The following is an 83,727-nucleotide window of genomic DNA, read 5'->3' on the forward strand; positions in this document are numbered from 1 at the left end:
CTGCTCCTCGCGCGTGGTGACCAGCGGGAAGGTGAACGTGTCGGTGCCGCCGTCGCCCTCGCCGGCGAAGCCGAGCAGGTGGACGTGCGTGTCCACCAGGCCCGGCAGCACGCACAACTCCGGCCAGCGCTCCTCGGCGGCGGGGGTGACCTCCTCGATGCGGTCCGGCGCCCACGCCAGGTCGCTGATCCCGACGTCCCGGGTGCCGTCCCAGACCCTGATGCCGTCCAGCCGATGCGTCATGCGGTCACCTCCGCCTTCCAGCGGGCCTTCTGCTCCGCCGGGGCGAAGCAGGCGTCGAACGAGTTGCGGGCCAGCGTCGCGAGCTGCTGGTCGTCCAGGCCGAGTTCGCTGCGCAGCGCTGCGAAGTTGTCGTCGACGTAGCCGCCGAAGTAGGCGGGGTCGTCGCTGTTGACGCAGACGAGCAGGCCCTCGTCGAGCATCGCGGGCAGGACGTGATCGGCCAGCTCGCCCACCACCCGAAGGGCCACGTTGGACAGCGGGCAAACGGTGAGCGGCACCTGCTCCTCGCGCAGCCGACGCACCAGCTTGGCGTCCTCCATCGCGCGGATCCCGTGGTCGATCCGCTCGACGCCGAGCACGTCCAGCGCCTCCCACACGTAGTCGGGCCCGCCTTCTTCACCGGCGTGCGCGACGCGGTGCAGCCCCTCGTCCGCCGCCATCCGGTACACCTCGCGGAACAGCGACGGCGGGTGGCCGACCTCGGCGGAGTCCAGTCCCACGCCGATGAACCGGTCGCGGAACGGCAACGCGGCCCGGAACGTCTCTTCCGCGGCGTCCGCGCCGAGGTCCCGCAGGAAGCACAGGATCAGATCGGTCGAAATGTCGCGGGCGTCGTCCAGCGCGCCGGAGAGGCCCGCGAACACCGCCTCCAGCGGCACGCCGTTGCGCAGGTGGGTCTGCGGGTCGAAGAAGATCTCGGCGCGCCGCACGCCGGCCTGCGCGGCGCGCGCCAGGTATGCGCTGGTGAGGTCGTAGAAGTCCTGTTCGGTGCGCAGCACCGGCAGGTTCGCGTAGTACAGGTCGAGGAACGACTGCAGGTCGGTGAACCGGTACCGGGCGCGCAGCTCGTCGATGTCCGTGGTCGGCAGCTTCACCCCGTTGCGCGCCGCCAGGCGGACCAGCATCTCGGGCTCCAAGGTGCCCTCGATGTGAATGTGCAACTCCGCCGTCGGCAGCATGAACGCTTCTCCTCCCACCGTCATCGTCCCCACAGCCAACCGGAACCGCCCGTGCGCCGCTTCGGCGGATCGCCCAAGGTTTTCCCCACGTGCCCCGATCGGGCCTGCAACTTCGACACAGCACCGTAACGTCCTTGTAGGACCCTCCAACGATCGCGTCCGGACCGGGCCGGATCTTTCGTCTGCGCGCACATGGATCGCGCCTGCGCCGTTTGTTTGACTGCCACGCATGATTAACCTCCGGTCTGCCGGCCGGCCCCTCGACCGGCGTCGATTCCTCCGTCTGTCCGGGCTGGCGCTGGGCGGCTCGGCGCTGCTGTCGGCCTGCGGCGGCAACGCGTCGAGCGGTTCCTCCGGCGGCTCGGTGCCCATGCAGCTGTCCTGGGTGAAGAACGTCGAGTTCGCCGGCCAGTACTTCGCCGACAGCCGCGGCTACTTCACGCAGGCGGGCTTCGAGCGGGTGGAGCTGCTCGCCGGGGGCGCCGCGGGCACCTCGGCGGAGGCGGCGATCGCCACCGGCCGGGCGTGGATCGGCGTGTCCGCGCCGCTGATCACCGCGCCGGCGATCAAGCAGGGCGCGCCGCTGAAGATCGTCGCCGCGACCTACCAGAAGAACCCGTTCGCGGTCGTGTCGCTGGAGAAGAACCCGATCCCCGACGCCAAGTCGATGATCGGCAAGCGGATCGGCGTGCAGGACGGCAACGACCTCGCCTTCACCGCGCTGCTGAAGGCCAACGGCATCGACCCGGGCCAGCTCACCCGCGTGCCGTTCCAGTTCGACCCGACGCCGATCACCACCGGCCAGATCGACGGCTACCTCGGGTTCTCCACCAGCGGCGCCGCCACGCTCGCCCGCCGCGGCGTCCCGGCGACGCAGTTCCTGTTCGCCGACAACGGGTTGCCGCTGGTCGGCGAGACGCTGATCGTGTCGCAGCAGACCATCGACGAGGAACGCGACAAGCTGAAGGCGTTCCTGAAGGCGATGGTGCGCGGCTGGAAGGACGCCATCGCCGACCCGGCCGGCGCCGCGCGCCTCGCGGTCGACCAGTACGGCAAGGACCAGAACCTCAAGGCCGACGAGCAGGAGGGGATGATGCAGCGCCAGGCCGAGCTGATCGTCTCCGACGACACCAGGGCGAACGGGCTGCTGACCGTCTCCGACGAGCTCATCGGGGCCAACATCGACTCGCTCAAGTTCGCCGGGATCGACATCGCCGCCGACGACCTGTTCGACCTCGCCCCGCTGCGCGAGGTCTACCAGGAGAACCCGGACCTGCTGCGGTGACCGAGGGAATTTCGCTGTCGGGACTGGGAAAGCGCTTCGCGCTGCGCAAGAACCCGGTCACCGCGCTGGAGAACGTCGACCTGCACACCGAGCAGGGGTCGTTCCTGTCGCTGCTCGGGCCGTCCGGCTGCGGCAAGTCCACTGTGCTGCGCATCCTCGCCGGGCTCGAAGAGCCCACGACCGGCACCGCGCTCGTGCACGGCGAGACGCCGCTGGAACTGCGCAAGCACCACCACCTCGGGATCGCGTTCCAGGACTCGGCGCTGCTGCCGTGGCGCAGCGTCGCGACCAACATCCGGCTGCCGCTGGAGGTCGCGGGACTCAAGCCGGAGCCGGGGCTGATCCAGGAACTGATCGAGCTGGTCGGGCTCGGTGGCTTCGAGAAGGCGAAGCCCGCGCAGCTCTCCGGCGGGATGCGCCAACGCGTGTCGATCGCCCGCGCCCTCGTGGTCCAGCCCCGCGTGCTGCTGCTCGACGAGCCGTTCGGCGCGCTGGACGACATGACCAGGCAGCGGCTCAACCTGGAACTGCTGCGGATCTGGACCGAACGCCCGGCCACCACGCTCATGGTGACCCACGGCATCTCCGAGGCGATCTTCCTGTCCGACGTCGTCGCGGTGCTCAGCCCGCGGCCCGGCCGCGTCCTCGAAGTCGTCGAGATCGACCTGCCCCGCCCGCGCACCCCGGACATGATGCGCACGCCCGAGTTCCACGCGCTGCACGACCACATCTCCGAGCTGCTGTTCACCGCCCGGACCGCCTCATGACCCGCTGGCTGGGCGGCGCCGCCGGGATCGCGGCGCTGGTGGCGCTGTGGTGGGTGCTCGCGGCAACGGTGTTCGCCGGCGGCGGCGCGGTGCCGACGCCGCTGGCCGTCGTGCAGCAGTTCGCCGAGGACGGCTGGCAGTTCTACTGGGACAACGCGAGCGTCACCCTCGGCGGGGCCGGAATGGGTTACCTGTGGGGGAATCTCATCGCGCTGGCGATCGCGATGGTCGTGCTGCTGTTCCCGGTCACCGAGGGCGTGGCCACCCAGCTCGCGGTGGTCAGCTACTGCATGCCGCTGACCGCGATCGGCCCGATCATCCTGGTGGTGTTCGGCGGCCGGACGCCCACGATCTTCCTCGCCGCGCTATCGGTCTTCTTCACCACGCTGGTCGGTTCGCTGCTCGGCCTGCGCGCGGCCGACAAAGCGAGCCTGGACGTCGTGACCGCTTACGGCGGCAACCGCTGGCACCGCCTGGTCAAGGTGCAGCTCGTCGCCGCGCTGCCGGCGGTGCTCAACGCGCTGAAGATCGCGGTGCCCGCGGCGCTGCTCGGCGCGATCATCGGGGAATATCTCGGCGGTGTCGACAGTGGACTCGGCGTGGTGCTGACGGTGGCCCAGCAGCAGTACGTGGTGCCGCGAACCTGGGCGCTGGCCGTGGTGTGCGGGCTGCTCGCCGGCGTCGGCTACGGGCTGCTCGCCGTGCTCGGACGCCTGATCACGCCGTGGGCCAAGGGGGAGCAGGGATGAGCACGTTCGCCCGATCCGCGATCCGCCTGCTGATCCCGATGGTGGCCTCGGCCGTCGTCGTGGTGCTGCTGTGGATCGCGTTCCTGGAACTGTTCGACATCAACTCGATGGTCGGAAAGCCGCCGTCGGCGGTGTGGGAGTACCTGGTCACCGACGACGACGCGGCCGCCAACCGCGCCACCGTCTTCGGCAACCTGGCGGTCACGTTGCGCGACGCGAGCCTCGGCTTCGTCGCCGGCTTGGTCGCGGCGATCGTGCTCGCGGTGGCGTTCTTCCTGGCACGCGGCGTTGAGCAGGCCGTCATGCCGGTGGCGATGCTGCTGCGCTCGGTGCCGCTGGTGGCGATGACGCCGCTGATCATGCTGGTCTTCGGCCGCGACGCCGTCGGCATCGCCGTGATCGGCGGGATCGTGGTGTTCTTCCCGGCGCTGGTGAACCTGGTGTTCGGCCTGCGCTCGGCGCCGCGCCCGACGATCGACCTGGTCACGGCCTACGGCGGCGGCAAGGTGACGGTGCTGCGGAAGGTGGCGGTTCCGGCGGCGCTGCCCGCGCTGTTCGCCTCGGCCCGCATCGCGGTGCCGGGCGCGCTGATCGGTGCGTTGATCGCGGAGTGGCTGGCCACCGGCCAGGGCACCGGGGGAGCGATCCTGCGCTCGGTCGGCGGCTTCCGCTACGACGAGCTGTGGGCGTCGGTCGTGGTCCTCACGGCGACGTCGATCGTGCTGTACACGCTGGTGGGCCTGGTCGAAACGGCGGTGGTGACCCGCTTCTTCCCGGACCGGGCCGGGACAAAACCCTGACCGCGCCGATTCCGCCAAGCGAGCGGAACCGCCGGCAGCGAGGCCCTCGGGCAAAGAGCGCGCTGATGGCCCGGCGAATACCAGCCAGTCGCCACGTCCATGGTGAGCGCAACGAAAAGATGATCGAGATCGTGGAACCTGGATGCCTGGGCTGCCAGGTCGTTGGAGACCACGGCGGACTTCGCGGGTGCCCAGCAGCCCCAGTACCAGCATGGCGATGCCGAAAGGCACGTTGAGCAGGAACGCCCATCGCCACCCGCCCACGTCGACGGCGAACCCGCCGATGAACGGTCCGAGAGATGCCCCGAGCCCGGAGGCAACGCCGACTCGTGCTCCCAAGCCAGCGGCCTCACCGGCGGTGATCGGCAGACGTCTGCAGGCGGCAGTGCCGGAAGTTGGCGACGCTGCCGCGGACCATGCTGATCTTCGACTGGAATGCGTCTGGTCACGGCCGATGGGGCGGCAAGGCGGCGGTGGGCCTGGGGAAACGGCCGTGGTGGCCCGCTTCTTCCCGGACGGAGCGGGAACTGACCGCTGACGGCGCGGGTCAGGCGCCCCGCTCGCGGAACTTGTCGATCAGCCGCCGGTCGCGCTTGGTCGGCCGCCCGGCACCGCGCTCGCGGCGGGCCACCGGCACCGAGGTCTCCGGCGGCGGAGCCGGTGTCCGGTCGATGTAGCAGGTGGAGGCATCGGCCGCGCCGACGCGCCGCTGGATCACCCGCACCACCTCGACGACGCGGGTCCGGTCGCCGACGCGAGCGCGGACCTCGTCACCGGGACACACGGTGGTCGCGGGCTTGGCGGGGCGGTCGTTGACGCGCACGTGCCCGCCGCGACAAGCGGCGGCGGCGTCCGGGCGGGTCTTGGTCAGCCGGACGGCCCAGAGCCAGCGGTCGATACGGGTGGACTCCACAACACCACATGATGTCACGGCGACCCGGCGTCGACCGGCCCGCCGATCAAGGTTGACAGGTGTATTCGGCGCTCACGTCGACCGTCTCGGCGCCCGGGTCGTACCGGGCGATGATCAGGTATTCGTCGCTGCTGTCCACCGAGACGTAGACCATCTCCGCGATCTCGGGAGTGCTGCGATTGTGGTCGAGCCAGTTCGAGCGACCGCGCCATGAGGTTTCGACGGCGTCGAGGTACTGGCGTGCCTGCTCGGGACTGACGCGCGTTGCCTGGGTCGTGGCTTTCGCCCTGGTAGTCCCGTAGAAGGTCTTGTCGTCATCGTCCGTCCCTTCGCAAGGGAGGTCGGCACCGGCCGATGTGCTTGCGAACTGCAAGGCGGTGGAGCCGGCGGACTGGGTCGCCTGGAGGTCGGCTTTCACCCGGTCCAACGGCGCAGGGCCTTCGGGCGAGCAGCCTGCGATGAAGCAACCAACGGCGGCGGCCATCGCCGCGAACCCTCGTCGACCCAGCACGTCATCTCCTCGGTGAAAGCGGCGTTCCGGGTACTGAGACGTTCGGCAGGCCGGAAGGTTGATCGGCGCGAGTGGATTGCCGGGCGGCGGGGTTGCGGGAAATGCACACTGGGGGCCGTCGGGACGGCTTGCTGGGGGCGGGTATGACGGGTTTTCGGGATGCTGCGGGTGATTGGCCTTCGTTGCGCGTCGCCGATTGGGTCGATACTCGCGACACGTTGCACATGTGGATGCAGGTCGTCGGGAAGGTCCGGTTGGCCTTGGCGCCCATGGTCAACCACTGGTGGCAGGTTCCGCTCTACCTCTCCGCTCGCGGGCTCACCACCTCGCTGATGCCGCACGGCCGGCGTTCGCTCGACATCGAGTTCGACTTCTGCGAGCACCTGCTGCACATCCGGTCCAGCGTCGGGGACGCGCGGCGGATCCGCTTGGCGCCGAAGCCGGTCGCCGAGTTCTACCGGGAGACCATGGCCGCTCTTCGCGAGCTCGAACTGCCGGTCTCCATCTGGACCATGCCGCGGGAGATCGAGCACGCCATTCCGTTCGAGGAGGACACCGAACACTCCTCCTACGACCCGGAGCAAGCGAACCTGTTCTGGCAGCAGCTGCTCGCCGCCCACCGGGTGCTGACCGAGTTCCGGTCGCGGTTCGTGGGGAAGGTCAGCCCGGTGCACTTCTTCTGGGGCGCGATGGACCTGGCGGTCACCCGGTTCTCCGGGCGGACCGCGCCGGAACATCCGGGCGGCGCCCCCAACTGCGCGGACTGGGTGATGGTCGAGGGCTACTCCCACGAGCTCAGCAGCTGCGGCTTCTGGCCGGGCGGGCCCGGCGAGGGCACCTTCTACTCGTACGCCTACCCCGAGCCCGCCGGGTACGCCCAGCAGGCGGTCCGCCCGGCCGACGCCTCCTACAGCCCCGAGGTCGGCGAGTTCCTGCTGCCCTACGAAGCCGTGCGCACCGCGGCCGACCCGGACGCGACGCTGCTGGAGTTCCTGCAGACCACCTACGAGGCCGCCGCCGAAACCGGTGTCTGGGACCGGCACCGGCTGGAAGGCACCCCGGCCTGATCAGCCGAGCGCCCGGTCGAGGTTGAACGCCGAGCTGATCAGCGCGAGGTGGGTGAAGGCCTGCGGGAAGTTGCCCAGCTGCTCGCCGGTGTGGCCGATCTCCTCGGCGTAGAGGCCCAGGTGGTTGGCGTAGGTGAGCATCTTCTCGAACGCCAGCCGGGCCTCTTCGAGGCGGCCCGCGCGGGTCAGCGCCTCGACGTACCAGAACGAGCAGATCGAGAACGTGCCCTCGGTGCCCGGCAGGCCGTCCGGGCTGGCCAGCGGGTCGTAGCGGTAGACCAGCGAGTCCGACACCAGGTGCTCGCCCAGCGCGTCGAGCGTGGCCAGCCACTTCGGGTCCGTCGGCGAGACGAACTTGGCCAGCGGCATCATCAGCACCGCCGCGTCGAGCACGTCGTCGTCCTCGTGCTGGACGAACGCGCGCCGCTTCTCCGACCAGCCGCGCTTCATGATCTGCCGGTAGATCTCGTCGCGGGAGCGCCGCCACCGCGGGATGTCGGCGGGCAGGCCCCGGTGGTTGGCCAGCCGCATGGCGCGTTCGATCGCCACCCAGCACATCAGCCGCGAGTACAGGTAGTTCTTGCGGCCGCCGCGGGTCTCCCAGATGCCCTCGTCGGGGCGGTCCCAGTTGTCGCAGAGCCAGTCCACCACGTCGACCACCTCGTCCCAGCGGTCGCTGGAGATCGGCTCGCCCCACTTGTCGTAGAGGTAGATCGAGTCGATCAGCGCACCGTAGATGTCCAGCTGGAACTGGTCGACGGCGGCGTTGCCGACGCGTACCGGGGCGGAGCCCAGGTAGCCGCTGAGGTGCCCGAATTCGCGTTCGGGCAGCTCTTTGCGCCCGTCGATGCCGTACATGATCTGCAGCGGGCCATGCGAGTCGCAGCGGCGGAGATCGACGTGCTCGGACAGGAAACCCATGAACGCCTCGGCCTCCGCGGTGAACCCCAGCCGCAGCAGCGCGTACACGCAGAACGCCGCGTCCCGGATCCACACGTAGCGGTAGTCCCAGTTCCGCCCGCCGCCGATGCTCTCCGGCAGGCTCGTCGTCGGCGCGGCCACGATCGCGCCGGTCGGCGCGTAGGTGAGCAGCTTCAGCGTCAGCGCGGAGCGGTGCACCATCTCGCGCCACCGGCCGCGGTAGCGCGACGCCGACAGCCAGTTCCGCCAGAACCGCACCGTGGCGGCGAACTCGTGCTCGGCTTCGGCCAGCGGGCACTCCCGCGGGGTCACGTCACCGCCGACCCGGTCGAGGGCGAACACCGCGACCTCGCCCTCGTGCAGCTTGAACGACGACCACACGTCCGATCCGTCGGGCTCGACCGGCACGCTGGCCGTCAACGCCAAGGACAGCTCTTCCGACTCGAAGATCGCCTGGCAGCCTTCGATGCGCAGGGCGTGCGGCCGCGTCGCGTAGTCGAACCGCGGCGCCACCCGGGCGCGGAACGGCAGCGAGCCCCGCACGCACACCACCCGGCGGATCAGCCGGTGCCGGCCCGCCTCGCGCGAGTCGTCCACGATCGGCATGAAGTCCTGGATCTCGCCGACGCCGTCCTCGGCGAAGAACCGGGTGATCAGCACGTTGGTGTCCGGGAAGTAGAACTGCTTGGTCCGCGCGGGCACGTCGGCGGCGAGCTCGAAGGAGCCGCCCTGCTCGGCGTCGAGGATCGAGGCGAACACGCTCGGCCCGTCGAAGCGCCCGCAGCAGTACCAGTCGATCGTGCCGTTGGTGCCCACCAGGGCGACGCTGCGCAGGTCGCCGATCAACCCGTGATCGGCGATCGGCAGGTATCCAGGCGATTGTTGGTTCGACGTCACGGGCGCCTCCCGTGCAGCATTCCCGCGCGAGCGCGCGAGGACCGACACCCTCGTTCTACCCCGGCCCCCGGGCGGAGCACCAGTGGGACGAGCGTGGCCCGGCGGAACCCGCCGGGCCATCGCTGCTCGTCGCCGGCGTCAGGTCAGCTTGATCTGCCGGTTGACGTCCTTGTACAGCAGGTAGCGGAACTTGCCCGGGCCGCCCGCGTAGCAGGCCTGCGGGCAGAAGGCGCGCAGCCACATGAAGTCGCCGGCCTCGACCTCGACCCAGTCGTCGTTGAGGCGGTACACCGCCTTGCCCTCTAGGACGTAGAGCCCGTGCTCCATCACGTGCGTCTCGGCGAACGGGATCACGGCACCGGGCTCGAACGTCACGATGTTGACGTGCATGTCGTGCGACATGTCGTTCGGGTCGACGAACCGGGTCGTCGCCCAGGCGCCGTTGGTGTCGGGCATCGGCGTCGGCTCGAGGTCCTGCTCCTGCACCGCGAACGCCTGGGGCGTCGGGTAGCCCGCCACCGGCTCGTAGGCCTTGCGCACCCACTGGAAGGTCGCGACCGCGTCGGACTCGTTGGCCACCGACCAGCTGCCGCCCGCCGGGAGGTAGGCGTACCCGCCCGCCGTGAGGACGTGCTTCTCGCCCTCGATGACGACGTTCAGCGTGCCGGTGAGCAGGAACAGCACCGACTCGACGCCGCTCTCCGGCTCCGGCTCGGTGCTGCCGCCGCCGGGCGCGACCTCGACGATGTACTGCGCGAACGTGGTGGCGAACCCGGCGATCGGCTTGGCGAGGATCCACGCGCGGGTGTTGATCCACCCGGGCAGGTTGCTGGTGACGATGTCCCGCAGCACGCCACGAGGGATGACGGTGTACGCCTCCTTCACCACGGCCCGGTCGGTCAGCAGAGTGCTCTGCGACGGCAGGCCGCCCTCAGGGGCGTAGTACGTCGGCTCGCTCAAGTTGCAACTCCTGTCTTGATCGACGTTCACACGCTGCCGTGCAGTGCTTGCCGGGTGCGCCGCGGGGGCCAGCGATGTGTGACGTGGACAGCGTAAGGCCCCGGAACCCGTCCGGACAGCCGTCCGAGGTCTACGTATACATCACATCCGGACTTCGCTGAACCGCGCTGAATCGGTTTGGCGAGGAGTCACTCCGGTCGCGCGCCGAAGCGCGCCCGGACGTCCTCGCGGTCGGCGAGGCGGGCGGGGAACCCGGGGCCGAGCTCCTTGGTGACGGAACCGGCCGTGAGCGGTTGCGCGCAGTGCTCGCAGACGACGACGCCGTGGGTGGCCTGCCCGCAGGTGTGGCGGGTGATCACCGGCGGCCCGGACTCGCCCGCCAGCCAGCGGTCGCCCCAGGCCATGATGGCCGCGAGCACCGGGTAGAAGTCCTCGCCCTTCTCGGTGAGGACGTATTCGTACCGGTCGGGTCGCTGCTGGTAGCGCACGCGGTCGAGCAGGCCCTCCTCGACCAGCCGCTGCAGCCGGGCGTTGAGGGTGTTGCGGGCCAGGCCCAGGGATTCCTGGAAGTCGTCGAACCGCCGGATCCCGGCGAACGCCTCGCGCAGCACGAGCGGGGTCCACCAGTCGCCGATCAGGTCCATGGTCCGGGCGATGGAGCAGGGCCAGTTCGCCAGCGAAGTCCGCTTCATGTCGCCGATCGTAGTGGGTTGTCCTACTGGACGGACGTTGCTACGTTCCCGGTCAGTTGTTCTAGAGGACTGACTCCGAGCGGAGGACCGGATGAGCGCGGAAGCCGAGCCCGGCGAGGTCACGATGCGGATCGATGGTCGGGTCGCGATCATCACCGTGGCCAACGAGGCGAAGAAGAACTCCTACACGCCGGCGATGATGGAGCAGCTGAGCGCGCACCTCACGGCGTTCGACGATGATGACGAGCTCTGGGCGGCGGTGTTCTGCTCGGCGGGCGAGCACACCACGGCCGGGCTGGACATGCCGAAGTTCTTCGGGCCGAACGCCACGGCGAAGCCGCGCCGGGAGGACCAGGTCGACCCGTTCGGGCTCGGCCGCCGGTGCCGGAAACCGGTCGTCGCGGCGGTGCAGGGCATCACCTACACCGTCGGGATCGAGCTGATGCTGGCCGCGGACATCGTGGTCGCCGCGGACACCGCCCGGTTCGGGCAGATCGAGGCCAAGCGGGGCATCGCGCCGCTGGGCGGCGCGCACTTCCGGTACCTGACCAGGACCGGCTGGGGCAACGCGATGTACCACCTGTTCCTGTGCGAGGAGTTCGACGCGCAGCGCGCCCTGCAGATCGGGTTCGTGCAGGAGGTCGTGCCGTTCGGCGAGCACGTCGACCGCGCGATCGAGCTGGCGAAGCTGATCTGCCGGAACGCGCCGCTGGGCATCCGGGCGACCAAGGAGGCGGCGCTGACCTTCGTCGATGCGGCGGAGCGGGCAGCGATCGCCGAAATCCCGCGAATTCGTGAGAAGGTGTTCGCAACCGAGGACTTCCGGGAGGGCATCCAGTCCTTCGTGGAGCGGCGCGCGGCCGAATTCCAGGGCCGTTGAGCCGAAGAGAACGACGCACTACCAGAAAGCGGGTCTGCTGCATGTCCACCGAGTACGCCCTCGACGGTCCCGTCGCGATCATCCGAATCGAGAACCCACCGGTCAACGGGCTCGGGCACGCCCTGCGCGAGGGGATCGTGCGGGATCTGGGCCGGGCCCTGGAATCCGCCGACGTCGAAGCCGTCGTGCTGACCGGCCGTCCGGGCTTCTTCTCGGCGGGCGCCGACATCACCGAGTTCGGGACGCCCAAGTCCGCGGCGGAGCCGACGCTCGTGGACGTCATCGCCGCGCTGGACGCCGCAGGCAAGCCGGTCGTGGCGGCCATCGACGGCACCTGCTTCGGCGGCGGGCTGGAACTCGCGCTGGGCGCGCACTACCGGGTCGCCACGGCCGCCAGCAAGCTCGGGCTCCCGGAGGTGACGCTCGGGCTCGTCCCCGGTGCCGGCGGCACCCAGCGGCTGCCGCGCGCGGTGGGACCGGCAGTGGCTGCCGAGATGATCACCGGCGGCAAGCCGCGTACGGCCAAGGCGCTCGCGGGCGTCGAAGGCCAGCGGTTGCTCGACCTGGTCGTGGACGGCGACGTGGTGACGGCCGCGACGGCGTTCGCCCGCGAGATCGCCGCTGTGCGGCCGCTGCCGAGGGTCCGCGACCTCGCCGTCGGCGGCGTGGACGAGGTCAGCGCGATGCGCGAGCCGCTGCGCCGCCGCAGTCGTGGGTTCGAGGCGCCGCTGGCCGCCCTCAAGCTGGTGGAGCTGTCGGGGACCGCGCCGTTCGACGAGGCGCTGGCCGAAGAGCGCCGGACGTTCCTGGAGCTGATGGGCGGCACGCAGTCCGCCGCGCTGCGGCACGCGTTCTTCGCCGAGCGGGCCGCCCGCAAGATCCCCGATGTGCCGCGCGAGACGCAGTCGCGCTCGGTCGAGAAGGTGTCCGTCATCGGCGCCGGCACCATGGGCGGCGGGATCGCGATGAACTTCCTCAACGCGGGCATCCCGGTCGTCATCGTGGAAACCGGCCAGGAGGCGCTCGACCGCGGGCTGGGCATCATCCGCCGGAACTACCAGGCCCAGGTCGACAAGCGGAAGCTCACGGCGGAGGTGCTCGAACGGCGGATGGCGTTGCTGACGCCGAGCCTCGACTACGCCGACGTGTCCGACAGCGACCTGGTCATCGAAGCGGTCTTCGAGGACATGGGCGTCAAGCGCGAGGTGTTCACCAAGCTGGACGCGGCGGCCAAGCCCGGCGCGATCCTGGCGTCGAACACCTCGACCCTCGACGTCGACGCGATCGCCGCGGTCACCGGGCGGCCCGGCGACGTGGTGGGCATGCACTTCTTCAGCCCCGCCAACGTCATGAAGCTGCTGGAGGTCGTGCGCGGCGCCGAGACCGCCGACGACGTGCTGGTCACGGCGATGTCGGTGGGGCAGCGGGTCGGCAAGACCGCCGTGGTGTCCGGGGTGTGCGACGGCTTCATCGGCAACCGGATGCTGGCCGAGTACCGGGACGCCGCGATGGCGCTGCTGCGCGCCGGGGCGTCGCCGGCCGAGGTCGACTCGGCGATCGAGGGCTTCGGCTTCGCGATGGGCCCGTTCCGGATGGGCGACCTGGCGGGCAACGACATCAGCTGGGCGATCCGCAAGCGCCGCTACGCGGAGCACCCCGACTCGCCGCGCGACGAGATCTCCGACGCGCTGTGCGAGCTGGGACGGTTCGGCCAGAAGACCGGGGCGGGTTGGTACGACTACAAGTCCGGGAGCAGGGAGGCGATCCCGAGCCCGGTCGTCGATGAGCTGCTGACGTCCTACCACGAGAAGCACGGCACCCAGCGCCGCAGCTTCGAGGCGGAGGAGATCGTGCAGCGCCTGGTCTTCGCGCTGGTGGACGAGGGCGCGCGGATCCTCGACGAGGGAATCGCGCTGCGCGCCTCGGACATCGACGTGGTGTACCTGGCGGGCTACGGATTCCCCCGGCACCGCGGCGGCCCGATGCACTACGCGAACACCGTGGGCACGGCGAACGTGCTGGCCGCACTGCGGAAGTTCCACGACGACGGCTGGGAGCCGGCGCCGCTGCTGGTCCGGCTGGCCGATGAGTCCGCGAACTTCGGCTGACGGCAGTTGACCAGCTGGGCCACTGTGGACTCGTCCACAGTGGCCCAGCCGCTTTCAGCTCGTCTTGGCGAGGGGGAAGCCGGTTCCGGTCAGCTCCTCGGACAGCGTCCACAGCTTCTTCGCCGCCGCCGAATCGCTGGCCGCGGCCGACCGGCTCACCAGCGTCGGACCGCCGCGCACCTCGAACAGGCCGTCCGGGCCGAGGTAGCTCGTGCCAGGCAGGTCCTGCGTCGCGGCGTAGAGCGTCGGCAGCGCGCCCGCCTTCGCGTCCTGCGCGACGACCCGGTTGCCGGCGCGCATGAGCAGGCGCAGCACCGGGCTCGGGGAATGGCTCTGCAGGTTCGTGGCCGCGTAGCCGGGGTGCGCGGCGAGTGCCCGCACGGACGAACCGGCCTCGGTGAGCCGCCGCTGCAGCTCCAGCACGAACAGCAGGTTCGCCAGCTTCGACTGGCCGTAGGCGCGCCGCGAGTCGTAGGCGCCGGTGAAGTTCGGGTTGTCGAAGTTGATGCCCCGGACGTACCGGTGCGCCGTGGAGGCCACGGTCACCACGCGGTCGGTGACGCGCGGGAGCAGCAGGTTCGTGAGCGCGAAGTGGCCGAGGTGGTTGGTGCCGAACTGCGTCTCGAAGCCGTCCTTGGTGCGTCCCTCCGGCGGGATCATCACCCCGGCGTTGTTGATCAGCACGTCGACGTCGCCGTCCCAGGAGTCGGCGAACTCCCGCACCGAGGCGAGGTCGGCGAGGTCGAGGCGGCGGACCTCGTGGCTGCCGGGGAGCGCGGCCGCCGCCGCCGCGCCCTTGGTGACGTCCCGGACGGCGAGCACCACGTGCGCGCCGGCCCTGGTCAGCGCGCGGGCCGTGTGGATGCCCAGGCCGCTGTTGGCGCCGGTGATGATCGCGGTGCGGCCGGTCAGGTCGGGGATCCGATCGATGTTCCAAGCAGGCATGGCCGCCAATGTAGTCATCGACAACAAAGTTGACAATGACAACAATGCTGCCGGTGTCAACATCCACGGTAGGCTGCCGGTCATGGCTGGAGGTCGTTATCACCACGGGGACCTTCGCGCCGCGTTGCTGGACTCCGCCACCACCGCGCTGCGCACGCGCGGGGTCGACGCCCTGTCCCTGCGGGAACTCGCGCGGGACATCGGCGTCAGCCACGCCGCGCCGCGACGGCACTTCAAGGACAAGCGGGCGCTGCTGAACGCGCTCGCCCTGCGCGGGTTCGAGCGCCTGACCGCCGAACTCGACGCGGCCGCGGCCACCGAGGGACCGTTCCGCCGCAGGCTGACCGCGCTGGCCCGGGCCTACGTCCGCTTCGCCGTGCACGACGCGGAACTGCTCGAGCTGATGTTCGTCCGGAAGCACGCGCCGGACGCCTCCGATGAGCTGGTCGCGGCGGGTCACCGGCTGGGCACGTCGATGCTCGCGGTCATCGTGGACGGCCAGCGCAGCGGCGACGTGCACGCCGGCGGGACCGAGGGCATCGGCCTGTCGGTGTTCGCCGGGCTGCACGGCTTCGCCAGCCTGGCGGCCAGCGGCATGGTCCCGGAAGAGGGCTCGGACGCCGCGCTCGACGTCCTCCTCGGCGAGCTCCTCAACGGCATCGCGCCCCGCTGAACGGGGGCTACGATCACCGCATGAGGTTCGCGATCTCGATCCCGCAGTTCTTCGCAGACGGCGAGTTCGACGCCGCCGGCTTCGCCGGTTACCTGAGGCGGGTCGAGGAACTCGGCTTCGAAAGCGCGTGGACCCAGGAGCAGGTGCTGGGCACCAAGCCGCAGCTGAGCCCGATCGAGACGATGACCTTCGCGGCGGCCTGCACCGACCGGCTGCGGCTGGGCTGCGCCGTGCTGGTGACCACCCTGCACAACCCGGTGCACCTCGCGAAGAGCCTGAGCACGCTGGACCAGATGTCCCGGGGGCGGCTGGAGGTCGGCGTCGGGACGGGCGGCCGCGGCCGGATGTTCGCCGCGTTCGGCGTCGAGCCGGAGCGTTTCGTCGGCCGGTTCACCGAGGGTCTGGAGCTGATGCAGCAGCTGTGGACGCGGCCGCGGGTGACCTTCGACGGCCGGTTCTGGCAGCTCGAAGACGCCGCGATGGAGCCCAAGCCGTTCCAGAAGCCGCATCCGCCGATCTGGTTCGGCGGCAACAGCCCGGCGGCGCTGCGGCGCGCGGTCCGCCACGGCAACGGCTTCTTCGGCGCCGGGTCGTCGCCCACCGAGCGGTTCGCCGACCAGGTCCGGACCGTGGCGGCCGCGCTCGCCGAGCAGGAGCGGGACCCTGCCGACTTCCCGATCGCCAAGCGCGTCTACATCGCGGTCGACGACTCGCCGGAGCGCGGTCGGGAGCGGATGAACACCGAGCTGGAGCGCCTCTACGGCCGCCGCTCCGAAACCATCGAGGCCGCCGCAGTGGTTGGCGCCCCGGAGGATTGCGAGCGGGAGCTACGCGCGGTCGCGGCCGCCGGTGCGCAGCGCATCCTGCTCAGCCCGATGTTCGACCACGCCGAGCAGACCGAGCGCCTGGCGGCCGAGGTCCTGCCCCGGCTCGCCTGACGTCCCCGGTCACGACGCGGCGCGCACCAGGCGGAGCTGGCCGATCTCGGCGGCGTTCTTCATCAGTTCCGCGTTGACCCAGCCGACCGTGTGCGCCACGGTCATCTCCGGATCGTTCTGCCAGGGGAACGACGCGATGGCATCCAGATCGGCGTCGGTGAACTCGTCCAGCACGGCGAGCCTGTCCGCGCGCAGCCCGCGCAGCCAGTCGATGGCCGGCTGCCCGGCGCCGGGCCACTCGACCTCGGTCCGGTCGCGCGGCGGCACCCCCTGCGCATGGTCGATGGTCACGCTCCACCACCAGCCGATGTGCCAGGTGATCCAGCCGATGGTGGGCACCGGGATGGGATCGGGTTCGGCGTCGGCCCAGTCCGGCACCCACGTCCCGTCCTCGCCCCGGCGCATCGTCCAGGAGAGCTTCGCGGGCTCCCAGAGGAAGTCCTCGGGGCTCAGCCGTTCCAGGTGGAACTCGAACAGCGACCAGGTCAGGTCGAACTGCCAGCGCAGCAGTTCGCGGCGGGATGCGGGCATGGGATGATCTTCGCATTCCGCCCGGCCGGGGCGAAAGCGATTTTCCCGATCGTCCATGGTGACGGTCGCCGTGGGTCAGGAGAACGGCGTGTGCGGCTTCTCCTGGACCTCGCCGTCGATGGTGACCTCCACCCGCTCGTCGTAGAAGCAGGCGAGGCCGGCGATCTTCTGGCTCTCCGGCAGCGGCGTGCGGTAGGCCCAGACGATGTCGGAGTGCTCGGTGCCGTCGACCACCACGTGCCAGTACGACGCGGTCCCCTTGTAGGGGCACTGGGTCCGCCGGTCCGACGGCCGCAGCAGGTCCATCCGGACATCGGCCAGCGGGAGGTAGTAGCGCGGCGGCAGGCCGGTCTCGAAGAGGATCTGCGGGCGGCGCGAGTCGGCCACCACGACGCCGCCGACGCGCACGACGACGTGCCGCGAGCCGGCCAGGATGTCGACCCGCTTGTACGGGTCGCGCGGGTGGACGTAGACGGGCTCGTCCTCTTCGAACCACTCGTCCATCGCGTCCCAGTCGATCCGCACCAGGCCCTGGGTGGGGGAGGAGTCCGGGAACCGGACGGCGGCGCCCTCGGCGGAAGCTCCGTCGACCAGCACGTCGTGGACGTCTCCGTCGCCCAGCCGGTCGACGCGGCGCGTGCCGCCGGCCGGGCGCAGCTGCGCCTGGACGTCATCGGCCGGCAGGTAGTAGGTCGGGTAGTAGGGGTGCTCCCACACGAGCATCGGGCGCCTGGAGTCCGCGACGAGCCGCCCGCCGAGGTAGGTGCGCACCCGCTTGGGCGATCGCAGGATCTTCGGCTGCTCGCCCGGGTTGTCGGTCATGGAGTCCTCCGGTGTTCGCGCGTTCGGTGCTTCCCATCCTGGCGCGCGGGCGCGGCGCGGGCCACCACGCGTTTGGTCCTCAGTGGACGATCAAGTGGGTTGGACCGTTCGGGTGCAGCCGCCGGGGCCACTGTCCGCAGTCGGCCGGGTGCTCGGCGCAGCGTGCGACGAACGCCCCATTTCGAGGGTGTCCGGAAGGGTTGATCTCGCGCGCCGCCCCGGGCAAGCTGTTCGCGCAGAACGGGCGGTCGGGGGCTCGGGCGGTCAACGCCGGGCATGCGTCCGAAAGTTGGCGGCACATGCCCTGGAGGCTCGAGGATGCTCACCCCCGACGACGTGCGCAACGTTGCTTTCGCCAGGAGCTGGCGGCGCAACCGCGGCTACGACGAGCGCGAGGTGGACGAACTCCTCGAACGCGTCGAGGCGACGCTGCGCGGGAAGCGGCTGGTGACCGCACGCGACGTGCTCACGGCGCGGTTCAGCCCGGGCAGGCCCGGACGGTCCTACAAGAAGGCCCAGGTCGCCGAGTTCCTGGACCAGATCGCGCTGACCCTGATGAAGCGCGAGGTGCGGGAGTCCGAGCGCCGCGAGAAGCAGGCCGGCGCGGTGAGCGAACAGAAGACCGTGGTCCGGCGCGCGACCCCGGGCGTGGAGCCGGCGCCCCGGCGCGGCGAGGCCGTACAGCCGGGGCACGTCGAGGTGTTCAGCAGTTCGGCGGCGCAGCAGAACGTGCTGGACAAGGCCGAGGTCGATGCGTTCATGGACCGTGTCGAAGCCACCCTCCGCGGGGCCGACACGCTGACCGCGCAGGACGTGCTGGGTGCCCGGTTCAACCCGCCGGGGCCGGGCCGGCCGGGCTACCAGGAGGCCAGCGTCTTCGCCTTCCTCGTCATGGTCTCCACGATGATCAAGAACATGACCCCGCGGCAGCGGCCGCAGGCCGTCCCGGCACAGCGGATGCCGATCGCCCGTGCCTTCCCGCGCGCGCTGGTCGCCGGGACGCCGCAGCTCACCCCGGAGGCGATCGGCAGCGTGGTGCTGCACGGTTCCGCCGGCAACGAGCACGGCTACGACGAGGACGAGGTCGATGACTTCCTGGACCGCATCGCCGACGCCCTGCGCGGCGCCGACACGCTGACCTCGCGCGACGTGCAATCCGTCGCGTTCCGCGCGCAGCCCGAGCCGGGCACCGGCTACGACCGGGCCGAGGTGGACTCGCTGCTGGACCTCATCGCGGAGCGCCTGGACGCCGACGCGCCGGTGAGCGCCCGCCGGAACGAGCGCTCACCGGGCTGATCAGCCGCGCAGCGCCTTGCGGGACAGCAGGTTGCCCAGGTACTGGGCAACCTGCACCAGCACGATGATGATCAGCACCGCGATCGCGGTGATGCCCCACTCGAAGCGCTGGTAGCCGTAGGTGATGGCGAAGTCCCCGAGCCCGCCGCCGCCGACCGCGCCCGCGACGGCCGTCATGTCGACGACCGCGACGAACACGAAGGTGTAGCCGAGGATCAGCGGCCCGAGCGCCTCGGGCACCAGCAGGCCCACGATGATCCGCAGCGGGCTCGCCCCCATCGCGCGGGCCGCCTCGATGACCCCGGGGTCGATGGTCACCAGGTTCTGCTCGACGATCCGCGAGATGCCGAACGTGGCCGCCACGGTCAGCGCGAACGTGGCCGCGGTGGTGCCCAGGGTGGTGCCGACGACCTGGATCGTCAGCGGGCCGATCGCCGTGATGAAGATGATGAACGGGATCGGCCTGATGATGTTCACCAGCACGTTCAGCACCACGAACACGAAGCGGTTGGCGAGGATCCCGCCCGCCCGCGTGGTGTAGAGCAGGATGCCGAGCACCAGGCCGAGGAAACCGCCGATCAGCATCGTGGCCAGCACCATCCAGATGGTCTGGCCGATCGAGGTGAGCAGCACCGGCCCGATCGTCGCCCAGTCGATGTTCACGCCACCAGCTCCTGCACCTCGGTGATCTCGCGGAGCTCGGCGATCAGCGCGTCGACGCCGTCGGTCGCGCCGTTGAGCTCCAGCGTCAGCCTGCCCAGCGACTCGCCGCCGAGCTCCTTGATCCCGCCGTAGACGATCTCGAACCGGACGCCGTGCCTGCCCAGCGCGTTGGACAGCACGGCGCCGATCCGCCGGTCGTCGCGGATGCTCGCGGTCACCAGCCGGCCGTCGTGCCGGGCGCGCAGCCTGGCGAGGTTCTCGCCATCGGGCTGGTCGTGCAGCACGGTCTCGACGAACCGGCGGGTGATCGCGGTCTTGGGCGCGGAGAACACGTCCACCACGCTGCCCTGCTCGACGACGCGCCCGGCGTCGAGCACCGCCACCCGGTCGGCGATCTCCCGGACCACCTCCATCTCGTGGGTGATCACCACGATGGTCACCCCGAGCTCGGTGTTGACCCGCTTGAGCAGCCGCAGCACCTCGCCGGTGGTCTCCGGGTCGAGTGCGCTGGTGGACTCGTCGGCGAGCAGGATCTCCGGGTTGGTCGCCAGCGCCCGGGCGATGCCGACCCGCTGCTTCTGCCCGCCGGAGAGCTGGTCGGGGTAGTGCCAGGCCTTGTCGGCGATGCCGACGAACCGCAGCAGCTCCGCGACCCGCTCCTCGCGCCGCCGCTTGTCCCAGCCCGCGATCTTCAGCGGGTAGGCCACGTTGCCGAACACGGTGCGCGAGCGGAGCAGGTTGAACTGCTGGAAGATCATGCCGATGCCGAGCCGGACCTCGCGCAGCCGCCGCTCGGGCAGGCCGGTGATGTCGGTGCCGCCGACGACGACCCGCCCGGCGCTGACCGGTTCCAGCGCGTTGATCAGCCGGACCAGGGTGCTCTTGCCCGCCCCGGAGTAGCCGATGATCGCGAACACCTCGCCGGCGTCGATGGTCAGGTCGACGTCCGCCAGCGCGGTGACCGCGCGGTCGCCGGAGCCGAAGGTCTTGCCGACGCCGCGGAACTCGATGAGCGGGGATCCCGTGCTCACTTGGCGGCCTTCACGGTCTGGGTGAGGTCGGCCAGGATGCCCTCCAGCTCGGCCTGCGGGCGGTCGACGAGCACCGACGTGCCCTTCGAGTCGGCCTCGGCCTGCCCGGAGACGCGCTTGTCCCGGTAGATCTCGACGAGCTTGTGGTAGGTCGGGTTGTCCCGATCCTCGGCGCGGACGACGAACGCGTTGATGTAGGGCGCGGCGGCCGGGCTGTCGGGGTCGTCGCCGAACAGCGCCTTGCTCGGGTCGAGGTCGGCGTCGAGGGCGAAGTTGTTGTTGATGATCGCCGCGTCCACCGACGGCAGCGACGCGACGGTCTGCGCGGCGTCGACCGGGGTGACGGTCACCTTCGAGGCCACGGCGTCGATGTCGGCCGGGGTGGCGAGCACGGTCCCGCCGTCCCTGAGCTTGATCAGCCCGGCCTGCTGGAGGACCAGCAGCGCCCGCGCCTGGTTGGTGGGGTCGTTCGGGATCGCGACGGTGCCGCCCTGCGGGACGTCGGCGACGTTGGTGTGCTTGCGGGAGTACAGGCTCAGCGGCACGACGTAGGTGGAGCCGATCGGGGTGAGGGTGTCCGAATTGGACGCGTTGTAGTTGGCGAGGAAGAGCAGGTGCTGGAAGAGGTTCACGTCGATCTGCTTCTGCGACAGCGCCGGGTTGGCCTGGTGGTAGTCGCTGAAGTTGACCGTCTCGAGGTCGATGCCCTGGGCGGCGGCGAGGTCCTTGTAGGTCTTCCAGTACGACTTGCTGGCGTCGGTCACGCCGATGCGCACCTTGGTGCGGCCGGCCGCGGTGTCGGTCGAGCCGCCCTGCACCACGACGACCACCGCGACGACGGCGATCACCACCAGCGCGGCCAGGCCCAGCAGGACGCCCCGTCGCTTCTGCCCGGGCTTCTCCGGCAGCCCGAGGTCGTTGTTCTCGGGGGCGTTGTCGTTCTCGGACATGTCTTGCCTTTCGCGGTGTCGGCGCGCGGGAATCCGATGCGTGCGCGCCCTTCGGACGCCACGATGCAGCAGCCGGCCGAGGAATCCGACATCGTTTCATGATCTGGATTTTCGGGGCGCGATTTGCCGTCGGGTCCTGCGTCGTGCTAGGCGGCCACCTCGTCGTGACCCGCATCCCGCGATCGACCGAAGGGCCCGCCCGGGGTGCCCTATACGTCGTACAGTACGCCTGTACCATACGATCGTATGGGCAATGTTGAGAAGATCGAAAGCGGCGCTCGTGCCGCGCGCAGGACCCTCGTCAGCGGCGTGGTCCTGGCGCTGATCGGTGCCGTGCTGTGGGCGACGACGGGCGGGATCGAGCTGCCGGTGGTCTCGCCGAGCAAGGTCGGGGTCGTCCTGCTCGTGGTGGGAGCCATCGAGATCGTGGTGGGTCTCGCGATGATGATCGGCCGGTCGGCGCGCGGTCGGCAGGGGTGACGGTCGAGGGCCGCGCCGCCGAGCGGCGAGCGCACCTGATCGGCGCGGTGCTCGACCTGATCGACGGGGGCGGGATCCCGGCCGTCAGCATGCGCGCGGTGGCCACCGCGGCGGGCGTGTCCCTCGCACAGGTCCAGTACTACTTCCGGAGCAAGGAGCAGCTCATCGTCGAGGCGTTCCGCCACATCTGCCGCGATGTGGAGGGGCGCGCGGCGGCGGTGGGCTTCGATGGGCCCGCCCGCTCGGTGCTGCGCGCGCTGATCGACCTCTGGCTGCCGGTCGACGAGCGCCTCAGCCGCGACGCCCGCGTGTGGCTGGCGTTCTCCGCCGAGGCGACCACGCGGCCGTCGCTCATGAGCTTCGCCGCGGAGGTGGACGAAGGGCTCCGCGAGGCGTTCGCGCAGATCCTCCGGCGTGCGAGCGAGAGCGGTGAGCTCAGCCCGGCCGCCGACCCGGTGGCGGCGGCGGCCGGGCTGCTCGCGGTCATCGACGGGCTCGTCGTGCAGTCGCTGGTCCTCGACGAGTCCGAGCGCGCGGGATTCCTCGGTCCGCGCGTCGAGGCCCACCTGGACCTGCTCTTCCCGAAGGCGCAACGGAAACCGGAAAGGAGCGAGGGAACATGATCGTGCACCGTCCTGGCGCGCTCGCGGTGCTCGGGCGCGCCGTGCTCGGCCCGATCGCGATGGCTTTCGCGCTGGGTGTCGCGACGGCGGTAGCGCCGGCGACCGGCGACGACGGATTCGCTGCGCGGCTTCTGCCTGCGGTGTTGACCAGCTTGATCGCGGTGCCTGTCGTCGTCCTGCTGTGGCGGCGCCGTGGCGGGCTGCGAGGGCTGGGGCTGACGGCGGACCTGCGCGGGCTGCGGGGCTTCCTGCTCGGGTGCGTCGTGACCGCGGGCAGCGCTGCCATCGTGTTCGGCGCCGGGTCCGCAGCGGGCTGGCTGCGGTGGACTGCCCTGGATCTGGGGAGCCTGGCGGTCTTCCTCGTCACCAACGCGATCGTCGCGTTCCTGCTCGAGGCGCTGCCGGAGGAGCTGACGCTGCGCGGGCACGCCTGGTGCACCCTGCGATCGCGGTTCGGGCGATGGGCGGCGGCCGTCGGCACCACGGCGATCTTCCTGGTCGTCCCCGCGGGGGCTTCCTTCGTCGCGGCAGGGGTCGCGGTGCTGGGCGGCGGATCGCCCGGCGCCATTGGCTGGGCGCCCGAGGGCGAGGACCCGGTGTCCTACCTGATCCTGCTCACCGTTTTCGGCATCGCGCTGATCGCCGCGCGTGGCGCCACCGGTTCACTGTGGACGAGCGTCGCGACCCACCTGACGTTCCTCACCGTGCAGCGCGTCGTCCTGGACGGCGAACGCCGGGACGCGGGGTGGTCGGCCGAGATGACCACGCCCGACGCTCTGCTGCTCGTGCCCGCTTACCTGCTGTTTGCGGCCGCGGTCTTCCTCGGCGTCCGCCGGCTGGCCCGCATGGCCGCTCGCCGCGACCCGGCTTCCCTCCAAGCCAGCCGCGAGACGGTGTAGCGAACGGGGCGGACCACGGCGGAGTGCTGCGCAAGCCCTGACGCGCACACCGCCGGGCAGGGTCGGCTCAGGAGGAAACGTTGCCGCAAGTGGGTGGCACGTGCGCGTTTTGTGCTGCCATGGCAACGGAAAACACGCACGGCGGCGTAACCAGCGGACACCGGCGAGGAAATCCGTTGCGGCGTCCGGCCGGATGGTCGTACCGTCTCCGAAATAGCGCACATAAGTGCGGTAATCGAACTTTTGGAGGAACGGTGGCTGAGGGCGGCTGGGATCTGATCGTGGTCGGGGCCGGTTCCGCGGGGTCCGCCCTGGCGGTCCGGGCCGCGGAGCGGGGGAGGCGGGTGCTGCTCCTGGAGGCCGGCCCGGACTACCGCTCCGCCGAGATGCCGGAGGTGTGGCGGTCGCCGAACCCGATGCGCGCGTTGCTGGATCCCGACGCCGGGCGGCACCTCATGTGGCAGGGGCTCACCGCGGCGCGGACCGAGAAGCAGGCTCCGGAGCCGTTCTGGCGCGGCCGCGGGGTCGGCGGCAGTTCGGCGATCAACGGGCAGATCGCGATCCGCCCGCCGATGGCGGACTTCGAGGACTGGGCCCGCGCGGGGTGCGAGGGCTGGGCTCCCCGGGACGTGCTGCCGTACTTCGCGAAGCTGGAGGACGACGAGGAGTTCGGCGACGCCCCGTACCACGGGCGCGGCGGCCCGATCCCGGTCTACCGGACGCCCGAGGCGGAGTGGGGCGCGGTGGACGCGGCGCTGCACCGGGCCGCGCTGACGGCGGGGCACGGGTGGGCCGCCGATGTGAACGCCCCTGGTGCGACGGGGATTTCGCCGTATCCGATCAACTCGCGGCTCGGCCGCCGGGTGTCCACCAACGACGCCTACCTCGAACCGGCCAGGGCGCTGCCCGGCCTCGTGATCCGCGGCGACGCCGTCGTGGACCGGGTCATCGTGTCCGGCGGGCGAGCGGTCGGCGTGGAGGTCCTCGTCGACGGGACGATGCGCCGCGAGCACGCGGGCCAGGTCGTGCTGAGCGCCGGTGCGATCCACACGCCGGCGATCCTGCTGCGATCCGGCATCGGCCCGGCCGCCCACCTGCGCTCGCTGGACATCGACGTGCTGCGGGACCTGCCGGTCGGCCAGGGCCTGCAGGACCACCCGGTGGTCTTCGTCGGCATCCCGCTGAACGAGGAATCGGCGGTGCGCACGCCCGACGACCGGCACACGAACGTCTGCATCCGATACACCAGCGACCACCCGGCGGCCCAGGCCGACGACATGATGGTCATCGCGGCCAACCAGAGCGTGCTGGCGATGGAGATCGCCGACGTCCGCTTCGGCGCGGGGTCCTTCGGCGTGTGGAACAACCAGGTCTACTCGCGCGGATCGGTCGGCCTGACCTCGACCGACCCGACGGCGCAGCCGGAGGTGCGCGAACGAATGCTCTCCGACGAGCGGGATCTGGCGCGGCTGCGCAGCGGCATCCGCCACCTGGTCGAGCTGGTGCGCGGCGACGAGGTCGCGGCGATCACGGCGTTCTCGCCGGACCGGCTCAACGAGACGCTGCTCGCGGCCGTCGACGACGACGCGGAGCTGGACGACTACCTGCTCGCGACGGCGGCCGACGCGCAGCACGCGACCAGCACGTGCCGGATGGGAAGCCCGTCGGATCCGGCGACGGTGGTCGATCCCGACTGCAGGGTGCTGGGCGTGGAGGGGCTCCGCGTGGTCGACGCGTCGATCTTCCCGACGGTTCCCCGCGCGAACACCAACCTCGCGGCGATCATGGCGGGCGAGCTCATGGCCGACCGCCTCGGCTGACGGACAGGCGCTCAGATGAGCTGGGCGTGCAGCTCGTCGGCCGCCTCCCGCAGCAGTGCCAGGACGTCACCGTGCATGGCCTCGGGTGAGATCCGCTCGATGTTGCACCCGACGTGCAGGGCCGCGATCACCCGCCCGTCCCACCGGCGCAGGGGCACGGCGATCGAATGGGCGCCCGGCTCCACGTCGTTCGCGACGTAGCAGTACCCGTCGCGCTCGATCCCGTCGAGGGCACCGGCCCGGGCCCCGGCCGCGTCGAGCGCGCCGGGGCGCTCCTGCTCCGGCAGGTGCGCGAGGAGGACCTTGCCGAGGGAGGAGATGTTCGCCGGAGTCCGGAAACCGATGCCGCTGCCCACCTGGATCAGCTGGTTCGGCACCGCGCGGGCGATCACGACGGCGTCCGCTCCGTCGAGCACGGCGACGGAGCACGCCTCCTGCAGCCGCGCGCAGATCCGGTCGCACACCGGCTGCATGAGCGCGCCGGTGACGTTCGAGGTCAGATATCCGGCTGCGAGCCGCAGGATTCGCGGGCTGAGTTCGTACGCGCGGCCTTCGGCGCGGACGTAGCCGAGGTGTTCGAGGGTCAGCACGGCGCGCCGCACGGTCGCGCGGGACAGGTCGAGCTTGCGCGCCAGGTCGGCCTGCGTCAGCCGCCGGTTCTCGCCGTCGAAGGCCGCGAGCACGGCCAGGCCCCGGGCCAGTGCCTCGGAGAAGTCCGCCGCGTTCGGCGCGCCGGCGAGCTGCCGTTGCTTCCGGGCGGCGCTGTCGGCGTCCGCGAGTCGTCCCAAGGTGCCATTCCCGTTCGGCGCGGTGGTTTCCCGGCAACGTATCCGCCGAACTTCTGTGCGTCAATCGAACTGCGAGGCCGGGATGGCAAGATGGGGCCGTTATGCTCGACTTCCCCGATCTTCCCGTGCGTGCCGTGCTCGACGACGTCACCCGTGCTCTCGCGGAGCACGGCACGGCGGTGCTGGTGGCGCCGCCCGGCACCGGGAAAACGACGCTCGTGCCGTTGGCGTTGGCGGAGCAGGGGTTTCGCGTCGTGGTGGCGGAGCCCCGGCGACTGGCGACCCGGGCCGCGGCGGAGCGCATGGCGAGCCTGCTCGGCGAGGAGCTCGGGCAGCGCGTGGGCTACTCGGTGCGGGGCGAGCGCCGTCGCGGCGCGGCGACGGTCGTCGAGGTGGTGACCTCCGGCCTGCTGGTGCGGCGGCTGCAATCGGATCCCGAGCTGAGCGGCGTCGACGTCGTGATGCTCGACGAATGCCACGAGCGGCACCTGGACGCGGACCTCCTGCTGGCGCTGCTGCTGGACGCGCGGGACGGGCTGCGCCCGGACCTGCGGGTGCTGGCGACGTCGGCCACGGTGGCAGCCGGTCGGGCCGCGGAGCTGCTCGGCGGCGCACCGGTGCTGGAGGCGCACGCGCGGACCCATCCGGTCCGGACCTCGTACCTGCCGCCGACGCGCGGGGAGCGGATCGAGGCGTGCGTGGCGCGGGCGGTGCGCACCGCGCTCGCTGAGCAGGACGGCGACGTGCTGGCGTTCCTGCCCGGTGCCGGCGAGATCCGCCGCGTCGCGAACCAGCTGGGCGAGTCCGATGTGGACGTTCTGCCGCTGCACGGACGACTGCCGCACGCGCAGCAGGATTCGGCTCTGCGGGTGGGGAAGCGGCGCCGCGTGGTGCTGGCCACGGCGGTCGCCGAGTCGAGCCTGACCGTGCCCGGGGTGCGCGCCGTCGTCGATTCTGGGCTGTCCCGGGTGTCGAGGGTGGACAACCGGCGCGGCCTGGCCGGGCTGGCGACGGTCCGGGTGTCGGCTGCGGTCGCCGACCAGCGGGCGGGCCGCGCCGGCCGGCAGGGGCCCGGCGTGGTGTACCGGTGCTGGCCGGAGCACGAGCACAGCACGCTGCCCGCGTACCCGGAACCGGAGATCCGGACGGCCGATCTGACCCGGCTCGCCCTGGAGCTGGCGTGCTGGGGAACGCCGGACGGGTCGGCGCTGACGTGGTGGGACGAGCCGCCCGCCGGTGCGCTGGCCGCAGGGCGCGAGGTGCTGCGCGGGCTCGGCGCGCTGGCCGACGACGCGGTCACCGCCCGGGGTCGCCGGATGGCGGAGCTCGGTCTGCACCCGAGGCTGGCCCGGGCCCTGCTCGACGGCCGCGAACTGGCCGGCACCGGCATCACCACCGAGGTCGTCGCCCTGCTCGACAACGATGCGCTGACCAGCGAAATCGACGTCACCACGGCGCTTTCCCGGCTGCGCCGGGGCGCGCCGGGCAGCGATCGGTGGCGGCGCGAGGTCCGCAGGCTGCGCGGTTCGGTGCAGCCGCATCCCGGAACCTCCGCGCGCGACGATGCGGCGCTCGTCGTCGCGCTGGCGCAGCCCGAGAGGTTGGCGAGGCGCCGGGGTTCCGGCTCCGCGGTGTACCTGATGGCGTCCGGGACGGCGGTGGAGTTGCCTGGCAACCCGGGGTTGCGCGAATCGGAATGGCTCGCGGTGGCCGTCGCGGACCGGGCGCCGGGAAGCGCCTCCGGGGTCGTCCGGCTGGCCGCGCCCGCGGACGAGGCGCTGGCTCGCAGCGCGGCGCCTGCGCTGGTGACGACCAGCGACGAGATCGGCTGGGCGGACGGCGATGTGCGGGCGGTCCGCGTCGAGCGGCTCGGCGCGATCACCTTGAGCAGCAGGCAGATCCGCGACCCGGACGTCGCCGAGGTCCGGCAGGCGCTGCTGGCCGGCCTGCGCGCCGAGGGGCTGGAACTGCTGTCCTGGAACGACGACGCGCGACGGCTGCGGCAGCGGCTCGGGTTCCTGCACGCCGCCCTCGGCGATCCCTGGCCCGCCACCGACGACGGAACACTGCTGTCCATAGTAGACCAATGGCTGGAGCCGGAACTCTCGGCCGCGCGGCGGCGGGCCGACCTGCGGATCCCGGCGGGCGCCGCGCTGCGGCGGCTGATCCCGTGGTCCGCGGCGGGACGCCTGGACGAGCTCGCGCCGGACCGGATCGAGGTCCCCTCCGGCTTCCGGATCAAGGTGGACTACCAGGGCGACCGGCCCGCCCTGCCGGTGAAGCTGCAGGAGGTCTTCGGCTGGCAGGACGTGCCGCGCATCGCCGACGGCCGGGTGCCGGTGGTGCTGCACCTGCTCTCGCCGGCCGGGCGCCCGGCGGCGGTCACGGCCGATCTCGATTCGTTCTGGCGCAACGGCTACCGGCAGGTCCGTGCGGAACTGCGCGGGCGCTACCCGAAGCACCCGTGGCCGGAGGACCCGGCCACGGCGACGCCGACCCGCCGCACCCGGAGCAGCCCCGCGAGCTGACCGTGACGGCCGCCGTCGCCCGATCGTGGGGCGCGGACGAGGGGCGAACACCCTTCGTGCTGTGATGCGCTCGAAGGGTCATTTTGCCTGGTGATCTAGGGTTTGTCCGTAGCGTGGAGGGCGGCCCGCCGGGGTTCTCCGCGACGTGGCCGACAGCCCGAATCCCGAGCATTGGGGAGGCCGCACATGTCCTTCATCCCCGCCCCGCGCACCGAACGCGGCATCGACGACCACGCGCCAGGAGGGCTGCGACTGCGCACCACGAGCCCCGCGCCCGGCGTGGTCGTCCTCGAAACGGCCGGAATCCTGGACATGAACAGCGCCACGAACTTCGCCGACGCGGTGCGTGCGCACCTCTCGGCCACCACCGGCACCGCGGTCCTGGACCTGTCCAGGCTGTCCTTCCTGTCCACCCACGGCGCGGTCGTGCTGCTGGAGGCCGCGCACCGCGCCCTGATGCGCGGGGTGCACCTGGTTCTGCTCTCCCAGAACAGGGTCGTGGACCGCCTGCTGGAGATGCTCGACGTCGCCGACCGGTTCACCTACGCGACCACGGTCGAGGAGGCCGTCGGCCTCTCGGGCGCGACCGTCCCGCGGTAACCCGAGTCGGGTCAGGCCTGCGACGCCGCCGCGTGCGCACCGAGATCGGCGAGCGACAGCGGGCGGCGAGGTGGGTGCTCCAGGACGATCCGCCGGGTGACCGAGAGATCGCGGCCGACGTGCAGCAGCTCCCCGGCCCGCATCTCCTGCCAGCCGGGATCTTCGTCCATCCGCTCGCTGGCCACCACCACCGCCGGGGCCTTGGCCAGCTGCCCGCTGCGGGTGCGGATGCGCCCGGCGGAACTGGTGTGGTCCAGGTAGCGGTCGCCGTGCTGTCCGCCCGCCGCGCGCTGCAGCACGTGCAGCTCGTGGGTGTCGGGGTAGCGCAGCGCCCACAGCTCGGTCGGCGTGGTGAGCACCAGGTTGAGCGCGTACACCGGGAGCGAGTCCGCGACCCACCGCGCCGCGGCCGCGATCCCGGCCCCGACTGCACCGCCGTTGGCGTCGATGTGCTTGGTGACCAGTGCGAAGAAGCGTTCCGAGTCCGTCTCGCCCGTGACCAGCCCGCGGTGGTCGCCGAGTTCGGTGTCCAGCGCCGGGAGATCGCCGATCACGCCGTTGTGCGCGAACAACCGGCCGTGCTGCTGGAAGGGGTGGGTGTTGCGCTGCTCCAGCGCGCCGGTCGAGGCGTAGCGGATGTGCGCGATGAAGGTGACCGAGCGGCAGTGCTTGGCCTCTTCGGCGAACGCCCGGTCTTCGTAGGCGGCCAGCGGGCGCTTGTCGACCTCCGGTTCACCATCGGCGCTGAAGATTCCCAGCCCCGTGCCATCGGGTTCCCGGCGGCTCTGCTGCGCCAGGCTGTCCGGCGCCTCCAGCAACAAGAACGTGGCTTGCACGCGCTGCGGCGCGGCCGACAAACCGAACAACCGGCACATCGCAATTTCCCTCGCCGCACAGGAACACGCACCACGTACCCGCAACAGCGGCCGCGCAACCGTTCCCGGGCCGCGCAGGGGAATCAGGGCAGCGCGCCGCGCCGCCGGGCGGCGACGACCGCCTCGTGCCGGGTGTGCACGTCCAGCTTGCGCATGGCGCTGCGCAGATATGCCTTGACGGTCTCGGGTTTCAGCGAGAGCCTCCGCGCCGTTTCCGCGTTGCTGCAGCCGAGCGCGATCTGCGAGAGCACGTCCAGCTCGCGCGGCGACAACGCAGGCGGATCGGCGGCGTCCCGGGCGTCGGTGAGGTGCGCCAGCCGCTCGCACGCCCGGTGCAGCCGGTCGCGCAGGACCGCGTCGTCGAGTCCCTGGGCGATGGCGCGGAACTCGGCGTGCAGCTCGCGAACCCCCTCGATCGCCACGCTGTCGCGAAGCGCCGTGCTGTCGGCGTCCGCCACGTCCAGCAGTTGCAGCCGCCGGTCCACCTCGTCGCGAACGGCGATCTCGCCGGCCAGCCAGCGGGTCGTGTCGACCATGGTGTCCAGCACCCGGTCGCCGAGCGGGACCACGCCACGTGCGGCGCAGTAGAGCACCCCGCGAACGGAACCGTGCACCGTCACCGGCGCGGCGGCCACCGAACAGATGCCCTCGGCGAGCACGGGCACGTCGTAGTCGTGGCTGATCGTCACCGCGGACCCGTAATCGCTCACCGCGCCCGGGCGCCGGGAGGTCATGACCTGCCCGCCGAGACCCGCCGCGGCGCGCACCTGGAGGCCCTTGAGCGCGGCCGTGCGCACGCCGGCGAACTCCGAGAGGTGCAGGGAACCCGCCGCGACCTGCCCACCGAAGGCGACCGGCACGTCGGCCCGCTGCCGCACCACCCGCACGGCCTGCCGGAAGGCGTTCCCGTCATCCGGGCGCAAGTACACGATCCCTTCACCCCTTTCCGGGGGTATCGCGGACTGATGTGTGGCGCGGAGCATAACGCCCGGCTACGCCGCGGCAAAGGAGCAAGCGGCGGGAAGGGGCATTCGTGAGCATCGAGCCGACCGCCGCACCAGGGACGACGCCGCCGCAACGGGTGGCCGAACTGCTCGCCAGGTTCGGCTCGCCGGACGCGTGCGCGGCCGACCTGCTGTGCGACGATCACCCCGCGGACGCCGTGGCCTGCACCGTCGTCGAGGCGGACCTGACCAGCCGGGACCTCACCTACGGCGAGCTGCGCCGCGACTCGGCGCGCTTCGCCGCCGCGCTCGCCGACCTGGGCGTCGAGCCGGGCGACGCGGTCGCGGTGCTGATGGGCAAGTCCGCCTACCTGGTCGTGGCGCTGCTGGGCATCTGGCGCCGCGGTGCGGTGCACGTGCCGCTGTTCACCGCCTTCGCGCCGCCCGCCATCGCCCTGCGGCTCAACGCCAGCGGCGCGAAGGTCGTCGTGGTCGACCAGGACCAGCGCGCCAAGCTGGAGCCGGGCGAGGACATCCCGGCCGACGCGCCGTGGCGGATCGTCGTCGCCGGGGACGCCGCCGACGAGCCGACCGTCGCCGGGCTGCTCGGCCGGTACAGCGGCGACGAGCCGACCGCGCAATCCGTCCGCCGGGGCGGGGACGGCATCCTGGTCCAGCTGTTCACCTCGGGCACCACCGGAACCCCGAAGGCCGTTCCGGTGCCGATCAAGGCCTTGGCCTCGTTCCAGGCGTACCTGGAGTTCGGGCTCGACGTCCGGGCCGACGACGTGTTCTGGAACGCCGCCGACCCGGGCTGGGCGTACGGCCTGTACTACGCGATCCTCGGCCCGCTGGCGGCCGGTCGCCGGAGCATCCTGCTGCACGCGGGCTTCTCGGCCGCGCTGACCTGGCAGGTCATCCGCGAGTTCGGCGTCACCAACTTCGCCGCCGCGCCAACGGTTTACCGCAGCCTGCGCACCGATCCGGCGGGCGTGCCCGAGGGAATCCGGCTCCGCCGCGCGTCCTCGGCGGGCGAGCCGCTGACGCCGGAGGTCGTGTCCTGGTCCGAGGAGCGGCTGGGCGTCGCGGTGCGTGACCACTACGGGCAGACCGAGCACGGCATGGTCGTCGTCAACGCCTGGGCCGACGGCGTTCGCGAGCCGGTCAAGCCCGGCTCGATGGGCGGCGTCCTGCCTGGCTGGTCCGCCGAGGTGCTGCACGACGACCGGGACGAGCCGGCGCCCGCGGGCACCGCGGGGCGCATCGCGTTCCACGTCGCCGACAGCCCGCTGATGTGGTTCACCGGCTACGCCGCCGCGCCGGAGAAGACCGCCGAGCGTTTCTCCGCCGATGGCCGCTGGTACCTCACCGGCGACGCCGGGACGCGGGACGCCGACGGCTCCTTCTTCTTCTCCTCCCGCGACGACGACGTGATCATCATGGCCGGTTACCGCATCGGGCCGTTCGACGTCGAAAGCGTCCTGGTGCGCCACGACGCGGTGGCCGAAGCGGCCGTCATCGGCGTGCCCGACGAGCTGCGCGGCGAGGTCCTGGAGGCCTACGTCGTCCTCCGCGCGGGACGGACCGGTGACGAGGAGCTGGTCGCGGACCTCCAGCAGCTGGTGAAGCGGAGGTTCGCCGCGCACGCCTATCCGCGCTCGGTGCACTTCGTCGAGCAGCTCCCGAAAACGCCGAGCGGCAAGATCCAGCGCTTCCTGCTCCGCGAGCGGCATCGCGCCGCCCGCTGACGGGCCCCCGGATCCGCTGCCGGGCGGCCGGACGCGGTCCATCATGGGAACCGCTTCGGCAACCGACCGGATCCGGGGGGAAGCATGGAAATGCCAGAAATGCCACTGGTGAACAACTGCACGGCCGAGAACTGCGCGTTCAACCACGATCACAACTGCCACGCCCTGGCCATCACCATCGGCGAACCGGCCCACGCGCAGTGCGACACCTTCGTCGGCGGCGAGTTCGACGGCGGCGACCCCAACGCCATCGGCCACGTCGGGGCGTGCAAGATGGCCGACTGCCGGTACAACGACCACCTCGAATGCCAGGCGCCGGGCATCTCCGTCGGATACCAGCGGGACATCGTCGACTGCCTGACCTACCAACCCGCTTAGCGCGGTCCGGCGGGCGTGCAGGTCCTACGATGTGGACGGCCTCGACGCTCAGTGCGGTTGGCGAGACGCTGGGTGACGAAGCCGTTGCAGTCGAGGAGACGCGATGAGTTCTCCAACCGGACACGAGCTCGATCCCACCTTCTACCGCAGCCCGGGCGATGCCATCGCCGCGCCCGCCGAACGCCTGGCCTACGTCGTCGCGTTCGACCGGTCCGGACAGCAGCCGGACGCGCTCACGGTCGTCGACACCGATCCGGGGTCGGCGAGCTTCGGCCGGGTGGTCGGCTGGGCCGACCTGCCGACCCGCGGCGACGAACTGCACCACTTCGGCTGGAACGCGTGCAGCAGCGCGTTCGCCCACGCCGGACACCACACGGACGGCCTGCAGCGCCGCTACCTGCTGCTACCCGGGTTGCGGTCGTCGAACGTGCACATCTACGACACCCATCCCGACCCGCGGCAGCCGAGGCTGTTGCGGACCGTGACGGCCGAGGAGCTCGCGACCGGGGCCGGCTACTCCCGGCCGCACACGCTGCACTGCGGCCCTGACGGGATCTACCTCTCCTGCCTCGGCGGCGCGAACGGGGACGACGGACCCGGCGGCATCGCGGTGCTCGACCACGACACGTTCGACGTCGTGCGCGCGTGGGAGACCGACCGCGGGCCGCAGCGCCTGGCCTACGACGCCTGGTGGCACCTCAACCAGAACACCCTGATCACCAGCGAGTGGGGCACGCCCTCGATGATCGAGGACGGGGTCGTCCCCGAGCTGCTGCTGAACAACGAGTACGGCCACGCCCTGCACTTCTGGGACCTGGCCGAGGGCCGCCACCGGCAGCGCGTGGACCTCGGCGCGCAGCACCAGATGGTGCTGGAGCTGCGGCCGTCGCACGATCCCGGCGCGACCTGGGGCTTCGTCGGCGTGGTGGTCAGCACCGAAGACCTGTCGGCGTCGGTCTGGCGCTGGCACCGCGAGAACGGCGACTGGCAGGCCGACAAGGTGATCACCATCCCCGCCGAGCCGGCGCCGGCCGAGGAGCTCCCGCCCGCGCTGCAGCCCTTCGGCGCGGTGCCGCCGCTGGTCACCGACATCAACCTGTCCGTCGACGACCGGTTCCTGTACGTCTCGTGCTGGGGCACCGGCGAGCTGAAGCAGTACGACGTCAGCGATCCGGCGCGGCCCCGCGAGACCGGCTCGGTCCGCCTCGGCGGGATCACCGGCCGCGTGCCGCACCCGGCCGCGCCGGACCGGCCGCTGGCCGGCGGGCCGCAGATGGTGGAGGTCAGCCGCGACGGCCGGCGCATCTACCTGACGAACTCGCTGTACGGGGCGTGGGACGACCAGTTCTACCCCGACGGCGTGGGCTCGTGGTTCGCCAAGCTCGACACCGACCCGGACGCGGGCGGCGGACTGGCGGTCGACGAGAGGTTCTTCCCGCACGGCGCGGAATTCCGCGGCCGGCGGGTCCACCAAGTGCGCTTGCAGGGCGGCGACGCCTCCTCCGATTCCTACTGCTACCCATGACCCGATACCGGACAAGGATGTTGACCCGAAGATGACCTCCGCTTTCGCCGTCACCTGGGACTACCGCTGCCCGTTCGCGCGCAACGCGCACGAGCACCTGCTCACCGGCCTGGCCGCCGGTGCCGACTGGCAGGTCCGCTACCTGCCGTTCTCCCTCGGCCAGGCGCACGTCGAGGAGGGCCGGCCCAGCGTTTGGGAGAAACCCGAGCAGGACAGCGGGATCCTCGCCCTGCAGGCCGGTGTCGTGGTCCGGGACGAGTTCCCGGACCGGTTCCCGGCCGTGCACCGCGCCCTGTTCGAGGCGCGGCACGACGAGGGACTGCACCTAGAGGACCGCGCGGTGGTCCAGCGCGTCCTCGCCGACCACGGCGTTCCCGCCGACGCGGTGTTCGCGCGCATCGACGACGGTTCCGCGCTCGGGCAGGTGCGCACCGAGCACGAGGACTTCGTTTCCTCGCACCGCGTTTGGGGCGTGCCGACCTTCATCGTCGACGAGCAGGCCGTGTTCGTCCGGCTGATGAACCGCGCTCCGCAGGGCGCCGACCCGGCGGCGTCCATCACGACCATCGAACGCGTGGTGGACTTGCTGGGCTGGAGCGACCTCAACGAGTTCAAGCACACCGCCATCCCGCGCTGACGTCCACAGTGGAGAGGCGCCTCGTCAGCCATGCTGCGGGGCGCCCTTCCGGCGGCGGACCTCGTAGCCGACGAGCACGACCGCGAGCGTGACGAGGCTGAGCCAGAACTGCGACCGGGTGTCGGGCAGCACCGCCATCGCCGCGATCACCACGACCATCAGCGCGATGGTCAGGTAGCTCAACCACGGGAACAGCCACATCCGCAGCGCCAGCTGCGATTCGCCGTCCGGGCCGAGGCGCTTGCGCAGGCGCACCTGCGAGACCGCGATGATCAGGTAGACGAACAGCGCCACCGCGCCGTAGGAGTTGACCAGGAAGGCGAAGATCAGGTCGGGCGAGACGTACGCGGCGATCACCGACAGGTAGCCGACGACGGTGCCGGCGAGCAGCGCCCGGCGGGGCACCCCGCTGCGGCTGAGCTTGGTCAGGCCGCGCGGAGCATCGCCCCGGCGCGTCAGCGCGAACAGCATCCGCGACGACGTGTAGAGCGCGGAGTTCAGGCAGGACAGCACCGCCGTGAGCACGATGACGTTCATGATCGTGCCCGCGCCCGGGATCTTCAGCGCCTGCAGCACCGCGGCGTAGGGGCTCACCTCGATGGCCGGGGAGTTCCAGGGCAGCACGGCCACGACGACGAGCACTGACAGCACGTAGAACGCCACCACGCGCAGGATGATCGACTTCATGGCGTTCGCCACGGCGCGGCGCGGTTCGGCGGACTCCGCCGCCGCGATGGTGACGATCTCGGCCCCGGTGTAGAAGCCGACGCAGGGCACCACGGCCACGAGCACGGCGGCGACGCCGTGCGGGGCGAACCCGCCGTGCGCGGTGAGATTGCCCAGCCCGCCAGGCGAATCCGGCCACCAGCCGAGGATGGCGATCGCGCCCAGGAACAGGAAGACGACGATGGCGGCGACCTTGATGGAGGAGAACCAGTACTCGAACTCGCCGTAGGAGCGCGCCGAAACCAGGTTGGTCAGGGCGAGCGTCGTCAGCAGCACGAGGCTCACCGCCCACAGCGGGACCTCCGGCAGCCACAGCTGGACGAGCTTGCCGCCGGCCACCGCCTCGATGGCGACGACGATGACGAAGAAGTACCAGTAGAGCCAGCCGACCGCGAACCCGGCGCGCTCGCCCAGCGCCTCCCTGGCGTAGGCGTAGAACGACCCGAGCGCGGGCCGCGCGACGGTCATCTCGGCGAGCATCCGCATGATGAGGATCGTCAGCACGCCCGCGATCAGGAAGGAGATCACCGCGGCCGGCCCGGTGGCGCCGATCACCACGCCGCTGCCGACGAACAGGCCGGCGCCGATCACCCCGCCCAGCGCGATGAGGCTCATGTGCCGCCGCTTGAGGCCCTGGGCCAGGCCTCCGGTGGTCTCGGTGGTCGTGTCGGAGTCGTCGCGCGTCGCGTCTGTGGCTGGCATCGGAGTTCTTCCAGTTCGCTGAGCGCGCAGGCGGCAGCGGCCCGCGCGGCACCGGTGGGGGAGGCGAGTGCGGTCAGCCGCGACAGGCGGCGCTGCTGATCCGGCACGTGTCGACGTGCCGACGCGCGACCAGGAGCACCGAACCGGAATCCATGGCTGGGCATGTTACGCAGCCGCGGCCGCGAAGTAGAGCGATCTCACATGCCGAAAACCGCGAGGCCGCGACCTTGTGTCCGATGTGGACAGTGTTGTCCGGTGGGCGCTGTTGAACACCGAGCGTGTTCGAATCGGCGCGAACGACGTAAATCACGGCGCTTCGGGCGTAATCTGCGATCGCGGTCATAGCGCCGCGGCGACCTCGACGCGATGCTGTTGCGGCCATGTGCTTCCCCGAGCAGCAAGCCCAGCCCCCGGCGCGAACGCGCTTCGCCGACGTCGAATACCCCGAGGCCCCGTATCCCGGTGCGCGGCCGGACTTCTCGTTCGTCCAGCTCGACGGCATCGGTCACCCGCTCGCCCCGGACGGCACCGCGCCGTCGGGCTGGCGGGTGCACGCCGCCGCGGCGGCGCGACCATGCGTCGACCGGTGGCTGGCGGAACGCGGTGCGGCTCCGCTCCGCGACCGGCGGCCGGTGCTGGCCTACGGCTCGAACGCCTGCCCCTCGAAGATCACCTGGCTGCGGGAGAACCTGGGGCTGACCGGGCCGGCGGTCGTGCTGCGCGCCCGCTGCACCGGCCTCGCGGCCGTCTGGGCGACGGGGCTGCGGGCCAGGGGAGACGGCCAGCGACCGGCGGTGCTGGCGACCGCGCCGGGCATCGTCGAACACCACGCGGTGTGGCTCGCAACACCCGAACAGCGCCGGGTGCTCGACGAATGCGAAGGACGCGGTGCCCGCTACCGCCTGGTGTGCCTGCACGGCCCGGAACGGATCGGGCTGGAGGACGGCAGTGAACTTCGGCACGTCCTGGCCTACGCGGGCGCGTCCCGCGAGCGCGCGCCGCTGCTGGTCGAGGGCCGCCCGGTGCGGTGCGCCGAAGTGGACCAGCGCGCGGCGCTGGGCCTTTCCGGTGTTCCGGCCGCCGGCGACGGATTGGTGTGCGCGGAAATCATCGGCGAACCGCCCGCCGCCCGCTGCGCGGATCGGTGAGTCCGGCGAGGCGGGAGTCGTTTGACAAACCCTTGAGCCGGTTTCAGAATGTGGTCACGCCGGGTTTGACCGACACGATGCGCCACAACGGCGCGAGCGCTGGCTGAGAGGCGCTGCAACGGACTTTCGTCCGCCACGCTCAGCCGAGCCGCTTGAAGACCACGGTAAGGGCGCCTCCTACGGGAGGTGCTTTTTTTGTGCGCGGCTTGAGATTGCGGCCCGGAGCCGATCCATCGCGGTCGACGGCGGCCTGACGCCGCACCGAATCCGACCGGCGAGATCTCGCGGTTGCGCGCCCGAGTGCAGTAGCAGATCGGGCCATTCCGGCGTTCCACTTTGGATGAGCAGAACCGAATCAGTAGTCCTGCAAGGGGAAGGTAGCGATGAGCGTCAAGTTGCAGAAGGTCAATGGGCTTGAGTTCGCTGTCCGGGATTTGTCGTTGGCCGAGGCTGGTCGGCATCAGATCCGGTTGGCGGAGCACGAGATGCCGGGGCTGATGGCGACTCGTGAGGAGTACGCGGATTCGCAGCCGTTGAAGGGTGCGCGGGTTGCGGGTTCGTTGCACATGACGGTGCAGACGGCGGTGTTGATCGAGACCTTGGTCGCGTTGGGCGCGGAGGTCCGGTGGGTGTCGTGCAACATTTTCTCGACGCAGGACGAGGCTGCGGCGGCGATCGTCGTCGGCCCGAACGGGACGCCGGAGGCGCCCGAGGGTGTGCCGGTGTTCGCGTGGAAGGGTGAGTCGCTGGAGGAGTACTGGTGGTGCACCGACCAGTTGTTCCAGTTCGGTGACGGCCGGGGTCCGAACATGATCCTCGACGACGGTGGTGACGCTACCCTGCTGGTCCACAAGGGCGTCGAGTTCGAGGCGGCCGGTGTGGTGCCGAACGCGGGCGAGGACGACCCGGAGGAGTACAAGGTCATCCTGGAGACCCTGCGGAAGTCGCTGGCTGCCGACAAGGGCCGGTTCACCAAGATCGCCGGTGAGATCAAGGGTGTCACCGAGGAGACCACCACGGGTGTGCACCGCTTGTACGAGCTGGCGAAGGCCGGAGAGTTGCTGTTCCCGGCGATCAACGTCAATGACTCGGTGACCAAGTCGAAGTTCGACAACAAGTACGGCATCCGGCACTCGCTGGTCGACGGAATCAACCGGGCCACGGACGTGCTCATCGGCGGCAAGGTCGCGGTGGTGTGCGGCTACGGCGATGTCGGCAAGGGTGCGGCGGAGTCGTTGCGGGGTCAGGGTGCGCGGGTGATCGTCACCGAGGTCGACCCGATCTGCGCGCTGCAGGCGGTGATGGACGGCTACCAGGTCACGACCCTCGAAGAGGTCGTCGGGATCGCGGACATCTTCGTGACCACGACGGGCAACTTCAACATCATCACCGCGGAGCACATGGCGGAGATGAAGCACCAGGCGATCGTGGGCAACATCGGTCACTTCGACAACGAGATCGACATGGCGGGCCTGGAGAAGGTGCCGGGGATCCGCAAGCAGGAGATCAAGCCCCAGGTCCACGAGTACGTCTTCGGGGACGCGCACTCGATCATCGTGTTGTCCGAGGGTCGTCTGCTGAACCTGGGCAACGCGACGGGGCACCCGAGCTTCGTGATGTCGAACTCGTTCGCGAACCAGACGATCGCGCAGATCGAGCTGTTCACCAAGCCGGGCGAGTACGAGAAGCAGGTCTACGTGCTGCCGAAGCACCTGGACGAGAAGGTCGCGCGCCTGCATCTGGACGCGCTGGGCGTGAAGCTGACCAAGCTGACCAAGGAGCAGGCCGCCTACATCGGCGTCGACGTCAACGGCCCGTACAAGCCGGACCACTACCGCTACTGATCGAACCAGACCTGGAGCCCGCCGCGACGCGCCCGCGGCGGGCTCCAGCCCTTTTGCGCGCTCATCGAAAATTGCGGCCACTATTGCTTCAGTGGTGAATGAAATCAGCCCTCTCGGCGCGGATCTGCACCGGCCGGGAGGCGGCGGTCGTTACGCTGCTCGCATGACGCCGCAGGAGCTCAAGAACGCATGCCTCGCTCTCACCGGTGCGCGCGAAGAGTTCCCCTTCGACGACACCAACAGCGTTTTCAAAGTCACCGGCAAGATCTTCGCCATCAGCAGGCTGGGCGGCGACCCGCTGCGGGTCAGCCTCAAGTGCGAGCCGGAGCTGGCGGTCCAGCTGCGCGCGACGTACCCGGCCATCACGCCCGGCTACCACCTCAACAAGCGGCACTGGAACACGATCCTCCTGGACGGCTCCGTGCCCGATCCGCTCGTGCTGGACATGATCGAGGACTCCTACGACCTCGTCGTCGCGGCTTTGCCCAAGCGCGAACGGGAAAAGCTGCACTGGAAAGCGCTCAGCAGCGAGGAGTGAGGCCGCCGCCCGGTCCGACCGGATTGCGCCCGAGGTAGGCGACGAGGCGTTCGCCCGGCGTGGCCTGCCGGGACCACGCGACGGGCGGCCCGAACAGGGACGGGCGGATGCCCTCGGTGACGATCATCGGTGCCAGCCGGACCAGCGCCGCCGCGAGGCCGTCCGGGATGGGGGAGTCCTGCCCGCATGCCCGGGCGATGTCCCAGCCGTGCACGGCGATCTCCAGCGCACCGGTCGCGGCGGCGATCCGGCCGTCCAGGGGCAATCCGCCGACGTGGACGTCGTCCGGGTGGGAGAGACAGGTTTCCAGCAGCACCCTGGCGCGGTCGCGCAAGGGTGCGACCGGGTCGGCGGAATCCTCGCCGTCATCCGGAACGCGGGATGCGAGCGTGTCGGCGACAACGGCCAGCGAATCGTTGACGTGGGCGACGAGCGTCCGGAGGTCCCAGCCGGCGCACGGAGTGGCGTTGGCCAGCGTCGCGGTGGTGATGTCGGCCGCGGCGCCGAGGACGTAGCAGGTGGCGCGCTCCAACAGCGTTGCGGCATCGCCGAAGAGCTCCGGCTCGATCGCGATTCGCTCGTCCACCGGATGGTCCTCCTCGCTGTTCGCCTGCGGTGCTTCCCGGTTAGACGCGGAGGTCGGCGAAAACTCATCGCGCACCCGGGCGGTGAATTCCGCCGCCCGCCGCACGGGGTTCATCCGCCGTGTCCGCTCAGGTCAGGTCGCGGCGATTGGATCCATGGCACTTCGACCATGGGAGGCATGGGTGGATCTGCTGAGCAGGCGCGGTTTCCTGGCCGCGGGAGGAGTCATCGCGGCGGCGAACCTGCTGCCGGGCGTGGCCTTCGCCGAGCAGGCCGCGGGCGCCGAGACCCGCACCGTCACCGGCACCTTCGGGCCGAGCATCGAAGACTGGTTCTACCTGCCGGTCGAGGTGCCGCGCGGGGTGGCCGAGATCGAGGTCGTCTACTCCTACGACAAGCCAGCGGTCCCGCCCGGGACCCGCGGAAACGCCTGCGACATAGGCATCTTCGGCCCGGAGGGGCACGAGCTGGGCAACGCACGCGGCTTCCGCGGCTGGTCGGGCGGGTTCCGCGACCGCTTCACCATCAGCGCCGCCGGCGCCACCCCGGGCTACCTGCCGGGCCCGGTCGCACCGGGCACCTGGCACGTCGTCCTCGGCCCCTACACCGTGGCGCCGCAGGGGATGAACTACCGCGTCGACATCACGCTGCGGTTCGGCCCGGCCGGCGCGCCGGCCCGCCCCAACCCCGCTCCCGAGACCGCGCCGGCCCGCGAACGGGGCCGCGCGTGGTACCGCGGGGACTGCCACCTGCACACCGTGCACTCCGACGGCCGCCGGACCCCCGCGGAGCTGGTCGCGGCCGCCCGCGCCGCCGGCCTGGACTTCATCACCTCCACCGAGCACAACACGTCGTCGGCGTCGTTGCAGTGGGGTGAGCACGCGACCGACGACCTGCTGATCCTCAACGGTGAAGAGGTCACGACGCGTTCCGGGCACTGGCCGGCGATCGGATTGCCGCCCGGGACCTGGATCGACTGGCGCTACCGCGCCGACGACCCGCGCAGCTTCCGGCGCTTCGTCGACCAGGTGCACGAGGCGGGCGGTCTGGTCACCGCCGCGCACCCGTTCGCCAGTTGCTTCGGCTGCACCTACGAGTTCGCCTACGAGCTGGCGGATCTCGTCGAGGTGTGGAACCAGGGCTGGACCGATGAGGAGGAAGCGGCGGTCAACCACTGGGACGGGGCTGCTGCGCACCGGCCACTGGATTCCGCTGATCGGCAACTCCGACGCGCACAACCCGGAACACGTCGTCGGAAGCCCGCAAACCGTGGTGCTCGCGGACGGCCTGCGGCGGGAGGAGCTGCTCGCCGGGCTGCGTGCGGGGCGCTCCTGGCTCGCCGAATCATCCGCCGTGCAGCTGGATTTCACGGCGACCGACGGTCGGCGCACCGCCGGCATCGGGGAAGGGCTCGCCGCCGACAGGGGCACACCCGTGACGTTCGAGCTGACCGTCAGCGGCGTGCCCGGCACGACCGTGCGGCTGCTGGACCAGGTGGGGCCGGAGCACACCGCGGAAGTCCCCGCCACCGGCTCGCTCACTACGAGGTGGACGACCTACCCGCGCTACACGCGCTGGGCGCGCGCGGAGGTCCGCCGGGCCGGCCGGATGGTGGCGATGACGAACCCGATCTTCCTGACCAGGTGACGACCTCAGACGAACGGCCAGACCGCTGCGGTCAGCGCGAATCCCGTCACGCCCATGACCGTCGTCAGGACCGTCCAGGTGCGCAGCGCGCTGCCGACCTCCAGGCCGACGAGCTTCGCGAACATCCAGTACCCGGCGTCGTTGACGTGCGAGAGGCCGAGCGCATGGTGTCGACGAGCTCCGCGGGCGGCACGCCGCCGGCGAGCGCGACTCCGGTGCTGACCCCCAGCAGGGCGACGAAGGGCTGCACCTTCGCCTTCAGCACCAGGAAGAGCAGCAGCGCCATCCCCACCGCGCCGATGCCCAGCAGCACGGTAGAGCTCATCGTTGCGCCTCCTTCGGCGAGAGCAGCGTGACGACGCTGGAGTCATCGGAGCCGCCCAGCCCCGCGCGCTCGCCGAGCAGGTAGAGCTGCTGGGCGGCCGAGGCCAGTGGCGTCGGGACGTGCGCCTGCTTGGCGATGCCGGCGACGATTCCCATGTCCTTGACGAAGATGTCCAGCCGGGACCGGACTTCCGCGCCGTCGCCGTAGGCCTCGATCATGCGCGGCCCGCGGTCGGCGAGCATGAACGATCCGGCGGCGCCCTTGCTCAGCGAGTCGATGACGGTGGCCGGGTCCAGGCCGAGAGCCCGGGCCATCGCCACGGCTTCGGCGGCCGCGGCGATGTGCACGCCGGCGAGCAGCTGGTTGATCGCCTTGAGCGCCTGCGCGTCGCCGGGCTCCCGGCCGATCTCGGTGAGGGTGGAGGCGAGGCGGTCGAGGACCGGGCGGGCCGCGTCGAGGCTGTTCTCGTCGCCGCTGATGACGATCAGCAGGTCGCCGGTGCCCGCGCGGGTAGGGCCGCCGCTGACCGGGGCATCGACGAGACGGGCACCGGATTCGGCGAGCCTGGTAGCGGTTTCGCGAGCCGCGTCGGGTCCGACGGTGCTGGTGAGCACCACGACGGCACCGGGGTTCAGCGCTTCGGCGGCGCCGTTCGCGCCGAACAGCGCGGCTTCGACCTGCTGCTGGTCGCGGACCGCGAGCAGCACGACGTCGGCGTTCCCGGCGGCTTGCGCGGGAGTGGTCGCTTCCGCCGCGCCCGCGGCGGCGAGCTGGGCGCGGCGCCCGGCGTCGATGTCGAAGACGGTCACCGGGAAGGCGGGCGCGAGGTGGGTGGCCATCGGCAGGCCCATGGCTCCGAGGCCGATCACGGCGACGCGGGTGGCGGAGTTGTCAGGCATTCGTCTTTCCCCGTTCTGCGGTGAGCAGGTTGATCGTGCGGACGGCGCAGGAGCGTTGCGCGGCCGTCCGGGGCGGTGCGATGAAGTCCGAAGTGGACGGATGAGACCCGTTGAACACCAACGATGTGTGATCGTCCTGAGCGCGGAGCGGCATCAACGGCCCCGCAGCGAGGCCACGACGTCGGCGAGCGCTCGCCGGTCGCCGACGTTGCCCGGGAACACGACGTACGGGATGCCCGTGAACTCGCCGGAGACCGGCTCCCACAGCGAGACGATGCCCGGCAGCATGGTGCCCCGCACCATCGCGCGGCGGATGTCGAGGCTGGCAGTGGCGATGTCGCTGGAGGTGATGCCGCCCTTGGCCACGACGAATGCCGGGCGGTGCGCGCGGACGGCCGCGCGGACGGTGTCGACCAGGCCGGCGGACACGGCGCGGGCGATGGCCAGGCTGGCGTCCGGGTCGGCGCCGGTGACCAGCGTGCGGCTGGTGCGGATCACGACGTCGGCGTCGGACATCGCCCGTGCGGCGGCCTGCGCGACCGCGTCGACGTGGGCGTCGCGGGTGGCCGGGTCGAGCAGCGCGGGCACGTCGAGCTCCAGCTCGGTGATGCCGCCGAGCTCCCGCAGCCCGTCGAGCTGGCTGGTGGTCAGGCCGACGTGCGAGCCGACGGCGATCAGGCCGTGCCCGTCGCCGGTGCCCATGCCGCGCAGCACCTCGCCGTCCAGCGGCGGCGCGCCCGCCTGACCGGCGCGGGAGCGGACGAAGGCCGGGCCGACCCGGTAGAGCAGCCGCTTGCCCCGGGACTCGGCGTGCAGCAGCGCGAGCGCCAGCACGCGGATGTCGTCGTCGCAGGCCGCGTCCACGACGACCGGCTGCTGGCCCTGCACGGTTTCGAGGAGCTCGGCGACCCGCTCGGGGCCGCCTTCCCGGAGGTCGGCGGCGGTGATGGCCAGGACGCGGTCCGCCGGCACCCGGCCGCCAGTCTTCTCGGCCACCCAGTCCCGCAGGTCCGAGCTGCGGTAGCCGAAGGTGGCGTCCTTGGCGAACTCCGTGCGTCCGGCCGGGAGCATGCCGTCGGCCGTGCGGGTCCAGTGCACCGAGCCGATCGTGAACCGGCCCGCGTCGGGGAAGGCGGGCACGATGACGACGCCGTCGATCGGTTTGCCGCGCTGCGCCAGCTCTTCGGCCAGCAGATCGGTTTCGCGCGGGTAGTGGCCGCGCAGCGTCGAGTCGCTCCGGCTGGCAACCACGAAGTCGGCGCCTTCGGCGTCCGCGGCGCGGGCGAGCGCGTCGATCACCTCGCGGTTGCGGGCGTCGGCGTCGGCGGCCGACAGGCTGCGGGTGTTGGTGAGCACGAAGAAGGTCCTGCTGGGCTGGGTCAGCGCCCAGCGCAGGTCGTCGACGCCCCAGGTGGTCAGCACCGGGACGTCGGCGACGGTCTGGGTGCCGGTGGGGTCGTCGTCGAGCACGACCAGGCGCGGCCCGCCGGCCATGCGCTCGGCGATCTCGGCCGGGGCGACGGGGCGGACGGCGGGCAGTCCGGCGAGGAGTTCTTCCGCGGAGATCGGGCGGTCCTGGGGCAGATCGGGCATGGCGGCTGCTTCCTGTAGGCGTGCGGAGGTGCCCACGCGGCGCGTGGGAGTCGGGGGAGCCGGGGTCAGCTGTCGGCGAGCACGTGGGCGCGGAGGTCGTCGGCGGTCTGGGCCATGTGGTCCGCCATCGCCTGGCGCGCGAGCGCCGGGTCGGCCGCTTCGAGCGCGCGCAGGATCTTGGTGTGGTGCGCGAGGGCGTTGGCCCGGATCTCGGGCACCGCGGAGGTCTCGCGGCGCCCTTCGACCAGCAGCCGGCCGAAGGGCTCGAACATCAACGGGATGAACGCGTTGCCGCTGGCGCGCATGATCGCGTCGTGGAAGGCGATGTCGGCCTCCACGAACAGCTCGACGTCGTCGGTGTCGACGGCGTCGCGCATGTCCTGCAGCAGGCTCCGCAGCTGCGCCAGGTCGTCGTCGGTGCGCTTGCCCGCGGCCAGCTCGACGGCGCCGACCTCGATCAGCCGCCGGGCCTCGATGAGGCTCTCCGAGATCGCCGCGCTCGACCGGGGAGTGGCCGCGGCGGCCCGGATCAGCGGGTCCAGCGCGGTCCATTGCGCGGGCGGGTTGACGTAGGTGCCGCGGCCGCGCTGGATGCGCACGATGTTCTGCACGCGCAGCGCCTTGATCGCTTCGCGGACGGTGAGGCGGCTGACCACGTACTGCTCGGCGAGCTCGCCTTCCGGCGGCAGTGCGCTGCCGGGGGCGTGCGTGCCGTCGATGATCGCGCTGAGCAGCCGCTCGGCGAGTTGGTCGGACAGCGACATTGCTGCGGATCCTCCTCTAAATCAGACGTCAGATGTCTGATGGCAGCAGACGATAAGGCCCGGACCGAACCCCGTCAACCGGCCCGCGTCCGCTGTATCGATGCAGGTCGTGGGGCCCGTCCACATAGGGCGGTCCGGTGGGCGAATTCCCCTGAGCGCTGCCGTTTCGCTTGACGCCCGCGTTGCGCCGCGGTTAATGTCTCCGCCACGACAGGCATAGACGAAGAGCCACTGTCAGCGGTCTTCGTCGTGCCTTTTTTCTTTTTGCCGGATCGCTGCCAGTGCCTTCCCTCGAAAGGTGGCGATCTGTGGCCTCACCTTCGAACGCGGTGGCGGGGACGGTCTCCGGCCCCTCCGACGTGGTGGCGTTGATCAACAAGCTGGAACGGTTGCCTAGGAAGGCCAGCTTCCTCTGGTACCTCATCCTCGGCGGGTTGTTCCTCGACGCCTACTCCAACGCCGCGCTGAGCGCCGGGCTTTCGCCGATGGTGAAGGAACTGACGCTCACGCCAGGGCAGGTCGGGCTGCTCACCGCCACGGCGCCGGCCGTGGCGATCCTCTTCAACCCGGCCAGCGGTTGGCTGGCCGCCCGGATCGGGCGGGTCAAGCCGCTGCTGCTGGCCAAGCTCATCGGCGTCGCGGGCGCGCTGCTCACCGCGTCCGCGGGCAGCTTCGAGACCGTGTGGGCCGGCCGCGCGCTGGTCGGCGTCGCCTACGGCATCGACTTCGCGGTGGCGATGGCGATGCTCGCCGAGTACACGCCCGCCAGCCTCAAGGGCCGGCTGAACCTGTGGCAGTGCGTCTGGTACATCGCGACCACCTCCAACCTCGCGCTGACGCTGATCTGCTACAAGCTCGGCATCGGCGCGGAGATCTGGCGCTGGTCGGTCGGCTCGGCCGCGGTCATCGCCGGGGCGCTGTTCGTGCTGCAGATGGTGTTCCTGGTGGAGAGCCCATCGTGGCTGGCATCCCGCGGGCGGCTCGCGGACGCCGCGCAAAGCCTCCGCCGGATCTACGGGTTCGACGCCGTCCCCGGCGAGCGGGCCGAGGCGCCCGCCGAGGCGCAGCAGTCGATCGGCTTCCGCCAGTCGGGCGTGCTGTTCCGCAAGCCCTACCTGCCGCGGACGATGCTGTCGACGCTCATCTCGCTGACCCAGTCGATGCAGTACTTCGCGATCGGCTGGTACCTGCCGGTGATCAGCCTCGCGATCTTCGGCGAGCAGTTCGAGAAGGCCACCGTCGGATCGATGATCTTCAACGCGGCCGGCATCATCGGCGGCGCCGTCTCCGCCTACGCAGGCCGCCGGATGGGCCTGCGGATGAGCTCGGCGGTCGGCTACGCGATGGCGTTCGTGCTGCTGCTGGTGCTGGGGCTCGGGTTCGGCAGCCTGCCGACCGTGCTGGCCTTCACCGTGCCGTTCCTGTTCATCTTCTTCCACTCCGCGGGCCCCGGCGCCAACGGCAAGTCGATCGCGGCGCTGTCCTACCGCAGCGACATCCGCACCCTCGGCACCGGCATCACGGGCATGCTCGGCAGCTTCGGCAGCGTCGTCGGGCTCTACGTGTTCCCGCTGATCAAGGAGTCGATGGGCCTCGGCCCGACGATCGCGGCGCTGGCCGTCGTCCCGCTGCTCGGGCTCATCACCTGCGTTGCCATCAAGTGGGACCCGACGCGCGGCGGCTTCGACCCCGACGACGAGGTCATCGACCTGCTGCCGGCACCGGTGCCGGCCACCCGCTGACGGCGCAGAAAGGCACCAGCATGAGCAGTTCGCAACGAGGCGTGCTGTCGATCGACGAAGGCTCGACCGGCACGCGCGCGGCCGTGGTCACGGCGGACGGATCGAGCGGGCCGTCGTTCTACCGGCCGATCGCCGTGGTCCACCCCGACCCGCTGCGGGTCGAGCAGGACGCCGGCGAGCTCTGGCGGCACACCCTGGACGTGGCGCGGCAGGCCGTGGCGTGGGCCGCGGACAGCGGCGTCGAGATCGTCGGGGTGGCGCTGTGCACGCAGCGCGCGACCGCGGTCCTGTGGGACCGGGTCACCGGGCGGCCGCTGGCCCCCGCCGTGGTCTGGCAGGACCGCCGGTACGCGGCGGAACTCGAAGCGCTGGCGCAGCAGTGGGACCCGGTCCTGCTGCCGCGCACCGGCCGGCCGGTCGGCAGCCGGTCGCCGTTCCTGTGGGCCGCCCGGCAGATCGCGGAGAACCCGGAGGCGCGGGCCGCCGCGGACGCCGGACGGCTGCTGTTCGGCTCGATCGACACCTGGCTGAGCTGGAACCTCAACGGCGGCACCGCGCACGCCGTCTCCGCCAGCAACGCGGCGGCGCTCGGCGGCTACCTGCTGCGCGAGCACGCGTGGGATCCGGACTGGCTCGCCGCGGTCGGCTACCCGCAGGAACTGGCGCCGCCGCTGTCCGACGACGACGGCGACTTCGGGTGCACCGACCCCGAGGTGCTCGGCATCCGGGTGCCCATCGCCGCGGCGATGGGGGACCAGCACGCGTCGCTGATCGCCCTGGGCGCGCTGGAACCCGGCCAGGGCATGTGCATGCACGGCACCGGCACCTTCGTCGGCGCGCTCACCGGCGACGAGCCGGCCGACGCCGCCAACGCCGTCGACGGCGTGCTCGCGCTGGTCGGCTGGCGCTCCGGCGGCCGCAGCCGCTTCAGCCTGGAGGCCTACACGTCGACGACGGGTTCGGCGCTGCGCTGGCTGGTCGAGGACCTGCAGCTGTTCGACTCCGCCGAGCGGATCAGCGAACTCGCCGCCACGCACCCGCGCGACCGGGACACGTGGTTCGTGCCCACGCTCGCCGGGCTGCGGACGCCGCTGGCGGTGCCCGGCGCCCGGGCCTGCCTGACCGGCCTGAGCCTGGCCACCACGCGCGCCGCCATCGCCCGCGCCGTCCTGGAAGGCATCGCGCACTCCGTGTGCGACACCGCCGACGGGCTCCGGTCCACGATGGACGGACCGCTGACCCGGCTGCGCGTCGGCGGCGGGCTGGCGGCCAGCGACGCGCTGATGCAGAGCCAGGCCGACCTCTCCGGCATCCCCATCGAGCGGGTGGCCGACTCCGCCACCGCGAGCCTGCGCGGCGTCGCGTACCTCGCCGGCGTCCGGCTCGGCCTGTGGGGATCACTCGACGAGGTCGTCGGCGCGCGCCCCGTCGGCCGCACCTTCGAACCCGCGACCACCGACCAAGAACGGCAGGAGCTGCGCGCCGAATGGCAGCGGGAGCTCCGGAAGTCACTGCCCTGAACGAAGAAGGAACATCATGATGAAACTGCCGTCCCGACGGCCCAACTCGGTCGCGGCGAAGGCCACCCCCGGCGCTCCGGTGATCCTGGACCGCCGGCGGGCACTGCGGCGACTCGCCGACGCGGAATTCGACGTGCTGGTGATCGGCGGCGGGATCACCGGCGCCTACACCGCGCTCGACGCGGTATCCCGCGGATTCTCCGTGGCGCTGGTGGAACGCGACGACTTCGCCTCCGGCACGTCGTCGAAGTCGTCGAAGATGGTGCACGGCGGGCTGCGCTACATCGAGCAGGGAAACGTGAACCTGGTCCGGCACTCGCTGCTGGAGCGGCACCGGTTCCGCCGCAACGCGCCGCACCTGGTGCAGCGCCTGCCGTTCCTGTTCCCGATCCTGGAGCAGGAAGGCGTTTTCGACCCCCGCATCGCGAAGGCCTTCGAGGGTCTGCTGTGGACCTACGACCTGGTCGGCGGCTGGCGGATCGGGCGCCTGCACCAGCGGCTCACCCCCAACGAGGTGCTCTCCCACGCGCCGACGCTGCGCGCGGACCACCTCAAGGGCGGCCTCATGTACTACGACAGCCGCACCGACGACGCCCGCCTCACCCTCACCGTCGTGCGCACCGCCGCCCATCTCGGCGCGGTCGTCGCCAACGGCGCGAAGGTCGAGCGGCTGCTCAAGGACGGCGGCCGGGTGCGCGGCGCCGTCGTCCACGCCGACGGCGAGGACATCGACGTGCGCGCCCGCGTCGTGGTGAACGCGACCGGCGTGTGGACCGACGAACTCGACGTGCTGGCCGACGACGCGCACCGCCCGCAGGTCCGCCCGGCCAAGGGCGTGCACGTCGTGGTGCCCTGGTCGAAGATCCGCAACGACTGCACGGTCACGGTGCCGATCCCGGGCCGCGCCCGCCGCGCGACCTGCACCCGCTGGGGCGATGTCGTCGTCCTCGGCACCACCGACACCGACTACGACGGCTCCATCGACGACGTGCACTGCACGCGCGAGGAGATGGAGTTCCTCCTCGACGGCGCCAACGTCGCCTTCAACAGCGGCATCACCGCCGACGACGTGCTCGGCAGCTTCGGCGGCCTGCGCCCGCTGGTCGGCGGCAAGGAAGGCGCCACCCTCGACATGCGGCGCGACCATCACATCAGCGTGGGCGGCGGCGGCATGGTCACGGTGACCGGCGGCAAGCTCACCACCAGCCGCCACATGGGCGAGCTCGTGGTGGACAAGGTCGCCGGGCTGCTCGGGCGGAAGACCCGCAGCCGCACCACGAAGCTCCCGCTGCTCGGCGGCGCCGGCTACGACCCCGAGGCGGTCGCCGCCTCCGGCGGCACGGCCGCCCACCTCGGCGGGCGCTACGGCACCGAGTCGCGCTTCGTGAGCGCGCTGATCGCGGAGGACCCCGCGCTCGCCGAGCCGCTGGTGGCCGGCCAGCCGCACCTGAAGGCCGAGGTCGTCTACGCGGCGCGGTCCGAGATGGCGCACTCGGTCGACGACGTGCTCTCCCGCCGCACCCGCCTCCGGCTGTTCGCCCGCGACGCCTCCGCGGAAGCCGCGCCGGTCGTCGGCGAACTCCTCGCCGCCGAGCTCGGGCTCAGCGCCGACACCATCGCCGGACAAGTAAGCAGCTACCGGGCGGACATCGCCCACGAGAAGTCGATCCTGTTGGGAGAGAAGGCATGATCAGCCGCCAGACCATCACCCACCCGTTCAACCGCGGCAAGTACGTCGTCGGAGCCCCGACCCCGCCCCGCTACGGCGCGGGCACCCCGGTCGGCAAGGGCGCGGCGTCGCTGCAGACCACCACGGTCGAGGTCCCGGGCGCGGTCGTGGAGTCGCTGCGCGGCATCGCCGACGCCGTGCACACCGACCGCGACGAGGTCGTGCTGCGCACCCGCGACTGGTGGGCGGGTTCGATGATCGGCGAGACCGCCGACAGCCCGGCCACCCCGGACGCGGTGATCGTCGAGGTCAGCACCGTCGAGCAGATCCAGGCCGTGACCCGGCTGTGCAACGAGCACACCCTGCCGCTGACCGTCTCCGCCGGCCGCAGCAACGTCACCGGCGCGGCCCTGCCGGTCTTCGGCGGCGTCGTGCTCGACGTCTGCGGACTTACCGGCATCGTCTCCTTCGACGCGGAATCACAGGTCGTCGAGGTCCGGGCCGGCATGTTCGGCGACGTCTTCGAGAAGGAGCTGCAGGAGGTCCACGGCGCCACCACCGGGCACTGGCCGTCGGCGTTCGCGATCTCCACCGTCGGCGGCTGGGTCGCCTGCCGCGGCGCCGGCCAACTGTCCACCCGCTACGGCAAGATCGAGGACATGGTCGTCGGGCTCGACGTGGTCCTCGCCGACGGCACGCTGGCGACCTTCGGCGACTACCCGCGCGCCGCGACCGGCCCCGACCTGCGGCAGCTGTTCGTCGGCTCGGAAGGCACCCTGGGCATCATCACCTCGGTCCGGCTGCGCACCCACCCGCTGCCCGAGTACGCCAAGGCCATCGCCTACGGCTTCGACACCTTCGCCGAGGGGCTGGAGGCCTGCCGGCTGATCACGCAGCGCGGCGCGACCCCGGCCGCGGTGCGCCTCTACGACAAGCTGGAGAGCGGCACCCACTTCGGGCACCCCGACACGAACCTGCTGCTGATCGCCGACGAAGGCGACCCGGTGATCGTGGACGCGAGCATCGCGGTCAGCGCCGAGGTGTGCGCGGAGCAGGGGATCGAGCTCGACGGCCAGGCGGTGTTCGAGCGCTGGCTGGACGAGCGGATGCTGGTCGGCAAGTCCGCGGACGGCTTCACCCCCGGCCCCGGGTTCGTCGCCGACACTCTCGAGATGGCCGGACCGTGGGCGAAGCTGCCCGCCATCTACGACGAGGTGGTGGCCGCGATCTGCGCGGTGCCCGGCACGCTGGCGTCCTCGGCGCACCAGTCGCACGCCTACACCGACGGCGCCTGCCTGTACTTTTCGCTGCGCGGCGAGGTCGAGCCGGAGCAGCGGCGGCAGTGGTACCGCGCGGCGTGGGACGCGGCCAACACGGTGCTGATCCGGCACGGCGCGGCGCTGAGCCACCACCACGGGTCCGGGCTGCTGCGCGGCCCGTACCTGGCTGACGCGCTCGGCTCCGGGTTCCCGGCGTTCGAGGCGGTCAAGAACGCGCTCGACCCGCGCGGCGTGCTCAACCCGGGCAAGCTGGGCCTGCCCACGTCGTTCGGCACCGGGCCGCTCGACTGAACCACCGGGCGGGTAAGAGTAACGGGCATGAGTGAACCTTCCACGCGTCCGCGCCGACCGCTGAACCCGCTGATCGCGGCGGCTTTCGCGGACGTCCCGGTGTGTGCCTCGGTGGTCGGTGCGGCGCGGGTCAAGGACTTCGCCGCCGCACCGACCGCGGTCGGCGTCCTGGCGTCGATCCCGGTGGGCGAGCTGCCGAAGGTCGTCCGGGTACTGGTGCACCTGAAGAAGACCGTGTTCGTCAACATCGACGCCTGCCCCGGCCTCGCCCAGGACCGCGGCGCGATCGACTTCCTGACCGAGATCGGCGCGCAGGGCGTGGTCAGCACGCGGGCCGCGCTGATCGACCGCGCCGGGGCGCTGGACATGCTGACGATGCAGAAGGTCTTCGTCACCGACCGGTCGAACCTGAACCGGAGCCTGGAAGGCGTCGGCCGGAGCAACCCGGACCTGGTCGAGGTGATGCCCGCCCCGATCATCCCGTGGATGCCCGAGGAGGCCCGCCGCGTGCTGTCGCCGTTCGTCGCGGCGGGCTTCGTCACCGATGTGGCCGGGGTGGCGCACTCGCTGGCCATGGGCGCGGTCGCGGCGGCCACCTCGGACCCCGGGCTCTGGTCGCTGACCCGCGATCGGCTGCGGGCCGGGAAATGACCCGCGCACAACACTTTCAACAACGGAGAGCCATGAGTTTCGTCGTGATCGCACGGTACGTCACCAACCCCGGCAAGCGGGACGAGGTGCTGGACCTGCTGGCGCCGATGGCGGCGGCGTCGCTGGCCGAGCCGGGCTGCCGCCGCTACGGCCTGCACGCCGGCACCGACGACGACGTCGTCGCCATCGTCGAGGAGTACGACACCGAGGCGGACTTCGCCGCGCACTGCGAATCCGAGCACTTCAAGCGGATCGTGCTCGGCCAGGTCGTGCCGCTGCTGGCCGAGCGCGTGGTCACCCGCTGCGTGCCGGTCGCCGGGGCGGGTGCGTGATGCGGGTCCGCGCGGCAGTCCTGCGGGAATCCGGCCGCGAAGCGCCCTACGCGGCGTCGCGGCCCATCGACGTCACGACGCTGGAGCTCGACCCGCCGGGGCCCGGGGAACTGCTGGTGCGGGTCCGGGCCGCCGGGCTGTGCCACTCCGACCTGTCGGTGATCAACGGCTCGCGGCGCAGGCCGCTGCCGATGGCGCTCGGGCACGAGGCGGCCGGCGAGGTCGTCGAGGCCGGCGCGGGCAGCGGTTTCGAGCCAGGCGACCACGTGGTGCTCGCCTTCGTGCCGTCCTGCGGCGACTGCGAGCGCTGCGTGGCCGGCCGCCCGGCCCTGTGCGGTCCGGGCGCCGCGGCGAACGGGCAGGGCGCCCTGCTCGGCGGCGGCATGCGGTGGCGGGCCGACGACGGCTCGCGGCCGTACCACCACCTGGGCGTGTCGGCGTTCGCCGAGCACATCGTCGTGTCGGCGCGCTCGGCGGTGAAGGTCGACGCCGACCTGCCCTTCGAGATCGCCGCCCTGTTCGGCTGCGCCGTCCTGACCGGTGCGGGCGCGGCCCTGCACTCGGCGCAGATCCAGGCGGGGGAGAGCGTCGCGGTGTTCGGCCTCGGCGGCGTCGGCCTCGCGGCGCTGCTGATGGCGAAGGCGTCCGGAGCGTCCACATTGGTCGCCGTCGACGTCGTCGAGCACAAGCGGGAGCTGGCCGCCCGGCTCGGCGCGACCCACACCGTGGCGGGCGGCCCGGAGGCCGTCGAGCGGATCCGCGAGATCACCGGCGGTGGCGCCGAGAAGGTGATCGACACGACCGGCGTCGCGCCCGTCCTGCGGCAGGCCTACGACGCGACCCGCAGCGGCGGCACCACGGTCACCGTCGGCCTCCCGGACCCCGAGGCGCAGCTCTCCCTGCCCGCGCTGAGCCTGGTCGCGGAGGAGAAGACGCTGCGGGGCAGCTACCTCGGTTCGTGCGTGCCGAGGCGGGACGTGCCGCGCTTCATCGAGCTGTACCGGTCGGGCGCGCTCCCCGTCGACGCGCTGCTGTCCCACCGCCTCACGCTCGACGAGATCAACGAGGGGTTCGACCGCCTGGCCGACGGCACCGCCATCCGCCAAGTCGTCGTCCTCTGACCGCCGGCGCCGCCCGGGACCAGCGAGAACCGCCGGTCCCGGGCGGCGGCGCTTCCTCGGCTACCTGCTGGCCGCGCCCACATTGGTTGCCACGGCCAGGCTGACGGACCGCAGACAGCTGAAGCGGCCGTGCCCAGCCCAGGACTCACCGACACCTACGACCTGTCCGACGCCGCCCTGCCCACGTCGAACGTGATCTCGGTGGGGTGAAACCTTCGGCAGTGCATCGACGCCGTCAGAACCCTGGACATGGCCTGATAGCAGGGCACTGTGGACGGCAAGTCTGAAGAAACGCTGCTGCGCGAGCTCAAAGCCGCCACGTCGCCGGTCAAACCGGCTTTACCGCTGCCGGCAGTGGTCGACGCCGAATTCCACAAGGGAAATATAGTGTGGGGGTCCTGGATTTATCCGTGGGGGAAGCGCGCAAGTCGAGAACAACGTGGCCAGCGGCGACCATGGCATCCAGCGCTTAGTCGAAACTGATCCCGCTGTAGAATGATCGTTATGCGGACGGCGTACAAGTGCCGGCCTTACCCGGACCCCGAACAAGCGGCCATGCTGGGCCGCACGTTCGGGTGTGTACGCCTGGTGTGGAACAAAACCCTCGCCGAGCGGCGCCGTGCCTACCACGCCGAAGGGCGGAAGATCTCCTACAAGGAGACCGACGCCGCACTGACTGTGTGGAAAAAGACCGAGGTTTTGGCGTTTCTGTCCGAGGTCTCCAGCGTTCCGCTGCAGCAAATCCTGCGACACCAGCACACCGCGTTTCAGAATTTCTTCGCAGGGCGGGCAAGGCATCCTCGGTTCAAGGCCCGCAACGGCCGCCAGTCGGCGCACTACACCCGCAGTGCGTTCCGTATGCGTGACGGGCAGCTGTTCCTTGCTAAAACCAGCACCCCGCTGCGGTTCGTGTGGTCCTGGGACGACGACATCCTTGCCGAACTAAAGCCGACGATGGTGATCGTCTCCCGCGACCCGGACGGGCGTTGGTTCGTGACGTTCGCTGGCGACACCGATGACCTCGAACCTGCCCCTGATGTTGGGCATGCGGTCGGCGTGGATCTTGGCGTGAAGGACTTCGCCGTCACCAGCGACGGAGAGAAGGTCGCTAACCCCAGGCATCTGGAGCGCAAGGCCCGAAACCTCGCCCGGTATCAGCGGAGGATGGCCCGCAAGCAGCGCGACTCGAACAACCGGCGTAAGGCCAAAGCCAAGGTCGCGCGCGCCCACCGCAAGGTCCGCAACGCCCGATCCGATTTCCTGCATCGCACCAGCACCCGCCTTGTGCGCGGCGCGGATGTGATCGCGGTCGAAGACCTCGCGGTCAGCAACATGGTCCGTAACCGTCGGCTCGCCCGCGTGATTTCCGGCGTCTCATGGGGCGAGTTTCGTCGGCAGCTGGAGTACAAGGCAGACCGCGCCGGGAAAACCCTGGTCGTGGTCGACCGCTGGTACCCCAGTTCGAAAACTTGCTCTGCGTGCGGGCACTTGCGCAGCGAGCTGAAACTGTCCGTCCGGAACTGGGTGTGTCCGGACTGCCGCACCCGGCATGATCGGGACATCAACGCGGCGAAGAACATTCTGGCCGCTGGTCTAGCGGTTGCTGCCTGTGGAGCTGGTATAAGACGGGGCGAGTTTGCTCGCACGCGGTCAGCTATGAAGCAGGAAACCCAGCCCGCGAGGGGTGGAATCCCCCGACCTTAGACGCGGGGAGGAAGTCAACTTCGCCTTCGCCAGCAACATGGCACTGGAGACCAACTGCGCGGTCTCCGACGTCCGCAAGGATCGTACGGAGGCCTGGCCCGAACTGCGTCCTTGATCATCGCCAAGCGGGAGATAGCCCAACGCCTCGGGCTATCGGAAACCGCCGTCACCGTGCGCGTGGTGGAAGGCGGCGGATCCTTCGGCGACTACCTGTTTCACGATGTGGCTATGGAAGCCGCCGACGCATTACCAAGCGTTCGGCAGGCTGTTCCGGCTGATGCGGCACCGCACCGGCGACTTCCGGCGCTGCCGGGCGCACCCGATGCGCTTCTCGCGGATCCGGGCGACCTGCGCCGGCGACGAGGTGCTCAGCTTCGAGCGATACCACACGAGCCAAAGCACACTTTCAAGCTCAACGGTGTCTGCCGGGCCTGCACCTGCCACATCAACGGCAAGGCCTTCAACCCGTGCTCCGTCCCGGTCTCCGAGATCGGGCCCGACGACGAGATCACCACGATCGAGGGCTTGCCAGCGACCGTCGGCAAGGACCTGCACCCGATGCAGCAGGCCTGGCTGGACCGGGACGTCCCGCAGTGCGGGTACTGCCAGCCGGGCCAGATCATGACGGCGGTCGCGACGGTCCGCAAGGTCCGCGAGGAAGGCCGCGAGATCGGCGACGAGGACCTCGACAAGATCCGCAACGTCTGCCGGTGCGGCACCTACCAGCGAATCCGGGAGGCGATCAGGGCAGGCGCCGACGCGACCGAGTAGGCGCACCGCCGGTGGGCGGCACGACCGCCCACCGGCGGTGCGAAACCCCCGAATCTCTTTGCGGAGAAGGTAAAATCGATCAGGTTGACCGCTTTCGCGATCGGGGAGGTCGTTGGTGGATAGGGACGTCCGGACGATGGACGACGTGTTGCGCATGCTCGACCGGATGCTCGCGACGGATGCGCGCACCACCCCGGACTGGTGGGACCGGTTCTACTCGGACCGCGCCAAGCCGATTCCCTTCTTCGCCGCCAAACCGGACGAGAACCTGGTGTCCTGCCTGGACCGCGGCGTGCTCGCTCCCGGGCGTGCGCTCGATCTGGGTTGCGGGCCGGGGCGCAACGCGGTGCACCTCGCGTCGCTGGGCTTCGAAGTCGACGCCATCGATCTCTCGCCGGAGGCCGTGTCCTGGGGCCGGGAACGCGCCCGCGAGGCCAGCGTCGAGGTCCGCTTCCACTGCGCCGACATGTTCTCCGCGGACCTGCGGCTGGGCCGGTACGACCTGGTCTACGACTCCGGCTGCCTGCACCACCTGCCGCCGCACCGCCGGGTCGGCTACCTGGACCTGCTCGACCGGGTGCTGGTCCCCGGCGGTCACTTCGGCCTGACCTGCTTCGCCGCCGGCGAGATGGGATCGGAGCTCTCCGATGAGGAGTTCTACCGCCAGGGCGACCTGGGCGGCGGGATGGCCTTCGACCCGGACTCGCTGCGCTGGATCTTCTCGGACTACACCGAGATCGAGCTGCGGCCCATGGTGGGGCAGCCGGCGGACGCGCCGCACTACGGCGTCCCCTTCCTGCTGACCGCGTTGTTCCGCCGCCCGGCGGCCCGTTGACCACCTCGTACTACTGGCGGTGCGTGCGTTCGGGGGTATTGAACCCGCACGGCCTGCTTGCTTCGGTGGCGGGGGTCACAGATAATCCGACGTTAACTTTCGTTAACGCAGCGCCGGATGCATGACCGGGCGGGGCCGGGAGGAAGCGGTGAATCCGAGCGGGAACCAGGTAGTGCGTCCCGAGATCGCCTCGTCCTGGCGGCGCACCAGCATGAGCGGGCTCCGCCCGGAGTCGGCGCTGGACCGGTTGCACATCGCCGAGTTCGACACCGCCAGCCGGCTCATGCGCGCCGCCGGACCGGTGCTGGACGAACTCGCCACGCGCCTGGTGGACACCACCTTCTGCATCGCGCTCGCCGACAGCTCCTGCCGGATCGTGGACCGCCGGTTCACCGACCTGCGCACCGAGCTCGCGCTGAACCGGATCAGCGCCGTGCCCGGCGCGCAGTTCACCGAGGAACACGCGGGCACCAACGCGCTCGGCACGCCGTTCGAGGTCATGCGCGGGGTCGCGGTGCACGGCGCGGAGCACTTCGTCGAGGCGCTCAAGGCGTTCAGCTGCTACGGCCACCCGATCCGCCATCCCGTGACCCGCCGGATCGAAGGCGTCCTGGACATCACCGGTCTGGCCCGCGAGGCCAATCCGCTGTTCGCGCCGCTGCTGCAGCGCGCCGTCGAAGACATCGAGCAGCGGCTGTGGGAAGGAGCGCGGCTATCGGAGAAGCGCCTGCTGCGGGCGTTCCAGCACACCTCCCGCAGCCCGTGCCGGGCCGTGGTGGCGATCGGCGGCGAGCTCGTCCTGACCAACCGGGCCGCGCTCGACCTGCTGGAACCCCCGGACCACGCCGTGCTGCGCGACCTCGTCTCCGGCGTGACCGGGTCCGCCTCCCGCGACCTGGTGCTGGGTTCGGGCGCGGCCGTGCACCTGCGGGCAGAGAAGGTCACCGGCACCGCCGATGGCTACCTGGTCGAGCTGACGCCCCGCGCCCGCACGCGGGTCCCGGTGCCGCGCGGCCGGGTGGCCGAGAACCGGCGAACCGGACTGGACCAGCAGCTGGCCGAGCTGAGCAGGAGAGCGGGGCCGGTGCTCATCGCCGGAGAACCCGGCTCCGGGCGCACCTCCGCGGCGCGCGCCATCGCCGGCCCGCGAACCGTGCAGGTGCTCGACGCCGCGGACGTGGTCGTCGTCGGCGAGCAGGAGTGGGCCAAGCGGCTCTGCTCGCCGAACCCGGGCGCGGAAGTCCTCGTCGTCGAAGGAATCGAGTGCTGTCCGACGCGCTGTGCGCCGGGCTGGCGCGCATGCTCGCGGACGATCCGGGCGTGCGCCTCGTGCTCACCTCGGCGCCGCGCTCCGGGCTGCCGCCGCGGGTGCTGAGCCTCGCGGCGACCTGCCCGTCCCGCGTGGAACTGCCGCCGCTGCGCAACCGGACCGACGAGTTCGCGGCGATCGCGCGCACCATGCTCGCCGAGCTCCGGGCCGACCTGCGCATCGCGCCGAGCGCATTCGAGGCGCTGATCGCCCAGCAGTGGCCCGGGAACCTCCGCGAACTGGCCGGGGTGCTCCGCGGCATCACCGAGCGGCGCACGGCCGGTGACATCACCGTCGCGGATCTCCCGGCTGGCTACCGCGACGCCGGCCGCACCGCCCGGCTGAGCAGGCGGGAGCGGGCCGAACGCGACGCCATCACCGAGGCCTTGCGCGACACCGGCGGCAACAAGGTGCAGGCGGCGCAGCGCCTGGGCATCAGCCGCACCACGTTGTACAGCAGGATGCGTGCGCTCGGGGTGTCCCGTTGAGGTGTTCAGTTCTTGAACAGTTACCGCCCGCGCGCGGCCGCGAACATGGTCCCCGTCACAACGACGTGAGGAGGCCGAGTGACTGCGGTGGATGAGTTCCCGGTGTGCTGACGACGATCCGGGTGTCCGGTCCCAAGCGGGAGCGTGATCTTGTGTGTGGATCTTCTTCGCTGCTGGCTATCGTTGGCCGTGATGTGCCGCATCGGTGGGTTCGCGCGGAAGGTGGGCTGTTCGGCAGGTGCTGCATGTTGCCGAGCCGCAAAAGGGCGATTTACCGCTTACTGCTGGGTAGATTTGTGAAGGTCACTAGGATCGCGTATTCCCAGGACCTCAACTCCGGCAAGTACGTGCAGTTGGTGGAGCAGGCCGGTCGGTTGGGGCGTGTCCGCAGTGAGGTATGGCTGCGCTATGGCTCGGTCAACGGTGCCGGGCTGTCCGATCGGGAGATTCGCGACCGGTGGATGGCCGATGGTACGGCCGAGTTGTTCGGTGTGAATGCGTGGAAGGAGACGGTTCGGGACGCGGTCGCCGACATCACCGCGAACCGGGCCGCCGCGAAAGCAGCCGTCCGCAAAGCGATCACCGGCGAACCTCGGACCAGGCAGAACAGAAGCGGATGTACACCGCGCTCAAACGCGACAAGTGGGCTGAAGACCCGTTCCTGTCGCGGCAGATGCGGAAACATTGGAAGCGTGGCCGCAACCGCACCCACAACCAGATCGTGGTTCGATCGGACCAGTACCGCACGTTCACCCTGACCGAAGACGGCGACGTCTGGCTTGCCGTGCCTGGATTGCAGCGTCGCCAGTTGGTGCGAATTCCACTGAACACGACGGTGGCACCGTCAGGGACGCTACGGCTGATCCTGCGTGGCGGCCAAGTGGAAGTGCACTACCAAATCGACGCTTCCGCGATGCCGTCCTCAGCAAATCCTGCCGGTGATCGTGAGATCGGCGTGGACAAGGGCTACACCGAGGTCCTCACTGATTCCGATGGGCAGCGCCACGGCACCGAGCTCGGTGTATTGCTGACTTCCGAATCGGACTACCGAAAGGTGAAGAACGTTCGGCGGGCGAAGATCCGGTCAGTAGCGGAGAAAGCCCGCGAAGCCGGTGATATTTCGATCGAGATGGAAGCAGGTAGTCGCACGTGAAGACCAAGGCAGCAGTTCTGCGCGAAGTGGGCAAGCCGTTCGAGATCGTCGAACTCGACCTGGACGGCCCGGGCCCGGGAGAAGTCCTCATCAAGTACACCGCGGCCGGGCTGTGCCACTCGGACCTGCACCTCACCGACGGCGACCTGCCGCCGCGCTTCCCGATCGTCGGCGGGCACGAGGGCGCCGGGATCATCGAGGAGGTCGGGCCCGGCGTCACCAAGGTCAAGCCCGGCGACCACGTGGTGTGCAGCTTCATCCCCAACTGCGGGACCTGCCGCTACTGCTCGACCGGCAGGCAGAACCTGTGCGACATGGGCGCCACCATCCTGGCCGGCTCCATGCCCGACGGGACGTTCCGGTTCCACGGCGAGGGCGAAGACATCGGCGCCATGTGCATGCTGGGCACCTTCTCCGAGCGGGCGACGATCTCGCAGCACTCGGTGGTCAAGGTCGACGACTGGCTGCCCCTGGAGACCGCGGTCGTCGTCGGCTGCGGGGTGCCCAGCGGGTGGGGCACGGCGGTCAACGCCGGTAACGTCCGGGCCGGTGACACCGTGATCATCTACGGCATCGGCGGCCTCGGCATCAACGCCGTGCAGGGCGCGCTGCAGGCGGGCGCCAAGTACGTGGTCGTCGTCGATCCGCTCGAGTTCAAGCGGGAAACGGCGCTGAAGTTCGGCGCCACGCACGCCTTCGCCGACGCCGACGAGGCCCAGGCGAAGGTCACCGAGCTGACCTGGGGCCAGGGCGCGGACGCCGCGCTGATCCTGGTCGGGACCGTCGACGAGACCGTGGTGTCCAAGGCGACCGCGGCGATCGGCAAGGGCGGCACCGTGGTGATCACCGGGCTGGCCGATCCGGCGAAGCTCACCGTGCACGTCTCCGGCGCGGACCTGACGCTCAACGAGAAGACCATCAAGGGCACGCTGTTCGGCTCGTCCAACCCGCAGTACGACATCGTGCGGCTGCTGCGCCTCTACGACGCGGGCAAGCTCAAGCTCGACGAGCTGGTGACGACGCGCTACAGCCTGGAGGAGGTCAACCAGGGCTACCAGGACCTGCGCGACGGCAAGAACATCCGCGGCGTGATCGTGTACGACTGATCCGCGGGCCGGAGCTCCGGGGCGCCACCGCACCCCGGAGCTCCCGGCTAGCCCGAGGCGAACATCTCGACGATCTTGGCGTTGAAAGCGGGCAGATCGCGGGGGCTGCGACTGGTGACGAGCCCGCGGTCGACCACCACTTCCTCGTCGACGACCTCGCCGCCGGCGTTGCGGATGTCGGTGCGGATGCTGTGGAACGAGGTCAGCTTGCGGTCCCGCACCACGTCGGCCTCCACGAGCGTCCAGGGCCCGTGGCAGATCGCCCCGACCGGCTTGCCCGAGTCCACGAAGCTCCGGACGAACTCCACCGCACGCGCGTCGCGACGGAGGTTGTCCGGGTTGATCGTGCCGCCGGGCAGGATCAACGCGTCGTAGTCGTCGGCCGACGCATCGGAGATCTCGCGGTCCACGGTGAACCGGTCGCCCGGGTTGATGTCGTGGTTCATCGCCTGGATCTGACCGGAGTGCACCGAGACCAGCTCAGCCTCGGCCCCGGCCTGTTCCACGGCCTGGCGCGGCTGTTCGAGCTCGACCTGCTCGACACCGTCCGCGACGAGGATCGCCACCCGGCGGCCGCGCAGTTCGTTCGCCATGTCCGATCACCTTCCCCGATCTGGTCTGCCGCGCTGCGTCCGGACAGTTCCAGGGTGCGCCGCCACGTTCGCGATGCAACTCGGCGGCACCCGGAACTCCCACCGGACGGCCGCCCCTAGCGGGACTCGTTCCAGACCGGGTGCGGTGACTCGCGGACCTGCCCGTCGGACCGGAACACCAGGAACCGGTCGAAGGACCTGGCGAACCAGCGGTCGTGGGTGACCGCGACGACGGTGCCCTCGAAGTCGCCCAAACCGGACTGCAGCGCGTCCGCCGAGACCAGGTCCAGGTTGTCCGTGGGCTCGTCGAGCAGCAGCAGGTTGGCGCCTTCCAGCTCCAGCAGCAGGATCTGGAACCTCGCCTGCTGCCCACCGGAGAGCGTGTCGAACGGCCGCTGCGCCGCCTGCACGATGTCGTAGCGCGCCAACGCGCGGCTGGCTTCCTCGCGCGTCATGCCCGACCGGCGCTTGCCGCCGCCCATGAGCAACTCCAGCAGCGTCCGCCCGGCGAACTCGGGATGCTCGTGCGTCTGCGCGAACATCCCGGGCACCACCCGCGCGCCCAGGCGCGCGAGGCCGGTGTGCCGGACCGGGGTCAGCGCCTCCTGGTCGAGGTCGGACACGTGGTCGTCGCTGCCGCCCCGGGCGAGCAGCCGCAGGAAGTGCGACTTGCCGCTCCCGTTGGCGCCCAGCACCGCGATCCGCTCGCCGTAGCGGAACTCCGCGTTGAACGGCTTGGTGAGCCCGTCCAAGGCGAGGTCCTCGCAGATGACCGCGCGTTTGCCGGTGCGCCCGCCGGGCAGGCGGACCTGCACCCGCTGCTCGCGCGGAACCGCCTCCGGCGGCCCGGCCTCCTCGAACTTGCGCAGCCGCGTCTGCGCCGCCTGGTAGCGCGTCGCCATGCCGTCGTTGTAGCTGGCCTTCTGCTTCAGGTCGTTCACCAGCCGCACGAGCTTGGCCCGGTCCTCGTCCCACCTGCGGCGGAGCTCGTCCAGCCGGGACATCCGCTCCTCACGGGCCTCGTCGTAGCCGGCGAACCCGCCGCCGTGCACCCAGATGCGGTTGCCCGCCGCGCCGAGCTCCACCGTCACGATGCGGTTGGCGGTGCGGTGCAGCAGCTCGCGGTCGTGCGTGACGAACAGGACGGACTTCGGCGTCTCCCGGATCTGCTCCTCCAGCCACTGCTTGCCGGGCACGTCGAGGTAGTTGTCCGGCTCGTCGAGCAGCAGCACCTCGTCCGGCCCGCGCAGCAGCGATTCGAGGGCGAGCCGCTTCTGCTGGCCGCCCGAGAGCTTGCGCAGCTCCCGGTACCGGATCCGGTCGAACGGCTGGCCGATCGCGGCCGTGCAGCACCGGTCCCAGTGCACCTCGGCGTCGTACCCGCCGGCATCGGTGTACTCGGAAATCGCCTCGGCGTAAGCGATCTGCGCGGCATCGTCGTCGTGCTCGATCAGCCGCTCCTCGGCCAGGTCGAGCGCTTTCGCCGCGGCGCGCAGCCGGGGCGGGGCCAGCGAGATCAGCAGGTCCCGCACCGTCGAGTCGTCGCGGGTGTGGCCGATGAACTGGCGCATCACCCCGAGCCCACCGGAACGGGTCACGCTGCCCTCGTGCGGCGCGAGATCGCCCGCGATCAACCGGAGCAACGTCGTCTTCCCGGCGCCGTTCGGGCCCACCAGCGCGGCCTTGACCCCGTCTCCCACCCGGAACGACACGTCATCGAGCAGCACCCGGCCGTCCGGCAGGACGTAGTGCGCTTTCTGCAACTCGACATGCCCCACGGTTGTTGGCTCCTCACAGTGCTCAGAAGTTTTCGTCGTCGCGCCACCGGATTCGGCGAGGGCTACGCCGGGATCAGGTCCGCGACGTGGCGGCGCAGCACCTCGGCGACGAGCGAGGCATCGGCCGACCCGTGCGGGTAGACCAGCTCGAAGGTCAAGCCCCCGACGACCGCGGTCAGGCGCTCCGCCTCCAGCTCGGCGTCGCGGACTTCCGCCCCCTGCAGCGCTTCCCGGAAGACGGCGCGAAGATCGGTGCCCATCCGGGTCGCCAGCGGCCGGAACTCCGGCCGCAGCCGCGCGGCGGTGATCAGCTCGGCCAGCACGATCAGCTCGGCCCGGTCGTCGTCCGCGACGGGCAGCACGGCGTGGCACACCGCCTCGACCAGCGCGCGGCGGCCCGGCACGTCGAGCGGGGAACCCGTCGTCGGCATCGCCTGTTCGAGCCTCCGCGCCATGCGGGCGCCCACCTCTTCGGCCGCGGCGACCATCAGCCCCTCGTGGCTGCCGAAGTGGTGCCGCACGGAGCCGATGTTGATGCCCGACTCGTCGGCGACCTTCCGCAGCGAGGCAGCGCCGACCCCGCCGCGCGCGACGAGCCGGAAGACGGCGTCGACGATGCGGTTCTTGGCGGCCGCCGTCGCGGCATCACGGGCTGTCACGAAGTAAAACTATCACACGTGTGATAGTTATTTTCGTGCTCCGGTTCCACCACGCGCCTGGGGTCGGATTCCATGCGCGCGACCGTAAATCACCAACGGGCCGGGGAACGAGCGATTTTCCCGCACCGGCCCGAGCCGGGGCCCGCGGGACGTCGGTTAACGTGCAGATGTGACTGCTACGGAGCCGAGCGGCTTGATCAGCATCGAAGACGTCGAGGCCGCGGCCGGCAGCATCGCCGGGCACGTCGTGCGAACGCCGACGGTGCCCAGCCCGGGGCTCACCGAGCTGCTCGGGGCCCCGGTCACCGCGAAGCTGGAGCTGTTGCAGCGCACCGGATCCTTCAAGGTGCGCGGGGCGACGGCGAAACTGCTGTCGCTGAGCGAGGCGGAGCGGGCCGCCGGTGTCGTCGCGGTGAGCGGCGGGAACCACGGGATCGCCCTCGCCGTCATGGCCGGCGCACTGGACGTCAAGGCGACCGTCGTCATGCCGAGCTCGGCGCCCGCTCGTGCCGTCGAGATCGCGGAGGCGGCCGGGGCCGTCGTCCGCGTCACCGACGACATGGCCGGCGCGTTCGCGCTGACCGCCGAGCTGCGGGCGAGCGGGCTCACCCTGGTCCACCCGTTCGACGACCCCGCCGTCATCGCAGGTCAGGGCACGGTCGGCCTGGAGTTCGCCGACGACGCCGACGAACTCACCGACGTGCTGGTCAGCATCGGTGGCGGCGGGCTGATCGCCGGCGTGGCCGCGGCGATGCGCGCGCGACGCCCCGATGTGCGGATCTGGGGAGTGGAGACCGGGGGAGCGCAGGCCATGTCCGAGGCGCTGGCGGCAGGCGGGCCGGTGCCCGTCGAGCTGTCTTCGATCGTGTCCACGCTCAGCGCCCCCGCGGTCTCCCAGCTGACCTACGATCACGTGTCCACATTGGTCACCGAAGTCCTCGTGGTGCCCGACGCCGAGGCGGTGCGGGGAGTCCTGGACCTGGCCGACCACGCGAAGGTCTGGGTCGAGCCCGCCGCGGGATGCCTCCTCCCGGCCGCGCGCCAGGTGCTCGACCGGGTCGGCCCCGGTGCCAGGCTCGGCCTGGTGCTGTGCGGCGGGAACGCCACGACCGCCGACGTCGCAGCCTGGGCGCGCCGTTTCGGCCTCGGCTGACCCCGGCGGCCACGTCCACAATGGAGCGGATCCCGGCTGCTCGATCCGGCCCGACTCTGGGTACCCGGTGCGTGTCGACCGGTGCTTCCGGTGCCGCTACTGCAGAGGGGGCTGTGATGAACGAGCGCTCATGGGAGCGGGCGGGCGCGGCCAGCGGCCTGGCCGCCGCCGTGTTGTTGCTGGTCAGCCTGCTGCTCAACCCCTTGTCGCCGCCCAGCGACGAGCCGGTGCGCACCTTCTTCTACGTGACCGAGAACCGCCCGACCGTGCTGCTGGCCGCCCTGCTGGCGACGGTGGCCGCGGTGGTCTTCCTGTGGTTCGTGGGACACCTGCGTCACCTGTTGCAGCGCGCCGAAGGTGGTGCGGAGGCGTTCTCGCCGGTGGTGTTCGGCGCCGGAGTCAGCCTCGCGACGATGGCGATGCTGAGCATGCTGCCGGTCACCGCGCTGGTTTCGCTGAGCCGCAACGTGGAGACCGCGAGCCAGGCGATGGTGTTCGTGCTCGCCGAACTGCACCGGCTGTCGCTCGGCGGGCTCGGCCTGCTGGTCGCCCTGTTCGCGGCCACCGCCGGGGCGGCCGTGGTGCGCGGCGAGCTGCTGGCGCCGTGGCTGGGCTGGTTCGGCTTCGGCGTGGGCCTGATCGGGCTGATCGCCGGCGTCACCTCCTTCTACATGCCCAGCGTTTTCGTCTCGGTCGCCGGGCTGGTGACCGGGATCGTGTTCGCGCTGTGGATCGGCGCGGCGTCGGTGCTGATGGTGTACCGGCCGGAGGTCGACCGGGCCCCGGCCGCCGGCACGGCGTTCGCGCACTGACCCCGGGGCCCGTTCCGGTCAGTCGTCGAGGAACGTGAGGTCGAGGCGGCGGAGGCGATCCGGGTCGGCGAGGATGTTGAGCTCCACGATCTTGCCGCGGCCGACCGTGAACGCCGCGAGCGAGATCGGCCGGCCGTCGGAGATCGCCACCGCTCCGGGTGCGCCGTTGACGAGCGCGGGCCGGGTCGCCTCGGCGAGTTGCGCGAAGACGACCGCGCCACCCGCCACCTCCTTCGCGCCGCGCCGCATGACGCTTGGGCGCAGCGAGCCCCCGTCGGTGCGCACCACGACATCCGGGTCGAGGACGGCGAGCAGCGCATCGAAGTCCCCGGCACGCGCGGCCGCGAGGAAGGCGTCGACGACCTCGCGTTGCTGGGCCAGGTCCGCGTCGGGCGCCGGGGCCGCGCCCTGCACCCGGCCGCGGGCCCGGCTGGCGAGCTTGCGGGTCGCCGTGGAGGTGCGCCCGACGATGGGCGCGATCTCGTCGAACGGCACCGCGAACAGGTCGTGCAGCACGAAGGCGAGCCGTTCGGCGGGCGTGAGCGTCTCGAGGACCACCAGCAGCGCGAGACCGACGGAGTCGGCCAGCAGCGCCTCGTGCTCCGGGGTGATGGCGTCCGGGCCGCTGATGATCGGATCGGGCACGTGCACGTCCAGCGGCTCCTCGCGGCGCGCCGTCCGCGCGCGGAGCATGTTCAGGCACACCCGGCCGACGACCGTCGTCAGCCAGCCGGCGAGGTTCTCGATCTCCGCGGAGTCGGAGCGGCTGAGCCGCAGCCAGGCCTCCTGGACCGCATCGTCGGCCTCGCTCAGCGAGCCCAGCATCCGGTAGGCCACCGCCCGCAGGTGCCCGCGGTGGGCCTCGAAGCGATCCGCCAGAAAGTCCTTCTCGTCCATCGGCCGCATTCCTCCGTCACGTCGTGTCGTAGGAGTGACCCGCCGGACGCGGCCGATGTGACACGCCGCGGCCGCCGGCGCACTCCCGGAGGATCTGTCAGCTCGCCGCGGCATCACCGTCCGGGTGCGGCCAGATGCCGGAGGTGCCGCGGCGATGGCTGTCGACGAGATGCGTGTCGACGATGCCGATCGCTTCCATCAGCGCGAACATCGTCGTCGGGCCGACGAACGCGAAACCCTTGCGGCGCAACGCCTTCGACAACGCAACGGATTCCGGTGACGTGGTGGGGATCTCGGCCATCGTCCGCGGGCGCGGCGTGGTCTCCGGCTTGAACGACCAGACGAATGCTTCCAGCCCTTCCTCGGCGCGGAGTTCGATGGTCGCGCGGGCGTTGGTGACGGCCGCGCGGATCTTGGCCTTGTTGCGCACGATCCCCGCGTTGCCGAGCAGCCGTGCCTCGTCCTCTTGGGTGTACGCCGCGACGGTGTCCGGGTCGAAGTCGTCGAACGCCTCGCGGAAGGCCGGGCGCTTGCGCAGGATCGTCGCCCAGGAGAGCCCCGCCTGGAAGCCCTCCAGGCTGATCCGCTCGAACAGGGCCTGCTCGCCGTGCACGGGCATGCCCCACTCGGTGTCGTAGTACTCGCGCAGCAGGGGATCGCGGGCAGCCCACGGCGGCCGCGCCAACCCGTCCTCGCCGATCACGACCCCGGTGTCGGTCGTCGTGGTGTCTGCCGCTGCGGGACTCACTGTCTCGTTCTCCTCGGTTTCTCGGTCGTCATGCGGGGCGGTGCACGAGGATCGTGCGGACCACTTCCCAGGTGCCGCCGTCGCGGGCCGCGCCGCGCAGCCCGTCGAAGGTTCCCACGCCGCCCGCGGCGATCATGTCGTCGCTGGCGAGTGCTGCGGTGCCGATCGTACGGGCCGGGTCCCAGCCGGTGGAGTGCAGAAGGCGACGGCCCATCTGCACCCAGCCGGTGAGCTGCCCGGTCACCACCCACGCGTCCGGACCCGGCTCGGTGAAGCGCCGCGCCTGCCGCAGCCACGACGCGGCGTGCTCCGGCCAGTCGACCACGTCGAGCACGTGCCCGCCCCGCTCGCTCCACGCCCGCTCGACGGCATCGGCGGTCGCCCGGGACGGGGCGTCCCGCGAGCAGCCGATGACGATCGAGGTCACCCGCGGCCGCAGTCCGGCGAGCAGGCCCACCACCGTCGCCAGCTCGATCTCGCTGTGCGGTGGTGGAAGCCCGGACTCCACTTTGGACTCGCCCGCCAGCGGCGAGCGGTTTCGCCCGATCGGCATCTAACCGTCCTTCCACTCCTGGTACCGCTTCGGCAGGCACACCGCGCAGGGCCGGTAGCCAGCCGCGCGTGCCGTGGCTTCGTCTGCGAAGAACACCCGGTGCGCCACGTATCCGCCGTCGGCGATGGCACGCGCGGCCGACGGGCAGTCCAGCCGCCCGTAGATCCGGCCGCGCCGGTAGCCGCCGAAGCGGCCCGGCACGACGCTTTCGTACGGGCGTCCGTCGGCTCCGACCAGCGTGTACGTCGTCATGCCGCGTCGTGGAAGACGAGCCCCAGCGTGTGGCGTCGCCCGGAACGCACCGGCGAAACCCCGTGCCGCACCGGGGAAGCGGACCAGCCGCGTGCCGAGCGGACCGGCCGGTCGCGCGTGGTGAACACCAGGCCGTGCCCCTGCGGGATCAGCGTCGCGGTGCCCCGGGATTGGGCGCGCGGGCGCTGCTCCACCAGCAGGAACTCGCCTCCGGTGTGATCGGTCCCCGGATCGTTGAGGTTGATCACCACCTGCAGCGGGAACACCTTGTCGCCGTACAGGTCCCGGTGCAGCGCGTTCCAGCCGCCCGGCTCGTAGCGCAGCAGGATCGGCGTGGGACGGGCCTGCCCGGCCTGGTGGCAGATGTCCAGCCACTCGTCGAGGGTGTCCGGCCATTCCGGTTCCCGGCCGAGTTTCTCGGCCCAGTCCCGGGCGATCGGCAGCAGCCGTGGGTAGAGGGCCTGCCGCAGCTTCTCCACCGGTTCCGGGAAAGGCGCGGCGAAGTAGTGGTAGTCGCCGTTGTCCCCGAAGCGGTGGCGGCGCAGGTTGATCGTGGCCCGGAAGTGCTCCGGCTCGTCCCACAGGGCCGCGATCCGCTCGCACTCGGCGACGGTCAGCAACTGCGGCAGCAGCGCGCAACCGTAGTCGTTGACCTCGGCGGCGACTCCCGCCCAGTCCGCCGCCGCGACCCGCTTCGCGTACCGGTCCGTCTTCGACGTGCTCATGCCGCCTCCAGGTTCAGCAGGGTTTCCTTGGCTTCCGCGCCGCCGACGTACCCGCCCGAGGTGCCGTCCGAGCGCACGACGCGGTGGCACGGCACCACCACCGGTAGCGGGTTGGTCGCGCACGCGGTGCCCACCGCGCGAACCGCCCGCGGGCTGCCCGCCGCGGCGGCGACCTCCGCGTAGCTGGCGGTGCGGCCGTAGCCGATGTCGGGCAGGTGTTCCAGCACGTTGAGCCGGAACCCGCGCGAGAGCCGCCAGTCCAGCGGCAGGTCGAAAGTCCGTCGCCGCCCGGCGAAGTACTCGTCGATCTGGCGGACCGCCTCGTCGAGCCGGGCCGGCGCCCGCAGGATGCGCGGGCTGATCAGCTCGGCCAGCGACTCCAGGACCGAGCTGTGCCCCTGTCGATCGAAAGCGACCCGCACCAGGCCGCGTTCGGTGGCCGCCAGCAGCAGCTCGCCGACCGGGGTGCCGACGGTGCGGTACGCGACGTCGAGCAGCCCTTCCCGCTGGGCCGCGCTCACCAGGTCGATGTGCAGCCGCTCGCTGGTGTTGAAGTCGATCGCCGGGAGCGCGTCGAACAGGTGTCTGTCGTCGGATTCGTGGATCGTCATCATCACGCTTCCCTCCCCACGCTCGTGGTGGGTCTGTAGGTCGTGCGCAGGGTCTTGATGCCGTCCGCGGCGGCCCGCCGGGCGGCATCGGTGCTGCCGCCGAGGATCGCGGCGATCTCGGCATAGGGCAGGCCGGCCAGGTAGTGGTAGGCCACCGCCATGCGCTGCTTGGCCGGCAGCGCGCTCAGCGCGGCCCACAGGTCGCCGTCCCAGTCCTCCGGGCGGCCGGTCGTGCTGGGCCGCTCGGGCAGGCGCTCGACCACCACCGGCCGGCGGGCCGTCGCCCTGGTGACGTCGACCGCCTTGCGGTGGGCGATCGTGACCAGCCACGCCTCCACGTTGGTGTCCTCGGCCAGCTCCGGGTAGGCGCGCAGTGCGGCCAGGAACGTCTCGGACCACGCGTCCTCGGCGTCGGCCGGTCCGAGCACGGCCCGGCACACTCGCAGCACCATCGGGCCGTACTCGTCAACGATCTGCTCGAACGGTCTCACTTTCACTCCCCGTAGACGCCCCGCGCCGCGGAAACGTGAGATGCGGATCGCCCCGTTTCCACGATCGTCACCCGGACGTGGCCATCCCGCGTTTCGGGAGCGGGCCGCCGGCGACGGTGCCGCGTGACGAGCGTCTCACCGGAGGTGCGGCGGCGGGCCGGAAGATCATGTTCAGCCCGGGGATCGCCGGTCGCGGGGGCCGCCTGGCGCGGGCCGGGCGCGTCACCGGCCCTTGTCAACGGCCCCCCGATCGGTAGCCTCCGTTGTGCTGGTGGTTCGTCCGCCTCCCTGGAGCGGGGTGGACGAGGCAAGAGGGAACCCGGTGCGAATCCGGGACTGCCCCGCAGCGGTGAGTGGGAACGAACGCCGTCCCCGGTCCCAGACCGGGCACAGCACTGGGCACGCGTGCCTGGGAAGCGACGGCCACTAGGAACCCCGGCTCCGGCCGGGACGCGCCCGCGAGTCCGAAGACCTGCCACCGGTGCGCGCACCGGACGGTGCGCGCGGTCCGGGGTCTCGCGGGAGGACCCGGCGGACGACCGGCTCGCGCCGCGCGGTGCGAGCCGGGCCGCCTGCGCCTTCCCGGACCTCGGGGCATCTGCCGTCGAGCTCGCGAGGAGAGGGCCTTGACCAGCAAGATCGGATCTACCGTACTCGGATACCCCCGGATCGGCCCCGACCGGGAACTCAAGCGCGCGCTGGAGCGCTACTGGTCGTCCAGCATCGGCGAGGCGGAGCTGCGCGCGGTGGCGCGCGAACTCCGCGTCCAGACCTGGCGGTCGCTGTGGGACGCGGGCCTGGATTCGGTGCCGGGCAACACGTCCTCGTACTACGACCAGGTGCTGGACACCGCCGTCACCTTCGGCGCGATCCCGCCGCGCTTCGCGAAGCTCGGGCTGGGCCCGCTGGACACCTACTTCGCGATGGCGCGCGGCGTGGCGTCCGAGCCGCCGCTGGAGATGACGAAGTGGTTCGACACGAACTACCACTACCTGGTGCCCGAGATCGGCCCGGACACGCAGTTCTCGCTGGCCGACCGGACTCCCGTGGAGCAGTACCGGGAGGCCGCGGAGCTGGGCGTGACCACCCGCCCGGTGCTGGTCGGCCCGCTCACGTTCCTGCTGCTGGCCAAGTCCGCGGACGGCGCGCCGGAGTCGTTCCGGCCGCTGGACCGGCTGGACGCGCTGCTGGACACCTACGCGGAGCTGCTCGGCGAGCTGCACCGCGCCGGCGTTGAGTGGGTGCAGCTGGACGAGCCCGCCTTCGCCGCCGACCGCTCGCCGGCCGAACTCGCCGCCCTGCGTGCCGCCTACCGGCGGCTCGGCGATCTGGCGGAGCGGCCGAAACTGCTGGTCGCGGGGTACTTCGGCGATCTCGGCGAGGCGCTGGAGGTGCTGGCGTCCAGCCCGGTCGAAGCGATCGGCGCCGACCTCGTCGCCGGTAAGTCCACAGTGGACGCTCTGTCGTCGGTTCGCGGGCTGAGCGGCAAGACCCTGGTGGCCGGGCTCGTCGACGGGCGAAACGTCTGGCGCACCGATCTCGACAAGGCGCTCGCGACCGCTGCCACGCTGCTCGGCTCGGCGAACGAGGTCGCGGTCAGCTCGTCGTGCTCCCTGCTGCACGTGCCCTACGACGTCGACGCGGAGACCGGCATCGACCCGCAGGTGAAGTCCTGGCTGGCCTTCGCCGCGCAGAAGGTCCGCGAGGTGGTCGTGCTGGGCCGCGCGTTGCGCGAGGGCCGCGACGCGGTGGCCGACGAGCTGGCCGAGGCGCGCACCGCGATCGCCGACCGCGCCGGCGCGGACCGGGTCCGGAACAATCGCGTGCGCGCTCGGTTGCAGGCGCTTCGGCCGGAGTACACGCAGCGCGGCGAGTACGACACGCGGCGCGCGGCTCAGCAGGAGGCGTTGAACCTGCCACCGTTGCCGACCACGACGATCGGATCGTTCCCGCAGACCACGGACGTCCGCAAGGCGCGCGCCGCGGTGCGCGCCGGCCGCATCGACCAGGCGACGTACCGGCGGCGGATGCAGGACGAGATCGAGCGCGTGATCCGCCTGCAGGAAGGGCTCGGGCTCGATGTCCTGGTGCACGGCGAGCCGGAGCGCAACGACATGGTGCAGTACTTCGCCGAGCACCTGGACGGCTTCGCCAGCACCGACAACGCATGGGTGCAGTCCTACGGTTCGCGGTGCGTGCGCCCGCCGATCCTCTACGGCGACGTCTCCCGCCCGGCACCGATCACCGTCGAGTGGGCGAGCTATGCGCAGCGGCTGACCGAGAAGCCGGTCAAGGGCATGCTCACCGGCCCGGTGACGATCCTGGCGTGGTCGTTCGTCCGCGACGACCAGCCGCCGGCCGACACCGCGAAGCAGGTCGCGCTGGCCATCCGGGACGAGGTCGCCGACCTGGAGGCGGCCGGCATCCGGGTCATCCAGGTCGACGAGCCCGCGCTGCGCGAACTGCTCCCGCTGCGCCGGGCAGCGCACGGGGAGTACCTGGACTGGGCGGTGACGTCCTTCCGGCTCGCCACCTGCGGCGTCGCCGATTCGACCCAGATCCACACCCACCTGTGCTATTCGGAGTTCGGCGACGTGATCAACGCGATCGTGGCGCTGGGCGCCGACGTCACCAGCATCGAGGCCGCCCGCTCGCGCATGGAGGTGCTCGACGATCTCAACGCGGTCGGCTTCGGCCACGGCGTCGGGCCCGGGGTGTACGACATCCACTCGCCGCGCGTGCCGGACACCGCCGAGGTCGTGGACCTGCTGCGGGCCGCGCTGGCGGCGGTGCCGGCGGAACGGTTGTGGGTCAACCCGGACTGCGGGCTGAAGACCCGCGGCTACGCCGAGGTCGAGGCGGCGTTGCAGAACCTCGTCGCGGCGGCGGCCGAACTGCGCTGACGCCGGGCCCGCGGGCGGCGCCGCACCGGTGGCGCCGCCCGCGAAACGGTCCGATCTGCCGGGAATTTTCGCCGCGATGCGGCAACTTGATCCGGTCAGGACCAGATCGAGCGAATGGAGTGCCGATGTCGCAGGAGAGCACGCCGCAGGGCACCGTTGCCGCCGGATTCGAATCCGTGCGGGAGGAGTTCGCCGCCGTGGCGACGGCCGAGGGTGGTGACTACGCGGCCCAGCTGGTGGCCCACCTCGCGGGTGAGCGGGTCGTCGACCTGTGGGTAGGCCCCGAGATCACCGGGGATTCGTTGACCGGCGTGTTCTCCTCCACGAAGGGCGCGGCGTACCTGGTCGCGGCGCTGCTGGTGCAGGACGGCGTGCTCGACCTGGACCAGCAGGTGAGCCACTACTGGCCGGAGTTCGGCGCCGAGGGCAAGAAGGACATCGTCCTGCGCGACCTGCTGTCGCATCGCGTAGGGCTCGTGGGCGCGGACGCGGGGCTGTCGCTGGAGGAGGTCGCCGACGACCGGGTCATCGCGGAGCGGCTCGCCGCCCAGCGGCCGTACTGGCGCCCGGGCACCGCGTTCGGGTACCACGCGCTGGTCATCGGGGCGCTCGTCGGCGAGGTGGTCCGCCGCGCCACCGGCGAAACGCTGCAGCAGCACTTCGAGACGCGCGTCCGCGCCCCGCACGACCTGGACTTCTACCTGGGGCTGCCGGAAGAGCAGGAGCCGCGCTTCCTGACCACCCTGCCGATGGAGCCCACCGCGGAGCAGCAGGCCGCGCTGACGGCGGGCGCGACCGGCCCGGAGAGCCTGAACGGCATCGCGATGAACCGGAACCACCCGGACGCGGTGGAATTGTGGGAGATGCCGAACCACCGGGTGGTGCGGGCCAAGGGCCAGGCGTCGGCCGGTGGCGTCGCTTCCGCGCGCGGGCTCGCCGGGATGTACGCGGCCGCGACCACCGGCATCGGCGGGAAGGCACCGCTGCTGAAGCCGGACACGGCCGCGGCCTTCGCGCAGATCCACTCGATCGGCTACGACCTCGTTTCCCGTCAGCACAAGGCTTTCGGGCTCGGCTTCTCCGCGTCGGTCGAGGTCTACCCGTTCCTCGGCCAAGGCGCGTTCGGGCACAGCGGAGCGGCGGGTTCGCAGGCCATCGCCGACCCGCGCAGCGGCCTCGCCTACGGCTACAACCGGCGCCGCTTCGCCTTCCCGGGCGGCGCGGCCCCGGAGAACGACCGCCTGCTCAAAGCCGTGCACGCGGCCGCGACGGCGTGAACCGGTAGCCCGGTGGGCCGTGCCAACCGCACGGCCCGCCGGAGCGGCAGATCCGCCGACTTATGCCGCCGCGTTGTCCGACCGGGTGAAGACGTAGGTGGCCAGCACGTATCCGGACACGTTCAACCCGGCGTTGATCGCCCCGTAGGGAGGCTGAGTGTACGTCGTGATGAACGCGGTCGACATGGTGTGCCGCGTCCAACCCGCCCGGGGCGGGATCCCGATCTTCCGTGCCGGATCAGGACAGGGCTTCAGCGGCGAGTTCGAGGTCGGTGGTGCCCGCCGGAGCGGGATGGTGGCAGCGGAACGCGTGGCCGGTCGCGTCGCGCTGCGGGTCCGGCATCTCCGCCGCGCAGGTCTCGTCGGCGCGCCAGCACCTGGTGCGGAACGGGCAGCCGCTCGGCGGCCTCGTCGCCGACGGCACCGGGCCGGTGAGCGGGATCGGCTCGATCGGCGACAGCAGGCCGGGCGTCGCCGAGAACAGCGCCCGGGTGTAGGGGTGGCGGGCGGCGGCGACCGCGCCGGCCGGGATCTGCTCGACGGTCCGCCCGAGGTACATCGTCACCACCCGGTCGCTCATCCGCCGCACGGTCTGGATGTCGTGCGAGACGAACACCAGCGCCAGGCCCAGCTGTTCCTTCAGTTCGAGCAGCAGGTTGAGGATCTGCGAGCGCACCGAGACGTCGAGAGCGCTGGTGGGTTCGTCGGCGACGAGCAGCCGGGGGCGCAGCGCGAGGGCCCGGGCGATGGCGACGCGCTGCCGCTGGCCGCCGGAGATCTGGCCCGGCAGCAGGTTCGCCACGCTCGCCGGCAGGCCGACGAGGTCCAGCAGTTCGCGCACCCGCGCCTCGCGCTCTTGGCGGCTGCCGTGCCCGTGCACGTCCAGCGGGTCGCGCAGGGCCTGGCGGATCGGCAGGCGCCGGTTGAGCGCCGTGGCCGGGTCCTGGAAGACCATGCCGACCTCGGCGCCGATCGCGGCCCGGCGCCCGGCGGCGGGCAGCGACCAGATGTCCTTGCCGCGGAAGGAGATCGTGCCGCTGGTCGGCTGCTGCAGACCCACCACGACCTTGGCCAGGGTGGACTTGCCGCAGCCGGATTCGCCGACGATGCCGACGGTTTCGCCGGCCGCCACCACCAGGTCGACGCCGGTGACGGCGTGCACCCGGTCGCGGCGGAACAGCCCGCCGGAGCGCGCCTTGTGGACGACGTGGACGTCGGCGAGCTCGACGAGGTTTTCGGGTTCTGGGGAAGTCATGACCGCTCCTGTGCTGCCGCCGAGGCGTGGTCCCGGTCGGCGGTGAGGTCGATCGCCGGGTGGTGGCAGGCCACCGCGTGGAACCTGCCCTGCCCGCCGAGCACCGGCGCCCGCTCCTCGCACACCGCGGTGGCCATCGGGCAGCGGTCGGCGAACCGGCAGCCGGCCGCGAATTCGGATGGGGACGGCACCACGCCGGGGATCTGGGTCAGCTGCTCAGCACCGGACTCCAGCGACAGCACCGCGCCGAACAGCCCGCGGGCGTAGTGGTGCGCGGGCGCCTCGACCAGCGCCGAGGTCACCCCGGATTCCACGATCTGCCCGCCGTACATCACCACGATGCGGTCGGTGACGTCGGAGACCAGGGCCAGGTCGTGGGAGACCAGGATCAGGGCGAAGCCGAGTTCCGCGCGCAGCCGCAGCAACAGCTGGATCACCTGCGCCTGCACGGTGACGTCCAACGCGGTGGTCGGCTCGTCGGCCACAATCAGCTTCGGGTCGCGGGAGAGCGCCATCGCGATAAGCACGCGCTGCCGCTGGCCGCCGGAGAGCTCGTGCGGGTAGGCGGTGAGGGTGCGCGCGGGATCGAGCCCGACCATCTCCAGCAGCTCCGCGGGCGTGTGCCGGCCGCCGCGCCGGACCAGCTGCTTGAGCTGTGCCCGGATGGTCATGGCGGGGTTCAGCGACGACAGCGCGTCCTGGTAGACCATCGCCATCTCGTGGCCGAGCAGGCGGCGCCGGGACTGGCGGGGGAGGGTGAGCAGGTCGGTGACGCCGCCCTCGCGGCGGAAGAGGATTTCGCCGCCGATGCGGGCTTCCTTCGGTTGCAGGCCCATCACCGTCAGCGCGGTGATCGTCTTGCCGCAGCCGGATTCCCCGACCAGGCCCAGGACTTCGCCGGGGCGGACGTCGAAGGAGATGCCGTCGACGATGTCCACGCCGTCGTGGCGGCCGTCGAAGCCGATGGCGAGGTCGCGGACCTGCAGGATCGGTTCGCCGTCGGGCAGCGGGCGCGCCCGCTCCGCGAGCCGCTGCGCCGCCTCGGCGAGGCCGGGCAGCTCGGTGCGCTCGCCGGTGGCCGCCCGCGTGCGCTGCCTGGGTTCCGAGGTGGCCTGCCGGGTGGCCGGCGCCGCCCAGGCGTCCGAAACCCCTTCGGCGAGCACGTTGAGCGCGAGCACCGTCAGCAGGATCACCAGGCCGGGGAAGACCGTCGCCCACCAGCCGCCGGTCAGGACCATGTTGCGGCCGTCGGCGATGACGCTGCCCCACGACGGGTCGGGCGGGCGCACGCCCGCGCCGATGAACGACAGCGACGCCTCGAAGACGATCGCATCGGCGACCATCACCGTGCAGAAGACCAGGACGGGCGCCGCGCAGTTGATCGCGACGTGCCGGACGAGGATGTGCGGGGTGCGGGCGCCGATGACGCGTTCCGCCGCCACGTAGTCCTCGCCGTACTGGGCGAGGACGTTGGCGCGCACCACGCGGGCGATCGGCGGGACGTTGACGAAGGCGATCGCCAGCACCAGCACCGGGATGCTGCCGCCGAAGACCGCCACGAGCACGGCGGCCAGCGCGATGCCCGGGAACGCCATGATCACGTCGAGCACCCGCATGATCGTTTCGCCGATCGCGGAGCGGGAGGTGGCGGCGACCGCGCCGACCACCGCGCCAGCGAGCAGCGCGCAACCGGTGGCGCCCAGCCCGATCAGCAGCGACCAGCGCGCCCCGTAGAGCACCCGCGTGAAGATGTCGCGGTTCGCGCTGTCCAGGCCCATCCAGTGCGTTGCGCTGGGGCCGCCCGCGGCGGCTTCCTGCGCGTACGGCGAATGCGGGGCCAGCACCGGCGCGAGGATCGCGGCCAGGCAGATGACGACGAGCAGGCCGATGGCGATCCAGGAGATCGCGTTGAGCCGCCGGAACCGGATACCCGGCCGGGCGAGTCGGTTGGCAAGTCCGGTGCGCATCACGCGGCGCTCCTGAGTCGGGGGTTGACCAGCAGGTACAGCACGTCCACGACGAGGTTCACCACGACGAAGCCGACCGCGATGGTGAGCACCGCGCCTTGCACGACGGCGGGATCGCCGTTGAGCACCGCGTTGATCATCAGCTGGCCCATGCCGGGCAGCGAGTAGATGGTCTCGATGACCACCGCGCCACCGAGCAGGTAGCCGACCCGCAGGCCGAGCACGGTCAGCGGGTTGATCAGCGCGTTGCGCAGGACGTTGCGGCCGACCACGACGATCGGCGGCAGGCCGTTGCCGATCGCGGTGCGGACGTAGTCCTTGTCCAGCTCCTCCACCACGGCCGTACGGATGATCCGGGTCAGCTGCGCGGCCACCGGCAGCGACAGCGAGATCGCCGGCAGCGTCATGGACACCAGCCAGCCGGTGAACGAGTCGCCCGGGTTGACGTAGCCGCCGGTCGGGAACCAGCCGCGGTCGACGGCGAGCCACTGGATGGACAGCAGCGCGATCCAGAACGCCGGGGCCGCGACGCCGACCAGCGAGACGATCCGGATCAGCTGGTCGGGCCAGCGGTCCCGGAACAGCGCGGCGACGACGCCGAACACCAGCGCCAGCACGACCGCGATGAACAGTCCCAGGAAGGTCAGCTGCATCGTCAGCGGCAGCGCGGTGGCCACCTGCTCCAGCACCGGCGCCTTGGTCAGCACGCTGGTGCCCATGTCGCCCTGCGCCAGGTCGGCGACGAACCGCAGGTAGCGCACGGGCAGCGGGTCGAGCAGGCCGTTCTCCAGCTGAAACCGGTGGATCTGCTCGGGCGTCGGGTTGGCGCCCTGGAAGTACGCGTACTCCGGCTTGTTGTTGGAGAAGCGCATGATGATGAAGACGAACAGGATCACGCCCAGCAGCAGCGGGATCAGGATGAGGATGCGCCGCAGCAGCATCCTCGCGATCACGACCACGTGGAACTCCGCTCAGTTCTCACCCGCACCGCCGTGCAAGGTGCGTCGGACTGTTTCAGATTCGCTTGGCTTGCAACAGGTTCATGCCGGGGTAGGGCTGCGGCTCGACGCCGTCGAGCTTCGCCGGGTTCCAGGCCGTCACGAGCTCGTTGTGCAGCACCGGGTAGAGGACCGCCTGGTCGGCCACCACGTCGAGGTAGTCGTGGACGAGTTGCCGCCGCCGGGCCGGGTCGGGTTCCCGGATCGCCTGGTCCATCGCCGCGAACAGGGCCTTGGCCTCGGGGCTGGAGTCCCACTTGGTGTACTTCATCCAGGTGCCGCCGGCGGTGTAGTTGTAGCGCAGGATCAGGTCCGGGTCGAGGCCGAACTGGTTCGGGTTCGACGCCGCCGCGACGACCTGGTAGGACTGCGACTGGTCCATCTTGGTGAACAGCGCGCTGGTGTCCTGCGGCTGCAGCTCGGTCTTGACGCCGATCGCCTCCCACGAGTTGGCGATGGTGGGCAGGCAGTCGGCGAGCCAGCTGACGTTCACCGCCATCAGCGTGATGGTCAGCCCGCTGACCCCGGCCTCGGCGAGTAGCGCCCGCGCCCGGTCGGGGTCGTAGTCGTAGACGGTCTTCGCCCTGGCGTAGGCCGGGTTCTGCTCGTTGAGGAAGCTGGTGGCCGGGGTGCCGTGGCCCTTGAGCGCGACGTCGATCATCTTGCGGGTGTCGATGGCGTGGAACAGGGCCTGCCGGACCCGCTTGTCGTCGAACGGCTTCTGGCCGGTGTTGAACATCAGGAACAGGTGGTTCATGCCCTTGCCGCCGTCGACCCGCAGCCCGCTCTGGCGCAGCTGGTCGATGTTGGCGTAGGGGATGTTCTCGGCGACCTGCGCCTCGGCGCTGCCGCCGGAGATCTTCGCGACCCGGGCGGAGGCGTCCACGATGGACAGCCAGTTCATCTTCTGCACCGCGGGCTTGCGCGGACCGTTGTAGTCCGCGAACGCCTCGAACCTGGTGTTGGCCTTCGGGTTGTGCTCGACCAGCTTGTACGGGCCGGAGCCGATGGCCTTGCCGCTCTTGGCCGCGTCCCAGCCGCCCGGGGCGCCGTAGACGTGCTTCGGCATGATCTTCGCGATCGTGAGGCGCTGGATCCCGTCCGGGAACGGGAACTTCAGCACCAGTTCCACCGTGGCGTCGTCGACCTTGCGGACCTCCTGGAGCCACGCGGCGAAGAACGAGTACGCCAGGGTGCTCGGGTCGAGGACGCGCTGGAAGGTGAACACCACGTCGTCCGCGGTGACCGGCTGCCCGTCGTGCCACTTCGCACCCGGGCGCAGTGCGAAGCGCCAGGTGGTGGCGTTGGGGTCGGCGGGCGCGGCCACCGCCAGCGCGGGGTAGGGGTCGCGGGTGACCGGATCGGTGTCGATCAGTCCTTCGTAGACGTGGTTGTTGCCGGCCATCGCGAACGCCGACGCGGTCATGGTCGGGTCCCAGGTCTGGTCGTTGCCGTAGCCGATCACGGCGGTGATCAGGCCCTTGTCGTCGCCGCCGGTCGAGGTCGTCGACGCGGGGCCGCCGCAGGCGCCGACGGTGGCGGAGACGGCCGCCGCCGCGCTCAGGATCCCGCTGTAGCGCAGAAAGTCGCGGCGACTGACGAAGGTGCGGGAAACGTGGGGGCTCACGTTGCCTCCTGGCGGGTTGAGCGACGGGACATGGGACGTCCTACGTCAAGTCTGGGAGTGCAGGCTACGGTCGCCTGCGTTCGGCGGTCAAGAACAGTTGATCGAGAGGTTTCCGGCCGGTTTCGCGGAGCCGTCCGCCGAGCCTTCCGGAGGTTCCACGTAGGACGTAGTATGTCCTCCCTCGTTCGCTCTGCTGAAAGGGCATGACATGCGCATAGCACCTGGAGGGCCGCCGCGGCGGCGGTGGAGGGCCGCGGCGTTGAGCGTCCTGCTGTCGGCCGCGATGCTGTCGGGATCGCCGGCCGGCGCGGCCGCCGAACCGGACCCGGCAGCACCGTTCGTCGACGAGCAGGTCCTGTTCGCGAAGCAGGACTTCGGCTACGCGTGCTTCCGCATCCCGGCCGTCGTCCGGGCCGGGAACGGCGACGTCCTCGCCTTCGCCGAGGGCCGGGTCGCGGACTGCGGCGACGACGGTGACATCGACATCGTGCTGCGGCGCTCCACCGACGGCGGCCGCACCTGGGGCCCGCTGCAGGTGGTCTCCGACGGCAACGGGTCGACGCACGGCAACCCGGTGCCGATCGTCGACCAGCGCACCGGCCGCATCGTGCTGGTCAGCAACCACAACGGGCCCGAGCCCTGCCCGAACGGCTGCGATCGCGATCCGTTCGTCCAGGTCAGCGACGACGACGGGGCCACGTGGTCGGCGCCGCGCGAGATGATCGAGGGCAAGCGGCCGGAGTGGAACTTCTGGTACGCCACCGGCCCGATGCACGGCATCCAGCTCACCCGCGGCCCGCACGCTGGGCGGCTGGTGGTCGGCGCCAGCCACGAGATCAACGACGGCGTGCGCCCGCACGTCTACGGCACGCACCTGCTCTACAGCGACGACAGCGGCCAGACCTGGCACATCGGCGCGTCCGCGGCCGTCGACGACGGGACGGTGATCGCGCAGGAGGTGACCGTCGTCGAGCTCACCGACGGGCGGGTCTACGCGCTGGCCAGGGATCGCGGCACCGATCCGGGCCACCGGTCGGTCGCGATCAGCAGCGACGGGGCAGCGACGTTCGACGAGCCGTTCCGGCCCATCGACCTGGCCATGCCCGACGTGCAGGCGTCGACGCTGCGACTGCACGCGCGGGACCAGGGCGACGCCGAGGACCGGATCCTGCTGTCCGCGCCGGCGCATCCGGTGGCGCGCGAGGCGATGTCGGTGCGTTCCTCCTACGACGAGGGGCGGAGCTGGCAGCCGTGGGAGCAGGGCAAGGTCTTCTGGTGGGGGCCGTCGGCGTACTCGGACATGGTGAAGCTCGACGGCGACGAGATCGGGCTGTACTACGAGGCCGGCTCCGCCACGCCGTACGAGTCGATCCGGTGGGCGCGCTTCAACGAGGCGTACCTGGCGACGCCGAACGGCACGCCCCCGGGCATTCCGGGACCGCCCGAACCCGGTCCGACGACCCCCGATGACTCCGGCCGCGGCAATCCCGCCTTCGTCCGCGGCGACGCGGCGCTGGTGCCCGGGCGGTTCGGGAACGCGTTGGCGCTGGACGGCGTGGACGACCGCGTCGAGGTGCCGTTCGACGAGTCGATCGACCTCGGCGGCGGCGACTTCACCCTGACGACGTGGTTCCGCTACGCGGACACCAGCGGCTCGCACGCCCTGCTGTGGGCGTACCGGACCGGCAGCGGCACCACGCCGCAGCTGTGGCTGCGCGCGGAACCCGCCTCGAACCGGATCCAGGCGCTCATCATGGTGGACCGCTTCAACATCACCGTGCAGTCCGCCGGTGCGTACAACGACGACCAGTGGCACCACGCGGCGCTCCAGCGGGTGGACGGCCGGTTCGTGCTGCGCATCGACGGCCGGGAAGCCGGATCGGCCGAGGTGCCGCCGGGTTCTGTCACCGAGGGCAAGGAGTTCGGGGTCCACGGAATCCACATCGGACAGCGCGTGGACGGCGCCAACCGCTTCCACGGCGCCGTCGACGAGGTGCGCGTCTACCGGCGCGCGCTGACGCAGGCGGAGCTGGAGGACGTCCGGACGCGGAACGCGCAGATCGGCGGCCGCCTCGGGCTCCGGCTCCCGATGGAGGCCATCTCCTGATGGTCCGGGTAGGTGTCGTGGGGGGGAAAAACAGGAAAAAAAAGAACTCGCGCTCCCGACCCCCCGAGCAGGGACGATCGGACCCCGCGCAACCTCTCCCCCGAGCTTGGAACACACAACACAGGGAAACCT

At 71.2% G+C, this 83,727-nt stretch carries 80 protein-coding genes, 3 pseudogenes and 1 riboswitch (1 of these 84 cut by a window edge); of the genes and pseudogenes, 44 read left to right on the top strand and 39 right to left on the bottom strand.

Going from position 1 to position 83,727, the window contains the following annotated elements:
* On the bottom strand, window positions 1–243 hold the beginning of the coding sequence (locus tag AC07FN_RS04640) for a metal-dependent hydrolase family protein (RefSeq protein WP_478394375.1). 960 nt of this gene lie to the left of the window's left edge; the window shows 243 of its 1,203 coding nt (coding positions 1–243); it begins with the start codon at window positions 241–243; its stop codon lies off the left edge, out of view.
* Window positions 240–1,202, bottom strand: coding sequence for an adenosine deaminase (locus tag AC07FN_RS04645; RefSeq protein WP_478394376.1), 963 nt, complete (start codon window positions 1,200–1,202; stop codon window positions 240–242). Before AC07FN_RS04645 ends, AC07FN_RS04640 begins: the two co-directional genes overlap by 4 nt.
* Before the next feature lie 229 nt (window positions 1,203–1,431).
* Between AC07FN_RS04645 and AC07FN_RS04650 the strand changes: the two genes are divergently transcribed.
* The 4 genes from AC07FN_RS04650 to AC07FN_RS04665 are packed head-to-tail and all read left to right on the top strand — an operon-like array spanning window position 1,432 to window position 4,803.
* A complete protein-coding gene (locus tag AC07FN_RS04650; protein ID WP_478394377.1) occupies window positions 1,432–2,487 on the top strand; it encodes an ABC transporter substrate-binding protein in 1,056 nt (351 codons plus the stop codon).
* A complete protein-coding gene (locus tag AC07FN_RS04655; protein WP_478394378.1) occupies window positions 2,484–3,254 on the top strand; it encodes an ABC transporter ATP-binding protein in 771 nt (256 codons plus the stop codon). Before AC07FN_RS04650 ends, AC07FN_RS04655 begins: the two co-directional genes overlap by 4 nt.
* Complete coding sequence (locus AC07FN_RS04660) at window positions 3,251–4,003, top strand: ABC transporter permease (protein ID WP_478394379.1); 753 nt, start codon at window positions 3,251–3,253, stop codon at window positions 4,001–4,003. Before AC07FN_RS04655 ends, AC07FN_RS04660 begins: the two co-directional genes overlap by 4 nt.
* On the top strand, window positions 4,000–4,803 hold the full coding sequence (locus AC07FN_RS04665) for an ABC transporter permease (protein ID WP_478394380.1): 804 nt from the start codon (window positions 4,000–4,002) through the stop codon (window positions 4,801–4,803). The genes AC07FN_RS04660 and AC07FN_RS04665 overlap by 4 nt, the downstream gene beginning before the upstream one ends.
* A gap of 156 nt (window positions 4,804–4,959) precedes the next feature.
* On the opposite strand, the pseudogene AC07FN_RS04670 reads toward AC07FN_RS04665, so the two are convergent.
* The 3 genes and pseudogenes from AC07FN_RS04670 to AC07FN_RS04680 form a co-directional block, all read right to left on the bottom strand.
* Window positions 4,960–5,259, bottom strand: a pseudogene (locus tag AC07FN_RS04670) (MFS transporter); the annotation flags it as partial.
* Window positions 5,260–5,350: 91 nt separating this feature from the next.
* On the bottom strand, window positions 5,351–5,716 hold the full coding sequence (locus AC07FN_RS04675; RefSeq protein WP_478394381.1) for an RNA-binding S4 domain-containing protein: 366 nt from the start codon (window positions 5,714–5,716) through the stop codon (window positions 5,351–5,353).
* Window positions 5,717–5,762: 46 nt separating this feature from the next.
* Complete coding sequence (locus tag AC07FN_RS04680) at window positions 5,763–6,227, bottom strand: hypothetical protein (RefSeq protein WP_478394382.1); 465 nt, start codon at window positions 6,225–6,227, stop codon at window positions 5,763–5,765.
* A 143-nt stretch (window positions 6,228–6,370) separates the two neighbouring features.
* Here AC07FN_RS04680 and AC07FN_RS04685 point away from each other — a divergent pair, with 143 nt between their 5' ends.
* A complete protein-coding gene (locus AC07FN_RS04685; protein ID WP_478394383.1) occupies window positions 6,371–7,294 on the top strand; it encodes a DUF5996 family protein in 924 nt (307 codons plus the stop codon).
* Here the strand turns inward: AC07FN_RS04685 and AC07FN_RS04690 are convergent, their stop codons facing one another.
* From AC07FN_RS04690 to AC07FN_RS04700, 3 genes are all read right to left on the bottom strand, one after another.
* Window positions 7,295–9,112: a glycoside hydrolase family 15 protein gene (locus tag AC07FN_RS04690; RefSeq protein ID WP_478394384.1), complete on the bottom strand. Its 1,818-nt coding sequence runs from the start codon at window positions 9,110–9,112 to the stop codon at window positions 7,295–7,297.
* 138 nt (window positions 9,113–9,250) lie between these two features.
* Entirely contained in the window at window positions 9,251–10,072 is an 822-nt protein-coding gene (locus tag AC07FN_RS04695) for a bifunctional allantoicase/(S)-ureidoglycine aminohydrolase (RefSeq protein WP_478394385.1), read from the bottom strand.
* A 188-nt stretch (window positions 10,073–10,260) separates the two neighbouring features.
* On the bottom strand, window positions 10,261–10,764 hold the full coding sequence (locus AC07FN_RS04700) for a winged helix-turn-helix transcriptional regulator (RefSeq protein ID WP_478394386.1): 504 nt from the start codon (window positions 10,762–10,764) through the stop codon (window positions 10,261–10,263).
* 91 nt (window positions 10,765–10,855) lie between these two features.
* On the opposite strand from AC07FN_RS04700, the gene AC07FN_RS04705 reads away from it, so the two are divergent.
* Window positions 10,856–11,644, top strand: coding sequence for a crotonase/enoyl-CoA hydratase family protein (locus AC07FN_RS04705; RefSeq protein ID WP_452615656.1), 789 nt, complete (start codon window positions 10,856–10,858; stop codon window positions 11,642–11,644).
* A 41-nt stretch (window positions 11,645–11,685) separates the two neighbouring features.
* Window positions 11,686–13,752 (top strand): 3-hydroxyacyl-CoA dehydrogenase NAD-binding domain-containing protein, encoded by a 2,067-nt coding sequence (locus AC07FN_RS04710; protein ID WP_478394387.1) that lies wholly within the window; start codon window positions 11,686–11,688, stop codon window positions 13,750–13,752.
* A gap of 54 nt (window positions 13,753–13,806) precedes the next feature.
* Here the strand turns inward: AC07FN_RS04710 and AC07FN_RS04715 are convergent, their stop codons facing one another.
* Window positions 13,807–14,697, bottom strand: coding sequence for an oxidoreductase (locus AC07FN_RS04715; protein WP_478394388.1), 891 nt, complete (start codon window positions 14,695–14,697; stop codon window positions 13,807–13,809).
* Window positions 14,698–14,779: 82 nt separating this feature from the next.
* Between AC07FN_RS04715 and AC07FN_RS04720 the strand changes: the two genes are divergently transcribed.
* The gene (locus AC07FN_RS04720; protein ID WP_478394389.1) at window positions 14,780–15,370 is read left to right on the top strand and encodes a TetR/AcrR family transcriptional regulator; all 591 of its coding nucleotides are present in this window, start codon (window positions 14,780–14,782) and stop codon (window positions 15,368–15,370) included.
* A 20-nt stretch (window positions 15,371–15,390) separates the two neighbouring features.
* Window positions 15,391–16,308, top strand: a complete 918-nt coding sequence (locus AC07FN_RS04725) for an LLM class flavin-dependent oxidoreductase (RefSeq protein ID WP_478394390.1) — start codon at window positions 15,391–15,393, stop codon at window positions 16,306–16,308.
* 9 nt (window positions 16,309–16,317) lie between these two features.
* On the opposite strand, the gene AC07FN_RS04730 is transcribed toward AC07FN_RS04725, so the two are convergent.
* The gene (locus AC07FN_RS04730; protein WP_478394391.1) at window positions 16,318–16,839 is read right to left on the bottom strand and encodes a DinB family protein; all 522 of its coding nucleotides are present in this window, start codon (window positions 16,837–16,839) and stop codon (window positions 16,318–16,320) included.
* 75 nt (window positions 16,840–16,914) lie between these two features.
* The gene (locus tag AC07FN_RS04735; RefSeq protein WP_478394392.1) at window positions 16,915–17,661 is read right to left on the bottom strand and encodes a DUF427 domain-containing protein; all 747 of its coding nucleotides are present in this window, start codon (window positions 17,659–17,661) and stop codon (window positions 16,915–16,917) included.
* 318 nt (window positions 17,662–17,979) lie between these two features.
* Between AC07FN_RS04735 and AC07FN_RS04740 the strand changes: the two genes are divergently transcribed.
* Window positions 17,980–18,957, top strand: a complete 978-nt coding sequence (locus AC07FN_RS04740; protein ID WP_478394393.1) for a DivIVA domain-containing protein — start codon at window positions 17,980–17,982, stop codon at window positions 18,955–18,957.
* On the opposite strand, the gene AC07FN_RS04745 is transcribed toward AC07FN_RS04740, so the two are convergent.
* From AC07FN_RS04745 to AC07FN_RS04755, 3 genes are read right to left on the bottom strand one after another with little or no spacing between them, the layout of a single operon-like run.
* A complete protein-coding gene (locus AC07FN_RS04745) occupies window positions 18,958–19,620 on the bottom strand; it encodes a methionine ABC transporter permease (protein ID WP_478394394.1) in 663 nt (220 codons plus the stop codon).
* On the bottom strand, window positions 19,617–20,651 hold the full coding sequence (locus AC07FN_RS04750) for a methionine ABC transporter ATP-binding protein (protein WP_478394395.1): 1,035 nt from the start codon (window positions 20,649–20,651) through the stop codon (window positions 19,617–19,619). Before AC07FN_RS04750 ends, AC07FN_RS04745 begins: the two co-directional genes overlap by 4 nt.
* Window positions 20,648–21,601, bottom strand: a complete 954-nt coding sequence (locus AC07FN_RS04755; RefSeq protein ID WP_478394396.1) for a MetQ/NlpA family ABC transporter substrate-binding protein — start codon at window positions 21,599–21,601, stop codon at window positions 20,648–20,650. The genes AC07FN_RS04750 and AC07FN_RS04755 overlap by 4 nt, the downstream gene beginning before the upstream one ends.
* Window positions 21,602–21,847: 246 nt before the next feature.
* On the opposite strand from AC07FN_RS04755, the gene AC07FN_RS04760 reads away from it, so the two are divergent.
* The 4 genes from AC07FN_RS04760 to AC07FN_RS04775 all read left to right on the top strand — a co-directional run bounded on the left by AC07FN_RS04760 (window position 21,848) and on the right by AC07FN_RS04775 (window position 25,423).
* Window positions 21,848–22,081: a DUF5708 family protein gene (locus tag AC07FN_RS04760; RefSeq protein ID WP_478394397.1), complete on the top strand. Its 234-nt coding sequence runs from the start codon at window positions 21,848–21,850 to the stop codon at window positions 22,079–22,081.
* Window positions 22,078–22,704, top strand: coding sequence for a TetR/AcrR family transcriptional regulator (locus tag AC07FN_RS04765; RefSeq protein WP_478394398.1), 627 nt, complete (start codon window positions 22,078–22,080; stop codon window positions 22,702–22,704). Before AC07FN_RS04760 ends, AC07FN_RS04765 begins: the two co-directional genes overlap by 4 nt.
* Window positions 22,701–23,603: a CPBP family glutamic-type intramembrane protease gene (locus AC07FN_RS04770; protein WP_478394399.1), complete on the top strand. Its 903-nt coding sequence runs from the start codon at window positions 22,701–22,703 to the stop codon at window positions 23,601–23,603. Before AC07FN_RS04765 ends, AC07FN_RS04770 begins: the two co-directional genes overlap by 4 nt.
* Before the next feature lie 254 nt (window positions 23,604–23,857).
* On the top strand, window positions 23,858–25,423 hold the full coding sequence (locus AC07FN_RS04775) for a GMC family oxidoreductase (protein WP_478394400.1): 1,566 nt from the start codon (window positions 23,858–23,860) through the stop codon (window positions 25,421–25,423).
* An 11-nt stretch (window positions 25,424–25,434) separates the two neighbouring features.
* Here the strand turns inward: AC07FN_RS04775 and AC07FN_RS04780 are convergent, their stop codons facing one another.
* Entirely contained in the window at window positions 25,435–26,211 is a 777-nt protein-coding gene (locus AC07FN_RS04780; protein ID WP_478394401.1) for an IclR family transcriptional regulator domain-containing protein, read from the bottom strand.
* 101 nt (window positions 26,212–26,312) lie between these two features.
* Here AC07FN_RS04780 and hrpB point away from each other — a divergent pair, with 101 nt between their 5' ends.
* On the top strand, window positions 26,313–28,739 hold the full coding sequence (hrpB, locus tag AC07FN_RS04785; protein WP_478394402.1) for an ATP-dependent helicase HrpB: 2,427 nt from the start codon (window positions 26,313–26,315) through the stop codon (window positions 28,737–28,739).
* A gap of 186 nt (window positions 28,740–28,925) precedes the next feature.
* Window positions 28,926–29,339, top strand: coding sequence for an STAS domain-containing protein (locus tag AC07FN_RS04790; RefSeq protein WP_478394403.1), 414 nt, complete (start codon window positions 28,926–28,928; stop codon window positions 29,337–29,339).
* 11 nt (window positions 29,340–29,350) lie between these two features.
* Here AC07FN_RS04790 and AC07FN_RS04795 read toward each other — a convergent pair whose 3' ends face one another.
* Both AC07FN_RS04795 and AC07FN_RS04800 read right to left on the bottom strand, forming a co-directional pair.
* The gene (locus AC07FN_RS04795) at window positions 29,351–30,214 is read right to left on the bottom strand and encodes a class II glutamine amidotransferase (RefSeq protein WP_478394404.1); all 864 of its coding nucleotides are present in this window, start codon (window positions 30,212–30,214) and stop codon (window positions 29,351–29,353) included.
* An 83-nt stretch (window positions 30,215–30,297) separates the two neighbouring features.
* Complete coding sequence (locus tag AC07FN_RS04800; protein ID WP_478394405.1) at window positions 30,298–31,143, bottom strand: helix-turn-helix transcriptional regulator; 846 nt, start codon at window positions 31,141–31,143, stop codon at window positions 30,298–30,300.
* Between the two features lie 104 nt (window positions 31,144–31,247).
* Between AC07FN_RS04800 and AC07FN_RS04805 the strand changes: the two genes are divergently transcribed.
* The 4 genes from AC07FN_RS04805 (at window position 31,248) to AC07FN_RS04820 (ending at window position 35,446) form a co-directional block, all read left to right on the top strand.
* Window positions 31,248–32,906 (top strand): AMP-binding protein, encoded by a 1,659-nt coding sequence (locus AC07FN_RS04805; protein ID WP_478394406.1) that lies wholly within the window; start codon window positions 31,248–31,250, stop codon window positions 32,904–32,906.
* 90 nt (window positions 32,907–32,996) lie between these two features.
* Complete coding sequence (locus AC07FN_RS04810) at window positions 32,997–33,284, top strand: DUF1540 domain-containing protein (RefSeq protein WP_452615638.1); 288 nt, start codon at window positions 32,997–32,999, stop codon at window positions 33,282–33,284.
* Window positions 33,285–33,387: 103 nt separating this feature from the next.
* Window positions 33,388–34,809, top strand: coding sequence for a selenium-binding protein SBP56-related protein (locus tag AC07FN_RS04815; protein WP_478394407.1), 1,422 nt, complete (start codon window positions 33,388–33,390; stop codon window positions 34,807–34,809).
* Window positions 34,810–34,840: 31 nt separating this feature from the next.
* Window positions 34,841–35,446 carry a DsbA family oxidoreductase gene (locus tag AC07FN_RS04820; RefSeq protein ID WP_478394408.1) on the top strand — a complete coding sequence of 202 codons (606 nt, stop codon included), beginning with the start codon at window positions 34,841–34,843 and terminating at the stop codon, window positions 35,444–35,446.
* Window positions 35,447–35,470: 24 nt separating this feature from the next.
* Here the strand turns inward: AC07FN_RS04820 and AC07FN_RS04825 are convergent, their stop codons facing one another.
* Window positions 35,471–36,787: an amino acid permease gene (locus AC07FN_RS04825; protein WP_478394486.1), complete on the bottom strand. Its 1,317-nt coding sequence runs from the start codon at window positions 36,785–36,787 to the stop codon at window positions 35,471–35,473.
* Between the two features lie 467 nt (window positions 36,788–37,254).
* Here AC07FN_RS04825 and AC07FN_RS04830 point away from each other — a divergent pair, with 467 nt between their 5' ends.
* The 3 genes from AC07FN_RS04830 to AC07FN_RS04840 all read left to right on the top strand — a co-directional run bounded on the left by AC07FN_RS04830 (window position 37,255) and on the right by AC07FN_RS04840 (window position 40,404).
* Window positions 37,255–38,022, top strand: coding sequence for a gamma-glutamylcyclotransferase (locus AC07FN_RS04830; protein WP_478394409.1), 768 nt, complete (start codon window positions 37,255–37,257; stop codon window positions 38,020–38,022).
* A 383-nt stretch (window positions 38,023–38,405) separates the two neighbouring features.
* Complete coding sequence (ahcY, locus tag AC07FN_RS04835; protein WP_478394410.1) at window positions 38,406–39,866, top strand: adenosylhomocysteinase; 1,461 nt, start codon at window positions 38,406–38,408, stop codon at window positions 39,864–39,866.
* Between the two features lie 163 nt (window positions 39,867–40,029).
* Window positions 40,030–40,404: an MmcQ/YjbR family DNA-binding protein gene (locus AC07FN_RS04840; protein WP_478394411.1), complete on the top strand. Its 375-nt coding sequence runs from the start codon at window positions 40,030–40,032 to the stop codon at window positions 40,402–40,404.
* On the opposite strand, the gene AC07FN_RS04845 is transcribed toward AC07FN_RS04840, so the two are convergent.
* On the bottom strand, window positions 40,388–40,990 hold the full coding sequence (locus AC07FN_RS04845) for a TIGR03086 family metal-binding protein (RefSeq protein ID WP_478394412.1): 603 nt from the start codon (window positions 40,988–40,990) through the stop codon (window positions 40,388–40,390). The genes AC07FN_RS04840 and AC07FN_RS04845 overlap by 17 nt on opposite strands.
* A 622-nt stretch (window positions 40,991–41,612) precedes the next feature.
* On the opposite strand from AC07FN_RS04845, the pseudogene AC07FN_RS04850 reads away from it, so the two are divergent.
* Together AC07FN_RS04850 and AC07FN_RS04855 are read left to right on the top strand one after the other, a co-directional pair.
* Window positions 41,613–42,110: pseudogene (locus AC07FN_RS04850) on the top strand (CehA/McbA family metallohydrolase); the annotation flags it as partial.
* A gap of 28 nt (window positions 42,111–42,138) precedes the next feature.
* On the top strand, window positions 42,139–42,636 hold the full coding sequence (locus AC07FN_RS04855; RefSeq protein WP_478394413.1) for a CehA/McbA family metallohydrolase: 498 nt from the start codon (window positions 42,139–42,141) through the stop codon (window positions 42,634–42,636).
* A gap of 5 nt (window positions 42,637–42,641) precedes the next feature.
* Here AC07FN_RS04855 and AC07FN_RS04860 read toward each other — a convergent pair whose 3' ends face one another.
* From AC07FN_RS04860 to AC07FN_RS04880, 5 genes are all read right to left on the bottom strand, one after another.
* Window positions 42,642–42,740 (bottom strand): hypothetical protein, encoded by a 99-nt coding sequence (locus AC07FN_RS04860; protein WP_358307255.1) that lies wholly within the window; start codon window positions 42,738–42,740, stop codon window positions 42,642–42,644.
* Complete coding sequence (locus AC07FN_RS04865; RefSeq protein WP_478394414.1) at window positions 42,701–42,961, bottom strand: GntT/GntP/DsdX family permease; 261 nt, start codon at window positions 42,959–42,961, stop codon at window positions 42,701–42,703. Before AC07FN_RS04865 ends, AC07FN_RS04860 begins: the two co-directional genes overlap by 40 nt.
* The gene (locus tag AC07FN_RS04870; RefSeq protein WP_478394415.1) at window positions 42,958–43,860 is read right to left on the bottom strand and encodes an NAD(P)-dependent oxidoreductase; all 903 of its coding nucleotides are present in this window, start codon (window positions 43,858–43,860) and stop codon (window positions 42,958–42,960) included. The genes AC07FN_RS04865 and AC07FN_RS04870 overlap by 4 nt, the downstream gene beginning before the upstream one ends.
* A 153-nt stretch (window positions 43,861–44,013) precedes the next feature.
* Window positions 44,014–45,453: a four-carbon acid sugar kinase family protein gene (locus AC07FN_RS04875; protein WP_478394416.1), complete on the bottom strand. Its 1,440-nt coding sequence runs from the start codon at window positions 45,451–45,453 to the stop codon at window positions 44,014–44,016.
* 65 nt (window positions 45,454–45,518) lie between these two features.
* Window positions 45,519–46,217: a FadR/GntR family transcriptional regulator gene (locus tag AC07FN_RS04880; RefSeq protein ID WP_478394417.1), complete on the bottom strand. Its 699-nt coding sequence runs from the start codon at window positions 46,215–46,217 to the stop codon at window positions 45,519–45,521.
* A 308-nt stretch (window positions 46,218–46,525) separates the two neighbouring features.
* Between AC07FN_RS04880 and AC07FN_RS04885 the strand changes: the two genes are divergently transcribed.
* From AC07FN_RS04885 to AC07FN_RS04950, 14 genes and pseudogenes are all read left to right on the top strand, one after another.
* The gene (locus tag AC07FN_RS04885) at window positions 46,526–47,959 is read left to right on the top strand and encodes an MFS transporter (protein WP_478394418.1); all 1,434 of its coding nucleotides are present in this window, start codon (window positions 46,526–46,528) and stop codon (window positions 47,957–47,959) included.
* A gap of 20 nt (window positions 47,960–47,979) precedes the next feature.
* On the top strand, window positions 47,980–49,479 hold the full coding sequence (locus AC07FN_RS04890) for an FGGY family carbohydrate kinase (protein WP_478394419.1): 1,500 nt from the start codon (window positions 47,980–47,982) through the stop codon (window positions 49,477–49,479).
* A gap of 16 nt (window positions 49,480–49,495) precedes the next feature.
* Window positions 49,496–51,169 carry a glycerol-3-phosphate dehydrogenase/oxidase gene (locus AC07FN_RS04895; RefSeq protein ID WP_478394420.1) on the top strand — a complete coding sequence of 558 codons (1,674 nt, stop codon included), beginning with the start codon at window positions 49,496–49,498 and terminating at the stop codon, window positions 51,167–51,169.
* Entirely contained in the window at window positions 51,166–52,719 is a 1,554-nt protein-coding gene (locus AC07FN_RS04900) for an FAD-binding oxidoreductase (protein ID WP_478394421.1), read from the top strand. The genes AC07FN_RS04895 and AC07FN_RS04900 overlap by 4 nt, the downstream gene beginning before the upstream one ends.
* A gap of 27 nt (window positions 52,720–52,746) precedes the next feature.
* Entirely contained in the window at window positions 52,747–53,370 is a 624-nt protein-coding gene (locus tag AC07FN_RS04905; protein WP_478394422.1) for a glycerol-3-phosphate responsive antiterminator, read from the top strand.
* A gap of 32 nt (window positions 53,371–53,402) precedes the next feature.
* On the top strand, window positions 53,403–53,702 hold the full coding sequence (locus tag AC07FN_RS04910) for a putative quinol monooxygenase (RefSeq protein WP_132480110.1): 300 nt from the start codon (window positions 53,403–53,405) through the stop codon (window positions 53,700–53,702).
* Window positions 53,702–54,823 carry a zinc-dependent alcohol dehydrogenase family protein gene (locus AC07FN_RS04915; RefSeq protein WP_358566850.1) on the top strand — a complete coding sequence of 374 codons (1,122 nt, stop codon included), beginning with the start codon at window positions 53,702–53,704 and terminating at the stop codon, window positions 54,821–54,823. Before AC07FN_RS04910 ends, AC07FN_RS04915 begins: the two co-directional genes overlap by 1 nt.
* A gap of 504 nt (window positions 54,824–55,327) precedes the next feature.
* Window positions 55,328–56,527, top strand: a complete 1,200-nt coding sequence (locus tag AC07FN_RS04920) for an RNA-guided endonuclease InsQ/TnpB family protein (RefSeq protein WP_478394423.1) — start codon at window positions 55,328–55,330, stop codon at window positions 56,525–56,527.
* 420 nt (window positions 56,528–56,947) lie between these two features.
* A pseudogene (locus AC07FN_RS04925) lies at window positions 56,948–57,298 on the top strand ((2Fe-2S)-binding protein); the annotation flags it as partial.
* Window positions 57,299–57,413: 115 nt separating this feature from the next.
* Window positions 57,414–58,133: a class I SAM-dependent methyltransferase gene (locus AC07FN_RS04930; protein ID WP_478394424.1), complete on the top strand. Its 720-nt coding sequence runs from the start codon at window positions 57,414–57,416 to the stop codon at window positions 58,131–58,133.
* A 121-nt stretch (window positions 58,134–58,254) separates the two neighbouring features.
* A complete protein-coding gene (locus AC07FN_RS04935; RefSeq protein ID WP_478394425.1) occupies window positions 58,255–59,508 on the top strand; it encodes a sigma-54-dependent transcriptional regulator family protein in 1,254 nt (417 codons plus the stop codon).
* A complete protein-coding gene (locus AC07FN_RS04940) occupies window positions 59,454–59,930 on the top strand; it encodes a helix-turn-helix domain-containing protein (protein WP_478394426.1) in 477 nt (158 codons plus the stop codon). The genes AC07FN_RS04935 and AC07FN_RS04940 overlap by 55 nt, the downstream gene beginning before the upstream one ends.
* 616 nt (window positions 59,931–60,546) lie before the next feature.
* Entirely contained in the window at window positions 60,547–61,083 is a 537-nt protein-coding gene (locus AC07FN_RS04945; protein ID WP_478394427.1) for a hypothetical protein, read from the top strand.
* The gene (locus tag AC07FN_RS04950; protein WP_452615616.1) at window positions 61,080–62,189 is read left to right on the top strand and encodes an NDMA-dependent alcohol dehydrogenase; all 1,110 of its coding nucleotides are present in this window, start codon (window positions 61,080–61,082) and stop codon (window positions 62,187–62,189) included. The genes AC07FN_RS04945 and AC07FN_RS04950 overlap by 4 nt, the downstream gene beginning before the upstream one ends.
* A 47-nt stretch (window positions 62,190–62,236) precedes the next feature.
* Here AC07FN_RS04950 and AC07FN_RS04955 read toward each other — a convergent pair whose 3' ends face one another.
* From AC07FN_RS04955 to AC07FN_RS04965, 3 genes are all read right to left on the bottom strand, one after another.
* Entirely contained in the window at window positions 62,237–62,782 is a 546-nt protein-coding gene (locus AC07FN_RS04955; RefSeq protein WP_478394428.1) for a type 1 glutamine amidotransferase domain-containing protein, read from the bottom strand.
* Between the two features lie 116 nt (window positions 62,783–62,898).
* Window positions 62,899–64,560: an ABC-F family ATP-binding cassette domain-containing protein gene (locus AC07FN_RS04960; RefSeq protein ID WP_478394429.1), complete on the bottom strand. Its 1,662-nt coding sequence runs from the start codon at window positions 64,558–64,560 to the stop codon at window positions 62,899–62,901.
* Between the two features lie 62 nt (window positions 64,561–64,622).
* Complete coding sequence (locus tag AC07FN_RS04965; RefSeq protein ID WP_478394430.1) at window positions 64,623–65,219, bottom strand: TetR/AcrR family transcriptional regulator; 597 nt, start codon at window positions 65,217–65,219, stop codon at window positions 64,623–64,625.
* A gap of 169 nt (window positions 65,220–65,388) precedes the next feature.
* On the opposite strand from AC07FN_RS04965, the gene AC07FN_RS04970 reads away from it, so the two are divergent.
* Together AC07FN_RS04970 and AC07FN_RS04975 are read left to right on the top strand one after the other, a co-directional pair.
* Window positions 65,389–66,372, top strand: a complete 984-nt coding sequence (locus AC07FN_RS04970; RefSeq protein ID WP_478394431.1) for a threonine ammonia-lyase — start codon at window positions 65,389–65,391, stop codon at window positions 66,370–66,372.
* Window positions 66,373–66,488: 116 nt separating this feature from the next.
* Entirely contained in the window at window positions 66,489–67,184 is a 696-nt protein-coding gene (locus tag AC07FN_RS04975) for a hypothetical protein (protein WP_478394432.1), read from the top strand.
* 18 nt (window positions 67,185–67,202) lie between these two features.
* Here AC07FN_RS04975 and AC07FN_RS04980 read toward each other — a convergent pair whose 3' ends face one another.
* The 7 genes from AC07FN_RS04980 to AC07FN_RS05010 form a co-directional block, all read right to left on the bottom strand.
* Window positions 67,203–68,081 carry a sigma-70 family RNA polymerase sigma factor gene (locus AC07FN_RS04980; RefSeq protein WP_478394433.1) on the bottom strand — a complete coding sequence of 293 codons (879 nt, stop codon included), beginning with the start codon at window positions 68,079–68,081 and terminating at the stop codon, window positions 67,203–67,205.
* 97 nt (window positions 68,082–68,178) lie between these two features.
* The gene (locus AC07FN_RS04985; RefSeq protein WP_478394434.1) at window positions 68,179–68,829 is read right to left on the bottom strand and encodes a DNA-3-methyladenine glycosylase I; all 651 of its coding nucleotides are present in this window, start codon (window positions 68,827–68,829) and stop codon (window positions 68,179–68,181) included.
* A gap of 28 nt (window positions 68,830–68,857) precedes the next feature.
* Entirely contained in the window at window positions 68,858–69,382 is a 525-nt protein-coding gene (locus AC07FN_RS04990) for a hypothetical protein (RefSeq protein ID WP_478394435.1), read from the bottom strand.
* Entirely contained in the window at window positions 69,383–69,634 is a 252-nt protein-coding gene (locus AC07FN_RS04995; RefSeq protein WP_452615606.1) for an Ada metal-binding domain-containing protein, read from the bottom strand.
* Window positions 69,631–70,359 (bottom strand): 2OG-Fe(II) oxygenase, encoded by a 729-nt coding sequence (locus tag AC07FN_RS05000; RefSeq protein WP_478394436.1) that lies wholly within the window; start codon window positions 70,357–70,359, stop codon window positions 69,631–69,633. The genes AC07FN_RS04995 and AC07FN_RS05000 overlap by 4 nt, the downstream gene beginning before the upstream one ends.
* On the bottom strand, window positions 70,356–70,973 hold the full coding sequence (locus AC07FN_RS05005) for a methylated-DNA--[protein]-cysteine S-methyltransferase (RefSeq protein WP_478394487.1): 618 nt from the start codon (window positions 70,971–70,973) through the stop codon (window positions 70,356–70,358). The genes AC07FN_RS05000 and AC07FN_RS05005 overlap by 4 nt, the downstream gene beginning before the upstream one ends.
* Entirely contained in the window at window positions 70,973–71,467 is a 495-nt protein-coding gene (locus AC07FN_RS05010; protein WP_478394437.1) for an RNA polymerase sigma factor, read from the bottom strand. The genes AC07FN_RS05005 and AC07FN_RS05010 overlap by 1 nt, the downstream gene beginning before the upstream one ends.
* 249 nt (window positions 71,468–71,716) lie before the next feature.
* Window positions 71,717–71,955, top strand: a riboswitch (cobalamin riboswitch).
* A gap of 132 nt (window positions 71,956–72,087) precedes the next feature.
* Between AC07FN_RS05010 and metE the strand changes: the two genes are divergently transcribed.
* Both metE and AC07FN_RS05020 read left to right on the top strand, forming a co-directional pair.
* Window positions 72,088–74,364 (top strand): 5-methyltetrahydropteroyltriglutamate--homocysteine S-methyltransferase, encoded by a 2,277-nt coding sequence (gene metE / locus AC07FN_RS05015; RefSeq protein WP_478394438.1) that lies wholly within the window; start codon window positions 72,088–72,090, stop codon window positions 74,362–74,364.
* 125 nt (window positions 74,365–74,489) lie between these two features.
* Window positions 74,490–75,641, top strand: coding sequence for a serine hydrolase domain-containing protein (locus AC07FN_RS05020; protein ID WP_478394439.1), 1,152 nt, complete (start codon window positions 74,490–74,492; stop codon window positions 75,639–75,641).
* 60 nt (window positions 75,642–75,701) lie between these two features.
* On the opposite strand, the gene AC07FN_RS05025 is transcribed toward AC07FN_RS05020, so the two are convergent.
* Genes AC07FN_RS05025 through AC07FN_RS05045 form a run of 5 tightly spaced genes read right to left on the bottom strand, consistent with a single transcriptional unit; the run spans window position 75,702 to window position 81,488 of the window.
* A complete protein-coding gene (locus AC07FN_RS05025) occupies window positions 75,702–75,827 on the bottom strand; it encodes a hypothetical protein (protein WP_478394440.1) in 126 nt (41 codons plus the stop codon).
* 52 nt (window positions 75,828–75,879) lie between these two features.
* Window positions 75,880–76,896, bottom strand: coding sequence for an oligopeptide/dipeptide ABC transporter ATP-binding protein (locus AC07FN_RS05030; RefSeq protein WP_478394441.1), 1,017 nt, complete (start codon window positions 76,894–76,896; stop codon window positions 75,880–75,882).
* A complete protein-coding gene (locus AC07FN_RS05035) occupies window positions 76,893–78,824 on the bottom strand; it encodes a dipeptide/oligopeptide/nickel ABC transporter permease/ATP-binding protein (protein WP_478394488.1) in 1,932 nt (643 codons plus the stop codon). Before AC07FN_RS05035 ends, AC07FN_RS05030 begins: the two co-directional genes overlap by 4 nt.
* Before the next feature lie 38 nt (window positions 78,825–78,862).
* Window positions 78,863–79,822 (bottom strand): ABC transporter permease, encoded by a 960-nt coding sequence (locus AC07FN_RS05040; RefSeq protein ID WP_358565111.1) that lies wholly within the window; start codon window positions 79,820–79,822, stop codon window positions 78,863–78,865.
* A gap of 55 nt (window positions 79,823–79,877) precedes the next feature.
* A complete protein-coding gene (locus AC07FN_RS05045) occupies window positions 79,878–81,488 on the bottom strand; it encodes an ABC transporter substrate-binding protein (protein ID WP_478394442.1) in 1,611 nt (536 codons plus the stop codon).
* A gap of 259 nt (window positions 81,489–81,747) precedes the next feature.
* Here AC07FN_RS05045 and AC07FN_RS05050 point away from each other — a divergent pair, with 259 nt between their 5' ends.
* Window positions 81,748–83,595 (top strand): exo-alpha-sialidase, encoded by a 1,848-nt coding sequence (locus AC07FN_RS05050; RefSeq protein ID WP_478394443.1) that lies wholly within the window; start codon window positions 81,748–81,750, stop codon window positions 83,593–83,595.
* Window positions 83,596–83,727 lie beyond the last annotated feature (132 nt).

The organism is Saccharopolyspora sp. NPDC045941 (assembly GCF_056431445.1).

What these genes read in the sequence shown, in the direction of transcription:
- AC07FN_RS04645 (WP_478394376.1), bottom strand. Translation starts at nt 1,202, where the DNA reads ATGCTGCCGACGGCGGAGTTGCACATTCACATCGAGGGCACCTTGGAG.
- AC07FN_RS04650 (WP_478394377.1), top strand. Translation starts at nt 1,432, where the DNA reads ATGATTAACCTCCGGTCTGCCGGCCGGCCCCTCGACCGGCGTCGATTC.
- AC07FN_RS04660 (WP_478394379.1), top strand. Translation starts at nt 3,251, where the DNA reads ATGACCCGCTGGCTGGGCGGCGCCGCCGGGATCGCGGCGCTGGTGGCG.
- AC07FN_RS04665 (WP_478394380.1), top strand. Translation starts at nt 4,000, where the DNA reads ATGAGCACGTTCGCCCGATCCGCGATCCGCCTGCTGATCCCGATGGTG.
- AC07FN_RS04685 (WP_478394383.1), top strand. Translation starts at nt 6,371, where the DNA reads ATGACGGGTTTTCGGGATGCTGCGGGTGATTGGCCTTCGTTGCGCGTC.
- AC07FN_RS04700 (WP_478394386.1), bottom strand. Translation starts at nt 10,764, where the DNA reads ATGAAGCGGACTTCGCTGGCGAACTGGCCCTGCTCCATCGCCCGGACC.
- AC07FN_RS04705 (WP_452615656.1), top strand. Translation starts at nt 10,856, where the DNA reads ATGAGCGCGGAAGCCGAGCCCGGCGAGGTCACGATGCGGATCGATGGT.
- AC07FN_RS04710 (WP_478394387.1), top strand. Translation starts at nt 11,686, where the DNA reads ATGTCCACCGAGTACGCCCTCGACGGTCCCGTCGCGATCATCCGAATC.
- AC07FN_RS04715 (WP_478394388.1), bottom strand. Translation starts at nt 14,697, where the DNA reads ATGCCTGCTTGGAACATCGATCGGATCCCCGACCTGACCGGCCGCACC.
- AC07FN_RS04720 (WP_478394389.1), top strand. Translation starts at nt 14,780, where the DNA reads ATGGCTGGAGGTCGTTATCACCACGGGGACCTTCGCGCCGCGTTGCTG.
- AC07FN_RS04725 (WP_478394390.1), top strand. Translation starts at nt 15,391, where the DNA reads ATGAGGTTCGCGATCTCGATCCCGCAGTTCTTCGCAGACGGCGAGTTC.
- AC07FN_RS04730 (WP_478394391.1), bottom strand. Translation starts at nt 16,839, where the DNA reads ATGCCCGCATCCCGCCGCGAACTGCTGCGCTGGCAGTTCGACCTGACC.
- AC07FN_RS04735 (WP_478394392.1), bottom strand. Translation starts at nt 17,661, where the DNA reads ATGACCGACAACCCGGGCGAGCAGCCGAAGATCCTGCGATCGCCCAAG.
- AC07FN_RS04740 (WP_478394393.1), top strand. Translation starts at nt 17,980, where the DNA reads ATGCTCACCCCCGACGACGTGCGCAACGTTGCTTTCGCCAGGAGCTGG.
- AC07FN_RS04755 (WP_478394396.1), bottom strand. Translation starts at nt 21,601, where the DNA reads ATGTCCGAGAACGACAACGCCCCCGAGAACAACGACCTCGGGCTGCCG.
- AC07FN_RS04760 (WP_478394397.1), top strand. Translation starts at nt 21,848, where the DNA reads ATGGGCAATGTTGAGAAGATCGAAAGCGGCGCTCGTGCCGCGCGCAGG.
- AC07FN_RS04770 (WP_478394399.1), top strand. Translation starts at nt 22,701, where the DNA reads ATGATCGTGCACCGTCCTGGCGCGCTCGCGGTGCTCGGGCGCGCCGTG.
- hrpB (WP_478394402.1), top strand. Translation starts at nt 26,313, where the DNA reads ATGCTCGACTTCCCCGATCTTCCCGTGCGTGCCGTGCTCGACGACGTC.
- AC07FN_RS04790 (WP_478394403.1), top strand. Translation starts at nt 28,926, where the DNA reads ATGTCCTTCATCCCCGCCCCGCGCACCGAACGCGGCATCGACGACCAC.
- AC07FN_RS04795 (WP_478394404.1), bottom strand. Translation starts at nt 30,214, where the DNA reads ATGTGCCGGTTGTTCGGTTTGTCGGCCGCGCCGCAGCGCGTGCAAGCC.
- AC07FN_RS04810 (WP_452615638.1), top strand. Translation starts at nt 32,997, where the DNA reads ATGCCAGAAATGCCACTGGTGAACAACTGCACGGCCGAGAACTGCGCG.
- AC07FN_RS04815 (WP_478394407.1), top strand. Translation starts at nt 33,388, where the DNA reads ATGAGTTCTCCAACCGGACACGAGCTCGATCCCACCTTCTACCGCAGC.
- AC07FN_RS04820 (WP_478394408.1), top strand. Translation starts at nt 34,841, where the DNA reads ATGACCTCCGCTTTCGCCGTCACCTGGGACTACCGCTGCCCGTTCGCG.
- AC07FN_RS04825 (WP_478394486.1), bottom strand. Translation starts at nt 36,787, where the DNA reads ATGAGCCTCATCGCGCTGGGCGGGGTGATCGGCGCCGGCCTGTTCGTC.
- AC07FN_RS04830 (WP_478394409.1), top strand. Translation starts at nt 37,255, where the DNA reads ATGTGCTTCCCCGAGCAGCAAGCCCAGCCCCCGGCGCGAACGCGCTTC.
- ahcY (WP_478394410.1), top strand. Translation starts at nt 38,406, where the DNA reads ATGAGCGTCAAGTTGCAGAAGGTCAATGGGCTTGAGTTCGCTGTCCGG.
- AC07FN_RS04840 (WP_478394411.1), top strand. Translation starts at nt 40,030, where the DNA reads ATGACGCCGCAGGAGCTCAAGAACGCATGCCTCGCTCTCACCGGTGCG.
- AC07FN_RS04855 (WP_478394413.1), top strand. Translation starts at nt 42,139, where the DNA reads ATGAGGAGGAAGCGGCGGTCAACCACTGGGACGGGGCTGCTGCGCACC.
- AC07FN_RS04865 (WP_478394414.1), bottom strand. Translation starts at nt 42,961, where the DNA reads ATGAGCTCTACCGTGCTGCTGGGCATCGGCGCGGTGGGGATGGCGCTG.
- AC07FN_RS04870 (WP_478394415.1), bottom strand. Translation starts at nt 43,860, where the DNA reads ATGCCTGACAACTCCGCCACCCGCGTCGCCGTGATCGGCCTCGGAGCC.
- AC07FN_RS04875 (WP_478394416.1), bottom strand. Translation starts at nt 45,453, where the DNA reads ATGCCCGATCTGCCCCAGGACCGCCCGATCTCCGCGGAAGAACTCCTC.
- AC07FN_RS04880 (WP_478394417.1), bottom strand. Translation starts at nt 46,217, where the DNA reads ATGTCGCTGTCCGACCAACTCGCCGAGCGGCTGCTCAGCGCGATCATC.
- AC07FN_RS04890 (WP_478394419.1), top strand. Translation starts at nt 47,980, where the DNA reads ATGAGCAGTTCGCAACGAGGCGTGCTGTCGATCGACGAAGGCTCGACC.
- AC07FN_RS04895 (WP_478394420.1), top strand. Translation starts at nt 49,496, where the DNA reads ATGATGAAACTGCCGTCCCGACGGCCCAACTCGGTCGCGGCGAAGGCC.
- AC07FN_RS04900 (WP_478394421.1), top strand. Translation starts at nt 51,166, where the DNA reads ATGATCAGCCGCCAGACCATCACCCACCCGTTCAACCGCGGCAAGTAC.
- AC07FN_RS04905 (WP_478394422.1), top strand. Translation starts at nt 52,747, where the DNA reads ATGAGTGAACCTTCCACGCGTCCGCGCCGACCGCTGAACCCGCTGATC.
- AC07FN_RS04910 (WP_132480110.1), top strand. Translation starts at nt 53,403, where the DNA reads ATGAGTTTCGTCGTGATCGCACGGTACGTCACCAACCCCGGCAAGCGG.
- AC07FN_RS04915 (WP_358566850.1), top strand. Translation starts at nt 53,702, where the DNA reads ATGCGGGTCCGCGCGGCAGTCCTGCGGGAATCCGGCCGCGAAGCGCCC.
- AC07FN_RS04920 (WP_478394423.1), top strand. Translation starts at nt 55,328, where the DNA reads ATGCGGACGGCGTACAAGTGCCGGCCTTACCCGGACCCCGAACAAGCG.
- AC07FN_RS04935 (WP_478394425.1), top strand. Translation starts at nt 58,255, where the DNA reads ATGACCGGGCGGGGCCGGGAGGAAGCGGTGAATCCGAGCGGGAACCAG.
- AC07FN_RS04945 (WP_478394427.1), top strand. Translation starts at nt 60,547, where the DNA reads ATGTACACCGCGCTCAAACGCGACAAGTGGGCTGAAGACCCGTTCCTG.
- AC07FN_RS04955 (WP_478394428.1), bottom strand. Translation starts at nt 62,782, where the DNA reads ATGGCGAACGAACTGCGCGGCCGCCGGGTGGCGATCCTCGTCGCGGAC.
- AC07FN_RS04975 (WP_478394432.1), top strand. Translation starts at nt 66,489, where the DNA reads ATGAACGAGCGCTCATGGGAGCGGGCGGGCGCGGCCAGCGGCCTGGCC.
- AC07FN_RS04980 (WP_478394433.1), bottom strand. Translation starts at nt 68,081, where the DNA reads ATGGACGAGAAGGACTTTCTGGCGGATCGCTTCGAGGCCCACCGCGGG.
- AC07FN_RS04990 (WP_478394435.1), bottom strand. Translation starts at nt 69,382, where the DNA reads ATGCCGATCGGGCGAAACCGCTCGCCGCTGGCGGGCGAGTCCAAAGTG.
- AC07FN_RS04995 (WP_452615606.1), bottom strand. Translation starts at nt 69,634, where the DNA reads ATGACGACGTACACGCTGGTCGGAGCCGACGGACGCCCGTACGAAAGC.
- AC07FN_RS05000 (WP_478394436.1), bottom strand. Translation starts at nt 70,359, where the DNA reads ATGAGCACGTCGAAGACGGACCGGTACGCGAAGCGGGTCGCGGCGGCG.
- AC07FN_RS05005 (WP_478394487.1), bottom strand. Translation starts at nt 70,973, where the DNA reads ATGATGACGATCCACGAATCCGACGACAGACACCTGTTCGACGCGCTC.
- AC07FN_RS05020 (WP_478394439.1), top strand. Translation starts at nt 74,490, where the DNA reads ATGTCGCAGGAGAGCACGCCGCAGGGCACCGTTGCCGCCGGATTCGAA.
- AC07FN_RS05025 (WP_478394440.1), bottom strand. Translation starts at nt 75,827, where the DNA reads ATGTCGACCGCGTTCATCACGACGTACACTCAGCCTCCCTACGGGGCG.
- AC07FN_RS05030 (WP_478394441.1), bottom strand. Translation starts at nt 76,896, where the DNA reads ATGACTTCCCCAGAACCCGAAAACCTCGTCGAGCTCGCCGACGTCCAC.